The organism is Vibrio rotiferianus, from assembly GCF_002214395.1.
In the GTDB taxonomy this organism is placed as follows: domain Bacteria; phylum Pseudomonadota; class Gammaproteobacteria; order Enterobacterales; family Vibrionaceae; genus Vibrio; species Vibrio rotiferianus.
In genome coordinates, this window is the sequence record NZ_CP018312.1 from 1,728,640 (window position 1) to 1,843,982 (window position 115,343).

The 115,343-nt window shown below is 44.7% G+C and carries 99 protein-coding genes, 4 tRNA genes and 1 other annotated feature (2 of these 104 only partly in view); of the genes, 43 read left to right on the forward strand and 60 right to left on the reverse strand.

Features of this window, described 5'->3' with window-relative positions; translation table 11 throughout:
• From BSZ04_RS17135 to BSZ04_RS17145, 3 genes are all read right to left on the reverse strand, one after another.
• Positions 1–899, reverse strand: the 5' portion of a protein-coding gene (locus BSZ04_RS17135; RefSeq protein WP_088880959.1) for a sensor histidine kinase. It extends 439 nt beyond the left edge of the window; 899 of the gene's 1,338 nt are visible here — the first part of the coding sequence; it begins with the start codon at positions 897–899; its stop codon lies off the left edge, out of view.
• Positions 900–902: 3 nt separating this feature from the next.
• Positions 903–2,321 carry an SLC13 family permease gene (locus tag BSZ04_RS17140; RefSeq protein ID WP_088880960.1) on the reverse strand — a complete coding sequence of 473 codons (1,419 nt, stop codon included), beginning with the start codon at positions 2,319–2,321 and terminating at the stop codon, positions 903–905.
• A 310-nt stretch (positions 2,322–2,631) separates the two neighbouring features.
• Positions 2,632–3,579, reverse strand: a complete 948-nt coding sequence (locus BSZ04_RS17145) for an LpxL/LpxP family Kdo(2)-lipid IV(A) lauroyl/palmitoleoyl acyltransferase (RefSeq protein ID WP_088881627.1) — start codon at positions 3,577–3,579, stop codon at positions 2,632–2,634.
• A gap of 654 nt (positions 3,580–4,233) precedes the next feature.
• Here BSZ04_RS17145 and BSZ04_RS17155 point away from each other — a divergent pair.
• Positions 4,234–4,863, forward strand: coding sequence for a LysE family translocator (locus tag BSZ04_RS17155; RefSeq protein WP_088880961.1), 630 nt, complete (start codon positions 4,234–4,236; stop codon positions 4,861–4,863).
• A 515-nt stretch (positions 4,864–5,378) separates the two neighbouring features.
• A complete protein-coding gene (locus BSZ04_RS17160) occupies positions 5,379–6,806 on the forward strand; it encodes an APC family permease (protein WP_071235509.1) in 1,428 nt (475 codons plus the stop codon).
• Positions 6,807–6,869: 63 nt separating this feature from the next.
• On the opposite strand, the gene queD is transcribed toward BSZ04_RS17160, so the two are convergent.
• Positions 6,870–7,232, reverse strand: a complete 363-nt coding sequence (gene queD, locus BSZ04_RS17165) for a 6-carboxytetrahydropterin synthase QueD (protein WP_010447667.1) — start codon at positions 7,230–7,232, stop codon at positions 6,870–6,872.
• 300 nt (positions 7,233–7,532) lie between these two features.
• On the opposite strand from queD, the gene BSZ04_RS17170 reads away from it, so the two are divergent.
• Together BSZ04_RS17170 and asnS are read left to right on the forward strand one after the other, a co-directional pair.
• Entirely contained in the window at positions 7,533–9,158 is a 1,626-nt protein-coding gene (locus BSZ04_RS17170; protein ID WP_088880962.1) for a methyl-accepting chemotaxis protein, read from the forward strand.
• 187 nt (positions 9,159–9,345) lie between these two features.
• Positions 9,346–10,746: an asparagine--tRNA ligase gene (asnS, locus tag BSZ04_RS17175; protein ID WP_010447663.1), complete on the forward strand. Its 1,401-nt coding sequence runs from the start codon at positions 9,346–9,348 to the stop codon at positions 10,744–10,746.
• Positions 10,747–10,854: 108 nt separating this feature from the next.
• On the opposite strand, the gene BSZ04_RS17180 is transcribed toward asnS, so the two are convergent.
• The 3 genes from BSZ04_RS17180 to BSZ04_RS17190 form a co-directional block, all read right to left on the reverse strand.
• A complete protein-coding gene (locus BSZ04_RS17180) occupies positions 10,855–11,268 on the reverse strand; it encodes a hypothetical protein (protein WP_088880963.1) in 414 nt (137 codons plus the stop codon).
• Between the two features lie 30 nt (positions 11,269–11,298).
• Entirely contained in the window at positions 11,299–11,520 is a 222-nt protein-coding gene (locus BSZ04_RS17185) for a hypothetical protein (RefSeq protein WP_088880964.1), read from the reverse strand.
• A 98-nt stretch (positions 11,521–11,618) separates the two neighbouring features.
• Positions 11,619–13,010 (reverse strand): aminotransferase-like domain-containing protein, encoded by a 1,392-nt coding sequence (locus BSZ04_RS17190; protein WP_071235512.1) that lies wholly within the window; start codon positions 13,008–13,010, stop codon positions 11,619–11,621.
• 177 nt (positions 13,011–13,187) lie between these two features.
• On the opposite strand from BSZ04_RS17190, the gene BSZ04_RS17195 reads away from it, so the two are divergent.
• The 4 genes from BSZ04_RS17195 (at position 13,188) to BSZ04_RS17210 (ending at position 17,005) form a co-directional block, all read left to right on the forward strand.
• A complete protein-coding gene (locus BSZ04_RS17195; RefSeq protein ID WP_010447656.1) occupies positions 13,188–13,418 on the forward strand; it encodes a hypothetical protein in 231 nt (76 codons plus the stop codon).
• A 222-nt stretch (positions 13,419–13,640) separates the two neighbouring features.
• The gene (locus tag BSZ04_RS17200) at positions 13,641–13,940 is read left to right on the forward strand and encodes a hypothetical protein (RefSeq protein ID WP_010447653.1); all 300 of its coding nucleotides are present in this window, start codon (positions 13,641–13,643) and stop codon (positions 13,938–13,940) included.
• 226 nt (positions 13,941–14,166) lie between these two features.
• Positions 14,167–15,633, forward strand: a complete 1,467-nt coding sequence (locus BSZ04_RS17205; protein WP_045387725.1) for an HD-GYP domain-containing protein — start codon at positions 14,167–14,169, stop codon at positions 15,631–15,633.
• A 181-nt stretch (positions 15,634–15,814) separates the two neighbouring features.
• Positions 15,815–17,005: an amino acid aminotransferase gene (locus BSZ04_RS17210; RefSeq protein WP_038887350.1), complete on the forward strand. Its 1,191-nt coding sequence runs from the start codon at positions 15,815–15,817 to the stop codon at positions 17,003–17,005.
• A 62-nt stretch (positions 17,006–17,067) separates the two neighbouring features.
• Here the strand turns inward: BSZ04_RS17210 and BSZ04_RS17215 are convergent, their stop codons facing one another.
• Positions 17,068–17,709, reverse strand: a complete 642-nt coding sequence (locus tag BSZ04_RS17215) for an outer membrane beta-barrel protein (protein ID WP_010447645.1) — start codon at positions 17,707–17,709, stop codon at positions 17,068–17,070.
• A 217-nt stretch (positions 17,710–17,926) separates the two neighbouring features.
• Between BSZ04_RS17215 and BSZ04_RS17220 the strand changes: the two genes are divergently transcribed.
• Both BSZ04_RS17220 and BSZ04_RS17225 read left to right on the forward strand, forming a co-directional pair.
• The gene (locus tag BSZ04_RS17220) at positions 17,927–19,816 is read left to right on the forward strand and encodes a DUF294 nucleotidyltransferase-like domain-containing protein (protein WP_038887348.1); all 1,890 of its coding nucleotides are present in this window, start codon (positions 17,927–17,929) and stop codon (positions 19,814–19,816) included.
• Positions 19,817–19,824: 8 nt separating this feature from the next.
• Entirely contained in the window at positions 19,825–20,544 is a 720-nt protein-coding gene (locus BSZ04_RS17225) for a 3'-5' exonuclease (RefSeq protein ID WP_162531071.1), read from the forward strand.
• Between the two features lie 69 nt (positions 20,545–20,613).
• On the opposite strand, the gene BSZ04_RS17230 is transcribed toward BSZ04_RS17225, so the two are convergent.
• Positions 20,614–22,497 carry a methyl-accepting chemotaxis protein gene (locus BSZ04_RS17230; RefSeq protein WP_088880966.1) on the reverse strand — a complete coding sequence of 628 codons (1,884 nt, stop codon included), beginning with the start codon at positions 22,495–22,497 and terminating at the stop codon, positions 20,614–20,616.
• A gap of 219 nt (positions 22,498–22,716) precedes the next feature.
• Positions 22,717–24,288, reverse strand: a complete 1,572-nt coding sequence (locus tag BSZ04_RS17235; protein WP_088880967.1) for a BCCT family transporter — start codon at positions 24,286–24,288, stop codon at positions 22,717–22,719.
• Between the two features lie 394 nt (positions 24,289–24,682).
• Between BSZ04_RS17235 and cosR the strand changes: the two genes are divergently transcribed.
• A complete protein-coding gene (gene cosR / locus BSZ04_RS17240; protein ID WP_010447635.1) occupies positions 24,683–25,159 on the forward strand; it encodes a MarR family transcriptional regulator CosR in 477 nt (158 codons plus the stop codon).
• Positions 25,160–25,220: 61 nt separating this feature from the next.
• Here cosR and BSZ04_RS17245 read toward each other — a convergent pair whose 3' ends face one another.
• The 6 genes from BSZ04_RS17245 to BSZ04_RS17270 form a co-directional block, all read right to left on the reverse strand.
• Entirely contained in the window at positions 25,221–25,859 is a 639-nt protein-coding gene (locus BSZ04_RS17245) for a response regulator (protein WP_088880968.1), read from the reverse strand.
• Positions 25,852–27,207 (reverse strand): cache domain-containing protein, encoded by a 1,356-nt coding sequence (locus BSZ04_RS17250; protein ID WP_088880969.1) that lies wholly within the window; start codon positions 27,205–27,207, stop codon positions 25,852–25,854. The genes BSZ04_RS17245 and BSZ04_RS17250 overlap by 8 nt, the downstream gene beginning before the upstream one ends.
• Before the next feature lie 105 nt (positions 27,208–27,312).
• On the reverse strand, positions 27,313–28,599 hold the full coding sequence (locus tag BSZ04_RS17255; RefSeq protein WP_010447630.1) for a TRAP transporter large permease: 1,287 nt from the start codon (positions 28,597–28,599) through the stop codon (positions 27,313–27,315).
• A gap of 12 nt (positions 28,600–28,611) precedes the next feature.
• Complete coding sequence (locus tag BSZ04_RS17260) at positions 28,612–29,151, reverse strand: TRAP transporter small permease subunit (protein WP_088880970.1); 540 nt, start codon at positions 29,149–29,151, stop codon at positions 28,612–28,614.
• Between the two features lie 138 nt (positions 29,152–29,289).
• Positions 29,290–30,384 (reverse strand): TRAP transporter substrate-binding protein, encoded by a 1,095-nt coding sequence (locus BSZ04_RS17265; RefSeq protein ID WP_088880971.1) that lies wholly within the window; start codon positions 30,382–30,384, stop codon positions 29,290–29,292.
• A gap of 413 nt (positions 30,385–30,797) precedes the next feature.
• On the reverse strand, positions 30,798–31,187 hold the full coding sequence (locus tag BSZ04_RS17270; RefSeq protein WP_010447624.1) for a hypothetical protein: 390 nt from the start codon (positions 31,185–31,187) through the stop codon (positions 30,798–30,800).
• 269 nt (positions 31,188–31,456) lie between these two features.
• On the opposite strand from BSZ04_RS17270, the gene BSZ04_RS17275 reads away from it, so the two are divergent.
• The gene (locus BSZ04_RS17275) at positions 31,457–32,125 is read left to right on the forward strand and encodes a DUF2982 domain-containing protein (RefSeq protein WP_038885657.1); all 669 of its coding nucleotides are present in this window, start codon (positions 31,457–31,459) and stop codon (positions 32,123–32,125) included.
• A gap of 12 nt (positions 32,126–32,137) precedes the next feature.
• Here the strand turns inward: BSZ04_RS17275 and BSZ04_RS17280 are convergent, their stop codons facing one another.
• From BSZ04_RS17280 to nrfB, 15 genes are all read right to left on the reverse strand, one after another.
• Positions 32,138–32,794 (reverse strand): MBL fold metallo-hydrolase, encoded by a 657-nt coding sequence (locus BSZ04_RS17280; RefSeq protein WP_005430620.1) that lies wholly within the window; start codon positions 32,792–32,794, stop codon positions 32,138–32,140.
• Between the two features lie 130 nt (positions 32,795–32,924).
• Entirely contained in the window at positions 32,925–33,473 is a 549-nt protein-coding gene (mepK, locus tag BSZ04_RS17285; protein ID WP_088880972.1) for a peptidoglycan L,D-endopeptidase MepK, read from the reverse strand.
• 171 nt (positions 33,474–33,644) lie between these two features.
• Positions 33,645–35,207, reverse strand: coding sequence for a L,D-transpeptidase family protein (locus tag BSZ04_RS17290; protein WP_476726720.1), 1,563 nt, complete (start codon positions 35,205–35,207; stop codon positions 33,645–33,647).
• 131 nt (positions 35,208–35,338) lie between these two features.
• Complete coding sequence (locus BSZ04_RS17295; protein ID WP_088880973.1) at positions 35,339–36,421, reverse strand: DUF1513 domain-containing protein; 1,083 nt, start codon at positions 36,419–36,421, stop codon at positions 35,339–35,341.
• Positions 36,402–37,439, reverse strand: coding sequence for an imelysin family protein (locus BSZ04_RS17300; RefSeq protein WP_088880974.1), 1,038 nt, complete (start codon positions 37,437–37,439; stop codon positions 36,402–36,404). The genes BSZ04_RS17295 and BSZ04_RS17300 overlap by 20 nt, the downstream gene beginning before the upstream one ends.
• A 10-nt stretch (positions 37,440–37,449) precedes the next feature.
• Positions 37,450–38,832 (reverse strand): di-heme oxidoreductase family protein, encoded by a 1,383-nt coding sequence (locus BSZ04_RS17305; protein ID WP_088880975.1) that lies wholly within the window; start codon positions 38,830–38,832, stop codon positions 37,450–37,452.
• 92 nt (positions 38,833–38,924) lie between these two features.
• Entirely contained in the window at positions 38,925–40,187 is a 1,263-nt protein-coding gene (locus tag BSZ04_RS17310; RefSeq protein WP_088880976.1) for an imelysin family protein, read from the reverse strand.
• 176 nt (positions 40,188–40,363) lie between these two features.
• On the reverse strand, positions 40,364–41,011 hold the full coding sequence (locus BSZ04_RS17315) for a GTP cyclohydrolase II (RefSeq protein WP_010447607.1): 648 nt from the start codon (positions 41,009–41,011) through the stop codon (positions 40,364–40,366).
• A gap of 266 nt (positions 41,012–41,277) precedes the next feature.
• A complete protein-coding gene (locus BSZ04_RS25090) occupies positions 41,278–41,454 on the reverse strand; it encodes a hypothetical protein (protein WP_010447597.1) in 177 nt (58 codons plus the stop codon).
• Positions 41,455–41,612: 158 nt separating this feature from the next.
• Positions 41,613–42,020: a cytochrome c-type biogenesis protein CcmH gene (locus BSZ04_RS17325; protein WP_050569000.1), complete on the reverse strand. Its 408-nt coding sequence runs from the start codon at positions 42,018–42,020 to the stop codon at positions 41,613–41,615.
• On the reverse strand, positions 42,007–42,534 hold the full coding sequence (locus BSZ04_RS17330) for a DsbE family thiol:disulfide interchange protein (protein WP_088880977.1): 528 nt from the start codon (positions 42,532–42,534) through the stop codon (positions 42,007–42,009). Before BSZ04_RS17330 ends, BSZ04_RS17325 begins: the two co-directional genes overlap by 14 nt.
• Positions 42,518–44,422, reverse strand: coding sequence for a heme lyase CcmF/NrfE family subunit (locus BSZ04_RS17335; protein ID WP_071235524.1), 1,905 nt, complete (start codon positions 44,420–44,422; stop codon positions 42,518–42,520). The genes BSZ04_RS17330 and BSZ04_RS17335 overlap by 17 nt, the downstream gene beginning before the upstream one ends.
• A gap of 9 nt (positions 44,423–44,431) precedes the next feature.
• Positions 44,432–45,403, reverse strand: a complete 972-nt coding sequence (gene nrfD / locus BSZ04_RS17340; RefSeq protein WP_088880978.1) for a cytochrome c nitrite reductase subunit NrfD — start codon at positions 45,401–45,403, stop codon at positions 44,432–44,434.
• Positions 45,400–46,086, reverse strand: a complete 687-nt coding sequence (nrfC, locus tag BSZ04_RS17345; RefSeq protein ID WP_088880979.1) for a cytochrome c nitrite reductase Fe-S protein — start codon at positions 46,084–46,086, stop codon at positions 45,400–45,402. Before nrfC ends, nrfD begins: the two co-directional genes overlap by 4 nt.
• A 1-nt stretch (position 46,087) precedes the next feature.
• Positions 46,088–46,690: a cytochrome c nitrite reductase pentaheme subunit gene (gene nrfB / locus BSZ04_RS17350; protein ID WP_088880980.1), complete on the reverse strand. Its 603-nt coding sequence runs from the start codon at positions 46,688–46,690 to the stop codon at positions 46,088–46,090.
• Between the two features lie 451 nt (positions 46,691–47,141).
• On the opposite strand from nrfB, the gene nrfA reads away from it, so the two are divergent.
• A complete protein-coding gene (nrfA, locus tag BSZ04_RS17355; protein WP_088880981.1) occupies positions 47,142–48,569 on the forward strand; it encodes an ammonia-forming nitrite reductase cytochrome c552 subunit in 1,428 nt (475 codons plus the stop codon).
• Between the two features lie 105 nt (positions 48,570–48,674).
• Here nrfA and BSZ04_RS17360 read toward each other — a convergent pair whose 3' ends face one another.
• The 3 genes from BSZ04_RS17360 to gyrA all read right to left on the reverse strand — a co-directional run bounded on the left by BSZ04_RS17360 (position 48,675) and on the right by gyrA (position 52,655).
• The gene (locus tag BSZ04_RS17360) at positions 48,675–49,229 is read right to left on the reverse strand and encodes a hypothetical protein (RefSeq protein ID WP_088880982.1); all 555 of its coding nucleotides are present in this window, start codon (positions 49,227–49,229) and stop codon (positions 48,675–48,677) included.
• A 41-nt stretch (positions 49,230–49,270) separates the two neighbouring features.
• Positions 49,271–49,894: a TPR domain-containing protein gene (locus BSZ04_RS17365; protein ID WP_088880983.1), complete on the reverse strand. Its 624-nt coding sequence runs from the start codon at positions 49,892–49,894 to the stop codon at positions 49,271–49,273.
• A gap of 121 nt (positions 49,895–50,015) precedes the next feature.
• A complete protein-coding gene (gene gyrA / locus BSZ04_RS17370) occupies positions 50,016–52,655 on the reverse strand; it encodes a DNA topoisomerase (ATP-hydrolyzing) subunit A (protein WP_038886852.1) in 2,640 nt (879 codons plus the stop codon).
• A gap of 309 nt (positions 52,656–52,964) precedes the next feature.
• Here gyrA and ubiG point away from each other — a divergent pair, with 309 nt between their 5' ends.
• The 4 genes from ubiG to yfaE all read left to right on the forward strand — a co-directional run bounded on the left by ubiG (position 52,965) and on the right by yfaE (position 57,950).
• Positions 52,965–53,672 (forward strand): bifunctional 2-polyprenyl-6-hydroxyphenol methylase/3-demethylubiquinol 3-O-methyltransferase UbiG, encoded by a 708-nt coding sequence (gene ubiG, locus BSZ04_RS17375; RefSeq protein WP_010447571.1) that lies wholly within the window; start codon positions 52,965–52,967, stop codon positions 53,670–53,672.
• 502 nt (positions 53,673–54,174) lie between these two features.
• Complete coding sequence (gene nrdA / locus BSZ04_RS17385) at positions 54,175–56,457, forward strand: class 1a ribonucleoside-diphosphate reductase subunit alpha (RefSeq protein ID WP_010447570.1); 2,283 nt, start codon at positions 54,175–54,177, stop codon at positions 56,455–56,457.
• 81 nt (positions 56,458–56,538) lie between these two features.
• Positions 56,539–57,672: a class Ia ribonucleoside-diphosphate reductase subunit beta gene (gene nrdB, locus BSZ04_RS17390; protein ID WP_010447569.1), complete on the forward strand. Its 1,134-nt coding sequence runs from the start codon at positions 56,539–56,541 to the stop codon at positions 57,670–57,672.
• On the forward strand, positions 57,672–57,950 hold the full coding sequence (gene yfaE / locus BSZ04_RS17395) for a class I ribonucleotide reductase maintenance protein YfaE (protein WP_010447568.1): 279 nt from the start codon (positions 57,672–57,674) through the stop codon (positions 57,948–57,950). The genes nrdB and yfaE overlap by 1 nt, the downstream gene beginning before the upstream one ends.
• An 88-nt stretch (positions 57,951–58,038) precedes the next feature.
• Here the strand turns inward: yfaE and BSZ04_RS17400 are convergent, their stop codons facing one another.
• Positions 58,039–59,271, reverse strand: a complete 1,233-nt coding sequence (locus BSZ04_RS17400) for a CinA family nicotinamide mononucleotide deamidase-related protein (RefSeq protein ID WP_088880984.1) — start codon at positions 59,269–59,271, stop codon at positions 58,039–58,041.
• A gap of 199 nt (positions 59,272–59,470) precedes the next feature.
• On the opposite strand from BSZ04_RS17400, the gene BSZ04_RS17405 reads away from it, so the two are divergent.
• Positions 59,471–60,373: a DUF3943 domain-containing protein gene (locus BSZ04_RS17405; protein ID WP_010447565.1), complete on the forward strand. Its 903-nt coding sequence runs from the start codon at positions 59,471–59,473 to the stop codon at positions 60,371–60,373.
• Positions 60,374–60,614: 241 nt separating this feature from the next.
• Complete coding sequence (locus BSZ04_RS17410) at positions 60,615–61,127, forward strand: glycine cleavage system transcriptional repressor (RefSeq protein WP_010447563.1); 513 nt, start codon at positions 60,615–60,617, stop codon at positions 61,125–61,127.
• A 73-nt stretch (positions 61,128–61,200) separates the two neighbouring features.
• On the opposite strand, the gene nspC is transcribed toward BSZ04_RS17410, so the two are convergent.
• The 10 genes from nspC to uvrY form a co-directional block, all read right to left on the reverse strand.
• Complete coding sequence (gene nspC / locus BSZ04_RS17415; protein WP_088881629.1) at positions 61,201–62,334, reverse strand: carboxynorspermidine decarboxylase; 1,134 nt, start codon at positions 62,332–62,334, stop codon at positions 61,201–61,203.
• A 338-nt stretch (positions 62,335–62,672) separates the two neighbouring features.
• Positions 62,673–63,926 (reverse strand): carboxynorspermidine synthase, encoded by a 1,254-nt coding sequence (locus BSZ04_RS17420; protein WP_050906311.1) that lies wholly within the window; start codon positions 63,924–63,926, stop codon positions 62,673–62,675.
• Between the two features lie 18 nt (positions 63,927–63,944).
• Positions 63,945–66,821: a pyridoxal phosphate-dependent class III aminotransferase gene (locus BSZ04_RS17425; RefSeq protein WP_045387787.1), complete on the reverse strand. Its 2,877-nt coding sequence runs from the start codon at positions 66,819–66,821 to the stop codon at positions 63,945–63,947.
• Between the two features lie 687 nt (positions 66,822–67,508).
• Positions 67,509–67,584, reverse strand: a tRNA-Gly gene (locus BSZ04_RS17435).
• An 11-nt stretch (positions 67,585–67,595) separates the two neighbouring features.
• Positions 67,596–67,682: transfer RNA gene (locus BSZ04_RS17440), tRNA-Leu, on the reverse strand.
• A 78-nt stretch (positions 67,683–67,760) separates the two neighbouring features.
• Positions 67,761–67,836: transfer RNA gene (locus BSZ04_RS17445), tRNA-Gly, on the reverse strand.
• A 37-nt stretch (positions 67,837–67,873) separates the two neighbouring features.
• Positions 67,874–67,947 (reverse strand) — tRNA-Cys (locus BSZ04_RS17450).
• 401 nt (positions 67,948–68,348) lie between these two features.
• Complete coding sequence (gene pgsA, locus BSZ04_RS17455; protein WP_005445072.1) at positions 68,349–68,906, reverse strand: CDP-diacylglycerol--glycerol-3-phosphate 3-phosphatidyltransferase; 558 nt, start codon at positions 68,904–68,906, stop codon at positions 68,349–68,351.
• A gap of 46 nt (positions 68,907–68,952) precedes the next feature.
• Positions 68,953–70,785, reverse strand: a complete 1,833-nt coding sequence (gene uvrC, locus BSZ04_RS17460) for an excinuclease ABC subunit UvrC (protein WP_071236132.1) — start codon at positions 70,783–70,785, stop codon at positions 68,953–68,955.
• A 1-nt stretch (position 70,786) separates the two neighbouring features.
• Positions 70,787–71,431 (reverse strand): UvrY/SirA/GacA family response regulator transcription factor, encoded by a 645-nt coding sequence (uvrY, locus tag BSZ04_RS17465; RefSeq protein WP_010447546.1) that lies wholly within the window; start codon positions 71,429–71,431, stop codon positions 70,787–70,789.
• Between the two features lie 514 nt (positions 71,432–71,945).
• On the opposite strand from uvrY, the gene BSZ04_RS17470 reads away from it, so the two are divergent.
• The 3 genes from BSZ04_RS17470 (at position 71,946) to BSZ04_RS17480 (ending at position 76,789) form a co-directional block, all read left to right on the forward strand.
• The gene (locus BSZ04_RS17470; RefSeq protein WP_088880985.1) at positions 71,946–72,428 is read left to right on the forward strand and encodes a DUF3015 domain-containing protein; all 483 of its coding nucleotides are present in this window, start codon (positions 71,946–71,948) and stop codon (positions 72,426–72,428) included.
• 68 nt (positions 72,429–72,496) lie between these two features.
• Positions 72,497–74,350, forward strand: a complete 1,854-nt coding sequence (locus tag BSZ04_RS17475; RefSeq protein ID WP_088880986.1) for an Lnb N-terminal periplasmic domain-containing protein — start codon at positions 72,497–72,499, stop codon at positions 74,348–74,350.
• Positions 74,351–74,425: 75 nt separating this feature from the next.
• The gene (locus tag BSZ04_RS17480) at positions 74,426–76,789 is read left to right on the forward strand and encodes a DNA polymerase II (RefSeq protein ID WP_088880987.1); all 2,364 of its coding nucleotides are present in this window, start codon (positions 74,426–74,428) and stop codon (positions 76,787–76,789) included.
• Between the two features lie 27 nt (positions 76,790–76,816).
• Here BSZ04_RS17480 and BSZ04_RS17485 read toward each other — a convergent pair whose 3' ends face one another.
• Positions 76,817–77,584 carry a nucleotidyltransferase family protein gene (locus BSZ04_RS17485; protein WP_088880988.1) on the reverse strand — a complete coding sequence of 256 codons (768 nt, stop codon included), beginning with the start codon at positions 77,582–77,584 and terminating at the stop codon, positions 76,817–76,819.
• A gap of 219 nt (positions 77,585–77,803) precedes the next feature.
• On the opposite strand from BSZ04_RS17485, the gene efpL reads away from it, so the two are divergent.
• Together efpL and BSZ04_RS17495 are read left to right on the forward strand one after the other, a co-directional pair.
• The gene (gene efpL, locus BSZ04_RS17490) at positions 77,804–78,370 is read left to right on the forward strand and encodes an elongation factor P-like protein EfpL (RefSeq protein ID WP_010447515.1); all 567 of its coding nucleotides are present in this window, start codon (positions 77,804–77,806) and stop codon (positions 78,368–78,370) included.
• A gap of 2 nt (positions 78,371–78,372) precedes the next feature.
• Complete coding sequence (locus tag BSZ04_RS17495; RefSeq protein WP_005431208.1) at positions 78,373–78,693, forward strand: HI1450 family dsDNA-mimic protein; 321 nt, start codon at positions 78,373–78,375, stop codon at positions 78,691–78,693.
• A 146-nt stretch (positions 78,694–78,839) separates the two neighbouring features.
• Here BSZ04_RS17495 and rluB read toward each other — a convergent pair whose 3' ends face one another.
• Complete coding sequence (gene rluB, locus BSZ04_RS17500) at positions 78,840–79,778, reverse strand: 23S rRNA pseudouridine(2605) synthase RluB (RefSeq protein ID WP_010447509.1); 939 nt, start codon at positions 79,776–79,778, stop codon at positions 78,840–78,842.
• A 351-nt stretch (positions 79,779–80,129) separates the two neighbouring features.
• Between rluB and BSZ04_RS17505 the strand changes: the two genes are divergently transcribed.
• A complete protein-coding gene (locus tag BSZ04_RS17505; protein ID WP_010447507.1) occupies positions 80,130–80,855 on the forward strand; it encodes a calcium-binding protein in 726 nt (241 codons plus the stop codon).
• A 67-nt stretch (positions 80,856–80,922) separates the two neighbouring features.
• Here the strand turns inward: BSZ04_RS17505 and BSZ04_RS17510 are convergent, their stop codons facing one another.
• Both BSZ04_RS17510 and rnm read right to left on the reverse strand, forming a co-directional pair.
• Positions 80,923–81,543 (reverse strand): L-threonylcarbamoyladenylate synthase, encoded by a 621-nt coding sequence (locus tag BSZ04_RS17510; RefSeq protein ID WP_038885015.1) that lies wholly within the window; start codon positions 81,541–81,543, stop codon positions 80,923–80,925.
• A 39-nt stretch (positions 81,544–81,582) separates the two neighbouring features.
• Positions 81,583–82,461 carry an RNase RNM gene (rnm, locus tag BSZ04_RS17515; protein WP_071236137.1) on the reverse strand — a complete coding sequence of 293 codons (879 nt, stop codon included), beginning with the start codon at positions 82,459–82,461 and terminating at the stop codon, positions 81,583–81,585.
• 95 nt (positions 82,462–82,556) lie between these two features.
• On the opposite strand from rnm, the gene trpL2 reads away from it, so the two are divergent.
• The 15 genes from trpL2 (at position 82,557) to BSZ04_RS17590 (ending at position 97,577) form a co-directional block, all read left to right on the forward strand.
• The gene (gene trpL2 / locus BSZ04_RS17520) at positions 82,557–82,682 is read left to right on the forward strand and encodes a tryptophan operon leader peptide (protein WP_088880989.1); all 126 of its coding nucleotides are present in this window, start codon (positions 82,557–82,559) and stop codon (positions 82,680–82,682) included.
• Positions 82,629–82,732: a sequence feature (Trp leader region), on the forward strand. Its footprint overlaps the gene before it by 54 nt.
• A 126-nt stretch (positions 82,733–82,858) precedes the next feature.
• Positions 82,859–84,424: an anthranilate synthase component 1 gene (locus BSZ04_RS17525; RefSeq protein ID WP_088880990.1), complete on the forward strand. Its 1,566-nt coding sequence runs from the start codon at positions 82,859–82,861 to the stop codon at positions 84,422–84,424.
• Between the two features lie 16 nt (positions 84,425–84,440).
• Positions 84,441–85,022 carry an aminodeoxychorismate/anthranilate synthase component II gene (locus tag BSZ04_RS17530; RefSeq protein WP_071236139.1) on the forward strand — a complete coding sequence of 194 codons (582 nt, stop codon included), beginning with the start codon at positions 84,441–84,443 and terminating at the stop codon, positions 85,020–85,022.
• 64 nt (positions 85,023–85,086) lie between these two features.
• Complete coding sequence (gene trpD / locus BSZ04_RS17535) at positions 85,087–86,097, forward strand: anthranilate phosphoribosyltransferase (protein WP_088880991.1); 1,011 nt, start codon at positions 85,087–85,089, stop codon at positions 86,095–86,097.
• 13 nt (positions 86,098–86,110) lie between these two features.
• Complete coding sequence (trpCF, locus tag BSZ04_RS17540) at positions 86,111–87,550, forward strand: bifunctional indole-3-glycerol-phosphate synthase TrpC/phosphoribosylanthranilate isomerase TrpF (protein ID WP_088880992.1); 1,440 nt, start codon at positions 86,111–86,113, stop codon at positions 87,548–87,550.
• Between the two features lie 64 nt (positions 87,551–87,614).
• Positions 87,615–88,805, forward strand: a complete 1,191-nt coding sequence (trpB, locus tag BSZ04_RS17545; RefSeq protein ID WP_005376781.1) for a tryptophan synthase subunit beta — start codon at positions 87,615–87,617, stop codon at positions 88,803–88,805.
• Entirely contained in the window at positions 88,805–89,611 is an 807-nt protein-coding gene (gene trpA, locus BSZ04_RS17550; protein WP_038885022.1) for a tryptophan synthase subunit alpha, read from the forward strand. The genes trpB and trpA overlap by 1 nt, the downstream gene beginning before the upstream one ends.
• A 337-nt stretch (positions 89,612–89,948) precedes the next feature.
• Positions 89,949–91,208, forward strand: a complete 1,260-nt coding sequence (locus BSZ04_RS17555; RefSeq protein ID WP_010447488.1) for a dicarboxylate/amino acid:cation symporter — start codon at positions 89,949–89,951, stop codon at positions 91,206–91,208.
• Between the two features lie 304 nt (positions 91,209–91,512).
• Positions 91,513–92,682: an acyl-homoserine-lactone synthase gene (locus BSZ04_RS17560; RefSeq protein ID WP_010447486.1), complete on the forward strand. Its 1,170-nt coding sequence runs from the start codon at positions 91,513–91,515 to the stop codon at positions 92,680–92,682.
• A gap of 1 nt (position 92,683) precedes the next feature.
• Complete coding sequence (locus BSZ04_RS17565; protein ID WP_088880993.1) at positions 92,684–95,239, forward strand: hybrid sensor histidine kinase/response regulator; 2,556 nt, start codon at positions 92,684–92,686, stop codon at positions 95,237–95,239.
• A 90-nt stretch (positions 95,240–95,329) separates the two neighbouring features.
• Positions 95,330–95,572, forward strand: coding sequence for a hypothetical protein (locus tag BSZ04_RS17570; protein WP_010447482.1), 243 nt, complete (start codon positions 95,330–95,332; stop codon positions 95,570–95,572).
• Between the two features lie 120 nt (positions 95,573–95,692).
• On the forward strand, positions 95,693–96,256 hold the full coding sequence (locus BSZ04_RS17575; RefSeq protein ID WP_088880994.1) for a septation protein A: 564 nt from the start codon (positions 95,693–95,695) through the stop codon (positions 96,254–96,256).
• A gap of 111 nt (positions 96,257–96,367) precedes the next feature.
• Positions 96,368–96,763 (forward strand): acyl-CoA thioester hydrolase YciA, encoded by a 396-nt coding sequence (yciA, locus tag BSZ04_RS17580; protein WP_010447478.1) that lies wholly within the window; start codon positions 96,368–96,370, stop codon positions 96,761–96,763.
• 112 nt (positions 96,764–96,875) lie between these two features.
• Positions 96,876–97,172: a YciI family protein gene (locus BSZ04_RS17585; RefSeq protein ID WP_010447476.1), complete on the forward strand. Its 297-nt coding sequence runs from the start codon at positions 96,876–96,878 to the stop codon at positions 97,170–97,172.
• A 3-nt stretch (positions 97,173–97,175) separates the two neighbouring features.
• Complete coding sequence (locus BSZ04_RS17590; protein ID WP_071236145.1) at positions 97,176–97,577, forward strand: GspS/AspS pilotin family protein; 402 nt, start codon at positions 97,176–97,178, stop codon at positions 97,575–97,577.
• A gap of 95 nt (positions 97,578–97,672) precedes the next feature.
• Here BSZ04_RS17590 and metE read toward each other — a convergent pair whose 3' ends face one another.
• Positions 97,673–99,955, reverse strand: coding sequence for a 5-methyltetrahydropteroyltriglutamate--homocysteine S-methyltransferase (gene metE / locus BSZ04_RS17595; RefSeq protein ID WP_088880995.1), 2,283 nt, complete (start codon positions 99,953–99,955; stop codon positions 97,673–97,675).
• Positions 99,956–100,219: 264 nt separating this feature from the next.
• Between metE and metR the strand changes: the two genes are divergently transcribed.
• On the forward strand, positions 100,220–101,131 hold the full coding sequence (metR, locus tag BSZ04_RS17600; RefSeq protein WP_038885034.1) for an HTH-type transcriptional regulator MetR: 912 nt from the start codon (positions 100,220–100,222) through the stop codon (positions 101,129–101,131).
• Positions 101,132–101,153: 22 nt separating this feature from the next.
• On the opposite strand, the gene BSZ04_RS17605 is transcribed toward metR, so the two are convergent.
• The 3 genes from BSZ04_RS17605 to BSZ04_RS17615 all read right to left on the reverse strand — a co-directional run bounded on the left by BSZ04_RS17605 (position 101,154) and on the right by BSZ04_RS17615 (position 104,777).
• Positions 101,154–101,354 carry a DUF4250 domain-containing protein gene (locus BSZ04_RS17605; protein WP_005445023.1) on the reverse strand — a complete coding sequence of 67 codons (201 nt, stop codon included), beginning with the start codon at positions 101,352–101,354 and terminating at the stop codon, positions 101,154–101,156.
• 184 nt (positions 101,355–101,538) lie between these two features.
• Positions 101,539–102,249, reverse strand: coding sequence for a hypothetical protein (locus BSZ04_RS17610; protein ID WP_029560957.1), 711 nt, complete (start codon positions 102,247–102,249; stop codon positions 101,539–101,541).
• Positions 102,250–102,320: 71 nt separating this feature from the next.
• Entirely contained in the window at positions 102,321–104,777 is a 2,457-nt protein-coding gene (locus tag BSZ04_RS17615) for an EAL domain-containing protein (RefSeq protein ID WP_088880996.1), read from the reverse strand.
• A 282-nt stretch (positions 104,778–105,059) separates the two neighbouring features.
• Here BSZ04_RS17615 and BSZ04_RS17620 point away from each other — a divergent pair, with 282 nt between their 5' ends.
• Positions 105,060–107,444 carry a YgiQ family radical SAM protein gene (locus tag BSZ04_RS17620; RefSeq protein WP_088880997.1) on the forward strand — a complete coding sequence of 795 codons (2,385 nt, stop codon included), beginning with the start codon at positions 105,060–105,062 and terminating at the stop codon, positions 107,442–107,444.
• An 85-nt stretch (positions 107,445–107,529) separates the two neighbouring features.
• On the opposite strand, the gene BSZ04_RS17625 is transcribed toward BSZ04_RS17620, so the two are convergent.
• The 7 genes from BSZ04_RS17625 to BSZ04_RS17655 form a co-directional block, all read right to left on the reverse strand.
• Positions 107,530–108,852, reverse strand: coding sequence for a CoA-disulfide reductase (locus tag BSZ04_RS17625; RefSeq protein ID WP_088880998.1), 1,323 nt, complete (start codon positions 108,850–108,852; stop codon positions 107,530–107,532).
• 76 nt (positions 108,853–108,928) lie between these two features.
• A complete protein-coding gene (locus BSZ04_RS17630) occupies positions 108,929–110,335 on the reverse strand; it encodes a cation:dicarboxylate symporter family transporter (protein ID WP_012128363.1) in 1,407 nt (468 codons plus the stop codon).
• 40 nt (positions 110,336–110,375) lie between these two features.
• On the reverse strand, positions 110,376–110,759 hold the full coding sequence (locus BSZ04_RS17635; protein WP_071236150.1) for a RidA family protein: 384 nt from the start codon (positions 110,757–110,759) through the stop codon (positions 110,376–110,378).
• A 24-nt stretch (positions 110,760–110,783) separates the two neighbouring features.
• The gene (locus tag BSZ04_RS17640; protein WP_088880999.1) at positions 110,784–111,452 is read right to left on the reverse strand and encodes a helix-turn-helix transcriptional regulator; all 669 of its coding nucleotides are present in this window, start codon (positions 111,450–111,452) and stop codon (positions 110,784–110,786) included.
• Between the two features lie 597 nt (positions 111,453–112,049).
• Positions 112,050–112,436 (reverse strand): GtrA family protein, encoded by a 387-nt coding sequence (locus BSZ04_RS17645; protein WP_010447448.1) that lies wholly within the window; start codon positions 112,434–112,436, stop codon positions 112,050–112,052.
• A complete protein-coding gene (locus BSZ04_RS17650; protein ID WP_038885044.1) occupies positions 112,429–113,847 on the reverse strand; it encodes an ArnT family glycosyltransferase in 1,419 nt (472 codons plus the stop codon). The genes BSZ04_RS17645 and BSZ04_RS17650 overlap by 8 nt, the downstream gene beginning before the upstream one ends.
• Positions 113,848–113,849: 2 nt before the next feature.
• Positions 113,850–114,890: a glycosyltransferase family 2 protein gene (locus BSZ04_RS17655; RefSeq protein ID WP_088881000.1), complete on the reverse strand. Its 1,041-nt coding sequence runs from the start codon at positions 114,888–114,890 to the stop codon at positions 113,850–113,852.
• A gap of 153 nt (positions 114,891–115,043) precedes the next feature.
• Here BSZ04_RS17655 and BSZ04_RS17660 point away from each other — a divergent pair, with 153 nt between their 5' ends.
• Positions 115,044–115,343: the 5' end (the start) of a response regulator transcription factor gene (locus BSZ04_RS17660; protein ID WP_010447445.1), read on the forward strand. It continues 378 nt past the right edge of the window; only the first 300 of its 678 coding nucleotides appear in the window; it begins with the start codon at positions 115,044–115,046; its stop codon lies off the right edge, out of view.

Below are 115,343 nucleotides of genomic sequence, written 5' to 3' on the forward strand. Positions count from 1 at the left end.
GAATCATTAATACTAAGAGCCTCATCAAGGTCAATATCAGTTCGACCTAGTTGCTTAACAGACTTAACAATCCCAACGGTGTGCTTGGAAGCCAATCTTAGATCATGAAGATCCCTCCCCATTTGCCAGAAACGAATCGCTTCTTCAGGTCGCTTAAGCCAGTGTTCGTTCAAATAGTCGGTTGGAACCGCACGAGCCAAGTCTCTTGCCAGATCTTTTGGTAAAGCGTACTGCTTTTCAAAATGTCTGCCTCGAGTTCGGGCTTCACTTGACGTCACTCTTTGCCCTTGCATCAAGCCATAATCAAAAAACTGACTCGCTTCAGGATGGATCTCTTCCAGTAGTTCCATAATCACCGTTTCTAAGCGTTCAGACTTACTACTCACTACACCAATTGCGTTATTGAGCTCATGAGCAATGCCTGCTGCCAATTGACCTAACGTAGTCATTTGTTCCGCAGTATGAAGTTTCTGTAACGCTTTCTCTTTTTCAAGAGCTTCTTGTGTCGCTCGTCGTTGGCGACGTGAAAGTTCATTAACGATCACCGGCATAAATTGCGCTGTTAATGGCCCGAACTCCTCTTCAGCGACAACCGGGGTGTGCCGTTCAATCCAAGCGAGCTCAACGTCCGATTGCGCAATCACTGTCGACGAAGCAGTCCAAGTACCAGAGAAGAAGCTATGAACACCAATAAATGCCCCAACTGACGCTGAAAACACCTGAGTCTGACTCTTACCATCTTCGGAATAATAACCAGCGAGTTCTCCAGAAAGTACGTAGTAAAGCCTCTCGTTGTAGCCCTCTTGCTCAATCAATATAGAGCCGGATGCCACCGTTATTCGTCGCTCTATATCACTAAAGTAACGCTCTACTAGAGCATCTAGTTTACTCTCGTACATGAATTACCCGATATGACCCACAGTATGGAGGACCCACACCATTAAGAAACTCAGTAGCACACCAACAACACCCAAAACCACACCAACTCTTGCCATTTGGTTACTCTGAACATGACCAGTTGCGTGCGCTAATGCGTTCGGAGGTGTACTGATTGGCAAAGACATACCTAACGATGCCGCAAAAGTGACGACAAGAATCAACGTAACTTCGCCACCTAATGGTGTCAGTGACGCCATTGAAGTGCCAAGCGCAGCCATAATCGGCATTAACAAGTTTGCCGTGGCAGTGTGAGACATAAAGTTCGCCATCAACAAACATAGGAATGCTGCCCCAAAGAGCACAACGTAAGGAGAGAACTCATCGAATGGAATACTATGAACAACCAGTCTTGCTAAGCCAGTTTTATCAAGCGCTAACCCTAATGCGATACCACCTGACACAAGCCAAAGCACATCCCAAGATATTTTTTTCAAATCTTCTTTATTGATGATTCCCGTCAGAGAGAAAACGGCTACTGGAATCAATGCAACAGTATATGAGTTCATGCCATGAGCCGACCCCATCAACCAAAGCAAAATCGTACCCGCGAAAGTGATGTATACAATCATCGCCTTTGGCGTCTTTAGGAACTTACTCTTGATATTCAAGTCGATTGTTGTTTGCTCCGCTTTGTACATAAAGCCAATCAGGAACCAAGCTAGCGCCATCATAATCACAACAAACGGCACACCAAAAACCATCCACTCCCCGAACGTAATCAAGTTGTCTCCAACGAGATATTTCAAAGCAATCGCATTTGGAGGGGTACCAATCGGAGTGCCGATACCACCAATGTTAGCAGCGACAGGAATGCAGAGTGCGAATGCAATGCGCCCAGGATCCTTGGGGCCAAACACTGCAATGACAGGAGTTAAGATTGAGAGCATCATCGCTGTCGTGGCTGTGTTCGACATAAACATTGAGAACACTGCGGTAATGAGCATTAACCCTAGCATGACGTACTTGGGGTTCTGACCAAATGGCTTTAGTAACACGCGCGCTAAGTTGACATCCAGTCGATATTTAGTCGCTGCCATCGCAAGGAAGAAACCACCTAAAAATAGCATGATGATTGGGCTAGCAAACGTCGCCATGATTTCATTGTATTGCAACAATTGACCAAAGTGATCCTGCCCTTCATTAAGCCGAAAGAACACCAGTCCTTTGTTGGACACCAACAGTAGCTCCAACACGATAATGACGACGGAAGTGGCGTAAATAGGAATCGGCTCAAATACCCAACATAGCGCAGCCAACAAGAAAATGGCGATAACTCGTTGCTGGACGATAGTAATACCTTCAAACGGAAATGCCGAGAGAGGCAAAAGTAAAATGATTAACGGAATGACCGTTGGGACGATGTATTTTAGATAAGAGCGCATATACTACTTCTCTTCCTGAGATGATTAGCCTTTCGAATACAGGCGGAGTTCGAACAGTAGAGTGACAGCTCTAAACAATCCGAACAGAAATTATGCGCATTACTTGAGGTGCAAAAATTAGTTTTAGATCAATGAAAAATGATTCATAACCAAAAAGTTATCTTATCTGTGTTCAAGCTCACTAAAAGTACGCAAAGCGATAAGCAAACCATTTTGGTAAAGGAAGATACCCAAGTAGCCTCAAAATACTGGTTCTAACCTCGGATGCATCAGGCAATAAAAAGCCCAGAACAACGTCTGGGCAGTTGAATCAGATAGCGGTTGCTAACCGTGGTTTGTACAAACAGTGTTCACCATCAGGACGCGTTTTAAAACGACGGTGAAGCCACATGTATTGGCTCGGACTCGCCATGATCGACTTCTCGACTATCTTATTGACGAACATTGCCGCTTGATCTGGTTCATTCTTTGGAAAACCTTCAACAGGAGCACTGATCGTTAGCGTATAGTTACCATCACTTTCTCTAACCATAGTGAAGGGAACGATCGCGCAATCGGTAGCATCCACCAGCAAACTCGTACCGGTTGTAGTACATGCTCGTTTTACTGCAAATAACGGAGCAAAAGTAGAGCGACGAGTTCCGTAATCATGATCCGGGGCATACCATACACGCTCCCCAGAATTTAGAGCCTCTAGCATCCCTTTCACATTCTTTCGGTCGATTAACGTTCGGTTAGAGCGAGAACGCCCCTTGTATTGAAAATAATCAAAGCACGGGTTGTTATTTGGTCGGTAAACACCTGTCCCCGACTTTTTGATCCCAAATGCACGCGCACCGAGTTCCAAGTTCATAGAATGTACGGCCAACATCAGCGCACCTCTTCCCTGCTTTTCAAGCGCCTCTATGTGCTCCATTCCTTTAATAGAGACATGACTGTTGACTCTAGAGTCTGACCAAAACCAGGCCATCGCGGTTTCAAAAAGTGCAATACCAGTATTGTCTATGTTGTCTTTTAGTATTGCCGCACGCTCTGCTTCGCTCATAGAAGGAAAGCACAGCTCAAGATTACGTTTAATGGTCAGCTGGCGTTTTTTCATTAACCGCATAGCTAGACGACCAACACCTCTACCTAACGCTAACTGAACTTTAAATGGAAGTAAGCTCAATAAGTACATGATGCCAATGATAAGCAACGTTCCCCAATAACTTGGAGCAAGAAAAGCAGCCTTAAACTCAGGCTTTTTGTATTTATTCATGAAAGTGTCGCAAGACATAAATGTCTAATAAGTAAACGTTAACAATGATAATCAGTTTGCTTTTTATCATTGGCTGAGCTTATATCAAAAATCAAAGCGCGCGGATTCTATGGTTCTTCGACTCACTACACAATAAAAATCTTTCTAATTTGAGTGGCTGACCGATTTACGCGACAAACCACACATAACTCGCGCACATTATGAGCCTCTACCCATCTAACCCAAGACCTATTATACCCAAGTGACTTCAAGGTGCAGGATTCAGAGCATTGTCATTGAGTCCTGTTTACCGAAAGTAAGCAAGGAAAACAACGCAGTGTAATAGCCAGCTCTTTCCAAGTTGTTTGACGTAGCCATTGGTTTAATAAAAATTCGAGTCAATGACACGCTCCCAAAGGGCACTCTTTGCAAATAGTAAGGCTCTTGGCTTGTATACTTTGTTGTCGATTCTTGATTTAGACCCACTAGACCTTTAAATCGCCGCCGCGTCTACAAACCAAGTCATTCTCGCTGAACCTAGCATCTCGAGGTTGCTTGGGTATAGACATAGCTCTGTACATCGACTGGAGATGTGCTTTGTTTTCTATTCTTATCCGTGTAAAGTCTCGTTTTATTTGCCTTTAACGTTACTCATCTGTCGTAATTGGAATCATAATGAACATCGACACCCTCTTAGCCTTCGGTGGCATTGTCTTTTTCCTAGCTATTATCCCTGGCCCAAATGCACTATTAATCCTGTTCACAGCACTTACACAAAGCCGTCGTTTTGCTGTTGCTAACATTCTCGGAGTCGCTCTGGGTTTTATGATTCACGCGTTTGTATCCGCAAAAGGTTTGAGCTTACTGCTTTCTCAATCCGCACTGGCATTCAACGTTCTAAAATGGATGGGCGTCGCTTACTTGGTATGGTTGGGGATTAATAACTTAAAAAGCGGTCTCAAGCTGGCAGACCAGAAGTTAAAGCTCGAACGTAAGATTGAAGAGCAGACTCTTAAACAAGCCTTTGTGAAGGGGTTGCTAACCAATCTCCTGAATCCGAAAATCGTTTTGTTCTATCTATCAATCTTCCCTCAGTTTGTGCAACCAGCACATATTCTTGAGCAAAGCATGATATTAGGTGCACTTCAGGCAAGCATTGTCGCAAGCTGGTTTTTGTTTGTGATCTTCTTTGCCGCAAAAGTGAAAACGCTGCTGACGTCGTCAAAAACCAGTAAGTGGCTGAACTACGTCAGTGGTGGGTTGTTTATCTTCTTTGGCATTGGTTTAGCCAACACTCGTTTTTAGAGCCTAATGGCAGACATAAAAAGCACGCCCGAGAGCGTGTTTTTTATTGCTTTTAAGTTAGCCAAAAACGGCAGCCAACACTAAGATTCCAACAAACAAGACCGCAACTAACCCTAGTAAATAAGAGAGCTTTCCGGTTCCCCCTTTTGGCGCTTGATTACAGCATCCCATCATATCCTCCACTTTCTAACATACTCTGATAGCTTTAAACCTAGCCCCTTACCCAAGGGGAGAGTCAAACGTTCATTCTCGCTGAACCTAGCATCTCGAGGTTACTTGGGTATAAACACTATTGTTAATATACAAATTTTGAATCAAAATTTCGTTTTCCAACCAGAGCAAACGTTTAAATTGATTACAAATAAGCCTCTGACACATCTATTCATTTTTGGGTAAATACATACCATTTTTAGCTATATACCCGCAGATTCTGGCAGCCCTACAATACGCACGTCTTACTTGTAGCACGCGTGTTCTCCTATTGAGGCACGAGGCTCAATCACTAAAGGTATCGAATGAGCAGTATCGCCAAATCCGCCGTCAAACTCAGTGTCTTTTCTGTCATCATGATTACGGTCACATCCGTCGACAGTATCAGGAACATTCCGGGTGCCGCCTTATTTGGTAGTCACGCCATCTCTTTTTTCCTATTGGCTGGTTTTTGCTTCTTTGTTCCTACGGCGTTGGTATGTGCAGAGCTCAGCACCACCTACCCTCAGCAAGGTGGCGTCTATTTGTGGGGTAAAGAGACCATAGGTCCTAATTTCGGTTTTACGACGGTATGGTATCAATACGCTGAGAATATCGTTTACTACCCTCCGCTCATCTCCTTTATTGTTGCGACGGGTGCGTATCCTTTCTTCCCTGAACTGGCGCAGAACAACATCTTCATGTTGATCATGATTAACGTGATTTTCTGGGCGCTTACCTTGGTGAATATCTTCGGTCTACGTTTGTCTTCACTTATCACTAACGTGTTCGGCACTTTGGGACTTATCTTCCCTATCCTGCTGATCATTGGTTTAGGCGGATACTGGGCGTATACCAATCCAAGTGAATCACATATCTCACTGCGCCATGCGTCAGATTGGTTACCAGACTTTTCTCAAGATGGCATTGGGGCGGGATTTACTGCTGTCGTACTATCATTGACTGGCCTTGAAATTACAACCTCTTACGCGAGCGAAGTCGATAATCCACAAAAGACCTATCCGAAAGCACTTATCGTATCAACAGTGCTGATTTTAGTTTCTCTAACAGCATGTTCACTATCAATTTCTTCCGTAGTATCGAGCGATCATTCAAGCTTGAGTGAAGGGGTCATTCTGGCGTTCAAAGCGTTCTTCGATGATTTAAACATGTCATTCATGCTGCCAGTTATCGCGCTTGCGATAGTCTTTGGTAGCTTAGCGAGTTTGAATAACTGGATCATTGCGCCAACTAAGAGCTTACACGTGGCAGCGAAAGACCACTTTATGCCAATGACATTAGCAAAAGAAAACAAGAACCAAGCGCCGGTGCCACTCCTGCTCTTACAAGGGGCTATTGTAAGCGTCCTTTCTTTGGTGTTTATCTTAGTGCCAAATGTTAATCAAGGCATGTGGCTACTAAACATCCTGATGACCCAACTCTACATGGTGATGTACATCTGCATCTTCGTCTGCTTCTTAGTGTCACGTCGCAAGCATGCAGATATTCAACGCCCATTTCGTGTTCCGGGAGGAAAAGTGGGAATGATGCTGGTGGCTGCTCTCGGCTTAGTAAGCTGTTCTGTAACGATTTTTGTGTCGTTTGATGTCCCTGCTGGCATAAGTGCAGAAACTGGAGCATACGCATTGATTCTTGGCTTTATTGCGTTCAGCTTACCTGCCATTGCTGCCGTAATGTACCGTAACCGTCAGCGCCGCCGAGACACACAATTGATTGAAGCCGTAGCAAACTAGCCTAAATACGCAACGATCAAAAAAAGCCAGACTGTGTCTGGCTTTTTTTTATTGGTAGTACGCTTACTCACCGGTATAGATACAACCTGCAGTACACGTCTCTTTAATTTCTACTTTGCTTAGTAGCGGTAAATTTGGCTTAAGCTGTTGCCAAATCCACTTAGAAAGGACTTCACTTGTTGGGTTTTCAAGACCTTCAATATCATTTAGGTAGTAATGGTCTAGGCGATCATAAATCGGTTTGAACGCAGCTTTAATTTCTGCAAAATCCACAACCCAACCAGTGTGCGGATCAACTTCACCTTCAACGTAAAGGCGAACAAGGAAAGAGTGTCCGTGTAAGCGACCACATTTGTGTCCTTCTGGTACATGAGGAAGGTGATGTGCAGCTTCAAACATGAACTCTTTGTATAGTTCGGTTCTCATTTTGGTTCTCGGGCTTTAAAAAAGACACGCAATACTAAGTAATTCACCCACAAGTAACAAGTGTCGCTTCTGTTAATAAAAACAATGGTAGCCAAGCAATCGGTTAGCTGTGTCATTTTTATAAAGCAGGATGAAGTGTCGCAAATTTGGCACAGCGTCAATCATTTGGTTACATGTTACTCACATCACATTTACATAACCACATTATGTTTATGGTCACAATCATTCGTCAGCCTCATCGCTATACCTTACATAAGCCTCTAAAATTGTGGCGTTTATTCCAATAACTTTATAAAAATTATGCGCTCAACAATAACATTTAAGCTCCTAGTCGCGTTAATCGCAGTCTTTAGCTGCGTATTAGCTGTGTCTACCGGATACCAGTACTATCAACAAAAATCACTTATTAATGATGTACTGAGCGAACAACTGCATGACAAAGCAAGTAACTATTTTGACAGCCTAAATATGATGATGCTGACGGGCACAATGGTTCAAAAAGAAACATTGCGCCAAAAAGCCCTCGCTCAAGACGGAATCGAACAAGTTCGGGTCTTACGAGCGGACAGCGTGTCAAAATTTTATGGCCCAGGCAAAGAGAATCAACTGCCACAAGATGATATCGACCGCCGAGCTTTAGCTGGTGAACTCGTTATTGAGCCATTTACTGCGGAATGGGGTCAGGGAATGGTGGTGGCTTTACCAATGAAGTCCAGTGAAAATTATCGCGGAACCAACTGTGTAGCCTGCCATATTACTCCTGAGGGTGAAGTGCTTGGTGCGATTCGTCTTGAGTACAACATGAATCATGTGAACTCAATGATCAACAAACAGGCCATGTTTGCGATTGGCATCATGTCCTCTATCGCCTTTATTGGCTTCCTCATTACCATGGGCCTAATCCGAAAAATTATCGTTCGCCCTATCCAAAAGATTTCACGCTTTATGTCTAACGTGAGCGCAAGTAAAGACCTATCGCAACGCTTGGAGCAGAAACAGAAGGATGAAATGGGGTTACTCTCACAATCTATCGATTCATTTATGGACACCGTTTCCGATAGTTTGGAAAGAGTACAAGATACCTCTCACTCACTTGCAGATTCCGCAAGCAAGCTCACAAACGTCGCCCAATCAACCGATGAAGCCGCAGACAACCAGCAAGTAGAAACCAACGAAGTACAAAGCAACATCAATGACATGCTGGATCAACAAGCAAATGTAGAACAAGCGACGGTTGACGCCACAGGGTTAATCAACCATACGGTAGACGTGGCCACACAAAGCGCGACTCAGGCTCATGGCGTGAGTGAAGATATTAAAAATCTAGTCGGCAATATCGATCATGTAAGAGAGAAAATTTCGACGCTCAACCAACAAACCGAAGAAGTTTCCTCAATCCTTGACGTTATCAAAGGCGTAGCGGAACAAACTAACCTCCTTGCACTCAATGCGGCGATTGAAGCAGCACGTGCGGGAGAGCAAGGACGTGGCTTTGCCGTTGTCGCGGATGAAGTGCGTAACTTGGCTTCAAGGACAACGGAAGCAACGACTAACATCGAAAATATTATAACTCAGTTCCAACAAGGTAGCTCAGAGTCACTTTCTTCTGTGGATGCGGTTTGTCATCACGCACACCAACGTTCCGTAGATGTTGAAGAGCTATCCAATGCGATGAGAAATGTTGTCAGCGAAATGCATCAAGTTCTTCAACATGCGCAGAATATTCAGCACCAGACACAAGCCACTTCTGAAGTAAGTAAACATATTCAAACTAAAGTCGATACCATAACCAAACACGCTAATGACACATCCGAGTCAGCGACTCTAACGCGAGACATCAGTGTGGATTTAGAACAATTGTCAGACCGACTAGAGCAATTACTTAACCAATTTTGCTTATCTGAAGAGAAAAGTGGACTCAAATGATAAAAATCTAGCCTTCAAACCAATATAAAGGTTGAAGCTGACGATTTGACAGGTAATATGTTCCGTTGAATCTAAAAAATTCTATCCAGCTCAATGCTTCGCTTGTTTTTTAAACAAATCCGTTTTAAGACAACTACTTTTGCGAGCGTTGAGTTGAATTTTTACCTCAATGGAGAATATTGAAAACATGACTTACGCGCCTGTATCAGACGTTTTGAAAGGTCAGCTAGCAGTAGACAGTGAAGTTACTGTTCGTGGCTGGATCCGTTCACGTCGTGATTCCAAAGCTGGAATCTCTTTCCTTGCCATTTACGACGGCTCTTGTTTCGACCCGATTCAGGCCGTGGTCCCAAATAATCTTAATAATTACGAAAACGAAGTGCTTAAGCTAACTACAGGCTGCTCTGTTGAAGTAACTGGTAAGATTGTTGAGTCTCCAGCGGCTGGTCAAGCGTTCGAACTTGCTGCAACTAACGTTAAAGTTGTAGGTTGGGTTGAAGACGCTGACACTTACCCAATGGCAAAAACTCGTCACTCTATCGAGTACCTACGTGAAGTTGCGCACCTACGTCCGCGCACAAACGTAATCGGTGCGGTAGCACGTGTACGTAACTGTCTATCTCAAGCGATTCACCGCTTTTACCACGAGCAAGGTTACTTCTGGGTATCTGCACCACTAATTACAGCTTCTGACGCTGAAGGTGCTGGTGAAATGTTCCGCGTTTCTACGCTAGACATGGAAAACCTACCTCGCACAGACAAAGGTGATGTGGACTACAACGAAGACTTCTTCGGTAAAGAAACGTTCCTAACCGTATCTGGTCAGCTAAACGCTGAAGCTTATGCTTGTGCACTAAGCAAGGTATACACGTTTGGTCCTACTTTCCGTGCTGAAAACTCAAACACAAGCCGCCACCTAGCAGAATTCTGGATGGTTGAGCCTGAAGTGGCGTTTGCAGAACTGGATGACGTAGCGAAACTCGCTGAAGACATGCTGAAATTCGTATTTAAAGCAGTTCTTGCAGAGTGTCGCGATGACCTTGAGTTCTTTGCTCAACGCATCGACAAAGAAGCAATCACTCGTCTAGAGCAATTCGTATCTTCTGACTTTGCACAAGTAGACTACACTGACGCAATCCAGATCCTTCTTGATTCAGGTCGTGAATTCGAATTCCCAGTTGAATGGGGTATCGATATGTCTTCTGAGCACGAGCGTTTCCTTGCGGAAGAGCACTTCAAAGCGCCAGTAATCGTGAAGAACTACCCGAAAGACATCAAAGCATTCTACATGCGTGCTAACGATGACGGTAAGACAGTAGCTGCAATGGACGTACTAGCACCGGGCATCGGTGAGATCATCGGTGGTTCTCAGCGTGAAGAGCGTCTAGAAATCCTGGACGAGCGTATGCGTGAAGTGGGTATCGACCCAGAACACATGAGCTGGTACCGTGACCTACGTAAATACGGCACAGTGCCACACGCTGGCTTTGGTCTAGGCTTTGAGCGTCTAGTATCTTACGTGACGGGTATGGGCAACGTACGTGACGTGATCCCATTCCCACGTACACCTCGCTCTGCGAACTTCTAATCACTGCTGAGTGATAAAGAATTAAAAAAGACCTCCCTTGTGGAGGTCTTTTATTTTGTAGTAATTACGGTAAATATTGCACGTAATGCTTTGATTGTGCGCTTTTAACTATTGGCTCAACTTCACGCTCATGATACTTGCAGATTCTGTTACCTCCACATTGTCATTCTCATCGCTCATAACCGTGTGATGGTAGACACCACCAATCAAAACCGGCGTTTCGAGGTCTTTCTGCTTAATAACCAACGACGTGTTAATCTGATTTGTTGCATGTTTAATCTTGCTTGCTTTAATCACCGAGACATCTAATAGGTAGTCGGGATGAAGCTTCTTCACCGTTCCCGATAAATCGATACGTTCTTTATCATTGTCTACATGAGCCTCAAAATGATCATCAGCTTGGATCTCAGCCGTCAGTTTAGATTGATCATAAATCAAAGTGACGGATTTAGGCTCAACGTTCTGATTAGCAGCGCAACCAAACGTGAACACAGATAACACAAGCAAGATCGAACTCTTCATTCACTTTATTCCTAATTTTAAATGTGACTATTAAGGGTTGTTATCCTCGTCTTTATCTGCATGGGCGGCATACTTAACACCCAATACGCACAAACCAAACATAATAAAAGGGATAACTGCGGCGGTGTACTCAGTCCACGCCATATGAGAGAAAGACTTCGCCAAAATAAGATGTGCAAACACAAGTAAGAATGCACTAAAAATGGCAACGGCGATGAGCCTCAACTCGTGTTTTACCAACTGCTTTTTCATTGTCACTCCTCCTTATCGATGACTCTATGGAAGAGTGAAACACAACCTTTCTAAACCGTTCTGATACAGTTAGTCGGAAAAAAGATCAAACAGTTCCATTAGTGAAGCAAATCACCCAATTTACGAATGGCTTGCTCTACATTTTCATCTGCCGCTAACGAGGTATTAAGCCGCAGATAGTTTTCAAACTGTGCATCCAAAGAGAACAACTTGCCATGAGCAATGGTCACCTGTTCGGCAAGCAATGCTTGATAGAGCGTTTTACTACTGACACCTTTTGGCAGCGCTAACCAAAGAAAATACCCACCTTGCGGTAAATAAAAATTAACTTGCGCAGGAAGGTACTGTTCAAGAAGCTCAATAAATCGTTGTTGACGCCGTTGGAGCGTCTTACGCAGCTTTCTTAGGTGATTATCGTAGCTATCGTTTTGAAGGTAATGTGCGACCCCCTGCTGAATAGGAGCACTGCCTGACAAGGTCGACATCAGTTGCAGCTTTTGGATTGCTTCATTAAAGCGCTTATTCACGACCCAACCTAAGCGATAACCTGGGCACAGGCTTTTCGATAGTGATCCGCAATGCAGCACACGATCTTGTGTATCAAAGCTTTTCAATGCCACTGGCTTGCTATCAGAAAAATACAGCTCAGCATAAACATCATCTTCTATCACATAGACATCGTGTTGATTCGCAAGCTCAATGACACGCTGCTTTTTCTGGGCAGAGAGAGAGATTCCTGTTGGGTTATGAAAATTTGTCATCAGCCAGCAAGCTTTGATGTCGTGATTTTTAAATACTTCCGCTAGCTGCTCTAATGAATGGCCATCCTCCGCATCAACAGACACTTCTATCGCGTTTAAGCCCAATCGCTCGATGGCTTGCAGTGCACCATAGAAGGTCGGGGATTCTACGACTACGGTATCACCGGGTTGGGTGACAGCTTGTAGGCTAAGGTTAAGAGCCTCTAACGCACCAGAGGTGATCACAATATCATCATGAGTTAAGCTCATGCCTTGCTGTATATAACGCTGTGCAATCAGGCGACGAAGTGCTTCACTACCGGGTGGAAGGTTATCTAATAGAGAGTCCGGGGCCATTTTACGCCCAGAACTGGCAAGATTACGGTTTAACGCGTCCAATGGAAACAATGTCGGATCAGGAAATGCTGAGCCAAGCTTTATCGCCTCTGGTAACGCTTGATGCTTAAGAAAACCATACAACTCATCATTCACTGACACTCGCAGAACGCTGCTTTCTGAATTTGAAGCTTCTAATCGTTCGAGCTCGGCGGTAACAAAGTACCCTGATTGCGGCTTTGCCGTCACCCACCCTTGAGCTTCTAACAATTGATAAGCTTGCAATACAGTTCCGGCACTCACCGAATGGCTCTGGCTTGTTATGCGAACTGAGGGCAATTTCTCCCCTGCTCTCCATGTGTTCTGTTGGATCTGAGTTTTAAACAACTCTGCCAATTGTCGATAGCGATTCATAATTCCCTCTTAAGCACCCGAAATGGCAAGATAGCATAAATCATCCCAAAAATTCCTAACGCTTTGTGCCAATGTTGTAAGATAACTTCTCAAACTTTGCCTTAGCATTTTACAGCGCAAAGTGTCATTTTATGTTCCATACTTTCAATGACATGAACACTCTCTCTGGAGGCAACGATGAAACTGTTTACCATGGACGATCTATCTTATAGGGGTACACATAAAGGCGTTCATAGTTGGGATCACCCTGATAGTGATACTCCGTACTACTGGCACCCCGACTGGCTCCATATTGCAGAGGATGCGTTAGGCTTACAGCCTAAATGTGAACTAGAAGTTCCGGATGGCGAAACGGCTACAGAAGAACACGCGAAAGAAGCCATTGTTAAGCATCTAAACAATGAATGATTCAGTTCACTCCGTTGGCTGCTACTCTTGTAGCGGCCACCTTAAATCTTGAGTTAAACCGTTAATTTGCGTGCTAAAATTATTAATTGAGACGTTTACACTTTATTGGCGTTAATATCGACGACATAAATAGATTACTGTCACATTATTTTTGCAGGCATCTGTTACATTTATAACGTAATGGTGACATACCTCAACTCATGAACATGAGAGAAGATAATAATGACTAAGTACAACGAAAACGATATTAAATACAAAGGTGAGACTAACGGTGTTCATACGTGGAGCACAGCATCCGGTCAGCCTTATTACTGGCATCCAGATTGGCTGCATGTTGCTGAAGATGCGACAGGATCGCACCCAAAACAAAAACTAGAAGTTGAAGCAACTGAAGCGCCAACTGAAAAGCATGCCTTAAAAGCAATTCTGAAACACATGAATGACTGGGCGACAGGAAAACTGTCAAGCAAGCCAGACATTGAAACCAATGCTGTAGAATCAGAAATTAACCTAAAGAAATAGGTTTAATGATCCATTTCAAAGCCCCGCTTAGTCGGGGCTTTTTTAATTATTGAGCTAATTAATAACAAAAATCTATCAATGCGTGCAATCTATCGATAAAATTCCTGGTCTTTGATTTTACAAATTTAATATCAACTACGTATCTATCACATCCAAAGCCGCTTCTGTCTATTCAGTAAGCCAAAAAATAGAGTGAACGGTACGCTTTGATAAGGTAAAACTAACTATGGTGAATACTAACTACAATGCACCACTGACATTTAAACTCTATTTAGCGGCTGCATTTTTCTTTGGAACCTACGGTGGGCGTGTGTGCCCAATGCTTAGTACATTAAATGCATTTGAAGTCATTCTGCATTGTACGGTTGTCTTCTCAATACTTTTTATAGTTCGACACTATATTCTCTCTCGACATCCTCTCATTGCAGATAACAGACAAGCTCTACTTGACGCCTCTTTATTTACTATTGCGAGTATCCCTTTCGCTGCGTTTTATAATCTGCAATATGACTTTACTTTGGACAGCAACGTAAAGGTTTTATTGGGTATGGCCTTGTTTGGTTTTCTTACTGGCCTGATCCTTCAACTACAAAGTAAGCTCGTTCACTTTGATGCTTTAAGCCACAAAAAGCGCTTCGATTTTGCACTCTCTGGCCAACGTCAATCCATTATTAAACAAATGATTGGAATGATGATCGTACTGCTCATCACCTTGACGACTATATTAACCATGGTTGCTGTGAAAGATATCTATTGGCTAGAGCAAAACCCAGAGCAAATCACCAACGGGCTCGGAAAGATCAGCTTCATTAAAGAGCTTGTCTACATTGCATTAGTCATTGGTGGTTATGTTATAGCTATCATGGTGCTGTGGACAAAACTGATGCAGAAGATTCTCCTTAGCCAGGAGGATGCATTAAAAGAAGTGACCCAAGGTAGATTAGAACATCGACTACCGATATTTGAGCATGATGAACTCGGCGCGATGGCCTGTCTAACTAACCAAATGTTAGACAGTCTGCAAGTCTCTCAAAATGAGGTAAAAACAACGCGTGACGTTGCTATCGTCAGCCTTTCTGCACTTGCTGAATCTCGTGATAATGAAACAGGCGCCCATATTCTAAGAACCCAAGAATACGTCAAAGTATTAGCAGAATATCTATCCAAGAATACCGCACACCAATCTTTGCTGACTCCAAACTACATCGAGCTGCTTTATAAGTCCGCACCGCTACATGATGTCGGTAAAGTCGGAGTGCCTGACAGCGTCCTATTGAAGCCAGGTAAACTTACCGACGAAGAATTTGAGATCATGAAGGGTCATGCTGAAATTGGTGCAGAAGCGTTATCAATAGCAGAAAAGCAACTAGGAAGTAGTTCATTTTTACGAGTTGCTAAAGAGATTGCCCTCACCCACCATGAAAAATGGGATGGCAGTGGATATCCAAACCGACTTTCTGGGGAAGAGATTCCTCTTTCAGGCCGTCTAATGGCGCTGGCTGATGTTTATGACGCACTAATTTCAAAACGTGTATATAAACCTGCATTCAGTCATGACAAGGCGAAAGCAATCATCCTAGAAGGAAAAGGCAAACATTTTGATCCTCAGATTGTCGATGCTTTCCTTGCGATCGAAGCTGAGTTTCAGCGTATTGCACAGCAATATCAAGATGAACAAAATATAGCCGCCTAGCCAATTATCCCCCTCTTAATCGCCAACTTAAGAGGGGTTTACATAGCAAAAAACCTTGTTATGTTAGAATTCTGTTTCAAATCAAAACTTTTTTAAGTTTTCTTATCACTAACTGTTGTAACGAATATTGCTGAAAGGTATAAATGTCAGCAGACCCCTTCGATTAACATGGATGAAGATTATGTTTGAAAAAGTAGTTGCCGCTCCGGCTGACCCTATTCTTGGCCTTACTGAAGAGTTTAAAAAAGATACCCGCGCTGAAAAAATTAACCTAGGCGTTGGTATTTACAAGAACGAGCAAGGTGAAACCCCTGTTCTTGCGACTGTTAAAAAAGCCGAAGCCGCACTGATTGAAACGGAAAAAACCAAATCTTACCTAACGATCGAAGGTACAGCGGAATATGGTCTAGCTGTACAAAAACTGCTTTTCGGTGCAGATGCTGAAATCGTTGCTGGCAAGCGTGCGAAAACAGCTCAGGCGCCTGGTGGTACTGGTGCTCTGCGCGTTGCTGGTGAGTTCATTAAGCGTCAACTTGGCGAAGTAAAGATCTGGATCAGTAACCCAACTTGGGCTAACCATAACGGCGTATTCACAGCTGCAGGTATCGAGACAGCACAATACAGCTACTACAACGCAGAAACAAAAGACAAAGACTTCGATGCAATGCTAAATGATTTGCAAGCTGCTTCAGAAGGCGATGTTGTTTTGCTTCATGGATGCTGCCACAACCCTACTGGTATTGATCCAACAGCGGAAGAGTGGGAAACGCTAGCGAAGCTGGTCGCTGAGAAGAAACTACTGCCTCTATTCGACTTTGCGTACCAAGGTTTTGCTAAAGGCGTAGAAGAAGACGCTTCAGGTCTACGTACATTCGCTAAGTACAACAAAGAGATCCTAGTCGCGAGCTCTTTCTCTAAGAACTTTGGTCTATACAACGAGCGTGTTGGTGCATTTACGCTAGTGGCTGAGTCAGAAGAAGTGGCAGCAACGGCATTCTCGCAAGTGAAAGCGATCATCCGCTCAATCTACTCTAACCCACCAGCACACGGTAGCGCCGTGGTTACTCACATTCTTGGCAATTCTGAATTGCGTGCAGAATGGGAAGCAGAAGTCGCAGAAATGCGTGATCGTATCCAAGAGATGCGTGAGCTATTTGTAGCAACACTGAAGGCTGAAGGTGTAGACGCAGACTTTAGCTTCATCGAGCGTCAAAACGGCATGTTCTCATTCTCTGGTCTGTCTAAAGAGCAAGTAAACCGTCTGAAAGAAGAGTTCGGTATTTACATCGTAGGCTCAGGTCGAATCAGTGTAGCGGGTATGACGAAATCAAACATGGGACCACTGTGCAAAGGCATTGCTGCGGTTCTATAATTAAATGCTCGTAGAGCAAACTGGATTATTAAAAAAGGTCAGCGAATGCTGACCTTTTTGTTTTAGTAGATAAACTTGAATCCGATACCAACTTCGTTGATGTGTTCAGAGCTTGAACCACGATAGTCTGTGTCTCTTAACTGATAATACACGCCCGTTCCGATGACCTTATGCCACTGGTAATTAAACGCTAGCTTATAGTTGTTTTCATCTACAATATCACTGCGGTTAATGCTTATTTCAGCAGTGCCGATTAACTTTTCACTGAATAAGTAATTCGCACCAAAGGTCGCAGCCTGAATAAACTCGCTCTCTGATGAAATAGTGCGATCTGTGGTGTCATTTTTTGCTTTTGCTTTGATTGCACCTAAGCCATAAATGCCATACACATCAAAAACATCATTGATCCCATAACGATAGCCACCCCCAAACAATAAACGGTCTATACGTAAAGTGAAGTCGTCTGGGTGGAAAAACTGAGCGGAGTAATCAACATTGAACAACCAATTGTCTGCAATTAAATAGTTGCCGCCAAGCGCAATGGTTGTTGCGTTGGAGTTATCTAGCCATTCTTCATTTGTTGTTCCTGCTCCAAGCTCTAATTGGATATGCTCATACCCAAACTTCTCCGCTTGTTCAGATTCTGAGGCAATGCTCATTAAAGGTAATGCTACAAGAGGCGCAGCTAACAATATTCTTACCATTTTAATTCCTTGCATGAGTGCCATTTATAGGTGTTTTTATTGTTAAAACGGATAAAAAACGCACTCAATGATCCTAGTCACAAATCAAACCTACTCAATCTTAGCGTAAGTTTATTACTAATTTTATCACGAACTGGGGTTTTGTGTGATCCGATAAGATTCTGTTTTAAAACTAAGTTATGATTAACCTATCATTTGCGAAGAAAAAGGCACCTTCATGGATGCAGAGCTGTTAGAGATTTATAATTTTCTCGTCAAGTACCCTCCTTTCAATGAATTACCAGAAGAAACGCTGAACAAAATTACCGAGAATATCGAGATTTCTTACTATCGGCAGGACACTCCTGTCATTCACTTCGGCGATCAAATTAATGACCTATATATGGTCAGAAGCGGAGTGGTAGAAGTTTATCGACGCAAAGGGGAACTGTATAACCGACTAGACGAAGGTGATCTCTTTGGCCAAATGGGCCTGCTCACCAACAATAAAGTACGCTTCCCAGTCAAAGCGATTGAAGACACCCTCCTTTACTGCATCCCTGGCGATATATTCCAAGAGCTATACGACAGCTTTGATTCTTTTGCAGACTTTGTTGAAGTTGAAAATAGCGCTCGCTTAAGACAAGCCGTATCTGAAAATAGCGATGCAAATGACCTAACGACCTCAAAAGTAAAGACATTGCTAACGCGCGATGCACCGACTATTGAACGAGGACAAACCATTCAAGAAGCGGCTCAATTGATGGCGCAAGACAATGTCTCATCGCTACTGATCGTTGACCCTGACTTTGTACTAGACGAAGAAGATCCGCAATCACCTGTCGTCGGCATCATTACCGATCGAGATTTGTGTACTAGAGTGTTAGCTGAGGGGTTGTCTCCTCTCGATGAAGTGTCAACCGTAATGACAACTGAGGTTATCTCACTCGACCACAACGCTTATGTTTATGAAGCCATGCTAACGATGCTTCGATACAACGTACACCATTTACCGGTAGTGAAAGATCAAATGCCAATCGGCATTATTGAAGCAACAGATATCGTCCGTTATGAATCTCAAAACTCACTACTTCTTGTGAGCAGCATATTCCAGCAGCAAACCATTGAAGACCTCGCTATCGTCGCTGATGAAGTGAAGAGCAGCTTTGTGCGCCTTGTTAATGAAGATGCCAACTCCCATATGGTTGGTAGCGCTATGTCTGTGATAGGCAGAAGCTTCAAACAGCGCCTAATAGAGTTAGCCGAGCAAGAGCTTGGGCCACCACCGGTCCCTTATTGCTTCTTAGCCCTTGGCTCAATGGGACGAGACGAGCAATTACTTGTTACTGACCAAGATAATGCCATCATTCTCGATGACACGTATAAAGCAGAGAAGCACGGTAAGTACTTTGAAGCTTTGGCCAAATTCGTAAGTGACGGCTTGGACGCGTGCGGCTATAAGTACTGCACGGGAGACATCATGGCAACTAACCCTATGTGGAGAATGACGCGCTCTGAATGGGAAGCGTGCTTCGCAGATTGGATTGATGACCCGAACCCGAAAGCACTACTCAATGCGTCTATCTTTTTCGACTTAGATGGTGTTTATGGGCGTTTAAAATGGGCAGAACAACTAACCAGCTTCATTGTCCGTCGTGCGCGTAAGAACAATCGCTTCCTCGCATGCCTTGCCAGAAATGCCCTTAATCGAACGCCTCCACTTGGGTTCTTTAAAGATTTCGTGATGGAGAAAGATGGCCAGCATAAAAACTCGATCAACTTAAAACGAAGAGGCACCGCTCCCCTCGTCGACTTAATTCGAGTTCACTCACTAGCAGTAGGCTCTCGTGCTCGAAACTCCTTTGAACGCTTAGATGACATAATTGATGCAGGCATTTTACCCAAAGGACGCGCGCAGGACTTGAAGGACGCGATGGAGTTTATCTCTATGGTTCGTATTCGCCACCAAGCGATTGACGTAGAGTTAGGTACCGAACCGGATAACAACATCGAGCCAGAAAACTTATCGGACTTTGAAAGACGCAACCTTAAAGATGCGTTTCAGATATTAAGTAATGGCCAGAACTTCCTGAAGTTCCGCTATCAGGCTAGCAACAAGTTTAAGTGAGGAATGGAATGATAAAGAAGTTATTTCAAAAACCTTCCATTCAATGGCCAATGAAGTTTCAGCAAAAACTGGAAAGGGCAACAGATGAGCGTCTAATCGCCTTTTATGGGACAGAACTACCTGCGCCAGACACGCCACTATCTCGAGTAGAGTTTGTCGCGCTCGATTTCGAGACCACGGGGCTCAACCCACAGAAAAATGGCATCATCACAATTGGTCTAGTGCCCTTCAATCTCAATCGAATTTTTTTGCGCCAAGCCAAGCACTGGAAAGTTCGACCACAAGAGAAGTTGGATGAAGACTCTGTCATTATCCATGGTATCACCCACAGCGAACTTATTGATGCACCTGATCTTGGCGATATTCTTGACGAGCTTCTGCCAAGCCTAGCTGGCAAGGTGGTGGTCGTTCACTATCGTCGCATAGAGCGAGAGTTTCTCAACCAAGCGCTTCAAGTACGTATTGGTGAAGGGATAGAGTTTCCAGTCTTAGATACGCTTCAAATCGAAGAAGACATCCAGCAGAGACTCTCTGGGGGGCTTTGGAACAAGTTGAAAGGTAATAAACCCGGCTCACTGCGGCTAGCACAATCTCGTCGTCGTTATGGGCTGCCAGACTACACACCACACCATGCTTTGACAGATGCCATCGCCACTGCAGAGCTACTGCAAGCACAGATCGCCCATCACTATAGTGCTGACCAGCCTATAAGCAGCTTATGGTTGTAGTTCCAATGAGCGTTCTAGCTTAAAGAAAAAAGGAGCCAAGTAGCTCCTTTTTAGTCGGTATTCGCTGAACTATAACTTAAAGCGTTTGATTTCTTGCTCTAGTTCATGAGACAGCTCTGACAACTGTGCAGCTTGCTCTGCAGCATGTTGTGCTTCAGAAGACAGCTCGTTTGAAACGTCACGAATACCTTCAGTATTGCGTGTAATTTCAGACGTTACTGATGCTTGCTCCTCAGCCGCTGATGCAATTTGAGTAGCCATATCGTTGATGCGTTCTACTGCAGAATGAATTTGCGTTAGGCTTGCCGCTGCAGAGTTCGCATCATCCACGCTAGTATCAGCCAAGCGACGACTATCATCCATAATGCCGACAGCTTTCGCTGTTGTACCTTGCAGCATTTCAATCGTCTCTTGAATTTCTTGCGTTGAAGCGTGAGTTCGTTGGCTTAGTACGCGCACTTCATCCGCAACTACCGCAAAACCTCGGCCTTGCTCACCTGCACGCGCTGCTTCAATTGCTGCGTTCAGTGCAAGAAGGTTAGTTTGCTCAGCGATACCTTGAATGGTCGATAAAATGGTATTGATGCTGTTACCATGCGCTTCTAACTCTTGGATAACATTGGTTGCTACTTGAACTTCTTGAGCTAAGTTCTGGATAGAACCTTGTGTTTGCGTTACTTGGCTCGAACCATGTGCACATGCTTCTACGGCTTCTTCAGAATTTTGAGCCGTATTCTCTGCATTGCCCGCAATCTCTTGCGTTGCCGCAGCCATTTCATTTACCGCAGTCGCTACCATGTTGATTTCATCTTGTTGGTACGCGATACGTTGACTACGCTCTTCCGCCTGCTGAGCGGTTTGGCGTGATTGTTGAGAAAGTGCAGCTGATACATGGCTAAGCTTAGTTACCATGGTATGCATGTTACCAACAAAGCGGTTGAAGTTTTCTGCAAGCTTGCCAACTTCATCATCACTGCGAGGTTCAAGTCGCTGTGTAAGATCACCTTCACCAGAAGCGATTTCTTCTAGCGCTTGTGAAACACGGCCCAAATCACGGAACAAGAAACCGACTAACCAAGATACCGCAGCAATAACCGCTATGGTAATCAGTACAGCTGTAATCATCATTTCTCTTAGTAATTGTGAATGACCAGCTTCTTCAGTCGCGCGATCCATTTCAATTGCAAACATCCAATGTGTGCCTGGAACTTTGCTGAAATAATACAGCTTCTCTTGACCATTAATTGTCGCAGTTTCGATGGTTCCGCTATTTGCTGCACGCTCAATAGAATCTTTAGAAAAATCACTTGAAAGGTTGGCGATAGGTTTAAGCGTTAAGCTTTTGTTTGGGTGAGCAAGGAAAGTGCCATCACTCATGTCGATCAGCATCGCATGCGCATTTTCACCAGCATCTAAGCTAATTACGTCATCAATAAGCTGATCAATCAGAACATCAGCGCCAACCACACCAACAAAACGACCACTCTGGTATACAGGCTCAGCGATAGTTACTAACAGAGCATTGGTGATCGCATCTTGATAAGCCGTTGTAATGATTTGTTTGCCAGCGGCGTTAGCATCTTTGTACCAAGGACGAGTGCGTGGATCATAACCTGCGCGGTTGCGCTCTGGATGAGAGCGATACATTCCGCCTTCCGGAGTACCTAGGAAGATGTCGTCAAAACCACCCGCCTTGCGTGCTTGTTGTAAAAAAGGAACAACGTCTTTCTCAGTAGAGTAATCGTTGAAAGCCGTCGCGATGTCTTTACGAATGGCAACCCAGTCAGCAATACCTTCAGATGCTGCATTGCTTAGACTCTGTGCTCGTGAAGAGACACCTGCACGTGTTTGATCAAATAATTGACCAGCCGACAACCACGTCAATGCTGCCGCCATGACAACAACAGCAGACAGACTAGCGCCAATGAGCTTTTGCTTTAGTGATAGTTTCATAGTTTATTTTTTGTTGGGAGAACAGTAAGTGAGCAGCGAGTTTACACAGAATTGACGTTAAGCGCACCAAATTTCACACTTATCAATAGGCAAATAAGTCATTGTAAAAAAAGAAAATTTTTTCGCCATTTTTTTGTCGAGCGTCAGAATTTTCGCACAAAAAAAGCCAGCAATAATGCTGGCTTTAAGTTTATAAATTAAGCTTTATTTAACAGTAGCTTAGTCTTTCTCTGTTCTCATACCCATCAATAGGCTGACACACATCGCCAGTAAAACTAAGGTAAATGGTAGAGCCGTAGAAATCGCGCCCGCTTGCAGTGCTTGAACCGCTTCCGAGCCACCAATCCACAGTAGTGCAACTGCAATTGCGCCTTCCATGAAGGCCCAGAATACACGCTGCAGAACCGGTGCATCAACTTTACCACCAGCGGTAATGCTGTCGATTACTAGTGAACCTGAGTCTGACGAGGTAATGAAGAATACCAATACCAGCACAACTGCAATGATTGATAGCATGTTACCGAATGGTAATACATCAAACATTTGGAACATTGCTAGCGAAACATCGGTAAGACCGTTTGCGCCAAGCTCGCCAACATTATTGATCACTTGGTCGATAGCTAGACCGCCAAACACCGACATCCAAACAAGTGTTACCGCCGTAGGAACAATCAATACCGCAGTGATGAACTCACGCACAGTACGGCCACGAGATACACGAGCAATGAACATACCCACGAATGGAGACCATGAAATCCACCAAGCCCAATAGAATACAGTCCAACCTTGGAACCAAGCTTCATCAGTACGACCAAATGGGTTACTAAGTGGAATGAGGTTCTCTACATAAGCCATCAACGTGGTAGGAATCGAACCTAAGCTCACCGCCCATCCGATCAAACCAACAAGGATTAACAGTAAAAATGCAATCACCATGTTGATATTACTAATGACTTTAACACCGCCATCAATACCACGAACGACTGAGACAACCGCTAATAAGGTAACAACAGTAATAACAACAATCTGCAGACCTAGGCCAGGCTCAACACCAAACACATGGTGAATACCACTTGCTGCTTGTTGTGCACCAAGGCCCAGTGACGTCGCAAGACCAAATAGTGTCGCGAGTACCGCAAGGATATCTACAATATGACCAGCCCAGCCCCATGCACGATCACCCAACAGTGGGTAAAAAATCGAACGCATAGACAGCGGTAGGCCTTTGTTATAAGTAAAGAAAGCTAATGAAAGCGCAACGACGCCATAAATCGCCCATGGGTGTAGACCCCAGTGGAACATAGTTGCACCTAATGCGAGTTTGGCAGCTTCTGGGGTATTCGCTTCAACACCCAATGGCGTTTCATACCAACCAGTGAAATAAGCCACTGGCTCAGCCACACTCCAGAACATCAGACCGATACCCATACCTGCAGCAAATAGCATTGCAAGCCACGAAACAAACGAGTAATCAGCGACTGCATCTTTACCACCTAGGCGAATCTTACCCATTGGCGACACAATAAGTCCTAAACAGAAGATAACGAAGATGTTGCCTGAGATAATGAAGAGCCAATCAAATGAACCGATAATTTTCCATTTGATTCCGTCTAACGCGGTTTTGGCTGTATGCGCATCAAGAACTAACGCCGCAATAAGAAATAGTGCAATGAAACCTGCACTGATACCAAAAACAGGATTATGTACATCAAAACCCCATTTTTGTACGTTATCTTGACCAACCGTATAGTCGGTACTGTCGATACTGTACTTATCTATACCTTTTGTCATTGTTCCTCTCTTTTGCATTCTAATTTTTTCGGCATAACGCAAAAAACCTTCGAACACGATACATTTTATTTTCCATGAAAGTGGAAGATCCTACCATTTTAGGCATTTTTGTCTATATTTTGCTGATAAAAAATCCAATAACTTACTTTTCAATCAGAAAAATCCACCAAAAAAAGCGAAAACAACCACAGCAATAATTAGACCACAAACATTTCTTACTATAATTATTCTAGGTCATGCTTTTTGAGCCGTAAAAAGCCATAAATTTAATAAGGAGAGCCAAGGCAAATAATTGAAAAATGGTGTCGCTAATACTAACTAAGCCCTTTTAATAGCAACGCTTTTGAGTTAGTGTCGCGTCGTTACATGATCCCTTAATGACTGGATTACTAAATTGGAAAAGTACGAAGAAGTCTTGGTCTCGATTCGTCAGATCATCCGCGCTATTGATTTACATTCTAAAAAGTTGAGCAAAGAGTCTGGTTTAACGGCTCCACAACTGATTCTGATGCGTGCCATTAGTGAATTAGACAATGTCACTATCAAACAGCTGTCTAGCCATACCAATATGAGTCAGGCAACCGCTACCACTATTTTAGACCGTTTAGAGCGCAATCAGCTTGTTGAACGCCGTCGTAGTGTCCAAGACAAACGTAAAGTGCATGCGGTACTAACAGAAAAAGGGCAAGAAGCGTTAAAGCAAGCGCCAACTCCCCTACAGGAACACTTCATCAGCCGCTTCCAAAAGTTGGAAGAGTGGGAACAAAGCTTACTGCTGTCTTCCGTTCAACGTATTTCAACTATGATGAATGCTGAAGATATCGATGTTGCCCCAATGCTAGAGCTTGGAAGCATCACTAAGCCTGAATAGTCACTTTCGAGGGCGCTCATTCATCCAGTAATGAGCGCTTTCATCACCTGCCGCTTAACACTCACTCAACCAAACCTGTCTCAAATGCGTATTTGGCCAATTCTGCGGTCGAGTGTAAATCCAACTTGTGTTTTATGTTGTGGCGGTGTGTCTCTACCGTTCGATAGCTGATATCCAAAAGTGTCGCAATCTTTTTGCTACTGTGCCCCTGCGCAACCATTTTTAAAACGGCTTCCTCACGGCGGCTAAGTGGATTGGGTTTTTGTGCAATCGGTACAACATCTTGGGTAAATAACGTTTGAGTGACAGACTCACAAAAGTACGTTGAGCCTTGATTCACGGTTTTTATCGCTTGCACCATCTTCTCTGCAGAGATTTCTTTCAGCATGTACCCCACTGCCCCAGCCTGCATCACCTTCATGATGTATTCACGATTATCATGCATCGTCAGCATTAGTACTTTGCTCTCTGGCCTCTCCTCTTTAATCACACCCGTCGCTTCAATGCCATTCATAATCGGCATACTAATATCCATTAGAATCACATCCGGGTTGAGCATCTTTGAAACTTCGATCGCTTCTAGGCCATTGCTTGCGGTGCCAATCACATCAATGTCAGGCTCTAGCTCTAGGCGCGCCATAAAACCATCCAAAACCACTTGATGATCATCCACTATCACCACACTAATGGGTTTATCCATAAACTAATCCATCCAAATCTAACAATACGGTGATTTCTGTGCCTAATCCTGGCTCGCTCATCAATTCAAACTCACCGCCAATAAACTCAACACGCTCACGCATATTGCGTAAACCAATCCCCTGACGATGAACCGATTGGTTAACAAGGAACCCGATGCCGTCATCTCGTATCAGTAATTGCAGCATATTGCCCATCTTTTGCAAAATAACCGTGACCTTTTTCGCCTTAGCGTGCTTCTCGATATTGTTCAGCGACTCTTGAGCAACACGGTACAAGGTCGTCGCAACCTCAGATTTCAACTTCACCTGATTGGTATCAAAGTGGCTATCAATGTCGATACCAGAATGTGAATGAAAGTCTTGTAATAAGGTGGTGAGTGCCGCTTCAAGACCAATATCATCCAGCGCACTAGGTCGAAGTTGATGAGAAATATGACGAACTTCGTTGATCGCAGTAATTAGCGAGCGTTGAGATTTATCTAGGTGGGATTTGAGCTTTTCATCTTCGATACGATGAGCCATCAAATCTAAGTGGCATTTACTTGAGACCAATAGCTGATTGATACCGTCATGTAGCTCTCTGGCTAAGTGTTTTTTTTCGTCTTCTTGGAACATTACCGTTTTATGGGCAAGCTCTTTGAGGTGCTTGTCTGCCAAGCGATGTTCATGCAAGTTAATCGCCAGCGTTAGGACAATAATAACCGAGACGGTCACCACCAGAATGATCACTACAGAGAAAAATGTCGTTTCAATATTCTGATTTACTGCTGCACGCATATTCGCGACTTCGCGACTGACATCTTCAATATACAAGCCCGTGCCGATCATCCAATCCCATTTATCCAACCAAGCGGCATAGCTCAACTTGGGAACCACCTCACCAGTTGATGGCTTCTGCCATAGATACTGATGAAACCCGCCACCTCGTTGGGCTTGATGGAGTAACGTTTCAATTAAGTGGTCGCCATTTTCATCTTGTATATGCAACAGATTTTGCCCAATAAGATCAGGAAGAATTGGATGAACTAAGTTTGTACCGTGCTTATCATAGGCGAAGAAGTAGCCGTCTGAACCATAGCGAAGACGATTGAGGATTGCTTTAACACGCGCCTTAGCATCACTCTCTTTAAGAGTGGGATCATTATAGATATGAGAAATTGCATCAAAAGCCAGATCGACCGTATCTTTCAATGCCGCTTCTTTAGATTGAATAAGGTTCTGATGAAAGATTTCCACCTCTCGTTGTCCAAGAGTCTTGGCTTGATAGATGGAAATCCAACTGATGCTGGCTGACACTAACACCACCGGTATCAGTGCCAGCAATATTAACTTGGCTTTGAGAGGCATCCCTTTCCTCCAATGAAACGCTGTTTGCCATTTCGACAAACAGCTTAACAACTTGTCTCAAAAGGTAAAAACTCTCAGGTCACAAATTCTCTTTTCTTACTTGCATTACGCCATGCCGTAGAAGCCAGGGAAGAATAGCAACGAAGCGAGCACAACAATTTGAATCGCGATGAATGGCATCACACCTCGGTAGATATCGCGCGTTGTCACACCTGCTGGAGCCACGCCTTTCAAATAGAACAAGCTAAAGCCAAATGGTGGCGTGAGGAACGATGTCTGAAGGTTCATCGCAATGAGAATTGCAAACCATGTCATGTTGATACCCATCAGTTCTGCAACAGGCGCGATAATAGGCACAATGATGAAACAGATTTCAACGAAGTCGATGAAGAAGCCAAGGATAAGAATCACCACCATTGTAATAATCAAGAAACCCCACTTCTCACCCGGTAGTTGTAGCATCCACTCTTCAACCAAGTAATCGCCGCCTGTGTATGTGAACGCCATCGAGAATGCCGTCGCACCAAGCAGTATCGCAAATACCATCGCAGTCACTTTCACTGTCTCTTTGGAAGCTTCATACACCATCGACCAACTGAACTGTTTATAGAGCAGTGAAAGCACAATCGCACCGGCACCTCCCAACGCCGCGGATTCCGTTGGTGTTGCAATACCAGCAAAGATAGAGCCTAACACCACGATGATCAGCGCAAGCGGCGGTAATACCGCTTTAAGCGCGGTGAGAACTTCTTCTTTGCGGCTGATCGACTCATCACGCTCGATAGGTTGAGCGGCTTCTGGATTGAGCTTGGCGTAGATCAGAATGTAGACAACGTATGCACCCACCAGCATTAAGCCCGGCCATACTGCCGCTTGAAATAAGTCACCTACGGGTACGCCTAATACATCACCGAGCAAAATTAAGACAATAGAAGGAGGGATGATTTGGCCTAACGTGCCAGAGGCACAAATGGTGCCACAGGCCAATCCTTTGTCGTAGTTGTACTTAAGCATCACTGGCAAAGAGATTAGCCCCATTGCGACAACCGATGCGCCAACCACACCCGTCGATGCAGCAAGCAGTGCACCTACCAATACCGTAGAAATTGCGATACCACCACGTACGCCACCAAATAGGCGCCCCATAGACTCAAGCAACTGCTCTGCAAGTCTTGTCTTTTGTAACACCAAACCCATGAAGACAAACAGTGGCACCGCCATTAGTACCGTGTTCTCCATGATGGATTGAATGCGATATGGCATGAAAGCAAACATATCCATGCCCTCTGCCCAAACGCCAAATATTAATGCGATGCCACCAAAGGTGAAGGCAACAGGGAAACCAAGCAGTAGCGCAAATAGAGCTACAAAAAACATCACTATACCGATCATACTGACTTCCTTTTACGACTTACCGTTGTTACCGGCATAGATAAGATGAGGGTTAACAATTTTATTGATGGAGTGAAGCAGCAAACCAACACCGCTGACCGCCATAAACAAGAATGACAATGGGATCATGCCTTTAATGATCCATCGATATGGCAAACCGCCTGGGTCACCGGACGTCTCACCAAGGGCATAGCTCTCTTTGGCAAAGTCGATACCGAACCAAGCAACCAATAGGCAAAACGGGAACAAGAAAAGTAAAGTGCCTAGGATGTCGATGATGGATTGAGCTTTGTAGGACAAGCGCTCGTAGAAAATATCCACTCGTACATGGCCGCCAGATTTGATTGCGTAAGGGACACCGAGTAGAAATACAGCGGAGAATAGGTGCCATTCCATCTCTTGAAAGGCAATAGACACGTCATTAAACACGTAACGCATGACAACGTCGTACACCACGTTCGCTAACAACAAAACGAATAGGATGCTGGACAACCACCCCAAAAAATCACCAAAGCGGTTAAAGATTCGCTCAATATAAATCAGGCTTCTCATTCCGAACTCCATGGAACTCGTGGATTGGCTCCGCTGGTTCGCGGAGCACTTTTATAGTCTTCTCTTCGAGAAGTTTTTCTTGGGCTTCATTAGCAGACTCTATTCCTAAATACTTGGAGATAGCCCTGCTTGATGAAGTTACTGTTGAGCTTGGCTGTTTAGGTAAGCTCGATGTGAAATGTCAGACCAAGGACGCACTTGCTCGATATAATTTTCTTGCGACTCTTGAATCTCTTTCGCTAGGGCATCTTTTTCTGCGTGCTGTTTAAGTAGACGCTCATTCGCTTCACGCAGTGCAGAGATAACCTCTGGTGGGAAGTCTTTTACTTGAACATCCGGGTATTCAGACTGAATCGACGCCCAGTTTTTGCCACTTTCGTGCTTAGACTGCGTGTACATGTCGTACGCCGCAGCTTTCATCGCCACTTGAAGAATCGCTTTCAGATCATCAGGTAGACGTTCCCAAGTGCGCTTATTAACTAGGAATTGCAGCTCAGTACCTGGCTCATGCCAACCTGTGTAGTAGTAAGGTGCAATTTTGTGGAAGCCCATACGTAAATCAAGAGACGGACCTACCCACTCCAGAGCATCGATCGTGCGGCGCTCAAGTGAGGTGTAAAGTTCGCCCGGTGCAATATTGGTTGGCTTCGCACCCAGCTCAGCAAGGATTTCACCCGCAAAACCAGGGATACGCATTTTCAGACCTTGCAGATCGTCGACTGATTTGATCTCTTTCTGGAACCAGCCGCCCATCTGGGTATCGGTATTACCGCCAGGGAAAGACAGTAAGTTGTGTGGTGAGTAAACCTTCTCCATCAACTCCATACCGCCACCATAGTAGAACCATGCGTACTGCTCTGTAGGCAGCATACCGAAAGGCATAGAGGTAAAGTAAAGAGTGTTTGGTACTTTGCCTTTCCAGTAATAAGAAGCCGAGTGGCCCATATCGTATTGACCTGATTTCACCATATCAAACACACCAAGTGGTGCTTTGTGTTTGTTTGCAGAGTCAATACGGATTTGTAGACGGCCGTTTGACATTTCCTCTGCCATTTTTGCCATGTTTTTTGTCGCATCACCGAAGATTGGGAAGTTAGGGCCCCACGTCTCCGCTAATTTCAAGCGATATACTTTATCGTCAGCAGCGTTAGCAGAAGTTGCTACGAATGCCATGGTTGCTACCATCGCCGTCGCTTTGAGTACTCGTTTCAAAGATTTTTGGATAAGACTCATCGTTCACGTCCTTTGTCACCAAGGTTATTGTTGTCATCCATTACATAAGGATTCGTATATACAATGGAATACTACAGCGGAGACCGAAATGGGCATGAACACGCAACAAATTTGTATTGCCAGGCAAGCCCTAGCCATTGGTAGTACGTAGTAATACGTAGTCTTTTTGATACCCAAAAAAGATAAAGCATAATAATCATGCAGCTAAGATCAGAGTGGAACAGACGAAGGATTGGTAAGTACTTAAGTATTTGACTGCGGAAGAATTTACACAGTATTTAAGAAAATGTGACAAATGACGACTTTGTATCGTTAGAATGCTCAATTAGAAATCGAGAAAGACAAATTGCAGGTAAAAAAATACCCCGACCGAAATCGAGGTATTCAATTAAGAAACAGAATTACAGGGGTAATTAAACTGCTTTGTAGATAACTTTGTTACCTGCTAACTGCTCTTTTTGAACTAGGTTTTCTTCAAGAAGCTTTTTCAGTGCGCCTGTAGCCCATGATGCCGCTTTTGTATCTTCTTGACCTGCCGCTAGACCAATACCTTTAGGGTTAATACCTTCAGCATTAGCGACAACAATGTCTAATACTTGTTGTTGCTTAGGAGTTAGAGCAACGTCTGTTTTTACTGCAGCTACCTTCTTCTCAGCTACTGCTTTCTCAACAACAGGTTTTTCTGCAACGACTTTTTCCGCAACAGGCTTAGCTGTCTTTGGTGCTTTTGCTACGTTTGCAACTGTCGCTTTAATGCGCTTTTGCAGTTTCATCTGCACTTTACGCTTATGAGCAAGTCTCATTGAATATTTCTCCAGTTCACTGCATCTCAGCAGGGATGAAAATTTGAAGCGCGTTTTATACCAAAATTCCCAATCAATTTGTAGGTTTTGGCAGCGAAACGCTGTGAAAAATGCGCTCAATGCATAGAACGTCTATTATTTAATCAAGAAATTTGTGAACGCATTTTGTCAATACTGGGTATAAAAACAGAGGTTCGCCTTAAATCAATATGCAACCCAACAGGCATTGGGCGATTTGGTTAATTTGTCTTTTATCCCGAGGTTGAAACATGGAAACGTTACACCTTACTAACTCGCAGTTTAAAGCCGACTCCCCCATCAACAAACTGATTATGCTTTTGGTGGTCATCATTACACTGTTTCTCGTGTTGATCGCCCCAGGGTGGAAGCAAGCAATGCTATCTGTGGTTTTAATGGCAGTCATTGTTGGCTTTGCAATCATGATGATCAAAAAAAGCCAGGTAGGTTTTACTCTTACACAATCCCATTTTCAACAGCACCTATTCAAAGGCGGCTGGGTCGTCCGTTGGCAAGACATTGACTCCATAGGAATATGTACATATGAGCAAGAAGGATGGCACCAGCCTCTACCTTGGGTGGGCATTCGTTTAAAGCATTACTCCCCATATCTAGATGCTATCTGCCCTCGTATCGCGACAGAAGTTCTTTTAAGTCAACGCGCACTGCTATATCTAGGTGCTCGGCAAAATCATTGTGAAACAAAATTCGAGGATATGGTGCTGGATCCTGCCCCTTACATTAATCAAAAGGGCATACTCTACGAAGGTTTACTTGCGATGCTCGCGAATAGAATGAAGTACCAAAGGCAGTTTTATGGCTACGATGTATTTATTTCAACAAGTGACTTGGATAGAGAAGCTGATGCGTTTGTGGGATTGGCTCGACGTTACTTGGCAGCCGCCGAGCCTGATACCTAATACAAAGATGCTTTAGTAGAGTGGCATTTCGTCAGCAACGAAAGGGTTTGTTTTACGTTCGTGTCCAAACGTCGATTGCGGACCATGACCTGGTACAAATGTAACATCATTGCCCAATGGCCATAGTTTCTCTTTGATAGAGCTAATAAGCGTGTTGAAATCGCCTTGTGGGAAGTCAGTACGACCAACGCTACCGTTAAACAAAACATCACCAACAAATGCCAAACGAGCTTCTTCACTGTAAAGCACAACGTGACCAGGGGTATGACCCGGGGTGTGGATCACGTTCAGTGTTTGATTGCCAAAAGTGACCTTGTCACCTTCATTCAACCATTGGTGTGGTTCAAACGCTTCAGTTAATGGAAAACCGAACATTTGGCTCTGACCTTCTAGCCCCTGTAACCAGAAGTTATCTGCTTTATGTGGACCAACGATCTCAGTACCGCCTAAAAGAGCAGATAAAGGCTCAGTTCCACCAACATGATCTAAGTGACCGTGCGTTAGAACTAGATTTACGACTTCAACACCGAGCTCTTTGATTAGCATTGCAAGTTGCTTTTCATCACCACCTGGATCAACCACAATGCCTTTCATGGTTTCATCACACCAGACGATAGAACAGTTTTGAGAGAAAGATGTTACGGGAACAACTTGGTACTTCAGAGCCATAAATAACCTATACCGAATAAAATTGCATGAAAACTGCCGCAACTATGACACTAAGCCAAAGTGACTTCAAGCTTTGTTCAGAGGGCAAAGCGCAGCATTCTTACTCGTTAAAGTGACCCTTAGCTCGGGTCTACCAAGAACGAACGGTCCCCGTATCGATGTGGACAAAATTACTACTTGGATAATAACCAACTCCACCAGCCTTTAAGCTTAATGCCGCGTCACGAACGGTAGACAATTTCACACCATCCAAACGGAAATCGATCGCCTTCCCTTCCATATGCATGCTTTTTTTCGCAACACCAGAAGAGCCATTTCGTAAAGACGCATTGGTTACCGGTGAACGGTAGCCTGAAATCACAATCACTTCAGCTTCCGTGCCGATCAACTTTTGAATTTGGCTGATTTGGTCGAACAAGCGTCTATCCATTGGATGAACTTCATTACGGCGATGATCACGACAGAATTTATCAAGACGTTGAAGTTCTTCATCGACGTAGCTCGAGCCGTTGAAATAACACGACTCAAGTAATTCACCAGTATTTAGGTTATTCATCGTAAGTACACGAGGCTCGTCGGGTAATGACGCCCAAGACACAGACGGCATAGCTGAAGCAACTACCACACCACCAGCGGTCATTTTAAGAAAATCACGACGAGAAAAATTACGACTTACCATTAGAAAATACTGCTCAATTACTCTACAAGCAGCGGACATTACCGAAACCAATTTAACGCGTCAAACGCATAAATCGGTCCAACTTGTCACTTTTAGGCTGGATTTTCTGTTTACTTATTGAACAGCAAACGAATTTTATGAATTGTAACTTTTTTTAATTGAGAACGAATTTCAACCTTGATGATCGTAACGATAAATGTCATCTCGATAGTACAGCATGCCTTCTTCTAACCAAGCTGTCTGATAAATAATATGTACCTGGATACGTTCACTCAGGGGCACCGAGGTATTCGCCTCTCTACCACTTTCACGTTTTTTCTCTAGACGTTCTTCAAGGCCTTGGGTCTTAAACAACAGCTCGGCCAGCTGTTCTGCGTTTTCTACTCTTACACAACCCGAACTGAAAGCACGTCTATCTTCTTGAAACAAGTTTTTGCTCGGCGTGTCATGTAAATAAATAGCCTGAGGGTTTGGCATATTAAACTTATACAAGCCTAACGCGTTATGAGATCCAGAAGATTGTCTCATCCGATAAGGAAAGCTACGCGGGTTAACCGAAGCCCAATGTATCGTCGTAGGATCAATGATCTCGCTTGAATCCCAAGAGCGAATTATCTGAATATTTTGCTCAAGTAGGTACATTGGGTTTTTCTTAACCTTTGGAATGATGTCCTTCACCATAATCTTCCAAGGTACATTCCATGTAGGGTTAAGGATGACAGAATCAAGAGTCCCCGTCATGATAGGTGTTTTTCGAGTTGTTCGGCCTACAACGACTTTAGACTCAAATAATGCTTCACCATTATGCCAGTATGTCACTTCATACCCTGGCACGTTAACAAACACGACATTGTCTCGTTCTTTTGCCCACAAACGAGAACGTTCTGAGTTAAGTGCAAGTAGATGCAATCGCTGCTCAGGCGAAAAATTAACCCAACGAATGGTGTTTGGACCGATAATTCCGTCCTGCTTTAGACCATGAATTTTCTGGAATGCTTTTATCGCCATCTCCAACTCTTCATCAAATTGTGGACCACTATAAAGTAAATCGTCGACATCGATGCCAACGACCTGCATTCGCTCAAGGAGTATGGGCTTATTTTCTAGCACATCACCTACCCTCGCTAAACCTTGTTGCTGGTAGGTCGGGTAATCAAGCTTGGCATAGTCTTGGAGCGAATAAAAAGATTGATTGAAAGCGGGATCGGATTGCAGCGGTGAAGATAAATTGATGAGAAATTGCTCTAACTTACCAATGGTAATTTCGGTGCTTAAAGCGGTAAGTACTTCTATGCTAGGTTCAGGCAATGACACTTCTTCAGTTTGGCCAAACAACCATTGTAAGCCATGTTCTTGGACTTGCTCTAAATAGCTTAGGTACATGAGTAGCGTATCTGTCATGACTAAATCATAATCAAGAGCATCTCCCTCTTCTTTTACATAAGCAACTCGTCTGATTTGGTCTTGAAATACTGGAGAAACCTCAGCAAGAGACAATACTTGCAATTGAAACAAGAATTGTTGTGCAATATCCTCGTTTTCCCAATTTAAGCGATAGCTGGTGCTCTGGTAGAGCCGATCAATCACTTCTGGGTAATGGATCATTTTCTCAATGGATAGTTGTGCAACCGCTCCCACCTGCTCTGTATCAGCAGTGGCGTTTTGAGAAACAACAGTAGAAAAGCTGAAAAACGGCACCATGAGCGCCGTTGTTAATAGAATTCTAGCAAACACGATCACGATCCCTCGGAAAACTTGCCTTAAAAAAAGTATGGCAAATATCTCACGGCTTGCAGGTTTAAAATTAAGAATCTAGGCAGAAAACCTCCGATAGAAGTGTCATTAGACTCTTAATGCCCCCACAATTACGTAATCCTCGACCAATGGTTATCCCACTGGATGCCAGTAGCAGTAGAGGTGTTTGACTTCATTGGCTTTTGCTCAACAACTTTACCTGCCCCAGAGCTGACACGGAACTCATCACCGTAGACAACCACACCCGATGCATCAGGCAGCGCATTTAATTCAACGAGTCGACCAGTAGACTTAGACCATATCCCGTAGCAGCTACCTGGAGGCGACGTCGCTAAAATCCATTCATCTGTCGCCGCAATGCTTGCGACATAATGGTTAAAGCGTGCCCATTGTTCTGGCTCTGCATGAAGCTCCTGCATCTCCCCACCACGAGTATGCATGGCAATGAGTGCAGGGTATTCGTCCGGCTCTCCGCGGTATTGCTGTCCACAAAGCACTGTTTCTGCTCCATCATGGGCTAAGTGACGAATACTTAGCTGATGATCCGGCAAAGAAACCTGATCCAGCAACGCACCATCTTGTGAAAGATAACTTAAGCTCGGTTTCATCGTTTCAAGGTTCAGTGGTTCACGACCATTCGTGTGTACACCACCCACGCCAATCGCTAACGCGCCATCAGGCATCATGATCACTTCATGAGGGCCGAGGCCAAAGCCTGTTAACTCATCGACCTTCTGATATTGCTTTTGCACATCATAAACGCCAATTATTCCGCGGCTTGTATCCCTTTCGCCTTCGGTAGCGAACAATAAAGTGCCATCATGTGAGTAAACACCATGACCATAGAAATGGCGATTCGACTTTGCTAGTTGCAGTTTGATCATTTGCTCTGAGCGATAATCAAACACCATAAAGAACGTACCAGGTCTGCGGCCAAAGACCACTGCGTGCCCCTGCTGGTTTGTTGCTACGCCATGACCACGCTCAGGAATAGGTAACGTAGTGATCGGCATACCATGCTCATCAGCCACCACCGCAGCGTATTTATCTCGACCAATGATTGAACAGCCTATCAGCGCTGGCTCACGTGAGTTTGTTGAAGCACAACCAAACGGCATAACAGGTGTAGCCGCCCCAAAAAGAGCGGCTTTAAGTAAGGTACGGCGGGTTTGATCAGTCACCATCGGTTGCATTAAATCCTATAACCACGCCAAGCTCGATCGCCACTTCTTCGTGGATCAAGTACTTCAATTGTTCTAGCTTGTTGTATTGAGCTAGCACCATACGATAACCTTCTTTGCTTTGCAGCGCGGCAAACAAGCTCTTATCTTCTGGCCATGTATCTAAAGCCATTTCAAACTGATGGGCAACACGATCAGCCAAATCTGCATGGCCTTGATCTCTCAACAGAGCATCCAAACCGTTACCGTTGGCAAAATAGAGTGCCTCCATTCCTTCAAGGTTCGCTTTTAAGTTTGATAACGAAGTCTCTGAACGCCACGATTCTGAGAAATAAGGACGAGGTTTGCCAATCTTCGCTAATGGACGACTCAGCTTCTTCATGCTGTATTCAAGCTGGTTAGATAACAGCGAGATATACTCAGACTCCCACTCTGTCACATCTAACGATTTCCACGGGTTTTCTGCCCAAGAATCAGCAATGATCTGTGCTTTATTATCTAAATTTTCGGCAATCGCAACACCTGTTGCACACGTCTTGCTGTCGCTAGATAAGGTCGAAGCTTTATCATAAAGCAACCACTCCAACGCGCCTAAACCTTGTACGGTTACGCTTTGCGTCGAAATCTCCTCTGCACTCCAAGCTTGGTCCGATTTCGTCAGCACAGACATCTTACGGCCTGTGGTGTTCTTTTTATCTGGCCAGAACTGAACGTTCCAACTTTGCTCTAATGCCGTCGCTGGACCACGCTCTTGACCTTGCAACGCCATCCACGCCAGCATAGTTTGATGCCATTGCTGTTTTACTTTCGCGTAATTTTTGCTCTCTGACGCACAGTAATCAGTAAAGCTCTGCTCAAGATTTGTCGTTTGAACTAAAAATGCCTGCGCTGCTTGAAACTCCACTTCATACACATTTTGTGAAAGGTGGTTTGTCTTTTCTGGCTTTGCAGAGGCCAATTCGTTTGTTGCCTGACAGCCAACCAAACTTAGAGTTGCTGCAATAGCACTCGCTAACAGTCTTTTTTTCATGGTATGTGCCTTATAGAGAATTCAAAAATGCAATCAATGCATCACGTTCTTTCTTATTCAGTGCCAAAACATTCTGCTTAGCTGTTTCGGCTTCGCCACCATGCCACAATACTGCTTCCATAAGGTTGCGCGCCCGTCCATCATGTAGGAAGTAAGTATGGCCGTTAACCTCCTCGGTGTAGCCAATCCCCCATAATGGTGCAGTTCGCCATTCACGCCCGTTTGCTAAGTATTCCGGACGGTGATCGGCTAAGCCTTCACCCATATCGTGTAAAAGCATGTCTGTGTATGGGTGGATAAGCTGCTCAGAAAGCGCTGGCAATTCTGGTCGTTTAGCGGTCTTCACACTTGTCTTATGGCAGCTTTCACAGCCAGATGATGCAAAGATCTGTTGACCAAGCTTCACTTCTGGATCATTTACATTACGACGAATTGGCACCGCTAGGTGTTGGCTATAAAACTCAACGAAATCAAGGATATTTTGGCTTACTTCTGGTTTACCGCCATTTGGCATGTCGTCACAAATGCTTTGTTTCGAGGTGCAGTTTTCGTTCGGGAATAAATGGCTCGTCAGACCAACATCACCATTGAATGCCGCCGCATTTTGCTGCATTAGTGTCGGTTGTCCGGCTTTCCATCCAAAGCGACCAATCGAGAAGTCGTCCTTCTCAATATCCCACACCTTGTTTACTTTGCCTGAGATACCATCTTTGTTGGCATCGTGTTCATCAGCCCAAGCGAGTAGCGTTTCGTCGGGAATACTCTCCAACAAACCAAGACCGATCATTGGCGGTGCCACACGTGCTGAAAACTCGGTATCTGGGTGCATATCACCGTAACCCAGCTCGGTTATCTTCAAATGAGGTTTTCTTAGTGTCACCGTCGTACCGTCTTTAAATTTCACTGGCACATCGGTGTAAGTAATTTCGATTTTGCCTTCTGGGGTCTGATCTTGAAGTGCAAAGTCTTGCAGCTGGCCGCCATAAGTGGGCTCGGGAATGCCACCGTCTTTGATGTACGCTTTTTTTTGCTCAGGCGTCATCGCAGGAATGCTCAAGCGCACTAACATAGACACGGCATGTAAATCATCTTTCTCTGGCGGATGACCACGACCATCTTTAATGTGACAGTTCTGACAACCATTGGTGTTAAACAGCGGACCTAGACCATCACGGGCGTCCGTCGATGCGGGAGCTTGAACCCAGGGGTTGCGGAAAAAACTGTTGCCGACACTGAAGTCAAGGCGCTTACTCATTGGTAGATTGGCAGCAGGAAGAGAATAGGCATTCGCGCCATCTTTTTTAACACTGGTTTTACCACCAGACTTAACATCGTAAGCCATGGCAGAAGAAGAAAGGATCGCGGCTAGCGCTGAAATTAGGTATGGCTTCATATCATTGCTCTACATATACAACAAGGGTGATAACAACGAGCTCAAACGTTAAAAGGGCTCACAAAGAGCCCTTATTTATTATGGTTTTCTTATTAAAACTCGTGGTCAGCAGTATCAGGGCTTAGGCTATCGATGCCGACAATGTTTGCCGCTCGCTCAATCGCACCGGTTTGGGCTACCAACGACATGATGGTATCGTTTACTAACGCTTTGCCTTGTGCGTTACCCGCCGCAATTAGCTGATCGAAGTGCTGGTTGTTCCTCTCAGCAGAAGTAACTAGCTCACCTACTTGGCTGCGAGTAACATCAAACTGCTTCTGGATTTCTTTTGCTGCTTTTTTGTCTTTTTGAGCAACAAGATCCGCAATGCTTGGACCAGATAGCAATGTTCCATCTTCACGCTTGTATAGGCCGGTGTAAACGTTATAAATGCCCTGCTCGTTGTAGTAATGAGAATTATGAGTGTTGTCTGAGAAACAATCGTGTTCGTCTTCTGTCGAGTTTGCTTCTAGTGCAACTTTCATGCGCTCACCAGCTAGCTCACCCAGAGAAAGAGAGCCCATACCGAATAGCATCTTACGAAGACCGTTGTCTGCCGAGCCATTAAGAAGCTCTTCACGGTAGTTACCTTTCACGTCTGCAGACCACTGCTTTTCCATCCACTCGAGGTCTTGAACCAGTAGATCAGCTGCTGCTTTTAAGTACTCACCACGACGCTCACAGTTGCCATTAGTACACTCAGAACCTACAACGAAGTCAGTGTAAGCTCGTTGACCTGCACCTGCATTAGTACCGTTAAGATCTTGACCCCAAAGTAAGAACTCAATCGCATGGTAACCCGAAGCAACGTTTGCTTCAGAACCACCTACTTCGTTTAGATCTGCTAGCAATTCTGGTGTGATTTTAGCGACATCTAGCTTCGACGCGCCAATCTGGAGACTTGTATTCGCAATGATGTTAGCGGAAGCACCTTCATTACCTAGTTCATATTGGTAATCAGTTGCAACGTAATCAATTAGGCCCTCATCAAGTGGCCACGCATTTAGCTGACCTTCCCAATCGTCAACGACCGCGTTACCAAAGCGGAAAACTTCAGACTGTTGGTATGGTACGCGAGAATCTAGCCAAGCTTGTTTTACTTCTTCAAGCTTTGCTGCGGATGGAGATTTAAGGAATTCGTCGATTTTTACATCGAGGGCTTTTGCTGTTGTCACAGAATCAGAAAATACCGCGTGAGCAACATCTGCATAATGTTCGACAACTTGTTGTTTAGTTACTGTAGCAGCAACCGTAGAACCACTGGCAATGAGAAGTGATGCAGCAATAGACTGGACTAAAACTGTTTTTGCATTCATCTGAAGCATCCTTGTTGAGCATTTTAATTATCGTATTGGTAGTGCTAATTATTCTTATTTGCACTTTTAGTCCCGAGATAATACAAATTTACAATTTATTTGCAACTCCAGATACAAAAAAAGCCTCACAAACATGAGGCTTTTAACATTCTTTGTTGTTAGATTTATCTTTAAGATTAAACCTTTAGATGGTGCTTACCATGGGACACCTTGGCTTTCAAATAATTTTCGTTGCCATCTTTGATATGTGCAGAAGTATTGACAACTTCAGCGATTTCTATCCCATACTCAGATAATTCACGGATTTTCTTAGGGTTATTTGTCACAAGGCGGATCTTATTCACACCTAATGCTTCTAACATTTGTGCAGCTTCCGTAAAGTCACGCAAGTCATCATCAAAGCCTAAGTGATTGTTGGCTTCATAAGTATTCATGCCTTGGCTTTGTAGACGATACGCATCGATCTTATTGTATAGGCCAATGCCACGACCTTCTTGGCGAAGATATAGAATGATCCCACCTGATTCACCCATACGGTTGATGGTCTCTTCCAGTTGCTCACCACAGTCACAGCGTGAAGAATGGAATACGTCACCAGTCAAACACTCAGAGTGCATTCTGACTAACGGTGTGTCTTGCGTTTGGTCTGCATGCTTGAAAATTACTGCAACGTGCTCTTTGTCTGTTTTCAATCCGTGGAAGGACAGAATCTCAGCTTCAATGTTACTTTTTGCCCCGACTTTAAAATCTACTCTGGCACGAACTTCCGCCATATCTATACTCACTTGATGTATTGCTTGATGCACTTTTGTAATTGCATTCATAAGAAATCTCTCTCAATCACAGACTATGGGGATTGATACCTGATTTTTCAATCTTAAGATCACTTTGAATGCAACTGCTTCACTTAAAGGGTAATCAAACTAACCAGTTATGGTTGATTCTTTTTAGAACACTTTTAGTACCTAGTTAATCATACAGCATTACCCGGCTGACAAATGTTATAATATAACATTTTAAAATAAGTACAATAAAAAACCCCAGTCCGCAAAGACTGGGGTTTTTTATATAAAACTGGCTGTATAGTAACTTAGTGAGTTTGCTTGTTCTTCCACACAACAAGCTCAATCCAGACATTTTCGAGCTCTTGAAGCTCTTCATCACTTAAAACGGCTAGCGTTGATGTGACTTGCGGCAGCTTCGGTGATTGCAATGCTCGAATCTGCGAGTAAAAGTCCTTTTTTAATTGCGATATTACTGAATCCACTGCAAACACCTACATATAATACGTTATCGAAATACGCGTTAGCTCATCTTTTTATTTAGTTCGCTATTCACTGAATTAATCTGAAATTCTTGAAAATGATAACATCTTGCCTGTTATATGCACAATTAATTTTAAATAGTGGAACAATTATCACACTATTAACGCTTGAGTTTTTTGATCGAAATAATTAGAAAAAGGATCATAAACAGCCCTGGAAAGATCCATAATAATGCCGTTGAGAGGTTAAATGGCGGATCATACAGGACAATATTTCCAAATCGATCAACTAAGTATTGCTTGATCTCTTTATCTGTATGTCCCTCATTCACCATCTCGTAGACCTTCAGCCGTAGCGCTTTCGCAGTATAGGCATTCGACTCGACTAGGTTTTGATTTTGACATTGAGGGCAACGAAGAGACTTAGCCAAAGTAATTGCACGCTGTTGCATTTCAACTGATTTAAATTCAAAAAGATCAACATTTTGATCATCCTGAATAGCGTACGCATTTAATGGGAGTAAGGCGAATAATAAAGATAATACAAAAGATAAATTATATCGAGATATCAAAGAACTTAGAGAAAATAGCATTCCATTTATCCTTATTAATTTCACCACGATATTTGATCAAAATCCGCCCCTCTTGATCAATTAGGTACGTTTCCGGCGTTCCGATTATACCTAAATCGATCCCTAGCTCACCTTTGGGATCAAATATCACCTTGGCATATGGGTTACCCTCCCGAGCCAAGTATTCTTGAGCTGCATGGCTTTGATCTCTATAGTTCAAACCTATTATTGGTACACCTGCTCGCGATAAACTCAACAATTCATCATGCTCACGTTTACACACACCGCACCAAGACGCCCAGACGTTTAAAATTTGCAAATCATGCTCTGCAAACAGCTTTTCCGTAAGTACGTCCGTTGTCGCTAAGCTGTCAGCCTGAAAATTTGGAACATAGACCACCCGATTTTTCGTTGTCTCGACGTTTGGACGATCAGCTAAAGACAGGTAACTGGTTACCGAAAATACCGCAATAGCTCCCGCTAGAATAGCTAGTTTATGCGAAGGATTCATCACTGACTCGACTCCAAGATCTTTTAGGCAGTAAGGCTGATAACATACTTATTAGTGCAACGATACCGCCACACCATATCCACCAAATTGCGGCTCTGTACTGCACTTTCACCGCATAAGATTGCTCTGACAGCTTTTCCCCAAGTGTAATATAGTAGTCACCATGCCAAAAAGACTTAATGGCAGGCTCCGTCATATTCATAACTCGTACTGAATAATGCCTTCTCTCTGGGAGCAGAGTGAAGCTGTGTTGTTCCGTTGTGCTAAGGCGTATCTCTGCTATTTCCGAAGTATAGTTCGGCCCAACCTTCCAGTGAGTATCCACATATTCGAGAGATACGTTTTGGAACTGATGCTGAGAGTTTGGAGACATTCGGTAGCTAAATTCATAAGAGTAGGAGGCATTTACTATCGCCCCTACTCCAGCAATGACAAAACCAATGTGGGCAAAAAGTTTAGGTGCAGTGCTAATCTTCGCACCACTTCTTACCCACTGAAATGCATGACTAGAAACGACGTAAATTGCCAACGCAAAAATTACACCTAGCATCAAGCCCGTGTTAACCATAATTGCTACAATGCTGGCTGTAATGACACTCAAAGAAGCAATCAAACATAGTACTTTCAGATCCTTACCTGCCCGAGAATGTTGCCATGAACAAAACGTGGAACAAGCCAGTACAACCAGACTAAAAACAAATAATGGATAGATAAGTGAGTTAAAATATGGTGGTCCGACTGAAATACTACCTGACCCCAATACTTGGTAAACCATCGGATAAAACGTACCAAGAAACACGATAGCAGTAGCAATGACTAATAAGCCTATCGCCATGTAACATAAATAAGCTCGACTAAAAATGGTATCAATGTTCGATTGGGGAATCTGCTGACCTCGATATATCAAAGACCCAAAAGTGACAAAGACAATAATCACCAATACACACAGCAATGCCAATCCCTTAGTTGGATCAACAGCGAATGCGTGGACAGATGTTAAAACTCCGCTTCTGACAACAAAAGTACCCAATACACTGAGGCTAAACGTACTAAACGCTAATGCGTAAGTGCTCCAAATCGCCCCTTTATTTCTTGCTGACAAATGTATGCTATGGAGTAAGGCTGTGCCAACTAGCCAAGGCATCAAAGACGCATTTTCTACCGGGTCCCAAAACCACCAGCCCCCCCAACCTAATTCGTTATAAGCCCACCACGAGCCAACTAAAATGCCCGCCGTTAACGTACCCCAAGCGAAATAGGCAATGCCTCGAACAAATGCATACCACTCATGGTGTGGTTGCCTTCCAAACAAAGCAGCAAGCGCGAGAGCCAATACTGCAGAGTAACCAACGTAACCTAGGTAAAGTAAAGGCGGGTGAATAATAAGCCCAACATCCTGCAACATCGGATTGAGGTCACGTCCCTCCAGAGCGAAACTTTGGGCATATTCAAATGGATTTGATGTGGCAAGCGTAAACCACGCAAAGATCGCAATAAGAACGTTCATGATTCCTAGGCAATCACCAGTATATTGAGCATTAACAGGTGATTTAAAAGCGATCAATGACGCCCACATGCTGAGTGTCACCACCCAAAATAACATCGAACCTTGGTGCCCTCCCCAAGTAGCCGCCACCTTGAATGCGACAGGCAGTTGGCTATTGGAATGAGTAACCACATACTCAAGCGCGAAATTATCTTGAACAAAACAGACAATCAAAAGCGATAAGCAAATGAAAGAGGCCAAACTGATGATGTATGACGTTGCAGTTTGGTGCGGTAGCGCCACCGTTTTGCCAATTGCGCGACGAATCCAATACAACAACGCCGCACACGTAGAGCCAATCGACACCAGTATGAGTAAAAATAACCCCAGTTCAGCCTCCATTACACCTCCCTATACTATAGTCATCTGACCGGCATAGAGAATGAACGTGCGTAGCATCAATACACCAACCAGGCTTAACGTCGTCACCACAAACACGTAGCTTCCCTTGTGGCGAACTTCAGAAGGCGTTAACCAGTTCAGCGTTAACGGTGTGAGCATACCGATGAGCACGACCCCAACCCAGAACCATTGCGCCCAGAAACCGTTAGATATCGCATTCCAAGCGGCAACCTCATTCTGACCGCCACTAAAGATCAGACCGGTGAAGAAGGTCACCAAGACAAACAGCTCAAACAATACAACTGGGCGTTCAAATCCGTGAACCCAAGACACACTTGGGCTACTGGTTGACTCTTTGAAAACCAAGATGCCAAACATCAAACACGCTGCCGCTCCTGAAGATAAGCTAGAGAACAAGAACAAAATAGGCAGTACTGGGTTATTCAACATTGGGTAAGTCTTCAATGCCGATAACAGGAAGCCGGTATACGCGGCTAAAACTATCGCTAAGAATCCCAGAAAGAGCTCTATCGCGTTGTTACCTTTACCGAACTTGATCAGGAGATCATCAACAAAATCGAGCAACTTGCCTGGCAACTTGCCTTCGCAGAAACTGATGATTTGGTGACGGAAAATCACACCAATCCAAACAAATAGTACGATCATGTACACTTGGAACAAGATAACGCCCATAGACATCACGGAAGTCGGATTGTAGTAAATCATGATCTTCCAAAACTCTAGCGGTTTAGTTAAGTGGAAAATCAAAATAACTAGACCAGCAATGATGCCAAACGGTGCTAACCAAGCCATAGCTTTCATGATGCCATTGTTTGCTGGGTCACCCTCGATAACCTTGCGTTTCAAATAGATGGATATCATTACCGCCCCCGCGGACATACCCGCTAAGAACAGATATATTGCGATGATCCAATCCCAAACTAACGAGTCAAAGTGGAAAGCACTCTCGAAGCCGTTCATGATGACACCTCCCCTTTGCTATGTGGAATTTTGTACAGCTTAGGCTGTGTACCTAAATGCGATTTATCACGGTACACAACGTGGCTTTCTATCGCTTTGCTCACTTCACTTGTAGGATCGTTTAAATCGCCAAATATCAGTGCTTTCGTCGGGCAAGATTCCACGCATGCCGGCTGTTTACCTTGCGCTAAATTGGTATCACGACAGAAATTACATTTATCCGCAGAGTGATCGACCGGGTTAAAGAAGCGGACTTGATAAGGGCACGCAGCTAAGCAGTAACCACAACCAACACATTTTTCTTTGTGCACATCGACGATACCAGTTGCTTCGTCTTTATACGCAGCGCCAGTTGGACAAACGTATACACAAGGCGGATTATCACAGTGCTGGCAAGAGTCTCGAGTGAACTGGTATTCCACATCAGGGAACTCCCCAATCGGCTCACTACGATGAATTTTAAGACGGGTAACGCTTTCAGGAACGTTATTCACTTCACGGCAAGCATCAGTACAAGCGGTACAACCGATGCAGGCATTCTCATCGTGAACCATCCCCATGCGCTTTGCTTGCTCACTATCGCTGGCATAAAGAGAGGAGCTAACAACGGAAGTGCCTGCAACGCCAGTGGTCAATATCAAAGCGCCGCTGCCGGCTAGGAAGTTTCTTCTAGAACATTTCATGCTATCTCTCCTCTTCTTTTGCAAGTTCAGGTTCGACGGCAAATTCAGAGTGACAATCGACACATTGCTTGATCAGCTGTTTTCTGTCGTAAGACAGTGCTTTGGTTTTTGCAGCGTGAACATCATGACAATTTGAACAAGTAAGATTCTTTGCATGAACATCGTGCGTCCAGTGGCTTTCTCTTAGCTCAGTAGGCGCATGGCAATCCACGCACTGACTATTAGCTTTGAGGATCAAACTCGGATCGAGGAACACCTTATCGTGCACTGCTTTTGATTGCGCAGCAGAAAACTTAATAACATCCGGCGCCCCTTCACGGTGGTCAGGACCAATATTGCTGTGGCAGTTGGTGCAATTAAGTTGCTTTCCTTGGCTCAATAACGCTTGTGGATCATGCGATAGATTCAGAGTGCCTTTGGCGTCCTTATGACATTGAAGACATTTATAGTCTCGGTCTCGGATCAGTTCGACTTGATGACGCTCGGCCTGAGCACCTTCAACTGACTCTGAAGAAGTCGCATGGGCGGCGATGGAAAAACCATAGAAGGCAAAGATGAAGAGAAATTTCAGCATTGTCTCTATGGTCAATTTTATATTGCCCATATTTTTCTTTCCTTAGCTCGATAATAATTGATAACCATTCTCAATTATTTATTTGAGCGACAATTAATTTCCTCTGAAGATATTTTTACAAACCTTCAAATGACATCAATTCTTATTTCGGAAAGCCACAACGCTAAACCTATATTTATAATACCCCTATTCTCCATAAGGGGTAGAAACAACCGCTCAAAAAGCGAGCTTAATCACCCTATTTTTTAAACAGACAGAAAGCTAAAACCTTAGCACACAACAAGTTACAAGATACCACTTTAGGGGTATATAAATATAAACATGACTGAGGTCACTGGCGTAAATTGATCTAAAACAAGACAAGTATCGCTCACTATTTCATCTATTTGATTAAGACATATTATTAATCTTAGATCTCCGGTTCTTATTTGGAATAGCTCCTCACAACGCTGCTTATAAAAACAAATATGGAGATAACACCGTGAGCATAAAACACTGGATGAGCGCACCCATCGCGGTTGCGACCTTATTCGCCAGCCAATTATTTTTGGTAGGCGCTCCTATGGCAGCGGAAGATAAAGGACTCGTCGATCCACGCAACGATGCCTTTGAACAAAACCACCCTGACCAATATCATTCTTGGAAAGCAACATCAGAAAGTGAACATATTGAAGATGCCTTAAGTGAAGACCCAAACATGGTGATTCTATGGGCAGGCTATGGCTTTGCGAAAGATTACAATAAAGCCCGCGGTCACTTCTACGCATTGGATGATGTTCGCCAAACCTTACGTACCGGCGCACCGACAGACGAAAAATCTGGACCTATGCCGATGGCGTGTTGGAGCTGTAAAAGCCCAGATGTGGCTCGCGTAATTGATGAACGCGGTGAAGATGGCTACTTCGAAGGCAAATGGGCACGCTTAGGATCGGAGATCGTTAACCCTATTGGTTGTTCAGACTGTCATGACACTCGCTCTGATGAATTTAAGAACGGTGAACCAGCGCTGGCAATAACTCGCCCTTATGTAGAACGCGCTTTCGATGCCATCGGCAAAAAGTTTGATGAGCAATCTCGCCTAGATCAACAAGCGTCTGTTTGCGCGCAGTGTCACGTTGAATACTACTTTACCGGTCCAACCAAAGCCGTGAAATTCCCATGGGACATGGGGACCACTGTGAACGATATGGAGCAGTACTACGATGCATTGAACTTCAAAGATTGGACACACGCAGTATCGAAGGCACCAATGTTGAAAGCACAGCACCCAGGTTACGAAACATGGCGTGATGGCATCCACGGCAAGAATAAAGTCGTATGTGTGGACTGCCACATGCCAAAAGTAACTAAAGAAGACGGCACCGTTTACACCGACCACAAAGTGGGCAATCCGTTTGATCGCTTCGAAGACACTTGTGCACAATGTCATACCCAAACCAAAGAGCAGCTACAAGGCATCGTTTCAACGCGTAAAGCTCAAGTACTGAACATGAAGCTAACAGCCGAGAAGCAAATCGTAGCAGCGCACTTTGAAGCGGGTGCAGCATGGAAAGCCGGCGCAACCGAAGATGAAATGCAGCCGATCCTGCAAGATATCCGCCATGCACAATGGCGTTGGGACTACGCGATTGCGTCTCATGGTGTCCACATGCACGCGCCTGAAGTTGCGCTAGAGGTGTTAGGTACTGCGGTTGACCGTGCGGCGGACGCACGCACTAAGCTGGTTCGTTTACTTGCAACCAAAGGCATCACTGAACCAGTACAAATCCCTGATATCTCGACCAAAGCTAAGGCACAACAAGCACTAGGTATGGATATGGAGAAAATGAACTCAGATAAGAAACACTTCCTAGAAACGGTGGCACCAGAGTGGGATAAGGCAGCTGCTGAACGCGAAGCCACGTACTAGTTTAACTGGTGAAGATTAATTAATAGATACAACAAGGGGCGTACTGAACGCCCCTTTCTTTATTTCTTCGTTCTCGATTCTATCGAGAGACAAAAATCGAATGTGCTAACGACGAGGAAGTCTCGGCCTAGACTGAATATTTGGGCGCGTTTTAGGCATTTGCACATTAGGTCTTTCCACAGGACGCTGAATCTTCGTCTCTGGCAGTGTTTTTCTTTGTTGCGCCTTTTCTTTCAATGCTTTGTCTTGTAAAGCCGTGGGCTCGGTTCGCTCTGGACGATTCTCCCACTTGGTTTGAATCTCCTGCTTCTGCTCTTCAGGTAGAGATTGCCAATGGTCGTCAAGCTGGCGTTTCATGTTGTCAATGTTGGTGGACATATCATCATCCTTCCAATCTTCAACTTTGTCTTTGATGGATTGCTGTTGGTCTTCATCCAAGCCATTCCACCACTCTTCCAATTTCTCTTTGTATTCATCATCATTGTCACAACAACCCGGATAATAGTAGATCCAGTAATCGTCATGATCATACCACCATGGATCGTAGTAACCGGAAGAGTAATAAACCGTAGATGAGGAGCCAGAATGTTCGGAAGAAGTACAGCCTGCCAGTACGGGGCCGCACAGCACCACCAAAATGCCTAACGCTTTATTCTTCATTCATCGCCCACCTTTCTTCTACTGCTTATTAAATTCTACGTCTACAACAGCTCTTTCGCTTTGTTGATAGAGTTAATAATTTGCACTCTATCTAAGTTGGGATCGTTAGAATCTAGTAAAAGTACCCAAGCATCAATCGCCTCCTGAAAACGGAATGACAAAAAATGATCATTTGCGATCAAAGACAAGGCCGCTTCATTATGAGGCTCTAACTGCAACGCTTGTTCAAGCAATAAACTGACTTCACTCGTCATCGCTTGTTTATGGATGTAATACAGGGTGGTTGCTTTAGCGGCAAGTTGAGTTGCATTGACTGGGTCTGTCAACTGAATGGCATAATCGAAGCAAATCAGTGCTCCATCAAGCTCTCCTTCGACCAGATATCCCTGCCCCAACTGAAACCATAGCTCAGCATTATTTGGGTCTTCACGCAATTGGTCTTGGATTTCCTCAATGATGTCATGAGCAGTCATCATCCGCGATGCTTCGGCTTGTATTGGCTGAGGAGCAGATTGACGAAAAAGTAAAAAGCTAGCACTCGTCAGCACGAGCACCAACGCGCAGAAGCTAAACCATTGCGCTGGCTTTACTTTGGCGGCGCTCAGCGACAAAGCCACAATGAATAAACCCATCAAAGTGATGGCGACAAAAAACCAAACCGACATAGTGCATTCCATAAAACAAGAGAGTTTCAGTCTACTGGTTTAGAGCCTTCATTGCGTTGATACAAGTACAAAAAAGCCGAGCGTAATGCTCGGCTTTTAAATTTAGCAGTGACTGAGAAGGTTATTCTTCTTCAGAACCTTCAGCTGTATCGTCCGCTGCTGGTGCTTCAGGCGCTTGACCTTCAACATTTGCTTCTGTTGCTTCCGCTTCTTCACCTTCAGGTAATTCTACTTCTTCAACTTCGTCAATGCGCTGTAGACCAACTACTGACTCATCTTCTGCTGTACGGATCAGCGTTACACCTTGAGTATTACGACCTACTTGGCTTACTTCAGCTACACGAGTACGAACTAGAGTACCAGCGTCAGTGATCATCATCATCTCGTCGCCTTCTTCTACTTGTACTGCGCCAACAACTGGACCGTTACGCTCAGAAACCTTGATAGACACAACGCCCTGAGTTGCACGACCTTTCGTTGGGTATTCCGCTAGTTCAGTACGCTTACCGTAGCCGTTTTGTGTAACCGTTAGGATATCGCCTTCGTTAGACGGAACGATTAGAGAAACAACTTGGTCTTCGTCTGCTAGTTTCATACCGCGAACACCCGCCGCTGTACGACCCATTGCACGTACTTTGTCTTCGCTGAAGCGAACCACTTTACCTGCTTTAGAGAACAGCATGATGTCGCTATCGCCGTTTGTGATATCAACGCCAATTAGTGAGTCATCATCACGTAGGTTCACAGCGATTAGGCCGTTTGAACGTACGTTTGCAAACTGGTTCAGTGGGGTCTTCTTAACCGTACCATCGCCTGTCGCCATGAAGATAAATTTCTCTGGTGAGAACTCATCAACTGGAAGAATTGCGGTGATACGTTCGCCTTCCTCTAGCGGAAGGATGTTTACGATTGGCTTACCACGTGCAGTACGAGTTGCATGAGGCAATTGGTAAACTTTCAGACGGTAAGTCTTACCACGAGTTGAGAAACATAGAATGTTATCGTGAGTATTTGCAACAAGTAGACGTTCGATGAAGTCTTCATCTTTCATCTTCGTTGCACTCTTACCTTTACCACCACGACGCTGAGCTTCGTAGTCGCTTAGAATTTGGTACTTAACGTAACCTTCGTGAGACAGAGTTACTACTACGTCTTCACGAGCGATCAGCTCTTCCATGTCAATGTCATGGCTAGCTGCTGTGATTTCTGTACGACGTGCATCGCCGAAACCATCGCGAACCGCTTCAAGCTCTTCACGGATCACTTCCATCAAACGCTCAGTGCTTGCAAGAATGTGCATTAGCTCTGCGATTTCATCTAGAAGTGCTTTGTATTCGTCAAGAATCTTCTCGTGCTCAAGACCAGTTAGCTTGTGTAGACGTAGGTCTAGGATAGCTTGTGCTTGAGTTTCAGTCAGGAAGTACTGGCCGTCACGGATGCCGTATTGCTCTTCTAGCCATTCTGGACGAGCAGCATCGGTGCCTGCACGCTCTAGCATTGCCGCTACGTTGCCAAGGTCCCAACCACGCGCTACAAGGCCAGCTTTCGCTTCTGCAGGTGTTGGAGCTTTACGAATAAGTTCGATGATTTCATCGATGTTCGCTAGTGCAAGCGCCAAACCTTCAAGGATATGTGCACGTTCACGAGCTTTACGTAGTTCGAAGATAGTACGACGAGTAACAACTTCACGACGGTGGTCAACGAAACACTTCAACATCTCTTTTAGGTTGAATAGTTTTGGCTGGCCATTGTCTAGCGCAACCATGTTGATACCGAAAGTCGTTTGAAGCTGGGTTTGTGCATAAAGGTTGTTTAGAACCACTTCGCCCACAGCATCGCGCTTACATTCAATTACGATACGCATACCGTCTTTATCAGACTCGTCACGTAGCGCACTGATGCCTTCTACTTTTTTATCTTTAACCAGCTCAGCGATCTTTTCGATCAAGCGAGCTTTGTTTACCTGGTAAGGAATTTCAGTGACGATGATGGTTTCTTTACCATTCTTCTCCACTTCGATTTCCGCTTTTGAACGCATGTAGATTTTGCCGCGACCTGTTTTGTACGCGTCTACGATGCCTTTACGACCGCTGATCAGCGCCGCTGTAGGGAAATCAGGACCAGGAATGTAATCCATTAGCTCATCAATAGTGATTTCTTCATTATTGATGTACGCAAGACAGCCATCGATCACTTCGCCAAGGTTATGTGGCGGGATGTTAGTTGCCATACCTACCGCGATACCAGAAGAACCGTTTACCAGTAGGTTAGGAATTTTCGTCGGAAGAACCGCAGGGATCTGCTCAGTACCATCATAGTTAGGTACATAGTCTACGGTTTCTTTGTCTAGGTCAGCCAGAAGTTCGTGGGCAATCTTCGCCATACGTACTTCGGTATAACGCATTGCCGCAGCAGAGTCGCCATCGATCGAGCCAAAGTTACCTTGACCATCGACCAGCATGTAACGAAGTGAGAACGGCTGAGCCATACGTACGATTGTGTCGTACACAGCACTATCACCGTGTGGGTGATATTTACCGATTACGTCGCCGACAACACGGGCTGATTTTTTATATGGTTTGTTCCAATCGTTGCCTAGTACGTTCATCGCGAATAAAACGCGGCGGTGTACTGGTTTTAGGCCATCACGCACATCTGGAAGAGCACGACCCACGATTACTGACATCGCGTAGTCTAGGTATGAACCTCTAAGCTCATCTTCAATGTTTACGGGCGTGATCTCTTTAGCTAAATCGCTCATAGAGCCATTATCCCTCTATTATCTGATCGTAATTACGATACGTGTAAGGTGCAAAAATATAACACACAATTCATCAACGGGGCATCACTTTCCCGCTCCTTTTATCAGGTTGTGAGCTTGGTTATGGGTTAAATGAAGAGAATTTGCACATTCATCCCATATCTTTCTGAAAACTGACTATATTTCCACCAATATCGTTCAAAAATGTCCCCTATTGCGATTGTGAGAAAAGAAGCAGTTTTAACGTATCGTACCATTGGAGTATAATCGCGCCTTCCAAAGGACTATTAGCGAAGCGATATTACTATCATGACAAAAGCACAAAACGTCGATCCAAGTGAAATTAAGAAATTCGAGGAGATGGCTTCTCGTTGGTGGGATTTAGAAGGCGAGTTCAAACCACTTCACCAAATTAACCCGCTTCGCTTGAACTATGTCCTGGAGAAAGCCGACGGTTTATTTGGCAAAAAAGTGCTCGATGTGGGCTGTGGTGGCGGTATTCTTGCCGAAAGCATGGCAAAAGAAGGTGCAGTGGTAACTGGCCTAGATATGGGTAAGGAACCTTTAGAAGTCGCTCGCCTGCACGCACTAGAGACAGGAACTAAGCTGACTTACATCCAAAGCACCATCGAAGACCACGCAGCGGAAAATGCCGGGACTTACGATGTCGTGACTTGTATGGAGATGCTTGAACACGTCCCTGACCCACTCTCTGTGATTCGTTCTTGTGCAGCGTTGGTCAAACCTGGCGGCCATGTCTTCTTCTCTACACTAAACCGCAATATCAAGTCATACCTATTTGCCATTGTTGGCGCAGAGAAGCTATTGAAAATCGTTCCGGAAGGCACTCACGACCACGAGAAATTCATCAAACCAGCAGAAATGATGAAGATGATTGACCAAACAGACCTAACCGAAATGGGTATCACTGGCTTGCACTACAATCCTCTTAACGACAGCTACAAACTAGGCCGTAATGTCGATGTAAACTACATCGTCCATACTCAAAAATACTAGTCTGATTACATAGCAATCACATCAACCAAATGAGCCTATAAAAGAAGGGTTCGTTAGAGAGGCAGTAGCATAGGTTTACTGCCTTTTTTAGTTTCTGTTGGTACATTTTTCGTGCACTAGATTCCATTTTAACCAATCTATTTTTAACAAACAAAAACTGTCAAAGATCAAGGAAAATATTTTTACATGCGGTTATTTGTAAACCGATCTGAAAACTGCAATTTTCTCCAATCAATCTCCCCCTTTTCTCATCGGTTAGTGTTCACTTACTGATTTTTTTCGTTCTCATAGTTATCCACAAGTCATCCCCTGCCTGTGCCTTGAAAAATTGGGGCAATAGCACTATCTTGTAACCCGCAAACAAATTAACCCCTATATGTTGTGTTTAAGCTACAATATATAGATAGACTTTGATCACAAAGCCGCCGCAAATTTTACAAGTTTTGCACATAAACAAACAAAAATACGGCTTTTATCAGTTTTCTTAGGGAAATAAAGCAGAATGAACCAACAACTTACCGTCACTAAGCGTGATGGCCGCAAAGAAAATATCGATCTGGAGAAAATCCACCGCGTTATCACTTGGGCTGCCGAAGGTCTTAACAACGTTTCAGTATCACAAGTAGAACTACGTGCTCACATCCAGTTTTACGACGGCATCACCACGTCAGATATCCATGAGACGATGATAAAGTCTGCTGCAGACTTGATTTCTGAAGAGACTCCGGACTACCAATACCTAGCTGCTCGCCTAGCGGTATTCCACTTACGTAAAAAAGCATACGGTCAATATGAGCCGCCTACGCTTTACAACCACGTGTCTCGTCTTGTTGATATGGGTAAGTACGATCAACATATCCTAGAAGACTACACAAAAGCAGAATTAGATGAGCTTGATGCGTACATCGACCACAAGCGCGATCTCGATTTCTCTTACGCTGCAGTAAAACAGCTAGAAGGTAAGTACTTCGTACAAAACCGTGTTTCGGGTGAGATCTACGAAAGTGCTCAGTTCCTTTACATCCTTGTGTCTGCTTGCCTGTTCGCTAACTACCCGAAAGAAACGCGTCTTGATTACATCAAGCGTTTCTACGATGCGACGTCGAAGTTCAAGATCTCACTACCTACACCGATTATGTCTGGTGTACGTACCCCTACTCGCCAGTTCAGCTCATGTGTACTTATCGAGTGTGGTGATAGCCTTGATTCTATCAACGCGACAGCAAGCTCAATTGTGCGTTACGTTTCTCAACGTGCAGGTATCGGTATCAACGCAGGTCGTATCCGTGCGCTAGGTTCGGAGATCCGCGGTGGTGAAGCATTCCACACAGGTTGTATCCCGTTCTACAAATACTTCCAAACAGCAGTGAAATGTTGTTCTCAAGGTGGTGTTCGTGGCGGCGCTGCGACTGTGTTCTACCCACTATGGCACGGCGAAGCTCGCTCGCTAATGGTACTTAAGAACAACCGTGGTGTTGAAGAAAACCGTGTTCGTCACATGGACTACGGTGTTCAGTTGAACAAACTGATGTACCAACGCCTAGTAGAAGGTGGCAACATCACGCTGTTCTCACCATCTGACGTACCAGGTCTATATGACGCATTCTTCGAAAACCAAGAAGAATTCGAACGTCTATACGTGAAATACGAAAACGATCCTTCAATCAAGAAAGAAACGGTTAAAGCGATCGAAATGTTCACTCTGCTAATGCAAGAGCGCGCATCAACAGGCCGTATCTACATTCAGAACGTGGACCACTGTAACACTCACAGCCCATTCGATTCAGAAGTAGCGCCAGTTCGTCAATCAAACCTATGTTTGGAAATCGCGCTGCCAACTAAGCCTCTGAAGAACGTTGAAGATGATTCAGGTGAGATCGCACTGTGTACGCTGTCTGCGTTCAACCTAGGTGCTATCAAATCTCTAGATGATTTCGAAGAACTATCAGAGCTTGTAGTGCGTGCACTAGATGCCCTACTTGATTACCAAGATTACCCACTACCAGCAGCATACAAGTCGACAATGAACCGTCGTACGCTGGGTGTTGGTGTTATCAACTTCGCATACTACCTAGCGAAGAACGGTGTTAAATACTCTGATGGCAGCGCAAACGGTCTAACTCACCGTACATTTGAAGCGATTCAATACTACCTATTGAAAGCGTCTGTAGCGCTAGCAAAAGAACAAGGTAAGTGTCCTTCGTTCCACGAAACGAACTACGCGAAAGGCCTATTGCCAATCGACACTTACAAGAAAGACGTTGACCTAATCTGTGAAGAAGAACTGCACTACGATTGGGATAGCCTACGTCAAGAGATCATGGAACACGGTCTACGTAACTCAACACTGACTGCGCTAATGCCATCTGAGACCTCTTCTCAGATCTCTAACGCGACAAACGGTATTGAGCCACCACGCGGTTTCGTATCTGTTAAAGCGTCGAAAGACGGTATCCTGAAGCAAGTTGTGCCAGATTTCACTGAACTGAAAGACAACTACGAACTGCTTTGGAACATCGGTTCTAACGACGGTTACCTACACCTTGTGGGCATCATGCAAAAGTTCGTTGACCAGGCGATTTCTGCAAACACAAACTACGACCCTTCTGGTTACGAGAGCGGTAAGGTTCCAATGAAGAAACTTCTTCAAGACCTTCTAACTGCATACAAGTTTGGTGTGAAGACGCTTTACTACCATAACACTCGTGACGGTGCGAAAGACGACCAGAAAGACGCAGTTCAACCACAAGATGACGATTGTGCAGGCGGCGGTTGTAAGATTTAATCTCCCGCACCCTAACAATCTGTAGAAACAAACAATCGAACACCTCCCCTTTTGGGGAGGTCTAAAAGGAATTGAGGCATTATGGCTTACAGTACTTTTAACCAAAACAAAAACGACCAACTAAAGGAGCCAATGTTCCTTGGCCAATCAGTGAACGTTGCTCGTTACGACCAACAAAAATTCGAGATCTTCGAAAAGCTAATCGAAAAACAATTGTCTTTCTTCTGGCGTCCAGAAGAAGTTGACGTATCAAGCGACCGTATCGATTACAACAAGCTACCAGATCATGAAAAGCACATCTTCATCTCAAACCTGAAGTACCAAACGCTGCTTGACTCAATTCAAGGCCGTAGCCCGAACGTAGCACTACTTCCACTGGTTTCTCTGCCTGAGCTAGAAACATGGATTGAGACATGGTCTTTCTCGGAGACAATTCACTCTCGTTCGTACACGCACATCATCCGTAACATCGTGAATGATCCAAGTGTGGTATTCGATGACATCGTTGAAAACGAGCACATCCTTAAGCGTGCGAAAGACATCGCACACTACTACGATGACCTAATCCAAGCGACAAACGACTACCACCGTTACGGTGAAGGTGAGCACGTTCTGAACGGCGAAACGGTTAAGGTCAGCCTGTACGATCTGAAGAAGAAACTGTACGTGTGTTTGATGTCAGTTAACGCACTAGAGGCAATCCGTTTCTACGTAAGTTTTGCATGTTCATTTGCTTTCGCAGAGCGTGAGCTTATGGAAGGTAACGCGAAAATCATCAAGCTTATCGCTCGTGATGAAGCACTTCACTTGAACGGTACGCAACACATGATCAACCTGCTACGTAACGGTCAAGATGACTTCTCATTCATGCAAATCGCTGAAGAAGCAAAACAAGAGTGTTTTGACCTATTCAAAGAAGCGGCTGAGCAAGAAAAAGAGTGGGCTGAGTACCTATTTAAAGATGGTTCAATGATCGGTCTGAACAAAGACATCCTGAGCCAATACGTTGAGTACATCACTAACATCCGTATGCAAGCGGTAGGTCTGCCAGCAGCGTACCCTGAAGCGACGTCAAACCCTATCCCATGGATCAACGCTTGGTTGTCATCGGATAACGTTCAGGTGGCACCGCAAGAAGCAGAAATCTCTTCATACCTTGTTGGTCAGATTGACAATGAAGTAAGTGCAGACGACTTCGAAGGGTTTGAGCTGTAATGCCAAATATCAAAATCAACAAACTCGTGAGCATTGAATCCAACCCATCCAATACGATTTTGGAGACGATGGAACAAGCAGGCTTATTACCTGAATACAACTGTCGTGATGGGCACTGTGGTGCTTGTCGTTGTAAGTTGGAGTCGGGTGAAGTGGAGTATGTTGGTTTTGCAATGGCTTACATCCAGCCAGACGAAATCTTACCCTGTATTTGTAAGGCAAAATCTGACCTTTCGCTTAGCGGTGTGAACTACGCGATGAGAGAAAAACGCGCGTAGATTACCGCCCTACCGAACATAAAAAAGCCAAGGCAATCGCCTTGGCTTTTTGTCATCTAGAAATATTTATCTTCTTTGCATCAAGAATTTAAAGCACACTGTTTGGAATGTGCATCTCTTTGACTTTTTCTAAAAATGCATATTGAGCTGCCATTGGCTTGCGCTCTAAGTAACGGCGTAATAAATCTAACGCTGCGGCACTGATAACTTTTACTTGGTCATCGCGCTGGTACTTTCTCGATAACTTATAGAGCGCCCCCCACTCTCCCACAGAGGTAGAAAGAGCGACGGAAAATACACCATCATCAAGTTTACCCGTTACTAACGCTAAATCTGTGCCACATTTCTCTCGTGTCGCTCCGGCAAGGGCAAAAGTCGCAGCCAACGTATCGCCTTCATCCATTATTGTCTTATTTTGCCCAGGCAGCACCCAGCCATGACCAAATTGCTTCCCTACATTTTCATCGCCATTAAGCCAATAAGTCAGGTGCCCAGCGCTGCTTTGCTCAGAAACGGACAAGGTAAGCCCTTTCTCTACCAGTAAGCGACCAATATGCTCAACCATTGGTACATCAACACTCACAGTATTGGTCTCCAAATGTTTATGAATAAGCTGCATTAGCTTCATACGCTGTTCCAATTGATTGGATGGGCCAAACAATTTTACTTCGATGAAAGGTAAGTAAGAGCGATATCCAAGTTCATAGCCTTGAGGTAGCTTCATTTGGTCAAGTTTGTCAGATATCCCGGATTCAGAAAGACCAAAGGTATAAATTCGACTACACGATGAGCTTTCTACGTCTGGAAAGCATTTTTTTAAGTCTGGCAGAATTTGAGCTTCCGCCATCAACTTAAATTCACTTGGAACTCCCGGCGTAAAATAGAACACGGCATCATTGATCAGCATTTTAAAACCGCAAGCCGTACCAATTGGGTTATCAACAATCTCTGCAGTTTCCGGCAACATCGCTTGCTTCAAATTACTGTCTGGCATTGGTATACCACGACGGGCATACATTGCCTCTAGATAATCTAACCAGTCCTTAAATAGCACTAACTTACACTCTGCCGCTTTTGCTGCCGCTGCGGCACTCATGTCGTCCGTTGTTGGTCCTAAACCGCCGTTTACAATAACCACATCGTTATTGAAGCTAAGCATCAAAAACTCTTCGAGTAAGCTTGAAAGGCTATCTCCAACTGTCGATCGTTTGGTTAAGCCAAATCCATGTTGATAAAATAAGCTCGACAACCAAGCTGCGTTTGTATCAACAATATCACCGTGAAGTACCTCTTCACCGGTACTAAGCATTGCAATTTTCACAACTGACTCCTGAAATTAGGCAAAATTCACTTTTTTTCGACATTGTGCCTATATCGTTTTCATTTTATTGGACTAATCTCTTAGTCAATTTGTTGAGATTAAATGTAGGTCAAGTATTTAAATGGCTGTTCTTTTGAGGGATAATTGTGAACTCGATCATCCAACCAACAACTCGGAGACCTTTGTGTCAAAATCATCCATGTTCAAGAAAACTTTAAGTGGTCTTGTTCTGACAGCATCTGCTGCGGCAAATGCAAGTCAGTACGATATGAGCAACCATATTGAGTTCTCTTACAAGCCTGATTGCTTGTCAGGTTACTGCGAAACGACCACTCTGTATAGCTTCGAACCGCAAAATCGTCGTTTTGCTATGGGACTGGATAATGATGATTCTTTAAACCTCGACGCAGGTCTTCAACCAAAACACGTTATTGTTCCAACTGACAAAGATTGGGATTACCTTATGGGTCAAACTTACACCATCCTTGGTTTAAGTGTGGCAACGGTAGGTTTGATGACTTTTCTACCAGAAAGTATTACTAAGTGGGACGAAGAAGATCGTGACATGAGTAAGCTAGGTAGCAAATGGAAAGACAACGTTTCAAGTGGTCCAGTTTGGGATCGTGATGAACACTTTCTAAACTACATCATGCACCCATACTTCGGTGGCGTATACTACACGGCAGCACGACACGCAGGTTACAACGAGTTCGAATCCTTCTTGTACTCTGCAACTATGTCGACTTTCTTTTGGGAATACGGTGTAGAAGCCTTTGCAGAAGTTCCATCGTGGCAAGACATTTTTATCACACCTTTCTTCGGTGCGGTTGTCGGTGAAATGATGCTGACAGCTGAGCAAGACATTGTTGCCAATGGTGGTGAAGTGATGGGCTCAGAAACAATGGGCGACGTGTCACTTTTCTTCCTTAACCCGGTTGGTCATATTCATTATTGGGTATCGGATGCTTGGGGCGGCAGCGCAGAGTTCCAGTTTGCTTCATCTCCCTGGTTCGGAAACCAAGACGCCGCTAAGTTTGCGATGGATGCCGGCGCTAGCTATGACAACGTCTTCTATGGTTTTGAAATGAAGGTTACCTTCTAAAATAAAATCTCCAATGAGCAGCCGAACGGCTGCTTTTTTTGTGCCCTGAGCATAATTTTCATTATTTGCATCACGAATTAGCGTTAAAAATTGACTTTAGTCAAACATAACCTCCCAGCGACACCTACACTGAAATAAAAGGCATTATTCCAAGGACTTAAGTATCCATCACTGAAGGTCCAATAACTGCAGCATTACGTATACAGTGCCGCACCCAAACCTTATTCCGGGAGGGGACATTATGAACACAGTATTTATCGTTAATTTTGTCGGTCAGGCTTCGCCAGCTACCATCAAACAACTCGCCGCAGCTACCCATGAAAATGGTGGGAAATGGTTAATCAGTAAAGTGAACTTTATCGAAGACCAAGTCGCTGGCGTAATTAAAGTTGAGCTCCCTGAAGAGAACGTAGATACCGTTAAAGATGCGTTCACAGCTTGTCAAACCTTAGTGGTTAAGTTTGTTGACTCCGAACCACACTCACATCGTGAAGAAACAATATTCCAGTTACGTTTAGACGCCAATGACCGCGCAGGTATTGTCAATGAGATCACTCATGTGCTTGATAACCAAGGTATCTCTATCCTAGATATGGACTGTCAACGGGTGTTCATTGCAGGCGGCGGCGGTATAAGCTCAAGTCTGTTCAGCGCGAAACTGGCGATCAAACTACCAAGTGAAGTTGAAGTGGATGATGTGGTGAATGAGCTTGAATCGCTCAGTGAAGATACTCGTGTAATTATCGAAAGCTAACACGCCCTAGCTTATATATTAAAAAAGAGCAGCGTTTTGCTGCTCTTTTTACGTTCAACCAAATGAAATAGGATTACTTCACTGTCCATTGAGACAAAGAACGCTTGAAATCTGAATAATCAAATTCATTCAGTTTTTGTACATCACCGTTTGAGCGTTCGCAGTACACAGATGGCATGCGCAGACCATTGAACCAGTTTAGCTTCACCATGGTATAACCCGCACTGTCCAGAATGTGTAGACGCTGACCAATTTCTAATGGCTGTTCGAAGTTCGCCACACAGAACTGATCACCCGCTAGGCAAGAGCAAGAACCAATCACGTACTCGTGCTCACCGTTTTCTGACGCTTCTAGGATAGACGCAGGTTCATTGTAGATTAGTGTGTCTAAGCGGTGCGCTTCCGTTGCCGAATCCACAATTGCAGTCTTCTTCACGTTCTCAACAATATCTACCACAGTCACGACAAGATCCGTCGTTTTAGTGATGATTGCCTCACCCGGCTCTAGGTACATTTGTACACCGTGCTTTTCAGAGAACGCTTTCAGCGCTAGGCCTAACTTCTCGATATCATAGCCTGGCCATGTGAAGAATACACCGCCGCCCATGCTGACCCAATCGAGTTTATTTAGGTATTCGCCAAACTGTTCGGAGATCGAGTCCAGCAGGCCGATGAACGCGTCCACGTCTTTGTTCTCACAATTCATGTGGAACATCACACCATCAATGCCATTGAAAATTTCCGGCTTAATGTGGTCAGCTTGTACGCCTAGACGAGAAAACTGACGTGCAGGGTTAGCCAAGTCTTGACCTGCGTAGCTTACGCCTGGGTTAAGGCGAAGACCAATAGACGCTTTGCCCTCAACGATATGGCGGTAAGCCGCTAGCTGTGACTGCGAGTTGAAAATCATCTTGTCACAGATATCTGCTACTTCACGTACGTCATCTTCACTGTAGCCAACGCTGTATGCGTGCGTTTCACCACCGAAAGTCTCGTAGCCAAGCTTCACTTCAAACGGACCTGAACTGGTAGTGCCATCTAAGTAAGGCTTGATGATGTCGAATACGCCCCATGTTGAGAAGCACTTAAGTGCCAACACAAGCTTCACACCAGAAATATCTTTCAGCTGCTTCGCTTTTTCTAAGTTCTCAACCAGTTTGTCTTCATTGATCATGAAGTACGGGGTTTTAAGCTGTTCTTTGTTCATAACTAACCATTTATCAACCATTAACCCCCTCTAACTCCCCCCTTAAAAAGGGAGAGGACTAAACCAAGCCACCTCTGTTCTTGCCAAAAAAAGTGGAAAAATTGAAGCTACACCCGGTGAGTCCCTGCTCTTCTCCTTAAAAGGGAGAGTGGAAACTGTACTCGGTTTGCCTCAGCTTCCCCCTTTAAAAGTGGAAGATTTAAAACTAAGCTCGGTCTATTTCTGCTCCTCCCCTTTTTAAGGGGAGGCTGGGAGGGGTTAACCTCAAATACAACAAAAGCAGCCACGGCTTTTCGCCATGACTGCTCGAATTATCTAAACAAGTTTAATGATAAAACTTATTTGTTCAGTTCGTGAATCAGCGGTAAGCCCTGACCTGCTTCCAACTCCTGAACATGCCAATCTAGACCGATCGTTGGCATTGTTTCTAGGAACGGATCTGGGTCTAGCTGTTCCATGTTGAACACGCCTTTGTCAGCCCATTTACCACGGAAGAATTGCAGTGCAGCAGTGATTGCAGGAACACCTGTAGTGTAAGAGATCGCTTGGTGTTCTACGTCTTCGTACGCGACTTCATGGTCTGCGTTGTTGTAGATAAACACGCTACGCTCTTTACCGTCTTTCTTACCTTGAACCCAAGTACCGATACACGTTAGGCCAGTGTAGCCAGGTGCTAGAGACGTTGGATCAGGCAACATCGCTTTTAGTACGTGTAGAGGTTGAACTACTGTACCGTCGTGTAGCGTTAGTGGCTCTGGACTTAGTAGGCCAATATCACGCATTACGTTGAAGTAGTTTAGGTAACGGTCACCGAAACCCATCCAGAACTCAATGCGTTTTGCAGGGATGAATTCTTTCATTGAGCGAACTTCATCGTGCGCCATTGAGTAAACTTTGTGTGAACCACAGTTCGGGAAATCGAACTCTAGCATACGAGAGTGGCAAGGTACTTGTTTCCACTCGCCGTTTTCCCAGTAGAACGAGTCGCCTTGGATTTCAAGCATGTTCGTTTCTGGGTCAAAGTTGGTTGCAAACTTCTTACCGTGGTCGCCTGCGTTTACATCCATTACATCGATCGTATCGATTTCATCAAACAGATGCTTCACTGCGTACGCCGCGAATACTGATACCACGCCTGGATCGAAACCAGCGCCTAGGATACCCGTGATGCCCGCTTCTTCGAACTTCTCACGGTAACCCCATTGCCAGTCGTAAGCTTCAGGCACTTGCTGACCTTCAGAACATAGGTCAACGGCCACTGATGTATCTAGGTATGAAACTTTTGCTCGGTAACACGCTTCCATGATTGGCATGTTAACCCACGGAGGACCCGCATTGATTACTAGATCCGGTTTAACTTCTTCAATAAGAGCAACCAGAGAATCTACGTCGTCAGCATTTACTGAGCGCGCTTCTAGTTTCTTAGCTGAATCTTTCAGGTTGTTTTTCTTCTGAATCGATTCGATGATCTTCTCACACTTACCAATAGTACGTGATGCGATAGTGATATCACCCAGAACGTCGTTGTTTTGTGCTGCTTTGTGTGCAACAACCCAGCCAACGCCGCCTGCACCAATCTGTAGAACTGCCATAGTTTTCCGTTACCTTTATTAAACTAGCTCAACTGCTAGCGTGTTGATTTTCAAGAGCAAAGATTCAAAGTCCGCTGTCGTCAGACAAGGATTCAAAATCGTAAATTTAAGCGCGGTCTTACCATCAACGATGGTTTCACCGAGTACTGCGATACCACGAGTTAACGCCTCAAGACGCAATGTTTTGTTCAGTTCATCTAAATCTGCACAAGCGTTTGTTGCACGGAATAGAACCGTAGAAAGCGCTGGCTCAGCCAGAAGTTCAAACTGCTCGTGGTCACGAACCATGTCCGCTACTTGTTGCGTTTGTACTAGCAAGTGATCGTACATATCGCCAAGCGCCTTAGGACCGACGTTTTGCATCGTCATAAAGACTTTCAATGCATCAAAGCGCTTCGTCGTTGCAATAGATTTGTCCACCAAGTTTGGTAGCTCATCGTGTTCACGGTTCAGGTAGTCAGCATGATGAAGTAGGAACTTAAAGTTCGACTTATCATTAACCAGTAGAGCACCACAGCTGATTGTTTGGTAGAACAGTTTGTGGAAGTCGACACTGATCGAGTGCGCACGCTCTACACCTTTCAGGCGCGATTTGTGGCTGCTAAGAATCAGTGCACCACCATAAGCGCCATCCACGTGCATCCACATTTCGTGTTTCACTGCCATATCAGCAATGAAATCAAGATCGTCAATTGCGCCGTGATCAGTCGTACCTGCGGTGCCAACAATAGCGAATGGAATCAAACCTTCTTCTTTTGCTTGCGTTAGAACGTGATCTAACTGAGTAATGTCCATTGTGCCGTCAGCGTTCGCATCGACGGTCATCACAGCTTTCTCACCTAGTCCCATCCAAGATGCTGACTTTTGAACCGTGAAGTGTGATTTCTTAGAGCACACAATGCGCAGTTTGTCTGCGTAATCAGGAAGACCCAGCTTTTGGATTGAGTGGCTGCTAAGCTTGTCAGCAATCCAGTCACGCGCCAGCATTAAGCCCATTTGGTTGCTTTGTGTGCCGCCGCTAGTAAAGATGCCATCCGCCTTCTCACCAAGCTCGTATTTATCGCACAGCCAGTTAATCACTTTTTGCTCTACGTAAGTCGCAGAAGATGCTTGATCCCATGAATCCATTGATTGGTTCAACGCTGCAATCATCGCTTCTGCCGCGACTGCAGGCATCAGAGGAGGCGTATGCAAGTGAGCAATACAATCAGGGTGTTGAGTGAAGATCGCGTTTTTAGCGACAAGTTCTGCCGCTTCATCAATCACCGATTTCAGCGATGCATTTTTGTTATCCAGATCGACAGCATTAATTGCAGCTTCTAGAAACTGAGGATTCATACCTGAGTATGGTGCGTTCACTTGTTCGAATACCGACTTCATCGCCGCTGTCGTGTGATTCATTACAGACGCAAATTCAGCACTGCCAAGTTCACCGGTATGAATGAAGTGCTTTTTCCATTCTTCTTGTTGCGATGTTTCAACATGGCTACCGCCTGCTGCGATGATCGCATCTTCAAGAACTCGTAGAGCAAAGTCGATTTGCTCGAAAGAGATGATAAGCGGAGGAAGGAAGCGAATTACAGAACCATCACGACCACCCTTTTCTACCATCAAGCCACGCTCAAGTGCCGCTCGTTGGATAGCAAGAGTAAGCTGACCATCAGCGAGAGGCTCACCGAACTTGTTCAATTCGCCGTTTGGATTCTTAATTTCAACACCCAGCATTAAGCCTTTACCGCGAACGTCTGCGATACAGTTAACGCGTTTTTGAATGCTCTCAAGACCAAAGCGTAGATACTGGCCTGCAACGTTTGCGTGCTCAACAAGATTGTCGCGTTGGATGATTTCGAGTGCTTTCGCACCTGAGACCATAGCAAGTTGGTTACCACGGAACGTACCGGTGTGTTCACCTGGCTTCCACGTATCGTGTTGCTTATTGATCACAAGCAGCGACATTGGTAAGCCGCCACCAATCGCTTTAGACAAACACAAAATATCAGGAACGATCCCTGCTTCTTCGAATGCGAAGTTGTAACCAGATTTACCCACACCACATTGAATTTCATCAAAGATCAGAAGGATACCGTGCTCATCACAGATGCGGCGCAACTCACGTAGCCAGAATGCAGGCGCAGGAATAACACCACCCTCACCTTGCACAGGCTCCACGATAATCGCAGCAGGCTTCATGATGCCCGCTTCATCATCGTTGAGCAGACGCTCGATGTAACGAATACTCGCTTTCGCCCCTTCGTCACCGCCTAGACCAAATGGACAACGTAAGCTGTAAGGGAAAGGCATGAAGTGTACGTCTGACATCAAACCAGTACGGCGAGCTTTAGTGCCTAAGTTGCCCATCATCCCCATGGTACCGTTTGTCATACCATGGTACGCACCGCGGAAAGCAAACATGGTGTTACGACCAGTAGTTTGCTTCGCAAGCTTGATGGCTGCTTCAACGGCATCAGCGCCCGAAGGACCACAGAACTGAATCACACAGTTATCGCTCAGCTCTTGAGGCAGGAAGCCTTTCACAGACTTGATGAAATGGGTTTTCGCAGATGTAGCGATATCTAGAGTCTGGTACGGAAGGCCAGAATCCAATTGTTCTTTTAGCGCTTGGTTGATTTCTGGGTGATTGTAACCCAAAGCCAAAGTGCCAGCCCCTGCAAGACAATCTAGGAAGATTTGACCACGCGTATCTTCAACCAAACAGCCATAGGCTTGCTTGATCGCTATTGGTAAACGACGTGGGTAAGAACGAACCTCAGATTCATGTTCCGCCTGTTCAATAAGGATTTGATCTGGCGTTAAATCATACGTTCCATCAACAACTGGAACCTGAGTAGAAAAAGTGTTTGCGATAGTATTATCGACTTCAAAGGCAGTGCTCATACTACATGACCCCTTGAATTAGAATGATTCTCTATCCTGTATTTATTATCGTTAGCATTAAATTACAGGAGATACAGATACACCTCCGCATTCGTCATCGATTAAACGACAAATACAGATAACCCGTCACAAAAAGCGTGACTTTTCTTAAGCTTGGGAAGTAATCAAGGCTCCGTAATGCACCCGTTTTGTAAAACAGGACATTTCGGTAGTATGAAGCTGATTAGTGTGTGTTTATTTAAAGGTTTCAATGTTGGGTTTCCCATTAACATGCCGCTTCTACAGCACTAGTATCCCGTCTATCAACAAAAGGCTTTGTCGATACCTACCCTACGCAGTGTCACAATCAGCTTGAATGGTCGCTGCGCGTATCCCCCAGAGAATCAAATGACGTAAAATTACGCTCCGAGATTGCGCGCGAATTTATCACAGAATAAAATCGTCTGGCAATACGTTTTCATCAGTTTCATATTGATTAAGATCACAATAACAATAAACCGAGTGCTAAGGGATTTGCCACAATATGGATCTGTCTCGCAGAAAAGTGCATTAGAGCTGTGTAAGCAGAAAGAAATAAGCAGAACTAGAAGCAGACTAACATCGTCGAAGCTGCAGTTTAGGGATAGTAATTGGGATAGTGTCAAACGAGAAAAGAAAAAGCCCAGCATAAATGCTGGGCTTATAATCTGGAGCGACACACGAGGTTCGAACTCGTGACCTCAACCTTGGCAAGGTTGCGCTCTACCAACTGAGCTAGTGTCGCAGATTTTGAGATGGTGCCCCGGGCCGGACTTGAACCGGCACAACGCGAACGTCGAGGGATTTTAAATCCCTTGTGTCTACCAATTCCACCACCAGGGCACACAAATATTCTTTGTGATGCCTTTACAGAAAAGTAAAACACCATCTGATACCGCTAATCGCCATATCATTTAAATTTGGAGCGACACACGAGGTTCGAACTCGTGACCTCAACCTTGGCAAGGTTGCGCTCTACCAACTGAGCTAGTGTCGCATTTATTCTCGAAAGTCATTCACTCTCAAAAGAATAATGGAGGCGCCTCCCGGAGTCGAACCGAGGTCCACGGATTTGCAATCCGCTGCATAGCCACTCTGCCAAGGCGCCTCATTTGTGAAGGAAGCTTAACTTCTCTCACTACCCTTTCAAGCTGTGCTCTCTTGGGTACGGAATGCATTCTACGGATTCGGACGATCGAGTCAACACTATTTTTATTTTTTTAAATCGTTTGACCAGAATTTGTGCGAAAGACGGTAAATTGATTAGTTTTAATACTGAGATTAGCCCAAATACTCTTGTTTATCATGAATATTGCGCTACGCCGTTCACCTACCCTATGGCATTCCTTCTTGTATTAACTATCGATAATTAAAGGAACAAACCGCATTACGCGTTTAGTAGGATTAAAAACAAGACTCATGTCACATTTTTTCTTTATCATGAATCCGAGACACAAAAAAGCAGGCTATCAAGCCTGCTTCTTAAAATGCTATTTGTGTTGGATTCTTTTAATGGTGCTCTTCATTGAGCAAATCATCCTTTGCAGCAGCCAGGTACTGAACCATTGACCAATACGTTAGGAAGGTTGCCACATACAAGGCACCAAAACCTAACCACACCATCCAATCGTCATAACGCCAAATCAGAACCCACAGAGCAAACATTTGTGAGACAGTCTTGACTTTGCCCACCCAAGAAACCGCCACACTGGCTCGTTTCCCGATCTCGGCCATCCACTCGCGCAATGCAGAGATAATGATTTCACGCGCTATCATAGTAACCGCAGGGATCGTGACCCAAATCGTGTGGTAATGCTCAGTGATCAAAATCAACGCCGTCGCAACCAGCACTTTATCAGCCACTGGGTCGATGAAAGCACCAAAACGAGACGTTTGGCCTAGCTTACGAGCAAGCATGCCATCTAGCCAGTCAGTAAAACCTGCAACCCAGAAAACCATTGCTGCTGCAAAAGGAGCCCAAGAGTAAGGTAGATAGAAGACAACCACAAAAACTGGGATTAGGAACAGTCTTAGTAGAGATAGAATGTTCGGGATATTCAAACGCATTTTATTATTCTCTTACACATTGCGGCTTAATGTTGCGGGATTTTCCTTATTGTTTCAATGCTTGGAAAATAATTTCTGCCAAAGAGTGACTAATTCCCGGTACTTTGGCGATTTCTTCAACACTTGCGCGCTTTAATTCCTGTAAACCGCCCATGTATTTGAGCAAGGCTTGACGACGCTTTGGACCCACGCCCTCAATTCCTTCTAACGCACTGGTTCGTCGGGTTTTTCCCCGTTTAGCCCGATGCCCCGCAATTGCGTGGTTATGGCTTTCGTCGCGAATGTGCTGAATGAGGTGAAGTGCTGGCGCGTCACTTGGCAAATTAAACTCATCACCATCTACGGTAATTAAGGTTTCAAGGCCAGGTTTGCGGGTCACACCTTTGGCAATACCAATCATAGTTGGACGCTTCGGCCAATCTCCCCAATAGTGGGATATGATCTCATGCGCTCGGTTGAGCTGCCCTTTACCACCATCGATGAAGATGATGTCAGGAATCTTCTCTACATCAAGCTGCTTCGAATAACGACGCTCTAGAGCTTGTCCCATTGCTGCGTAATCATCACCACCAGTAATGCCTGTAATGTTGTAACGACGATACTCCTGTTTAACGGGGCCTTCACTATTGAACACCACGCATGAGGCAATGGTACTCTCGCCCATCGTGTGCGAGATATCGAAACATTCCATACGAGCGATACTTTCCATCCCCAAGACTTCTCGCAGAGCTTTAAAACGCTGATTGATGGTCATCTTGTGATTGATCTTGGTGGTAATTGCCGTCAAAGCGTTAGTATTCGACAGTTTGAGGTAACGTCCACGTGACCCTGTTGGAGAGGTATGGAACTGTACCTTACGACCAGCAACCTCGCTCAGCGCCTGCTGAATCGGCTCGATATCGCCACTCAGCTCTTGATTCAAAATAATGCGAGACGGGATGGTGCGTGCCTCGTTATGGCTCAAATAGTACTGAGTAAGGAAGCTATCAAAGACTTCTTGCTGACTGGTGTTCTGTGGAATCTTAGGAAAATGACTGCGACTGCCTAGCACCTTGCCCTGACGAATCATCAAGATATGGATACAAGCGATACCGTTTTCTTGTGCAAAACCAAGTACGTCCATATCATCCATACTGTCTTCTGAAACGTACTGCTGTTCTTGTACGCGTCGAATCGCTTGAATCTGATCACGAAATTTCGCTGCATCTTCAAAGCGGAGCTGCTGGCTTGCCACTTCCATCTTCTCGATTAGTTGCTCAAGCACTTGTTTATCTTTGCCCTGCAAAAACAAGCGAACAAAGCCCACCAGCTCGGCATATTCTTCATCAGAAATTATGGTGCTAACACACGGCCCCGCACAGCGACCAATTTGGTACATCAAACAAGGGCGAGTACGGTTGGAATAAACCGTATCTTCACACTGACGAACAGGGAGTGTTTTCTGCAAAAGGTGCAAAGTTTCTCGTACCGCGCCCGAATCCGGGTACGGTCCAAAGTACTCACCTTTGCGCTTTTTCGCACCACGATGCATAGACAATCGCGGATGTTTATGGCCGCTAATGAAAATGTAAGGGTACGATTTGTCATCACGCAGAAGTACGTTGTATTTCGGTAAATATTGCTTGATGTAGTTGTGCTCAAGGATGAGCGCTTCCGTCTCGGTGTGGGTTACCGTGACGTCAATTTTAGCGATATTACTTACGAGAGCGCGGGTCTTTTCACTGTCGACTTTCTTACGAAAATAACTTGAGAGGCGCTTTTTTAGATCTTTGGCTTTGCCGACATAAATCACAACAGCCTCGGCGTTGTACATTCTGTAAACGCCGGGCTGATGAGTTACTGTCTTGAGAAAGGAAGCCGAATCGAAGGGTTGATTCACACTAAAGGGTCTCGGTGTCCAGCATTCCGTGGCGGATCGCTAAGTGTGTTAACTCAACGTCACCATTGATGTCCAATTTACTAAACAGACGGTAGCGGTAGCTGTTGACTGTTTTTGGACTTAAATTAAGTTGTTCAGAAATATCCGTTACTTTCTGCCCTTTGGTGATCATCATCATGATCTGCAATTCACGTTCTGAAAGGTCTTTAAATGGATTCTCTGAGGCTGGTGAGAATTGACTCAACGCCATCTGCTGCGCGATCTCTGGTGAGATGTAACGCTGTCCACTATTAACCACTCGAATGGCATTCACCATTTCGTCAGGTCCTGCACCTTTCGTTAAATAACCAGAAGCTCCCGCTTGCATGACTTTTGTCGGAAACGGGTTTTCAGTATGAACAGTTAAAACGATGATTTTGACATCAGGATTTACTCGAAGAATCTTCTTAGTAGCTTCCAAGCCACCGATTCCCGGCATATTCATGTCCATCAAAACGACGTCAGCATGATTACTGCGACACCATTTTACTGCATCTTCACCGCTGTCAGCTTCTCCTGCTACGTTCATTCCACGGACGTCTTCAATAATACGTCGTATCCCTGTGCGAACCAGCTCGTGATCATCTACAAGGAAAACATTTATCAAACTTGTATCTCCACACTTTTAATTGGCTCTGCACCCACATTCAGTTTATTCAATGCGGATATCAGTATGAGTGCCTATATAATACCGTATATGGCAAAAATTGCTTTATATGAATATGTGCTGAAACGCAAAGTTTAGCAAGAACTTATTTCTATATCTGGTCAGTAAGGCTGAATTTGCATATTTATCACAACCTTAGACGAACAAAAAACCATCAACAAGTCGCTTCCCACATCATTGGGACAGCCATGCAACAAATTGTCCTCACAATGAAAATGTAAACAAGTAATGCCCGAAAGAAGCGTGCCACAATGTGATACTGGTCAATTTAACAACATTATCAATACGTTAACTCCGAACCGAAATTAGGTAGGAACGAGTGTCTCATATTTAATTCTAATTCAATCACGCCATTAAATTAGATTTGCAAATGCATGTTGTTTCATTATTATGGCCGCCGCAATTTTATATTGCAGTTCTAAATTGGATATAACTTAAATATCAGGAAAATATAATGAAAAAGCTTTTAGCAGTGGCAGCGCTAGCGACTCTTCCTCTTTCAAACGTTGCAATGGCTGACTCTGACATCGGTTGTGGCTTAGGTACTATGATTTTCGACGGTAAGTCTGGCAAAGTATTTAAAGTACTAGGTGCAACAACTAACGGCACTTCTGGTAACCAAACGTTCGGCATCACTTTCGGTACGCTTGGTTGTGATGGTAACGGCACTATCACTTCAGCACAAAAGCTAGCACTATTTATCGATGGCAACATGGATAACCTAGCTCGCGATATCGCAAAAGGCGAAGGTGAGACTCTTGCTACGCTTTCTGAAGTTTGGGGCATTCAAGAAGCCGATAAAGCGACTTTTAACCAAATGGCTCAAGAAAACTTTGCAAAAGTATTCAAATCTGAGAATGTGACTTCAAAAGAAGTCTTCACTAACCTAAATGACTTGGTTGCTGAAAACAACGCTCTAGCTGCTTACACTATCTAAGCACTGGAACCCATAATAGAAAGTGTCCTTTTGGGCACTTTTTTAATGCTATATTTTCGCGGTATTCGATGAAGTTCCCTTTTTGCGCACATGCGTTAATCCTCTCGGCAAGTGTCTTTGCCTCCCCACTCTCAGCTCATGTTCACCAGATAGACTTGCAACAATTGTCCGAGGAGCCTTACTGGTTAAAGTTGGGGCATTACCTTCCTGCGACTTTGAGTGATTATAAAAGCACCGTTGACTCGAAAGCCTTTTTTTTATCAGTGGACGGCAAAACAAATCCAGAGGCTGAGTTGATCGCTACTTTTAATGCCTTTTACAACGCCGATGACACAACAAAGGCTGAAATGCGTTGCCGTTACCCAGCCCGCTTTACTTGGCTTGAACAACAACAGGATCGTGTGGCGATACTAAACTGCCCAGAAATGAATGACTGGAAAGAAGTACTAGACCCTGCAGGCATGACGTTAGTTTTCCCTACCGCCTTTATGAACAACCCTTCCTCCATGTTTGGCCATACATTGCTAAGAATCGATGCAAAGGATCAAACAAGACACAAGGAACTCGTGGCGTTTGCTGTTAATTTTGCCGCTGAGCCTCAGACCAATGATAATGCTGCTTTATACGCTCTCAAGGGCTTAGCAGGTAGCTATCCAGGTCGATTTACCGTCATGCCCTACTATCGCAAAGTTCGTGAGTACAACGATATTGAATCTCGTGATATCTGGGAGTACAAACTCAAGCTATCAGAAGATGAAGTAAATCGTGTGCTATTGCACCTATGGGAAATGCAAACTGCTGAATTCGATTACTACTTCATTGATGAAAACTGCTCTTATCAATTACTCGCTCTACTTGAACTGGCAAGAGATGATCTATCTTTAGTTGCCGACTTTCCAGTTCACGCAATTCCATCAGATACGGTAGCATCACTCGCAGACAGTCACCTTTTAGATGAGCCTGAATATCGTGCTGCATTTGGCACTCGACTGCTTCATCAATCTAACGAAATAGACGAAGACCTTTTTCAAGCTGCAATTAAGGCTAAGCAAGGAGAATACCCTAGCGCTGCAAAATTTACGGATGAAGAGCGAGCAGCGATACTTGAGTTCGCTTACGAATGGCTAAACTATGAACTTTACGACGACGGTTTAGAAAGAGATCCAACAGCAAAACAGCTGACTCAACTTCTCTATCAGCGCAGTCGAATCAAAGCTGACTCTCCCTTCTCTCCTGTGGAAGCGCCTAAAGTATCCCCTGAAAAAGGCCATGCTTCTGCTCGAGTTGGATTGAGCTACCAATATAATGATGGGGCAACAAATCGAACACTCTTCCATTGGCGTGCTGCCTACCATGATTTGCTCGACTCTCAAGCGGGTTTTATTCCGGGAGCGAAAATTAGCTTTCTAGATACCACATTGAGTATCGACCAAGCGTCAAACGCCAGACTCGAGAACTTTCAACTTTTAGATGCGATGGCTTTAGCACCGGGAAATCGTGTTTTTGACAGCTTAGCGTGGAACATCCGTGGTGGCTTCGACCGAATGCCGGCAGAGAGCAAACTTGCCGGTCGATGGTTTGCTCAAGGTGGTGCAGGTAAAGCTTGGGGCGAGTCAGACAAGCTTCATCTATACACTCTCTTCTCCTTAGATGTTAGCGCAGGAGAACTCACTGAATACGATCTTACCGTGGGCTCTGGCGTTGAAGCTGGTGTTTTATGGCAAGCCACTCACAATCATCGTTTAGCCTTACAAGGTCAGTATCTATATCTGTTTGACTCACTCGTAGATCAAAATGCTAAAGCAACAGCGAGTTGGAACTGGGCGTTGAGTCGAAACTGGGCAATTCGAAGCGAAGTCGAGTACCAGCATTGGTCTAGAGAAAACACCACAGCGAAGCTCACGGGATATTTTTACTACTGAGTTTTTGCTAATATCCTCTGATTAAGTAAAAAGGCTACCATATGTGGCCTTTTTGGTTTTTAAAGGAAATATTCGTTGGCGATTCAGCAAGGCTTTTTACTCACCAGACAAGCTCGGGACCTTTCAGGGCAAACTCAAATCGATCTTTGGGTCGCGACTAATAACGGGCCCGTAAACCTGACCATTCAAGGCGAAAAGCCTGTCTTTTTTATTGAGCAGAGTCATCAAGATCATGCTAGTACGCTAGCTAAGCAACATCATATCCCTTTAGAAATCAAACCACTCAACCTAAAAAGCTTTGAACTCATACCCCTAAGTGCTTGCTACTGTCAAACGATCAGAGATTCATACACCTTGTCTGATCTGCTCGCTAAAGATGACATCATGACACTGGAAGCCGATATAAAACTCGCCGATCGCTTTCTCATGGAACGCTTCATTAAGGGAAGCATTGAGTTTACTGGTCAGTTTCAGGCTCAAAAGAATCATACTAAAGTATCTAAAGCCCAGTGCCGTCAAGGCGACTATATTCCTAGTTTGCATGTCGTTTCGCTCGATTTAGAGTGCTCAGAGAAAGGCATCCTCTATTCGATTGGTTTAGATAGCCCTGCTGATTCACGCGTGATCATGATTGGCGAACCTGAACCGGCAGACACACCAATCCAATGGGTGAAAGATGAGAAAGCGCTGCTTCAGGCGCTAATCGCTTGGTTTAAGCAATTTGATCCAGATGTGATTGTCGGCTGGAACGTTATCGACTTTGATTTCCGTCTACTGCACAAGCGTGCCGAGTGGCACAACATGAAGCTGGTGCTAGGCCGCGCTGACCAACCGAGCTTCTTTCGCAGCTCCGCGCAAAGCCAACAGGGCTTTATCTCTATTCCTGGTCGTGTGGTACTCGATGGTATCGATACGCTCAAAACCGCGACATACCATTTCCGCTCTTGGTCACTTGAGTCTGTTTCACAAGAACTCCTTGGCGAAGGTAAAGAGATTCATAACGTTCATGATCGAATGGACGAAATCAATCGCATGTACCGTTCAGACAAACCGTCTCTCGCTAAATACAACCTGCAAGACTGTGTGTTGGTCAACAAGATTTTTGACCATACTCACCTACTCGACTTCGCTATCGAACGCTCTCGCTTAACGGGAGTGGAACTGGATCGCGTTGGAGGCTCAGTGGCAGCGTTTACTAATTTGTATCTGCCGCAGATCCACCGAGCAGGGTATGTGGCGCCAAACCTGCATTCAGAAAACTGGATTGCCAGCCCGGGCGGCTATGTGATGGACTCCATCCCAAACCTTTACGACTCGGTATTAGTGCTAGATTTTAAGAGCCTGTACCCCTCGATTATTCGTTCATTCTTGATCGACCCTATGGGTTTAGTCGAAGGTTTGCAGCTTCAAATCGGCACAGCAGACGACGAAGCGGTACCCGGATTCCGTGGCGGTCAGTTCCATCGCTCGAAACACTTCTTGCCAGAAATGATCGAAAAACTTTGGGCAGCGCGCGATGTTGCAAAGAAGAACAATGAAAAAGCGTTCTCACAAGCGATCAAAATCATCATGAACTCATTTTATGGCGTGCTTGGTTCTTCTGGCTGTCGTTTCTTTGATACCCGCCTAGCTTCCAGCATCACTATGCGTGGGCATGAAATCATGAAGCAGACCAAGGTCCTGATTGAAGACAAAGGCTATCAAGTTATTTATGGCGATACTGACTCAACTTTTGTCTCTTTAAACGGCGCCTTTAGCCAAGCAGACGCAGATAAAATTGGTAATGAACTGGTCGACTACATTAACCAATGGTGGAGTGACCATTTACGTAGTGAGTACAATCTCAATTCGATTCTTGAACTCGAATACGAAACCCATTATCGCAAATTCTTGATGCCAACCATTCGAGGCGCGGAAACCGGCTCCAAGAAACGTTACGCCGGTTTAATTGGTGAAGGCGAACAGGAGCGCATCATCTTCAAAGGATTAGAAAGTGCACGTACTGACTGGACACCATTGGCACAGCGATTCCAGAACACCTTGTATCAAATGGTCTTCCACGGTGAAGACCCAAGTGACTATGTGCGAGAGATGGTCGAAAAAACCAATAATGGTGAGTTTGACGATCAGTTAGTGTATCAAAAGCGATTACGCCGTAAGCTGCACGAATATCAAAAGAACATTCCGCCACAAGTACGTGCTGCGCGCTTGGCCGATGACATCAATGCGAAACTAGGCAGACCATTGCAGTATCAAAATCGTGGTCGAATCGAGTACTTGATTACCGTAAACGGGCCAGAGCCACACGAATACCGTAATAGTCCTATCGACTATCAACACTATATTGATAAGCAGTTAAAACCTGTTGCGGATGCTATATTACCGTTTATTGGTACTAAATTTGAGCAACTCTCTGCACCACAAATGGGATTGTTCTAAAAGTACGATCAATGTGCTTTATTAAGGTTATCCGATTCGAAATTCCGTCTTCTGATATTCCTTCACTAGCCATTGTCCATATCCATCCAGCAAGCCAAGTACCGAGCGTTTGGGAATCGAACGTCCAGAAAGCAAAATTCCCAATCGAGCAATTTCCGTCTCTTTCTCTGGGTGGTACTGAAGAAATGCATTGCCACACTCCACAGGGTCATCAAACCAGCGTCGGTCTTTGTGCATAATAACAGAATAGGAAGCCCGTAATAGCTTCTTCGCGATAGTAACCTGAGCGCTAATCAGCTCGTCGGAGTCCTTGGCTTGCACTATTTTGGTTCGATATATCGACACCCACTCTTCTACATCCATGTTCCAATGCTTGGCAATCTCCCAACTTGGAATGTAGTCGCCAAAACAATCCGCAAGATCATCGCCGTAAACACAAACACAACAATGCTTGAGCATGAAACCCCAGGTAAAAATACTATTTAGGTTTGCGACTTCTTTAGTCAGAGCTGTTCGTATAGAAATACCTGTCACTTGGGGGTAACCTTTTTGCACACGCCAGCGGATGGTATTGAGCAAAGTCACTCTATTGTCTTCAAACCCAGTCTTAGTCACCACAACAATATCAAGGTTTGATTTGCCTACAACTGCGGTTTTACGCGCCACACTGCCATAGACATAAACACTATGGAGATTTGGCCCTAAGCCCCCTTTTAAGCACATTAAAACTTCTCGAATCAGGGCTTCAAATTGGGGTTGGCAAGGTTCGCTTGGATCAATAACAGGTAGAGACATGTATCAGGAAATAAAAAGAGTTAATTGGAATATAGCCTATGATCGATCAGCTTCTGTAACGAATCAAGTTTATCGGTACTATACATCTAGGTTTCAGCTAACCACATGACTTCGAAGCTAAGGTTTAGCTTATATGGAGGTAAATATTTTGATGTCAGCTAGACAACTTAGCGCTATAATCTCCAAGTTTTGCTTAATAAGTGTAAATAGGAAAATACAATGCCAAAGGCAAGTGAAATCAAAAAAGGCTTCGCAATCGAGTCTAATGGTAAAACTCTTCTAGTAAAAGACATCGAAGTAACGACTCCTGGTGGTCGTGGCGGCGCTAAAATCTACAAAATGCGTTGTACAGATCTAAACACTGGTGCTCGTGTAGATGAGCGTTACAAGTCTGATGACGTTGTTGAAACAGTAGAAATGAACAAACGTGCAGTTGTGTACTCATACGCTGACGGTGATGAGCACATCTTCATGGATAACGAAGACTACTCACAATACACATTCAAGCACGCTGAAGTTGAAGATGACATGCTGTTCATCAACGAAGATACACAAGGTATCCATATTATCCTTGTAAACGGCGCTGCTGTTGGTATTGAACTACCATCGTCTGTTGAACTAGTGATTGAAGAAACTGATCCATCAATCAAAGGTGCATCTGCATCTGCGCGTACTAAACCAGCTCGCTTTGCTTCTGGCCTTGTTGTTCAAGTTCCAGAATACATCGCAACTGGCGAACGTGTAATTGTGAACACGACTGAACGTAAGTTCATGAGCCGAGCATAAGCATGTCTGATTTGATTTCTTACGACGACGTTATCGACGCTGCGTACGACATCTTCCTTGAGATGGCTCCAGACAACCTAGAGCCAGCTGATGTCATTCTGTTTACTGCGCAATTTGAAGATCGTGGTGCCGCTGAGCTTGTTGAAACTGGTGATGACTGGGTTGAACATGTTGGCTTTGACATCGACAAAGAAGTGTATGCAGAAGTTCGAATCGGCTTAGTAAACGAGGAAAATGACGTACTTGATGACGTTTTTGCTCGTATGCTAATCAGTCGAGACCCAGAACATAAGTTCTGTCATATGCTTTGGAAACGTGATTAACGGTTCCCTCAACATGATCAAAAACACCAGCTTCGTGCTGGTGTTTTTTTATGTATGAAACCGACTTACGTAACTGTCCTCTTTTAATAAGACAGACAAGAAAAAGGCTTGCCGAGTAGGCAAGCCTTTCTAATTTTCGCTATCGATTAACGATGCTTGTTACGTGCACCCTGATCACCGGCGCTCTTCTTTGGCTTGCGGCGAGAAGGGTTGTTGCTGCGGCCTTTAGGCGTATTTACGCGCTCTTCGTGACGCTTAACAGCGCGACGGATTTTTTGGCTACGAGCACGTTCACGTTTGCGTGAAGTGTTATCTTTGTTCAGATCAAGCATGGTTTCTTTTTCTGGACGAAGCTCTACCAATTCTCGTAGGTAGTTTACTTCTTTAAGATCAAGTTCCATCCAACCGCCACGAGGCAGTTTCTTGTCCAGATAGATATCACCGTAACGAACACGTTTTAGGCGGCTAACCGTCGTATCTTGCGATTCCCACAGACGGCGAACTTCACGATTACGACCTTCGTTGATTGCAACATAAAACGTGTGGTTCATACCTTCACCACCCGCATATACCACATCTTCAAAGCGCGCCATACCGTCTTCAAGTTCAACACCACGAACCAAGTTTTTCACTTTTTGTTCAGTTACTTCGCCGAAAACACGAACAAGGTATTCACGCTCTACCTGACGACTTGGGTGCATAAGGCGGTTTGCCAACTCACCATCGGTTGTAAACAGCAGTAGACCTGATGTGTTCGCATCAAGACGACCTACTGAAATCCAACGAGAACCACGGATCTTTGGCAGACGATCGAAAACAGTGCGACGACCTTCTGGGTCGTGACGAGTACATAGTTCACCTTCAGGCTTGTAGTAAGCCAAAACACGACAGATCACTTCTTCTTGCGCCTTCGCAGACACAACGTGACCATCGATACGAACTACGCTGTTCTCATCTTCCAGTCTTTCACCAAGTTTAGCTACGATTCCGTTCACGCTAACGCGACCAGATTTAATTAACGATTCAATCTCACGACGAGAACCGTGACCTGCACGTGCTAATACTTTTTGTAACTTTTCGCTCATTTATCTACCTATGTGTCGTCTTCACAGACGTCGAGACCAGAATTGGTCATCATTTTGCAAGTTACCCACATGAATGGGATTTTTTCGGTCGGACATTATACGAGATTCTTAAATCTATTGTAAGAGCATTTCGTGCTTTGGTTGATGAAATTGCAGATTAGGATTCCACTCCAATTCCTCCAGCAAATAACCCAATAGTACTAAAACGAATCAGAAAAATTCGCTCTAAACTCAAACGCTAATAACCCACCACTTCAGCCTTACCTTGATAAAATTATCAGGATTTCTCACAGCTAGGGCGTGTTTCAGTGTCACTAGTCTCTTTGACGCATACAATCAAAAGGAAAAGATATGTCTCGATCAGAAAGCAGCTCAACGGCTCCCGACTATAATTGGATTTTTGGAACGGCTGAGGAAGATGATGTTAAAGGAACGGTCGATTCTTTTACGCCAGATGTATTCGTAGGCGATAGCGGAGATGAAAAGTTCGTCGGCTTTGGCGGAAATGATTATATCGATGGCAACGGTGGTAATGATTATCTACTGGGTGGCAAGGGCGAAGATCATGTTTCTGGCGGAAGTGGCAACGACTATCTTTCTGGAGGATTAGGGGATGACTTCCTTTACGGTGGAGAAGGTGATGACATTCTATTCGATTACTCTGGCAACAACTTTCTCAATGCGGGCCTAGGAAACGACAAGCTTATCGTGGGTGATGGTAACTCCACGCTCGCTGGAGGCTCAGGCAACGACGAGTTTGTATTCTCTAATCGCCTCTCCGTCAAAACGCCTGAGGGCATCATCACCAGCAATGAGATTGAAATCAAGGCGGAAGTGCTCGACTTCAATATCTTTGAAGACAAGCTGACCTTTGATCTTGGAAGAGATACTGATGGCGATGGCAAGAGAGACTCCTTTCTTGAGTCTGAGGAACAGCTTGAGCTTTCCTTCAATGAATATGGATGGGCGGTTTACTCAAGTGACGAGTTCAATATTGAAGTAACGTTGAAAGGTGTTGATCAAGCGTACGTTGACTACATGAGTAACAACGACATTAATATTTTTGACTTCACCTAAATAGTCCCACAATCAAAAAAGGGAAGCGATAACGCCTCCCTTTCTTATTTCTTTAACAGCAAACCAATTATTCAAATGGTGCAGGGTCGCCAGAGCCAACACGTGCAACAACGGCTTCACCTTCACTAAAGTCAATTACCGTCGTTGGCTGTTCACCTAAATAGCCGCCGTTGAGGATAACGTCTACCGCGTGCTCTAGTTTGTCACGGATATCCTCTGGATCCGATTCTGTCACGTCATTACCCGGAAGGATAAGCGACGTTGACATCATTGGTTCACCAAGCGCTTCCAAAAGGTCTAGCGCAATACGGTTATCTGGTACACGAATACCAATGGTCTTGCGTTTTGCGTTCATCAAACGGCGAGGCACTTCTTTCGTGCCTTTAAAGATGAATGTGTAAGGCCCTGGTGTATTATTTTTCAATAGTCGAAACGCGGTGTTATCAACTCGCGCGTACAGAGAAAGCTCCGATAAATCACGGCATAACAAAGTAAAGTTATGCTTGTCATCCAGACGACGGATCTGACAGATACGTTCCAACGCCTGTTTGTTCTCCAGTTGACAGCCTAGTGCGTAACCGGAATCGGTTGGGTACACCACAACACCGCCACTACGAATGATTGCTACTGCTTGATTAATCAAGCGAGCCTGTGGGTTTTCTGGATGAACGTAAAAAAACTGGCTCATTGTAATTCCTCATTATCGAACCTCTCGGCTCTATATTTTTTAGGGAGTTTCGACTTCGTCTTGTTGCTTATTGTCCAACGAAGGATCAATACCCCAATCTTTCCAAACTGGTTCTACGCCCGCAGGTAACCAGAGGTTTCTTCCCAACTCCATCCACGGTGATGGATAGTGAAAATCGCTGCCTTGAGAAGCTAATAGTTTGTATTGTATAGCATAATCGGCCAAGTTGCGTCTTTCTTGTTGCGCTTGTTGAGGTTGCGCAACTTCCATGGCATCTCCGCCTGCTTCGACAAATGCCGCTAACAAGCGTTTTACCCACTTTGCGGTAAGCTGATAACGACCCGGATGAGCCAATACAGCAGAACCACCCGCGGCATGAATCGCGTCAACCGCATCTTTCATGGAACACCAATTCGGTGGTACATAGCCAGGGTTAGAGCGCGTCAGGAATTTCTTAAACACCATCTGCATGTTTTTGGCGTAACCATTGTCCACCAGCCATTTGGCGAAGTGAGCTCGTGTAATGGGCGCATCACCTGCAATTTGCTGGACTTCTTCTAGTACGCCCTCACGGGTGGCTTTTTGTAGACGCTCAGCGATCAATTCAGCTCGAGCCACGCGGTGCGTTTTCTGCTGCTCAATCAGCTCCGTCAATGCTGGGCTATCTGGATCGATATTCAACCCCACAATGTGGATGTCTTTGTTCTGCCAAACGGTAGAGATCTCGATACCGTTGATGATTTTTATCGGGAGATTGTTCTCTTCAACGTATTGCTTGGCCGGAGCTAAGCCGTCAACCGTATCATGATCCGTGATCGCCAAAACCTCGATATCAAAACTCAATGCCCTATCCACTAAATCATGTGGTGCAAATCGACCATCTGATGCCGTAGTGTGGCTGTGTAAATCAATTCTCATCTTTTTTGTCGTTTTAATGCTGTTTTGGGGTTGACTTTTTACCTCTGCACTAGTTAACTAGTACACAAATACAAAGTACCTAGTTAAGGCTCACCATGTTACAAGAATTTAACCAAAACCAGGAAGCGAAAGTTGCAGTTCATGCGAATAAGATGAATTCTGCTGATCTTGCTTGGTGGCGCACTTGGACAAGTTCTTGGTGGGCGAACGTGTACTTCTAGTTTATAGAATTAAACAACACAAAGCCCGCTACTTCAGCGGGCTTTTTATTTTGTCGTTCATCTCACATTCAACTGCTTAAACATTCATCGAATATGACCAAAACTTGATTGGGTGAACGTTTGCTTTATGCCACTATGTACGGCAGGAAGATATAAAACAGCTATAAGGAGGTCTTGTGAATAAGGCCATTGATATTCAGAAACTTGGACAGCTTGAAGTGCTAACGGCCTCCGTCCCTTATACTCAAGACCCGACTCGCTTGTTCCACACATTATGTGAGAACAAGACTGACAGCCTATTACTAGAATCCGCTGAGATCGATTCAAAGCAAGATTTAAAATCACTACTGATTGTCGATTCTGCCGTGCGTCTCGTCTGCTTTGGTCATAGCGTCAGCATGCAGGCATTGACCAACAACGGTAAAAACCTACTTTCCCATTTAAACCAGAACATTCGTGGTGACGTTGAGAGTGATTTCGATGGCGAAACGCTGACTTTGGAATTCACTCAACCGTGCGACACACTAGATGAAGACTCTCGCCTACGTGAAGCCTCTTCTTTCGATGCGCTGCGTTTAGTGCAACACAGCTTCGATATTTCAGAGCAAGACAAACACGCGATTTTCCTTGGTGGTTTGTTTGCTTACGACTTGGTCGCGAACTTCGAACCACTGGGCAATGCGGAAGCAACCAATCAATGCCCAGATTACGTTTTCTACGTAGCGGAAACGCTGTTGGTTGTGGATCATCAAACCGAATCTTGCCAGCTGCAAGCGACTTTGTTTGTCGATGATTCAGAAAAAACAACACTAGAAACTCGCATCGCGGAAATCAGCGCTCAATGTGCGGCGCCAAAACTGCTGCCAAGTGCAGAGCAAATCGCCGATGTCACGGTTGAACCTAGCGTATCTGATTCAGACTTCTGTCAAATCGTTCGTGACTTAAAAGAGTTCGTAGTGAAAGGCGATGTGTTCCAAGTCGTACCGTCTCGCCGATTTACACTCCCTTGCCCTTCCCCATTGGCAGCCTACAAAGAACTCAAACAAAGTAACCCAAGCCCTTACATGTTCTACATGCAAGACGAGCTGTTTACTTTGTTTGGCGCATCACCAGAAAGCGCGCTTAAGTACGAAACCGATACCAACCAAATTGAAATCTACCCAATCGCAGGCACTCGTCGCCGTGGTAAACGCCCTAACGGCGAGATCGATTTCGACCTAGATAGCCGCATCGAACTTGAACTGCGTACTGACATGAAAGAAAACGCAGAACACATGATGTTGGTTGACTTAGCACGTAACGACGTCGCTCGTATTGCACAAGCGGGCACTCGCCACGTAGCAGACTTACTCAAAGTCGACCGCTACAGCCACGTGATGCACCTAGTATCGCGCGTGGTTGGCCAACTGCGTGAAGACCTAGATGCACTGCACGCATACCAAGCTTGTATGAACATGGGCACGCTCACTGGCGCACCAAAGATTCGTGCGATGCAGTTGATTCGCGATGTAGAAGGCGCACGACGCGGCAGCTACGGCGGTGCGGTTGGTTACCTTACCGGCGAAGGCACACTCGACACATGTATCGTCATTCGCTCTGCTTACGTAGAAAATGGCATTGCTCAAGTTCAAGCCGGTGCTGGCGTGGTGTTCGACTCTGATCCGCAAGCGGAAGCAGACGAAACGCGCGGTAAAGCACAAGCGGTAATCTCTGCTATCCAAGCAGCGCATAAGTCACAATAAGGAATAGGGTTCAGAGATGGCTAATATCATTTTTATCGATAACTTTGACTCGTTCACCTACAACCTTGTGGATCAGTTCCGCTCGCTAGGTCACTCAGTCAAGATTTACCGAAACAACATCCCAGCAGAAACCATCGAACAAGCGGTAAACGAGCTTGAAAACCCAGTGGTTCTGCTATCACCGGGTCCTGGTGCACCGTCAGAGGCAGGCTCAATGCCAGAGCTTATCCAACGCATGAAAGGCAAAGTACCGATGATCGGCATTTGTCTTGGTCACCAAGCGATTGTCGAAGCGTACGGCGGCACCGTTGCTGGCGCGGGCGAAATTATTCACGGTAAGGTCTCTATGATGGAGCACCAAAACCATGCGATTTACCAAAACCTACCATCACCACTTGCAATTGCACGTTACCACTCGCTGGTTGCTACTCAGGTTCCTGAGAGCCTAACCATCACAGCAGAAGTGGATGACTTAGTGATGTCTGTGGTTCATGAGGAAGATAAAGTTTGCGGGTTCCAGTTCCACCCGGAATCTATTATGACGACCTACGGAGCAACACTGTTGGCCAATGCCATTGAATGGGCGCTTGAAGAATAAACTTCAGTAAACCCACTCACTGCTTAAAAAGCACTTGGCACATAAGAAATTTAGGAGAGGAAATATGGAAGCAATCATCAACCCTATTATTACCAAACTGTACGAGCAAGAATCGCTTACTCAGGAAGAGAGCCAACAGCTGTTCGACATCATCATCCGTGGTGAGCTAGACCCAATTTTGATGGCATCAGCACTGACTGCACTAAAAATCAAAGGCGAAACGCCAGATGAAATTGCAGGCGCGGCAAAAGCACTACTGGCAAATGCAAACCCATTTCCTCGCCCAGACTACGATTTCGCAGATATCGTAGGTACGGGCGGCGACGGTCACAACACCATCAACATTTCAACCACTGCGGCGTTTGTTGCTGCAGCATGTGGCCTAAAAGTGGCGAAACACGGTAACCGCAGCGTTTCAAGCAAATCGGGTTCTTCTGACCTTCTTGATTCATTTGGTATCAACCTAGCCATGAGCGCAGAAGATACGCGCAAAGCGGTAGACGATATTGGTGTTGCTTTCCTATTTGCACCTCAATACCACGGTGGTGTGCGCCACGCGATGCCAGTGCGTCAAACCATGAAAACACGCACCATCTTTAACATTCTTGGTCCACTGATTAACCCTGCTCGTCCTAACATCGAATTGATGGGTGTTTACAGTGAAGAACTGGTTCGTCCTATTGCAGAAACCATGCTACAAATGGGTATGAAGCGCGCAGCAGTAGTACACGGTAGTGGTTTGGATGAAGTGGCGATTCACGGTGAAACAACAGTTGCAGAAATCAAAGATGGCAAGATCACTGAGTACACGCTAACACCAGCAGACTTCGGTCTAGAAGCGCACCCGTTAAAAGCGATCAAAGGTGGCGATCCTGAAGAAAACAAAGCCATCATTACCAATATTCTGACGGGTAAAGGTACAGACGCACAATTGGGCGCAGTGGCAGTGAATGTAGCTCTGCTAATGCGCCTATTCGGCCACGAAGATTTAAAAGCCAACACGCAACAAGCGATTGAGGCAATGAATTCAGGCAAGGCGTACCAATTGGTACAACAACTTGCCGCACACGCTTAAGGAATTGAAGAAGATGACTGACTTCAACACTCAGCAAGCTGACAACCTGTCTGAACACGTTTCTAAGAAAGAAGCAGAAATGGCAGAAGTACTGGCGAAAATTGTCCGCGACAAATATCAGTGGGTAGCAGACCGTAAGGTGTCTCAACCGCTAAGCACATTTCAGTCTGATTTGCTGCCATCGGATCGCAGCTTCTACGATGCACTGAGTGGCGAAAAAACGGCATTCATCACCGAATGTAAGAAGGCGTCTCCTTCTAAAGGTTTGATTCGTGATCACTTCGACTTGGATTACATTGCATCGGTTTACAACAACCATGCTGATGCAATTTCGGTACTAACAGACGAGAAATACTTTCAAGGTAACTTTGACTTTCTTCCTCAGGTAAGAGGTCAAGTCAAACAGCCCGTTCTGTGTAAAGACTTCATGGTGGACACCTACCAAGTTTACCTGGCGCGTCATTACAGTGCTGATGCTGTCTTGCTAATGCTATCTGTCCTCAATGATGAAGAGTACAAAGCCCTAGAAGAAGCAGCACACAGCCTGAACATGGGCATCCTGACCGAAGTGAGCAACGAAGAAGAGCTTCACCGTGCCGTTAAGCTGGGCGCTCGCGTTATCGGCATCAATAACCGTAACCTTCGCGACCTAAGTACCGATTTGAATCGTACTAAAGAACTGGCGCCGACAATTCGCGAATTAGCACCAAACGCGACGGTAATTTCAGAATCTGGCATTTATACGCATCAACAAGTTCGTGATTTAGCGGAATACGCAGACGGATTCTTGATTGGTAGTTCGCTGATGGCGGAAGACAACCTTGAACTGGCAGTACGCAAAGTGACGTTGGGTGAAAACAAAGTCTGTGGTCTCACTCATCCTGATGACGCAGCAAAAGCATACCAAGCTGGCGCAGTGTTTGGTGGCCTGATTTTTGTCGAAAAGTCGAAACGCGCCGTTGATCTTGAAGGTGCTCGCTTAACCATGAGCGGTGCTCCACTGAGTTATGTAGGCGTGTTCCAAAATCACGATATCGATTTTGTTGCTTCCGTTGTGACCTCTCTGGGTTTGAAAGCGGTACAACTGCACGGTCAAGAAGACCAAGCTTACGTAAACCAACTCAAAGCCGAACTGCCAGCAGCGGCAGAAATTTGGAAAGCTTACGGTGTGACAGACGCGAAGCCAGAACTGCTTTCGGACAACATTGACCGCCACCTGTTAGATGCGCAAGTTGGCACTCAAACAGGTGGAACCGGTCAAGTGTTCGACTGGTCACTGATCGGCGACCCAAGTCAAATTATGCTAGCGGGTGGACTGTCGCCAGAAAATGCTCAACAAGCTGCGGCACTAGGTTGCTTGGGATTAGATTTAAACTCTGGTGTAGAAAGCGCACCAGGCAAAAAAGATTCACAGAAGTTGCTTGCGGCATTCAGCGCCATTCGCAACTACTAAAGCTGTATTTCAGCTAAAAAATTTAAAGCTATTCGTAGCGAAAAATACGAGAAGGAATATCACCATGGCAAAACTGAATGCCTACTTTGGCGAATACGGCGGTCAGTACGTTCCGCAAATTCTAGTTCCGGCATTGGAGCAACTAGAGCAAGCGTTTATCGACGCACAAGAAGATCCAGAATTCCGCAGTGAGTTCATGACCCTTCTTCAAGAGTATGCGGGCCGCCCAACGGCTTTGACTCTAACTCGTAACCTAACGAAAGGTACGAAAACCAAATTGTACCTAAAACGTGAAGACCTGCTTCACGGTGGTGCGCACAAGACCAACCAAGTGTTAGGTCAAGCGCTACTTGCGAAACGCATGGGCAAAAACGAAATCATCGCTGAAACTGGCGCAGGCCAACACGGTGTTGCAACCGCACTAGCATGTGCACTGCTTGGCCTTAAGTGCCGCGTTTACATGGGTGCAAAAGACGTTGAGCGTCAAAGTCCGAACGTGTTCCGTATGAAGCTCATGGGTGCAGAAGTTATTCCTGTCCACTCTGGTTCCGCAACACTTAAAGACGCATGTAACGAAGCACTACGCGACTGGTCTGCAACTTATGAAGACGCGCACTACCTATTAGGTACAGCGGCAGGTCCTCACCCATTCCCAACCATCGTGCGCGATTTCCAACGCATGATTGGTGAAGAAACGAAGAATCAGATTTTGGCACGTGAAGGTCGTCTTCCTGACGCAGTTATCGCATGTGTGGGCGGTGGTTCAAACGCTATCGGTATGTTTGCTGACTTCATCGAAGAAGAAAGCGTTCGCCTAATTGGTGTTGAGCCAGCAGGTAAAGGTATCGATACCGACCAACACGGCGCGCCACTTAAACATGGTAAAACGGGTATCTTCTTTGGTATGAAAGCGCCATTGATGCAAGATCCAAATGGTCAGGTTGAAGAGTCATACTCTGTTTCTGCTGGTCTTGATTTCCCTTCAGTTGGTCCACAGCACGCACACCTAAACGCAATCGGCCGTGCTGAATACGACAACGTAACGGACGATGAAGCACTAGAAGCATTCCAAGAAATTGCGCGTCACGAAGGTATCATCCCAGCTCTAGAGTCCTCTCACGCTGTAGCACATGCACTGCGTATGGCTCGTGAGAATCCAGAAAAAGAACAATTGTTAGTTGTGAACCTATCAGGTCGTGGTGATAAAGATATCTTCACTGTACATGCCATCCTAGAAGAAAAAGGAGCGATCTAATGAGCCGTTATGCAAAGATGTTTGAGCGCCTAAACGAGAAAAACCAAGGCGCGTTTGTACCGTTCGTAACGGTTTGCGATCCAAACGCAGAGCAATCTTACAAGATCATGGAAACATTAGTTGAGTCAGGCGCTGATGCTCTAGAACTCGGTATTCCATTCTCAGATCCTCTTGCGGATGGCCCAACTATCCAAGGTGCGAACATTCGTGCTCTAGATTCAGGCGCAACACCGGATATCTGTTTCGAGCAGATTGGTAAGATCCGAGCGAAGTACCCAGAGCTACCTATTGGTCTTCTGATGTACGCGAACCTTGTTTACTCTCGTGGTATCGAAAACTTCTATGAGCGCTGCGCAAAAGCGGGCATCGATTCGGTTTTGATTGCAGACGTCCCAACCAATGAAAGTGCAGAGTTTGTTGCTGCTGCAGAGAAGTTTGGTATTCACCCAATCTTCATTGCCCCACCAACGGCAAGTGACGAGACACTGAAGCAAGTATCAGAGCTAGGTGGTGGCTACACTTACCTACTATCTCGTGCAGGTGTGACTGGCGCGGAAACCAAAGCAAACATGCCTGTTGGTCACATGCTCGATAGACTGAATCAATTTGACGCGCCACCAGCGCTACTTGGCTTTGGCATATCAGAACCAGCACAGGTGAAACAAGCTCTAGAATCTGGTGCCGCTGGTGCAATTTCTGGTTCTGCCGTTGTAAAAATTATCGAAGCGAACGTTGAGCAACCACAAACCATGCTCGACAAGCTAAGCGAATTCGTTTCTGCAATGAAAGCTGCAACACAAAAATAACGTATCACTAATTTAATTAATATGAGATCGATTCCTTATCAAGCGATAAAAATCGATCTTTTTTTTAACATTCACTTTCTAAAATCCCCCTTCCCTTACCATTAATTTTATAAACACATCCAAGCTCGAACATGATCAACACCAATAGCAAACGTTTGCTGCTGGTTAAAAAATTATCACCAGTCAATAAATTACTTATTAGCTAGTCATTTTGTACTGAAATTGTATTGCTAATTGTGAATGATAAGTGTAAAAAGCAAGGCGATATAATTATCCAAATAACAACTTTAGATTGGTGGGTAATTTTAGGATTTTACATATTATTAGCACAGAGGTTATGGAAGTGTTAAAACAAAAGAGTTTGCTAAACAACATTGGCGTGCAAGTCGTCATTGCAATGATCGTCGGTACTGCCGTTGGTGCCTTCATGGGTCACAGTGCAACTGTATTTGCGCCACTAGGTGCTATCTTTATCAACCTAATCAAAATGTTAGTGATCCCATTGGTCGCTGTTGCATTGATTTCAGGTGCGGCAGGTCTGGGCAATAGTCAATCTGCTGGTAAAGTGGGCTTAGTAACCCTAGGTTACTTCGGTCTAACATCAGCTCTGGCAGTAGCACTGGCACTGTTTATGGGTGAAGTATTCCAACCAGGCATGGGTATCGACGTTTCTGGCGTTGAAGGCATGTTCTCGGCAGAATACGCTTCAAAAGGTGAACTACCTACTTTCTGGGCAACCATCACTGGTATGATCCCAACTAACGTTTTTCAATCACTAAACGAAGCAAATATCCTTCAAATCCTAGTGTTCTGTATGTTCTTCGGCATCGCGATTTCAAAGCAAGAGAAAGCTCGCCGCGAACCAATCATCAATGGTGTTAACTGCATCGTTGACGCGATGGTTTGGATGATCAACAAAGTGATGATCATCGCACCTATCGGCGTATTTGGTCTGATGGCAGAAGCGGTAGGTACGTTTGGTTTTGGTGCCCTAATGGTGGTGTTCAAACTGTTCGTCGTTTACGTCGCTGCAATCCTAGTATTTGGTTTCGTGGTTTACCCAGCAATGGTACACATCTTCACTAAAACATCAGCGAAGAAGTTCGTATCTGCAATGAAGAAACCACAAGCGGTTGCACTGTCTACAGCATCTTCAATGGCAACATTGCCAGTGACGATGGATACGTGTGAAAAAGAGCTAGGCGTTAAGAACTCGACGGCATCGTTTGTTCTGCCTCTTGGCGCGACCATCAACATGTCAGGTAACGCGATTTACTACGGTCTAGTGGCAATATTCTTTGCTCAGCTGTTCAACATTGACCTAGGCATGGGCGCTTACATCGCGATCATCGTAACTTCTACACTAGGTGCGGTAGGCCAAGCTGGTGTCCCTGGCCCTTCATTCCTAGTTGTAGCTGTACTGCTTGCTGCTGGTATTCCAATCGAAGGCTTACCGCTATTGTTCGCTCTTGACCGTATCTTCGATATGATTCGTACGGCACTAAACATCACCGGTGACGCAGCATGTGCTGTTATCGTTGATGCGCTAGTGGAAGAAGAAGCAGAACAAGTAGAGCTTCAAAAACAAGAAGCGTAATTACCTACTTTATTTTGTATTTAATTGAAACCGGGATTCGTCCCGGTTTTTTATCGCCTTAATTCTTCGCCTCCTCTCACAATATGGCAAAAGAGTCCTAGCCCTATGCCCCTTCTCACTATGAAACCTGTTTTAATACGATTAGTATATTCAGCATAAGAGTCGATATAGAACAAGACCTTAAGCAACTGCTTTTTAGAATGTGCGTTAGACACAACCAGTAGTATGCTCAATCAATTCGACACAAACATAATGATAAGGGTGGTTTGGCAAACACCCGATTGAAACGTCAAACGAGGCTAGGATGGCGCAATACTCGACTGAAGTAGAGTCGAGCCTAGAATTTCATCTTGATTCAAGAGTCAAAAAAGAAAGAGCTTTTGAAGCATTTATTAGGCTTGAAACTATTCAAGGCAAACACCTAATTGAAGAGGTTTGTCGAAAACGTATTTCTGATGCAAGAAAAATAGACCCATCGCTAGAAAGCGGTAATTTGCTCAAAATAATCACCTCCAATGCATATGAGAAAGCATGCCTTTCGAGTTCACTTGGAAGTATAGCCATTGAGCTCGAAGCGCTAGAAAGCACAATTCACCAACACTACCCATCGTGGCTCGATTTTTGGTGTGATTATCTTATCTATAAGCTTCGCAAGAGTTACCAAGGGTATTGCTGTCCAGAGCAAGCTCCAACTTACGCTTACATGCCACGAGTCGATGGGTATTACAAATCCGAACTCGTAAACGTCTCCAGCAATACCGAGTTAGTTTTCACACCATATTGCAGCCAACCGATGAGACTTGCTGATGCCATACTAATGAGCAATTTACAAACCCTTGTCCGCAAAGAGCAATGGTATGAGATTTTGTTGGACTTGGAGTTATCCCAAAATGAAACACATTTTGTATTAACCGCCCCGAGTATCGATTCAGAACATAGGCATCTTATATCAAGCGCTCGAATTCAGTGCGGGAAATCACTTTCTGAATGGTTGTTCTTTTCTCATTACTTCAATAACCCTTTGTGGCATTCTGAAAACTCTAATGAATTGGGGCAGCTTCTTGTTCAACAAAAAGTGACCTCTGAAGCAACGACTTCTGATGCTTCCTTACAACATCAATTACATCACCACACACTGAACAAAAATGCCATTTGCGAAATAATAAGACTGGCAATTTCTGCCCCACGTTCACTTGGGCTGTATTTCTTGTACCTTAGCCAAAAACGTTTAGCTGAAGTGCTAGACGAGAATCAGTTCTGCACGGCTTTCATCATTACGCAAAATCCGGCCATGCTCTATTTTTATCAATCGATGTCGCAGAAAAGCTACACAAATTTGGCATTTTTCAGTTCCGGTACAGAGCAAATCAATAAAGGTATGTGGTATTTGCCCAATGTACGGAGAGACTTCGAGACAACGGACTTTCGAAGCTATAAAACAAAAGTCCTAGCAGAAAAACGGAGTCAAAATTGATATGGATATTTTGAATCTCTTTGACGTAATGACGTATCCAAAAGCAATAACACTGGTCGTGACTGCCGGCTTTGTATTGGCATGGATCGGATACTTCATCAACTCATTAGTTCGTAAACACTATGATTTTAAATCCGGGTATTATCTCTATTACATCGGCTACTCTTTCAGTCTATGCCTGTGGATATTAACCAATGTGTACTTTCACACCGAACTGCCATTATTGCTCGGAAAAACACTATCTATTGGTTTAGCCGTATTATCGAATTTGTTTGCTTACTCGGCATTTGCATTTGCTTATACGTTTTCGTGTTTACTTAGTGCCGGAATATCAAAACCAGAACTAAAGTCCAGCCAAAAGTTGGTGCTCTTGGCCTTTAGTACAGTCGCTATAGCAATAAATCTAGTACCAGGACTTACTGTCATTGATGTGGCTTTTGCCGCACCTAGTGAGTTTTCAATTCAGTTTGGCCCATTAACTAGCTTATTTTTCACCTTGGTTTTTGTGTTGATCATCCTTACGCTAAAAAACCTGTTTTATATTAAAGGAAGTAAATTTAGGCTTATCAAAGTCCGCTCTAACTACATGATTGCCGGGATTGTTATCTTTATGCTTTCTACGCTAACAATTCAGGTTGGAATGACTTTTTTCCTTAATGACTTTTCGCTAACTTGGCTTCCACCTGCCCTATCCATCAGCGAAATGCTCTTTGTCGGATATGCATTGCTGACATCACGTTTTTACAGCGCTAGGTATTTGACATACATGGTAATCACCGCGGTGTTTACTGCAGCAATGTACTCTATTCCCCTCGTTGCCTTATACATCCCGTTATCAGAAAGTCACCAATTGGTCACTGCTGCTTTCATCTGTTCATTCATCGGCATAACTTGGCAATCTGTATTCAAACAGGTAAGTCGCTATACCTCCTTCCTCATCTATGGGGAAGTTCTAACCCCCGTTCAGCAAATTCTTTCTCTAGAAAGTGAGTTTAAAGATTCAATCGATGATGCAATGCATCAACTAGCTTTTTTACTGAATATATCAAGTGAGAAGCTTCGTCTAGTGACCAGCAGTTATACCGAAACCGTTTATGAAAACTACTTGCCGAATAAGAAATCTGCACTGGTTTTTGACGAGTTGGTGGAACGGCTAGAGCAGTCCTATTCAACTGAACGCGAACTACAACAGCTTCATGAGAAAATGAGCTCGAATAAGACTGCACTCGTATTACCGCTTTTTGGAAAAGGAAAGTCAGTGACTCACTTGCTTATCTCTCCTCACAAAATCGATAATGCACTCTTCTCCAACGAAGAAATTTCGGCACTGCAAACGCTATTAAACCGCGTCCAGACAACCATTGAAGCCGACAGGAAGATTAGACAGAGTCGCGCTCTGGCGAATTCGATTGCCCATGAAATGCGAAATCCATTAGCGCAAGTTCAACTCCAGTTTGAAAAGTTAAAACAACATATCGAAAAGAAATCAGAAACAGCAGATACCTTAGCGGATATAGAAAAAGGACAAGGCGCAATTCAAAGAGGTCGCCAGCTTATTGATATTATTCTGCGAGAGGTGAGCGACAACGCTCAAGAGCATGAGCCAAGCTCACAAGTCTCCATTCAGGCGGCTGTTCAGCAAGCGGTACAGCGCTATGGGTTTGAAAGTGCAGAAACAAGTCAACGTATTCACTTATCTGCGAATAATGATTTTATTGCCAACTTAAACGAAACACTGTTTAGCTTTGTCATCTTCAATCTTTTGCGAAATGCGATTTACTACTTCGATTCTTACCCTCAGAGTCAAATTGAGATTCAATATGAGATTGGCCAGTATGAAAACACTCTCGTCTTTCGTGATACCGGGCCTGGCATTGACGAAAATATTCTGCACAGAGTATTTGAGGACTTTTTCAGCCACCAAAAAAGCGGTGGTAGCGGACTTGGTCTTGGCTACTGTCAACGTGTTATGCGCTCGTTTGGAGGCCGAATCGAGTGTCAATCGGTCTTAGGGCAATACACTGAGTTTTATCTATATTTCCCAGTGGTACCAAATGCTATCCAACCTATCGACAAGAAGATAACCAACCTACAGTCACTGTCAGCTCAACCAAGTAAAGCGATAACGAATCGTGACGGGCTTCAGTTTAACAACGTCAAAGTTAATGCCCCAACAATTCTTATCGTCGATGATAAAGAAGTCCAACGTGCGTTGGTTCAGATGTATCTTGATAAACTTAAGGTCAATACTATTCAAGCAAACAACGGTGAAACTGCCGTCAATATATTCAAATCAAATCATATTGACTTGGTATTGATGGATGTACAGATGCCAATCATGAATGGATTTGAAGCAAGCAAAAAAATCAAAGAGTTATCTCCAAACACCCCTATTATTGCTTTATCAGGAGAGTCAGGAGCTCGTGAACTAGAGCTGATTCACGAGTTGATGGATGATCGCCTTTCAAAACCTACGACCATAACTGCCCTCAACAATATTCTTGATCGATGGCTCAATAATCAGCATACAAGAGAACAAGAAGTAGAAAAGATATAAAACATGGCACTTGTTATGCAACATCGTCAGCAATAGGAACATTACAGTACCAATTAATACACTAAATTATTGGTACTGTGAGGAGGCTATATGCTAATGCAGAGACATACTTACTACGGATTGATACACCACGGTATAAAAGCACTGTTGTTAGACAGAGTTGGGCACTTTACTGAAGATGAATACCATCAGTATTTGTCTATCATGACAGGCAAATCAACCTGCTTCACAATGTCTGAAGAAGAGCTTGAAATGACGGTCCACAATTTATTGCACGAAGGCTACTTAGAAGACGTAAAATCATTGGTCTCCCAGTACCAAAACGTAGCTTAGTCAAGGTAGAAAATTGCCGCGTAAACGTGGCAATTTTTGTATCCAAACACCTTCAAGTGTTCACATTGCCCGAGATTCCGCTAGACTGTCCTCAACTCAACAACTCGGTTTTTCTGCAATATGAAGCAAATCATTGATTTTATTCCCCTCATAGTCTTCTTTGCCCTGTACAAGATGTACGATATATATGTTGCGACTGGGGCACTTATTGTCGCAACCGCGATTCAGATTGTGTTGACGTTCGCTTTATACAAAAAAGTAGAAAAGATGCAGCTCATTACCTTTGCTATGGTCGCAATCTTCGGTGGCATGACTATCTTCCTACACGATGAAAACTTCATTAAGTGGAAAGTCACCATCGTTTATATGATCTTCGCCATTGGTCTAGCAGTTAGCCATGCGATGGGCAAATCGGCAATCAAAGGCATGTTGGGTAAAGAGATCTCCTTACCAGAAGCTGTTTGGACGAAGATCAACTGGGCATGGGTTGGCTTCTTCTCTCTCTGTGCGGGCTTAAACATTTATGTTGCTTTTAAGCTTCCATTAGATGTGTGGGTAAACTTCAAAGTATTTGGCTTGTTGATTGCAACGTTTGCGTACATGATCGCAACAGGTTTCTACATCTACAAACACATGCCCAAAGAGCAGAAAGAAGACTCATCCGATGTATCGGTTGATGATTAAAAACTCAGTTTTGCTATAATCCGCGCACATTTATTATTTACAGCGACCCTTGGGTCGCTGTTTTGTTGTTTGCTCCATTTTTTTGCATATTAGAAATATTAGGATGTCATCATGAGTGAAGAAGGTCATTCACCTAAAGGGCAATTACTGCTTCGTACTTTGGCTATGCCAGCCGACACAAATGCCAACGGCGATATCTTTGGCGGTTGGATCATGTCTCAATTGGATTTAGCTGGTGCAATCTTGGCCAAAGAAATATCTTCCGGCCGCGTTGTTACTGTTTCAGTTTCCAGCATTACCTTTAAAAAGCCGGTTAGCGTTGGAGACGTTGTATGTTGCTACGGCGTATGCAGTAAAATTGGTCGTACTTCAATGAGCGTTGATCTAGAGGTTTGGGTAAAACCAGTCAAAGTACACGGTGTTGAAGACCGCTTCATGGTTTGTGATGCCACATTCAACTACGTAGCCATCGATAGTGACGGTAAACCACGCCCGATTCAAAAGTAATCTATTGTACTTAAATGCTAGGAATTGCTTCACAATTTCGCATGTAAACTTGTTCGTGGTATAAAAAAGGCGTTAAATTAACACTTTACCCTCCCAATTAAGGAACTATGCTATGTGGTATGTCATCTTTTCTCAGGATATTGAGAATTCGTTGGAAAAACGTCTAAGTGTTCGCCCTCAACACCTTGAGCGCTTACAACAATTACAAGATGAAGGTCGCCTACTTACAGCAGGGCCAATGCCAGCGGTCGATTCCGATAATCCCGGTGAAGCAGGCTTTACTGGCTCAACCGTGATAGCAGAGTTTGCTAGTTTGGAAGATGCCCAAGCATGGGCAGACGCTGACCCTTACATTGCGGCGGGTGTTTACGAAAACGTGATCGTAAAGCCGTTTAAGAAAGTATTTTAAGTTATGAAAAAATTACTGTGTCTCTTCCTTGTATTTGGTGCGTTAGCCGGTTGTACATCTAACGATGACCAACAACGTCAGCTTGAACTGATGGCATCAAACCGCGCAGGCGTTCTATCTGCAGGCCTGCCTGTTGAGTATGGCCCACTTAAGATCTTGCGCGTTTCATCCAATAAAAATGTTGTTGAGATGATGATGATCTATAACGACGATGCGCTAGGTGCTAAGCCGTTAAATCAAGTACTCAATACCAGTATCTACACATACTGCAATACACCTGCAGTACGTAAACAAATCGATATGGGATTGATGTACCGAATTAAGATCCGCAACTCTCGTGGCCAATTAATAGCAGATGAGTTGGTATCTGAACAAACTTGTACTGCAACTCAGCAGCCACAGTAATGCGCTTATTCGTTCACTAGAATGAGTAAGAAATCAGGTAAGAAGAAAGCGAGGCTCAATGTCCTCGCTTTTTTATTTCCATTCGCTAGTAATCATTACGCGAGCTCAGTTCGTAACTTTTTCGCAGCCGAAACCAGATTGGCTAACGCCGCTTCGGTTTCTGTCCAGTTACGAGTTTTCAAGCCACAGTCTGGGTTCACCCACAAGCGCTGCGCTGGTATTTTCTCTGCCGCTTTTTTGATCAAGCCTTCAATCCAATCTTCTGTAGGGATGTTAGGTGAATGAATGTCGTACACACCAGGTCCAATTTCATTTGGATAATTGAAATCCTCAAACGCTTTGAGTAGTTCCATGTTAGAACGAGACGTCTCAATAGTAATGACATCCGCATCCATTGCCGCAACAGAGTCAATAATTTCATTGAACTCGCTATAGCACATATGTGTATGAATTTGAGTTTCTGGCTTTGCGCTAGCTGCCGAGATCTTAAATGCATCAACGGCCCAGTTGAGGTACTCATTATGATCGCGTTTTTTCAGAGGTAAGCCTTCACGAATCGCAGGCTCATCAATTTGAATAATATTGATACCAGCCTCTTGTAAATCTGATACTTCATCTCGCAACGCAAGGGCGAGCTGGTTTGCAATTTCTTTGCGAGTGATATCTTCACGAGGAAATGTCCAACACAAAATCGTCACAGGGCCAGTAAGCATACCTTTCATCTGCTTACTCGTTAGTGATTGCGCGTATGTCGACCACTCTACCGTAATTGGCTTTTCGCGTTCTACGTCAGCGACTACAATCGCAGGTTTCACGCAGCGGGATCCATAGCTTTGTACCCAGCCAAATTTGGTGGTTTGGAAGCCAGCTAAGTTCTCTGCAAAATACTCCACCATATCGTTACGTTCAGCTTCACCGTGTACCAATACATCAAGGTCGAGCGCTTCTTGACGCTTTACCGCGTCGGCAATGTGACCTTTCAGCGCTTGATGATACTCAGCCTCTGAAAGTTGACCGCTTCTGAACGCACTGCGCTGAACACGTATTTCACCGGTTTGGGGAAAAGAACCGATAGTCGTAGTAGGCAACAATGGCAAACCTAGTACTTCGGCTTGATGCGCCGCACGCTCGACATAAGGAGCACTGCGCTCCGTCAAAGAAGCCGAAATCCCTTCCAAACGATTTTGCACATGTGGCTTGTTTACGTGAGTCGCGGTTTTACGAGCTTTTATTGGCTGGCTATATGTATCACAAGCGAGGATCGCATTGTGGTCACCATCGAGTGCGCGTCCAAGTAGCGCTACTTCAGTCACTTTTTGTTTTGCAAACGCAAACCAACTTTTCACCTCATCACTTAGCGCTGGTTCCAATTCCAAATCCACAGGGCTATGCAGAAGTGAACAAGAACTCGCGATCCAAAGCCTATCACCAAGTTTGTCTTTGATTGGTTGCAAGCGCTCTAACTGGGAGCTTAAATCTGAGCGCCAAACATTACGGCCGTTTATCACACCAGCAGAAAGTACCCAACCTTGTGGTAGTTTAGCGACAACTTCCTCTAGCTGCTCTGGAGCGGCTGACAAATCAATATGCAAGCCATCGACTTTCAGAGCTATCACCTTATCAATCGTGTCAGTAACAGAATCAAAATAGGTCGTGAGAAGCACCTTCACATCACTTCGGATCACTTGATAAGCCAAGTTAAACGCGTCAGCCCACTTATCTTCAAGTTCAAGTGAAAGAATTGGCTCATCAATTTGTACCCATTCCACACCTTGGCTTGCCAACTTAGACAAAATCGCTTGGTACGCTGTTAGTAATCTCGGCAGTAAGGTAAGGCGGTCAAAGCCTTCTTCTACTTCTTTGCCCAAGTACAGATAGCTAAGAGGACCAAGCAACACAGGCTTTACTTTATGCCCCGCTTTGATTGCGTCGTTCACTTCTTCAAACAACTGTGGCCAGCTGACTTCAAATGTATCGTCCTTACTGAACTCAGGTACAATGTAGTGATAGTTGGTATTGAACCACTTGGTCATGTCAGAGGCCGCTGCACCTGCACAGCCACACCCCGATTGAGACTGACCACGACCCACTTTGAATAAGGTATCCAGATCTGGGAAGCCAGTTGCATGACGCTTAGGAACATGCCCCAAAAGCAGCGTCGTGGTTAATACGTGATCGTACCAAGCAAAATCTCCGGCAGTTGCGAAACTCAATCCCGCTTCTGATTGGGTGTTCCAGTTTTTCTCGCGTAGTCCCGCGCCGACTCGTTTAAGCTCAGCTTGATCGATTTCACCTCGCCAGTATTTCTCCTGTGCAAACTTCAGTTCGCGCTTTTCGCCAATGCGTGGGTAACCAAGAATATGCGTTGTCGTAGCCATGTCCGTATTCCTTATTCATTTTCTGATATTGAGGTCAGCACATCGGGAATGAAATTCATCAAGATGTCTGAATGGCTAAAACTATCTCTCTCATGCATGAATTGAACAACATCCAATTATTCAACTTGTTTATTAAAAAAATTCATAGTGAGCGATCTCACTCGCACTAGATTGACACAAATAGACGTCTAGACGTTTACATATCCATTTTTTATCGGTAAGTTAATATGGCTCATGGAAGACACATAAGGATGAAAGGGATTCATGATAGAGTTGAAACACTTACGTACCCTCACCTCGTTAAGAGATACTGGGTCACTCACTGCGACCGCGACGGCATTACACTTAACGCAATCCGCCCTTTCACACCAAATCAAAGACCTAGAATCTCGCATTGGTGGTCAGCTGTTTTTGCGAAAAACTCGCCCAGTAAAATTCACTTCTGAAGGAGAGATCCTGCTGCGTCTTGCTGACGAAATATTGCCAAAGATCGCCAGATCCGAGAACGAGCTGGCCAGCCTAAAAGAGGACGTTAACGGCCGCTTGCACATGGCGATTGAGTGCCATTCTTGCTTCCAGTGGTTGATGCCTGCACTGAAGGAATATCAGTTGACGTGGCCAAGTGTCACGCTCGATTTCTCCTCCGGATTTGGCTTTGAGCCTCTACCTGCATTACTCGCCGGAGAACTTGATTTAGTGATCACTTCCGATATTCAGCCACGCTCTGAAGTGCATTATGAGCCACTGTTTGATTTCGAAATGCGCTTGATCACGTCCACCAGCCATCCGCTTGCCAATAAAGAGATCATTGAACCAGAAGATCTTGCCGATCAAACCATGCTCTCCTACCCGGTTCAGAAACAGAGGTTGGATGTGGTAAAACACTTTTTGCAACCAGCAGGTGTGGAACCAGCCAAATGGAAACAGGCAGATAATACCTTGATGCTAGTGCAAATGGTGTCAGCAGGATTGGGCGTCGCGGCGTTGCCTAATTGGGCTATTTCGGAGTTTTCGCGACAAGGGCTCATCACCAGCAAGCCATTTGGGGATGGGTTGTGGCGTCGCCTGTTTGCAGCAACACGCAACTCAGAAAAGGATAAGCGTTACCTGCAAGCCTTCTTTGCCACCGCGCGCCAACAATGCAAAAGCCACCTTGACGGCATCAAGATGGCTTAAAATATGGGATATAGAAACGAAATTAACGTTCGTAGGATTTGAATTGATTGGTAAGTGGGTCGTATTGGTAACCAAGCATATCAAGCTTACCCACCACCGATTCCACGTCCATCTCATACATAGAAACCAGTTCTTCAAAGCTGTCGCACTCTAAGCGCAACTTTTCATTCACGATACCCAGCAAGATAATGCTGTCCCAGTTACTCACATTGCTTAAGTCCATAGCGACACTCCTCTAAAACAAGGTATTCTGCCTCAATTCTGTTGAGCACATGCGTCTTGGCGCGCTCTAAACCAATAGAGGCTATATCTAAAGCGTAGACTTAATCTAATGATTTGAAAGTGAGCTCGGTCTAAATCCCGAGCTCATCAATAAGAATTCTGATAGGAGTGTTAAACAGATAGGCTTATGCGCTAAGCAGGAATAGACCTTGAAGGCTGGTCATTGAAGCAAGAGCAAGTAACAATGCCGCTGCAACTTGGACTTTGTTTGGTGTCTTATGGGTAAAGATATGCCAGCACCAAACCACGATCGCCATAATCAGCATCGCCAATGACGCCAAGATATGTTGAGTAACAGAGTTAAGCGTCACTTCATCTAATTGATAGGCAGAGAACAGGCTCATCACCACCAACAGCATACCTGATACCACGCCTGTCACTGGAAGAATGCGATGGAAAGCTTGCAAACGACTACGCGCTATTACAAGTAGAAGCTGAGCAAATACTGCCCCTAAGAAGAAAACCATCAGAGCCATAGAAGCGGAAGCAGCCCAGTGCGGTTGTTCTATCACTTGAATGCTCACATAAGCAAACGCCAAACCGTTCGCAAGATGCAGCGCCCATAAAGGACCTTTTTCACGTGTCTTTTTGGTTTGAACTTGTGAGTAAAAATAGAAGATAGCGAACACAATCATGAATGCTTCAATACGAAGCGATGCTACTGCTAACCAAAGAATGCCAATTGATGGCAACATCTTGTGCAGACGACCACGTTGACCCGGACAGATATCGCCCTTAATCAAAAGCAAGGTCAACAGCGCTTGGGCGCCAAATAGCATAGGAGGAAAAGTTAACAGCAGTTGTTGAATCATGTTGAATGCAAACTCAAAAGTCATTTTGGGGTGGCGATAATAGCAAATAGCCTTTGTTCAGACTACTGCTTCGCCACCCTTCGAGTAATGGTTTGCTAACTATTTGCTAAGTAATGTAAGACGTCAGCTTGTGTAATAACACCTCGATAGTGATGCTTCTCGTCACATACCACCCACGGAAAGGCAATGTCTGCTTGCAGCAACTCTGGAATATTTTTGAGTTGTGTACTTGCTTCTACACTCTGGAATTTGGTACTCATCACTTGATTGACAGGTTTCTTCCAAACTCTAGCTTCTCTCTCTGTTTCTAAATCGGTTCCCATAGAGGGCGTCAAGTGCAAACTTATGTGCTCTCTTAATACCACTCCTACACATTGCTTCTCGTCCACAACCACGAGTGGAGAGTCAGGGTTCAAGTTCATAAACTCTACCGCAAGAGACAACGGATCACCCGGGTCAAGGTGGTGAACGTTTGAATGACACAGCGAAAGCAATGTTGCATTTGGGTTTGGCTTTGATTGCACATCCTCAAACAGATGCTCATAACTGATAGCTTTATCGTACGCCAACAAAGGTAATGCCTCTGAGAACACAAAACCTTGCATATAGTCCACGCCAATTCTGGATAATGCCCTCAGCTCACTCACGGTTTCAACACCTTCAGCTATCACTTTTACATTCAGGTTATGAGCGAGTTGAGTGATCATTTTGACAATATTGTATTTGGTACTACCTTCCGTTAGGTTCTGAACAAATTTTCTATCAATTTTAAGGACATCAAATTGACCATCCTCTAAGTATGAAAAAGAAGAATACCCCGTCCCGAAATCGTCAATAGCAATACTGATACCGTGCTGACGTATTTGCTCCAAAGCCAGCTTATGCTCAACATCTTGTTCAAAGTATGCGGTTTCGGTCAACTCCACTGTTACCACTCTAGGATCAACCTTACTAGATTGGATAATTTCAAAGGAATTTTGTATTACCTGGAGAGAATCCAACCGCGTATTCAACGAACGATTAATCGTTAAGCCTACGTCCTCGCCGTAAACATGCTGCAAGTGTGGAAACTTCTCAATGGCTATTTGACACACAAGATCATCAAGTGCAGAGACCAGCTCTAAATCCTCAATGATGGCGATCACTTCTTGAGTACTGCATTGCTGAGTCTGTAAATGAAAGCGAGCAAGCGCCTCAAACTTAGCCACTCGACCAGTTCTTGCCTCTATGATTGGTTGGAAATAAACATCAACTTCCCTACTGGCAATTTTCTCTCTCAAGACACTTTCTAATTGCAGTCGTTTTACTAACTCTGTGTGCAAATCACTATTGTAAAAATTGAAGTAATTCTCAATCCCAGATTTAGCAGAAACCATTGCTTGTGCAGCTTGCACAATCGCTTTGGTTGGGCTGTCTGTATCATATCCGATGACCGAAACACCTGTACGACCTGCGACAACGGAATCGTGCATTTCAGAGCCAACTTCCGCCCTTAGTTCAGCGAAAAATCCTCGAATTGCAATTTGTATCAATCGTAAAGGGCTAAGCCATCGACATTTAGGTGTTTGTATACAAATAGAAAAGACATTTTTAGTAAGCTGACTCGCTAGACTGACATGTTTACTACGCATTAAGAAATCAGATAGACCCAGTTGCTCTTCAACCATAAATTGAGAGCTAAAGTTAGGTGCGATAGTCATAACAATCTTAATATCGTTCTTTATATCGTCAGTGCACAAAGCGGTGAGTTTCTTCTCAAACTCATTTTTGTTTGGTAAATAACTGATCCAATGGGAGTTGGTTTCTTTAGCATTTGTAAGCCTGAATAAAGCAGCGGATATATCTGTTGAAAAGCCAATATAGAGAACGCGTTCATTCGATAAAGCAAGTTTATAGAGACAAAGATGGTGAGCCTGATCGCCACCGGAAGCATTCAGGCTGAGCAAATTACCACTCCAGCCCCCCTCAGTTTCCACCTCTCGCCAAATATTCTCGTAAAACTCTTTGCTGTGTAACTCTGAACTGAAGATTTGAGTTTTTAAGCCAACAATATCAAGGTTTTGGTAACCCATCTGATTTTCAAATGCGGAATTACACCCCAGTATTCTGGTCTCGGAGTCAGCAACCAAAACACCCACGTTTGGTAAATTGAAAAGCGTCTCTAAAATTTTGGCTTGCTCTTGTTGCCCTTTGACTTTGATTTGAGGAATCAATGACCCCTGAATATAAGCGCTATTTATCTTTTCGAACCGACATTCAATATGAACAAAAACATCAGGCTGGGGGGTAATACAGCACGAAAAAAACTCTTCCCCACCTAATGCTTTCACTCTACTAAACCGAATTGACGCCTCTTCTTTTTGTTCTGGCGACATGTAATCGAACAACTGTTCAAAACAGGTCAACGGTACCATTATTTCGCAACTTTTCATTAAGGCTTGCTGATCACACTCAAATACTTGCGTATCGATATTCAACGACCAGTTTATGACCTTTGTTTCACTTTTTAGTGTGGGCTCAGATTGCGACACCGCGTTAAGTAGTTCTGTCATCACTTAACCTCACTTATTCCCTAGCACAGACTATGCGTCAATTTGAGTATAGACATACTCCATAACATGAACACCATAGCTTTTGGCTAAAGTTTGAGTTCGATCAACACCTTTAACCCTATATGAAATAAGGACAAAATTGCTGAACCGCTCACTTAAGAACCAACTTGCTCAATTCTCTATTGGCAATACGATTAGAACTAAGAGAGATATGTCACTTGCCTGTAGATACCTGATCACCAAATCGCTATAATTCGCGCTCCCTGGAACAGAGAGCAAAATATGACCAACGACATTACTCCTATTCATGAGTACAAAAAATACTGGGCTGAGTGTTTTGGTACGGCACCTTTCTTGCCGACCAGCCGCAAAGAAATGGACGCCCTAGGATGGGATAGTTGTGACATTATCATTGTCACGGGTGACGCGTACGTGGACCACCCGAGCTTTGGTATGGCGATCATTGGTCGTCTTCTGGAAGCACAAGGCTTCCGTGTCGGTATCATTGCTCAACCAGAATGGAACAACAAAGATGCTTTCATGCAGCTTGGTAAGCCAAATCTGTTCTTCGGGATCACCGCGGGTAACATGGACTCGATGATCAACCGTTACACGGCGGATAAAAAGCTTCGTCACGATGATGCGTACACGCCAAACAACGAAGGCGGTAAACGTCCTGATCGTGCAACCTTGGTGTATTCACAGCGTTGTCGTGAAGCCTATAAAGGCACACCTATCGTTCTTGGTGGTATCGAAGCAAGTTTGCGTCGTGTGGCTCACTACGATTACTGGTCTGATAAAGTTCGCCGCTCTGTTCTGTTCGATGCAAAAGCGGACATCCTTCTTTTTGGTAACGCAGAACGTGCCCTAGTGGAAGTCGCGCACCGTCTTGCCGATGGCGAAGACATTTCGACCATGACCAACATTCGCGGTACTGCGGTAAACCTTGCGGCAGAGCCAGAAGGCTACACCATTATCGATTCTTCTCGCATTGAGAAACCTCGTAAAGAAGCGTTCGTACCTAAGAACCCTTACGAAGTGGAAACTCAGTGCGATACCAAAAAAGATGAGCCCGTCGCACAGCCGATCACGATTCGTCCATCGCGTCACGATGCAGCAACGACCGCTGTCCGCCTGCCTCATTTTGAAAAACTCAACAACGACCGTATTCTTTATGCGCACGCGAGCCGTGTGATGCACTTGGAAACCAACCCATACTCTGGCCGCGCACTGATTCAGCGTCATGGTGACCGTGAGCTTTGGGTAAACCAAGCTCCGATCCCGCTAAGCACAGAAGAGATGGACTACGTGTTCGGCCTATCGTACGCACGTGTTCCTCACCCTATGTACGGCAAAGCAAAAATTCCTGCTTACGACATGATTAAGACCTCGGTTAACATCATGCGTGGCTGTTTTGGTGGCTGTTCTTTCTGTTCGATTACCGAGCACGAAGGCCGCATCATTCAAAACCGCTCACAAGACTCAATCATCAATGAGCTGGAAGAGATCCGCGACAAAGTACCTGGCTTTACCGGTACAATCTCTGACTTGGGTGGCCCTACAGCAAACATGTACCGTCTTGGCTGTAGCGATCCAAAAGCAGAAGCAAACTGTCGTCGCCCTTCTTGTGTGTTCCCAGGTATCTGTAACAAACTAAACACGGACCACAAACACACCATCGATCTTTACCGTGCCGCGCGTAAAGTGGAAGGCGTGAAGAAAGTTATGATCGCATCCGGCGTACGTTACGACCTAGCGATTGAATCACCAGAGTACGTGAAAGAGCTTGTAACTCACCACGTAGGCGGTTACCTAAAGATTGCTCCAGAGCATACCGAGAAAGGGCCACTGGACCTGATGATGAAACCGGGCATGGGCACTTACGACCGCTTTAAAGAGATGTTTGAGAAGTACAGCGCGGAAGCGGGTAAGAAGCAATACCTGATCCCTTACTTCATCTCAGCGCACCCAGGTACCGAAGACGAAGACATGCTGAACTTGGCGCTGTGGTTGAAGAAAAACAACTTCGAGTGTGACCAAGTACAGAACTTCTACCCATCGCCGATGTGTAACGCAACGTCAATGTACTACTCAGAGACAAACCCTCTGAAACGCGTGAAGTACAAACAACGTGAAGATGTGCCAGTAGCAAAAGGTGAACGTCAACGTCGTCTACATAAAGCGCTACTTCGCTACCACGATCCAGATAACTGGCCAATGATCCGTGAAGCGCTGATCAACATGGGCAAGAAGCACCTGATTGGTGATAAGCCGAACTGTTTGGTTCCAGCAGAAGACATTGATGCGCAAACACCAGCACAACGTCGTAAGTCTGGTCGTCACGGTGCAAACCGTTTTGCAACTAAACACACCAAGAACCAACCAGGCTTTGGTGGTCACTTGAACAAACGTTCTGAAGGTGGCTCGCGTGATGGCAAACCATCTGGCAACCGCAACGGTTCAGGTAAAACGCAAGGCGGTCAAAACGGCCAAGGTCGTGGAAACCAAAACCGCGGTAATGGTGGCGCAAATGGTCAACGTCCTAACTCGGGCTCTCGACCAGGCGGTAACAACCAAAACCGTTCAAACGGCGCAGGTTCACAAGGTCAAGGTCGTCCTCAAGGACAAGGCAAACCGGCTGGTCAACGCAAACCGAAACGCCGTTAATTCAATATGACTTGAATACTAAAAAGGGCTCCAGAGATAACTCTGGAGCCCTTTTGTTTTGTCTGAATGAACCTAGATAGCTAAATTATTTCGCTACGTTACCTGCAACGTTCAGTGCATCCCAAGTACGTGCGAATGGTGGTGCGTAGCAGAAGTCCATGTAGCCTAGTTGCTGTGTTGTCATCTTCGCGGTGATGGCAACAGCAAGTGCGTTGATTCTGCCTACTGCGCCCTTCTTGCCAACGATTTCGCCACCAAGCAGTACATTGGTTTCTGGGTGATAAACCAACTTCACTTTAATGTCTTCTTGACCTGGGTAGTAGTCGGTTTGGTTCTTATCTGAAATGGTTGAAACCTTCACTTCCAAACCGTGTTCTTTGGCTAGAAGTTCTGATACGCCTGTGCATGCCAGTTCGTAGTCCAGCACTTTCAAACAAGATGAACCTAAGAAGCCACTCATGTAAGTGTCTTTGCCAGCAAGTTTGTCAGCCATCATGCGCGCTTGTTTGTTCGCTGTGGTTGCCAGCGGAACATATACTGATTTTCCTAGCGCCATGTGGTGAACCACTGCACAGTCGCCAACAGCGTAAATGTGTGCATCTTCTGTTGCGCCAAACTCATCTACTAGTAGTGCACCGTTCGCGGCTTTTGGTAACTCGAACGCTTCTGTGTTTGGTTTGAAACCAAGTGACATGATCACAACGTCTGCTTCAACATTGCCGTTGTCGGTTTCTACGATGTAACCGCCCTGCTCTGCGTCGCGAATGGCTGATACGCTACAACCGGTTTTAAGCTCAGCGCCAGATTCACGAATCGCGCCTTCTACCACTTCAATCATTTCAGGGCTGAGCTGACGACTCATCACGTGCTGTTCACGCTCGATGATGGTAACGTGCTTGCCTAGTAGGTGTGCGGCATCGAACACTTCAAGGCCAATAAAGCCGCCGCCGATAACGCAAACGCGTTGTTTGTTGCTGTCCTTAAGCGCTTCTTTTACCGCCAAGCCATCTTCCATGCTGGTTAGCGTGTATACGTGTTCTGGGTTGAACTCGCCAAACGATGGCACGATTGGGCGTGCGCCCGTGGCAATCACCAACATATCGTAATCGATGGTGCTTTCTTCACCTTGGTGACGGACTTTAATCTGCTTTTCAGTGCGGTCTAGTGCCACCATTTCAGTTTCAATGCGCACGTCTAAACCAGATTTAATCGCTTGCTCTGGCGTACGAGAAATCATGCGCTCAGTGTCATCAAACATGCCACCAGCAAAATAAGGTAAACCACACGCACCGAACGAGATGTAATCGCGCTTATCTAGCACAATCACTTCATCTGATGGCTGATTACGTTTGTATTTCGCTGCGAAACTCATACCTGCAGCGCTACCGCCTACGACAACAACTTTCATATTTATTACCTAAATAACCTGAACTCAGGAAAAACGGAGAGCACCCGCGTTGGGTGCTCTTTATTAAGTTTGGAAATTACACTGCTGCTTCTTTTGTTACTGTTGCAGCCACATCAGCATTGTATTGCTCAGTGTTTAGTGAGCCATTCTTCTTCGCGGTTAGTACACCTGACAACATTGAGCCAGAGATGTTAAGCGCGGTACGAGCCATGTCGATAAGTGCTTCGATAGAAACCAGAATCGCCACAACCGTAATGTCTAGACCCATGATAGTCAGTACTGCTACTGCTGCGAACGTTGCACCGCCACCAACACCTGCGATACCGAATGAAGCAATCGCGATGACAGCAATCAGTTGTACGATGAAGCCTAGGTCTACTGGCATACCCATTACTTGAGCCGCCATGATAGCTAACATTGCTGGGTAGATACCCGCACAACCGTTCTGACCGATACTGGTACCGAATGTTGCTGACATGTTTGCTGTTTCTTCGTCCACACCTAGACGTTGAGTTTGAGTTTCAACGTTTAGTGGGATTGCTGCCATGCTTGAGCGAGAACCGAAGCCAAATACTAGCACTGGCCAGATTTTCTTCATGAACTTCGCAGGAGACAGACCGAACATAGACACCATCACGAAGTGGATAGCGAACATTACACCGATTGCCACGTAGCTTGCTAGTAGGAAGCGACCCATTTCTGCTAGTGCGAACAAATCGTTTGTCATCATGAACGTTGTCATCAGAGCGAATACACCGTAAGGCGTCAGCTTCAGAATCTCACGTACCATTGAAAGCACCACTTCTTTTGCAGAGTTGATGAAATCAACGAAGTTTTGCACTTTCTCAGGCTTACGGTTTTTCACTTGAAGGATACAGTAGCCAAGGAACATACCGAACAATACTGTCGATAGTGTCGATGTACGCTCAGAGCCCGTTAGCATGTCGAAGATGTTGGTTGGGATGATAGACAGTGCCATACCTGACAGACCGCTGCTCGCCATTGCATCTTGCGTCGCTACTAGTGCATCACCACGAGCTTCAATCGCACCGTTGGTACCAATTGTGCTCACTAGTGCGTTTGCATCGATACCGAATAGGTAAATACTTGCGATGCCCACTGCCGCAGAGATAGCACAAGTGAAAAGTAGAATACCGATGATTTTTGGTGCGATACGCGATAGTGCACCGCCGCCTTCTACGTTCATGATCGAAGAGATCATCGCCACAAATACTAGTGGGATTACGATCATTTGTAGAAGCTTGATGTAGCCTTTACCGAACACAGAAATCAGTTCAGCAAAACCTGCTGTTGCAACGTTGCCAACACCGAATACGAGTTGAATCGCACCGCCGAATAACAGACCAGCAGCAAGCGCACTCAGTACGCGGAAGTTAAAGCTTTTCTTTTGTTTTTTGAAGTTCGCAAGTAATGCGTAGAACCCAAAGAACAGGATGCTCAATCCAATAAATGAAACGCTCATGAGAATCTCCTATTGATACCCATTTATGTCCGAAAATCGGTTATTTTTTGTATGCAATGGCTTCAACTTCAACCAATGCGTCTTTTGGTAGTCTTGCTGCTTCAACACAAGAGCGAGCTGGTGCGTTTTCTGTACCAAATACTTCTGTGTACACTTCGTTAAATGCGGCGAAGTTTTCCATATCTGATAGGAAGCATGTTGTCTTCAATACTGTGTCTAGGCCCGCACCGCTTGCTTCTAGAACCGCTTTTAAGTTCTCTAGAGACTGACGAGCTTGCTCTTTGATGCCGCCTTCAACAAACTGCATGGTTTCTGGAACCAGTGGTAGTTGGCCTGATGTGTAAACCATTTCGCCATAAGCTGTACCTTGTGAGTAAGGGCCGATAGCTGCTGGTGCTTGTTCAGTGGCAATGATCTGTTTCACAATGTAACTCCTAAGTTATTAATTTTATTCTGATTTAAATTCACGGATAAACTTGTAAACCGCCTGACGGCTGATCCCAAGTTGCTCTGATACTTGTGTTGTCGTCTCTTTAAGCTCGAATACGCCGTTATCAAACAGGCAGCGAATAATGGCTTTGTTGCGACCTTTTGCTGAAATCGTCTCGTCTTGATCCACTTCTTGCGTCGCTGCACTCAACGCTTGCTTGATGACATCATTCGCGTTGTTGCTGAACGTTTCGCTGACTAGGGTTTGCGATACATTGCATTGCGGCATCAGTGTTTTAACGATTTCAGGGAATGGGAAAGATAAGTTCATGTTGATGCACAGCATGCCTATCGGCTTTTGCTCTGGACCAGCCAAAATGCAAGTGGTCGATTTCAGTAGCGAGCCATCGGCTGCATTGGTGAAATAACTCTTCGGAGAGACCTCGCCCGTTTTCTCGAATGTGCTCCACATACGTAGACCCAAATCGGTGATTGGCGAGCCAATTTCGCGGCCGGTATGATGACCATTCACGATCTTCACGACTGAATTTTCTAAGCTTTCAAATGAATGAATAACCACTTCACAGTACGGTCCGATCAAATCGGCAATCGTGTCTGCCAAACGAAAGTAGTTGCTTAAACATTTTCTATCTTCATCGGTGAATCGTACTTGCTTTACACTCTTCATCTTGGTTTACATTTTTGAACTCAATGACTGTAAATTACTTCTTTCGGGTTAGTTGAGCAATACAGAGTAAACTTCTGTAAACCATCAATTCACGTCTAAAACACCAACAAAAATCGAAGAATTGATCGAAATCACGCGCAATAGTTGAACAAGATCACCAAAAACATATGAGTCAGGTTTAATTTCTTAAACCACATCAAAGTTTAAATATTTAAAATCAAAGATTGCAATTTTGAACACTTTAATGATCTAGAGCAAGTTCTAAAACACAGTAAACACTTCATACGGTAATGACTCCTTTGAAGCACGAATTGATTTCTAAAATCCACTCAACCAAAGCATTCATCAGATCATTAAAGATGCATAAAGCATCACCAGACATCATTGAATTAATCCCAATTTATACTTGTAGGACGTAGCAAATTTCAAAAAGACGCAAATTAAAGAAAAAAACGGAAGAGAATAGACAAAAAAACCGAGTGCACTACGCACTCGGTTTATCGATAACTCAGTAAAAGAGAGAATAAGAAAGCTTGAACTGTGATGAGAATAAGTCGCTTGGTTAATTCCAGACAGAACTGAGAATGTGCTGAAACCTCACTCCTGGCGAAATACCCACTTTGAACTCAACAAATAGTTGCTCACCATGCCTGTCAGTATTCCCAAAACTAATGCAACGTACACCATGAAACCTTGAGTTCCTAAGAATAAAGTGACGCCTTTGAAAACAATGAAATTTGGTAACGCACTGATACAAGCACTCATCATAAACTTTTGCCATTGTCGTAAAGGATTGGCTTTGTTGGATTGGAAAAATGTAAGCCAGCGATTACCAAGCCAGGTTGTGGTGGCCGCAAACAAAAAGGCAATACTACGGGCAATCATTAGATCCAAGCCAATAAAATGGAATAGCAACGCAAAGATAATGGTGTCGACCACAAAGCCAACACCACCGACAAAAGCAAACCGAGCAAATTTAGCCATTCGCTTCACTAGTAATACAGCTATATAGGGAGCGCTTAGAATTGGCAGTAAACTCGTTCATGCAACTTAATGATTTGTTCTTGATGAGAACATCAACTTCATGATCTTTACCAACTAAATGGTAACGAGGTAATGATTCTAGAACGGCAAGATCTTCGAGTTGTTTCGCTTGGCCTTGGCTATAAAACTGTCCAGAGAATGGACGCTTGCCAACGTAGAAGACAGGAACGTCATCTTTTACCTGCTCTAAGATCACACGATCGCTGCGGCTATCCGCCTTACCAAGATTCAGAACTAGCATCGCGATCATCAGAAGAACCGGCAGAACAGCTGCGGTCCCAGAAAGCCACTTGAGGTCTTGCTTGTCGACTAGCATCGCGATGATTAACCCAAGCGCGGGAACTCCTGGAAGCACATATGCAGGTAAGATGTTGCCTGCCATCGTAAACAAAATCATTGGGGAAATTAGCCAACAAAGTAAAAAGGTAAATAAACCCTGATGATCGGTTTCGATCTCCTTCAGTGCTTTTCTACGCTTCAAAGCTAAAACGGGTAAAACGATAGACCATGGCGCAGCTGATTGTAGCCAGAATAACCAAATCATACCGCGAGGTTGGTCGTGGGCAGAGCCATATAAGTCCCCTTCCCAACCACTTACCACAAAGCGCTTAAAGTGTTCACCAACGATAAAGTAATCAATAAAGCCAGGGGTCGCCATCTCTGCCATGATGTACCATGGCAATGCAATTGCTAGCATCAGTGCCAATCCGGAAACAATTGGGAAACGCTGCCACAACGTTTTGAAAGCCCCCAAAAAACCATGCTGGATGATAAGCCAAGGGAATACAGCGATACCCATGATCACAATCGCCACTGGTCCCTTAGCTAGCAGACCACACGCTAAACCAAAGAAGCCTAAATAGCCCCAAAGTCGGCTGTACTTATCTTTTCCAAGCCAGCAGTAATAGAAACCTATCATAGCTATTGTCATCGCAAGGGTAAGAGCCATGTCCGTCATGACCGCTCCCGCTGCGATAGAAAAAATGCCACAAGTCGCCAAGACGAGAGAAGCGATCAGCGCACTGAAACCTGCTCGATGAGCCATAAACGCGATAAGGCCGATTGTCAGTACACCCGCTAACCAATGGGGCGCACGAACTGCAAATTCATTCAAGCCAAATAGCTCAATACCGTATGCACTCATCCAAGTAAATAAAGGTGGCTTACCCCAGAAAGGCACACCGTAGTCAAATTGCGGGGTTAACCAATTCCCAGTTTCCACCATTAAGCGCGCCATTTCTCCATAACGGGCTTCCGTGGTGTCCATTAGAGGATAAGTAGCTAGTGAAATAAGACGGAGTAAAAGAGCAAACGCCAATAACAACCACAGGTGGGTTTTATTAATACTCATGATTACGCGGTTTCTCCCAATTTAAATTTCAGAGATTGGATGGATTGATGTTTTGCTGGCTGCTCGTAAACAGACTGAACAAGATAGAGAGGACGTTGCTTGGTCTCGACGAAAATACGCCCGATGTATTCGCCCAAAAGGCCAATAGACAGAAGTTGAACGCCACCCAATGCGAGTTGAACCACCATCATGGATGGATAACCGGTGACGGGCTCACCGAATACGACGGTTTTCATCACTATGAAAGCACCGTAAAGAAATGCACTAAACGCAACTAAAGCACCCGCCAACGTCGCCAAACGAAGAGGACGGATTGAAAAGGACGTGATGCCATCCATAGCAAGCCCGATTAGCTTGAGATAGTTCCACTTAGTTTCTCCGCAATGTCGAGCATCGCGTTCAAACTGAACCGTGACTTGCTTGAAACCAGGCCAAGAGAAAATACCTTTCATGTAACGGTTACGCTCTGGTAAGGCATTGATGTGTTTTACCACTTTTGCACTCAACAGACGGAAATCACCTACGTTCTCCGGTACATCAAGCTTCGCCATACTGTTTAGGAGTTTGTAGAAGCAAGCCGCAGAGAAACGTTTAAACCACGTTTCACCATGACGCTCACTGCGTTGCATGTTCACCACGTCATAGCCTTCACGCCATTTAGACACCATCTTAGGAATCAACTCTGGCGGATCCTGCAGGTCGGCGTCGATCACGATGACAGCCTCACCTTTACAGTTCTCTAGGCCTGCACTCATGGCAGATTCCTTTCCAAAATTACGGCTAAGAGCAATACAACGAACCGCGCTAGAGGATTGAGAAAAGTTTTGCGCGATCATTAAACTGCTATCTTGGCTACCATCATCAACGTAGATAATTTCGCAATGCTCTGGCATAGCATCTAATACATCAGTTAGGCGGCGATGAAACTCAGGAAGGACTTCCTGTTCATTGTAAAAAGGCACAATGACAGACAAAACCGGTTTAAGCTCAGAGTCTTGATTGACCTTTGAAAAGGTTGCGGCGTGAATGTTTAAAGTCGACATGCTACTCTTCCACTGGAATCTTTTAGTTGCACTAATCTACTTGTTGCTATGTGAAAGAGTTGTTGTCGACATCTTTTTCACGCCCTTAGTGCATAATGTTCGGTTAAAACAGAAAGCGATTTTCTAAAATCTGCAAAAAATGGAGAGCAATACATGAAACGCGTACTTTTAGTCGAAGATAATCGAGAAATTGCCGGCATGCTTTTCGATTATTTCGAGTGTGCAGGAATGGATCTCGATTATGCAGATAATGGTGAGTTGGGATTGAAACTTGCTATGGAAAACAGCTTCGACATTATTTTGCTCGATTTGATGCTTCCACGAATGGACGGCTTAACGGTATGCAACAAACTTAGAGATGCTGGCAACAATACTCCAGTATTGATGCTGACCGCACTTGATAGCCGTGACGATATGCTTAAAGGCTTTCAACATGGCGCAGACGACTACCTA

Coding starts and splice junctions, on each gene's coding strand:
- BSZ04_RS17140 (WP_088880960.1), bottom strand. CDS start 2,321: ATGCGCTCTTATCTAAAATACATCGTCCCAACGGTCATTCCGTTAATC.
- BSZ04_RS17145 (WP_088881627.1), bottom strand. CDS start 3,579: ATGAATAAATACAAAAAGCCTGAGTTTAAGGCTGCTTTTCTTGCTCCA.
- BSZ04_RS17155 (WP_088880961.1), top strand. CDS start 4,234: ATGAACATCGACACCCTCTTAGCCTTCGGTGGCATTGTCTTTTTCCTA.
- BSZ04_RS17160 (WP_071235509.1), top strand. CDS start 5,379: ATGAGCAGTATCGCCAAATCCGCCGTCAAACTCAGTGTCTTTTCTGTC.
- queD (WP_010447667.1), bottom strand. CDS start 7,232: ATGAGAACCGAACTATACAAAGAGTTCATGTTTGAAGCTGCACATCAC.
- BSZ04_RS17170 (WP_088880962.1), top strand. CDS start 7,533: ATGCGCTCAACAATAACATTTAAGCTCCTAGTCGCGTTAATCGCAGTC.
- asnS (WP_010447663.1), top strand. CDS start 9,346: ATGACTTACGCGCCTGTATCAGACGTTTTGAAAGGTCAGCTAGCAGTA.
- BSZ04_RS17180 (WP_088880963.1), bottom strand. CDS start 11,268: ATGAAGAGTTCGATCTTGCTTGTGTTATCTGTGTTCACGTTTGGTTGC.
- BSZ04_RS17185 (WP_088880964.1), bottom strand. CDS start 11,520: ATGAAAAAGCAGTTGGTAAAACACGAGTTGAGGCTCATCGCCGTTGCC.
- BSZ04_RS17190 (WP_071235512.1), bottom strand. CDS start 13,010: ATGAATCGCTATCGACAATTGGCAGAGTTGTTTAAAACTCAGATCCAA.
- BSZ04_RS17195 (WP_010447656.1), top strand. CDS start 13,188: ATGAAACTGTTTACCATGGACGATCTATCTTATAGGGGTACACATAAA.
- BSZ04_RS17200 (WP_010447653.1), top strand. CDS start 13,641: ATGACTAAGTACAACGAAAACGATATTAAATACAAAGGTGAGACTAAC.
- BSZ04_RS17205 (WP_045387725.1), top strand. CDS start 14,167: ATGGTGAATACTAACTACAATGCACCACTGACATTTAAACTCTATTTA.
- BSZ04_RS17210 (WP_038887350.1), top strand. CDS start 15,815: ATGTTTGAAAAAGTAGTTGCCGCTCCGGCTGACCCTATTCTTGGCCTT.
- BSZ04_RS17215 (WP_010447645.1), bottom strand. CDS start 17,709: ATGGTAAGAATATTGTTAGCTGCGCCTCTTGTAGCATTACCTTTAATG.
- BSZ04_RS17220 (WP_038887348.1), top strand. CDS start 17,927: ATGGATGCAGAGCTGTTAGAGATTTATAATTTTCTCGTCAAGTACCCT.
- BSZ04_RS17225 (WP_162531071.1), top strand. CDS start 19,825: ATGATAAAGAAGTTATTTCAAAAACCTTCCATTCAATGGCCAATGAAG.
- BSZ04_RS17230 (WP_088880966.1), bottom strand. CDS start 22,497: ATGAAACTATCACTAAAGCAAAAGCTCATTGGCGCTAGTCTGTCTGCT.
- BSZ04_RS17235 (WP_088880967.1), bottom strand. CDS start 24,288: ATGACAAAAGGTATAGATAAGTACAGTATCGACAGTACCGACTATACG.
- BSZ04_RS17245 (WP_088880968.1), bottom strand. CDS start 25,859: ATGGATAAACCCATTAGTGTGGTGATAGTGGATGATCATCAAGTGGTT.
- BSZ04_RS17250 (WP_088880969.1), bottom strand. CDS start 27,207: ATGCCTCTCAAAGCCAAGTTAATATTGCTGGCACTGATACCGGTGGTG.
- BSZ04_RS17255 (WP_010447630.1), bottom strand. CDS start 28,599: ATGATCGGTATAGTGATGTTTTTTGTAGCTCTATTTGCGCTACTGCTT.
- BSZ04_RS17260 (WP_088880970.1), bottom strand. CDS start 29,151: ATGAGAAGCCTGATTTATATTGAGCGAATCTTTAACCGCTTTGGTGAT.
- BSZ04_RS17265 (WP_088880971.1), bottom strand. CDS start 30,384: ATGAGTCTTATCCAAAAATCTTTGAAACGAGTACTCAAAGCGACGGCG.
- BSZ04_RS17270 (WP_010447624.1), bottom strand. CDS start 31,187: ATGAGACTTGCTCATAAGCGTAAAGTGCAGATGAAACTGCAAAAGCGC.
- BSZ04_RS17275 (WP_038885657.1), top strand. CDS start 31,457: ATGGAAACGTTACACCTTACTAACTCGCAGTTTAAAGCCGACTCCCCC.
- BSZ04_RS17280 (WP_005430620.1), bottom strand. CDS start 32,794: ATGGCTCTGAAGTACCAAGTTGTTCCCGTAACATCTTTCTCTCAAAAC.
- mepK (WP_088880972.1), bottom strand. CDS start 33,473: ATGGTAAGTCGTAATTTTTCTCGTCGTGATTTTCTTAAAATGACCGCT.
- BSZ04_RS17295 (WP_088880973.1), bottom strand. CDS start 36,421: ATGCAACCGATGGTGACTGATCAAACCCGCCGTACCTTACTTAAAGCC.
- BSZ04_RS17300 (WP_088880974.1), bottom strand. CDS start 37,439: ATGAAAAAAAGACTGTTAGCGAGTGCTATTGCAGCAACTCTAAGTTTG.
- BSZ04_RS17305 (WP_088880975.1), bottom strand. CDS start 38,832: ATGAAGCCATACCTAATTTCAGCGCTAGCCGCGATCCTTTCTTCTTCT.
- BSZ04_RS17310 (WP_088880976.1), bottom strand. CDS start 40,187: ATGAATGCAAAAACAGTTTTAGTCCAGTCTATTGCTGCATCACTTCTC.
- BSZ04_RS17315 (WP_010447607.1), bottom strand. CDS start 41,011: ATGAATGCAATTACAAAAGTGCATCAAGCAATACATCAAGTGAGTATA.
- BSZ04_RS17330 (WP_088880977.1), bottom strand. CDS start 42,534: ATGAATCCTTCGCATAAACTAGCTATTCTAGCGGGAGCTATTGCGGTA.
- BSZ04_RS17335 (WP_071235524.1), bottom strand. CDS start 44,422: ATGGAGGCTGAACTGGGGTTATTTTTACTCATACTGGTGTCGATTGGC.
- nrfD (WP_088880978.1), bottom strand. CDS start 45,403: ATGAACGGCTTCGAGAGTGCTTTCCACTTTGACTCGTTAGTTTGGGAT.
- nrfC (WP_088880979.1), bottom strand. CDS start 46,086: ATGAAATGTTCTAGAAGAAACTTCCTAGCCGGCAGCGGCGCTTTGATA.
- nrfB (WP_088880980.1), bottom strand. CDS start 46,690: ATGGGCAATATAAAATTGACCATAGAGACAATGCTGAAATTTCTCTTC.
- BSZ04_RS17360 (WP_088880982.1), bottom strand. CDS start 49,229: ATGAAGAATAAAGCGTTAGGCATTTTGGTGGTGCTGTGCGGCCCCGTA.
- BSZ04_RS17365 (WP_088880983.1), bottom strand. CDS start 49,894: ATGTCGGTTTGGTTTTTTGTCGCCATCACTTTGATGGGTTTATTCATT.
- gyrA (WP_038886852.1), bottom strand. CDS start 52,655: ATGAGCGATTTAGCTAAAGAGATCACGCCCGTAAACATTGAAGATGAG.
- ubiG (WP_010447571.1), top strand. CDS start 52,965: ATGACAAAAGCACAAAACGTCGATCCAAGTGAAATTAAGAAATTCGAG.
- nrdA (WP_010447570.1), top strand. CDS start 54,175: ATGAACCAACAACTTACCGTCACTAAGCGTGATGGCCGCAAAGAAAAT.
- nrdB (WP_010447569.1), top strand. CDS start 56,539: ATGGCTTACAGTACTTTTAACCAAAACAAAAACGACCAACTAAAGGAG.
- yfaE (WP_010447568.1), top strand. CDS start 57,672: ATGCCAAATATCAAAATCAACAAACTCGTGAGCATTGAATCCAACCCA.
- BSZ04_RS17405 (WP_010447565.1), top strand. CDS start 59,471: ATGTTCAAGAAAACTTTAAGTGGTCTTGTTCTGACAGCATCTGCTGCG.
- BSZ04_RS17410 (WP_010447563.1), top strand. CDS start 60,615: ATGAACACAGTATTTATCGTTAATTTTGTCGGTCAGGCTTCGCCAGCT.
- nspC (WP_088881629.1), bottom strand. CDS start 62,334: ATGAACAAAGAACAGCTTAAAACCCCGTACTTCATGATCAATGAAGAC.
- BSZ04_RS17420 (WP_050906311.1), bottom strand. CDS start 63,926: ATGGCAGTTCTACAGATTGGTGCAGGCGGCGTTGGCTGGGTTGTTGCA.
- BSZ04_RS17425 (WP_045387787.1), bottom strand. CDS start 66,821: ATGAGCACTGCCTTTGAAGTCGATAATACTATCGCAAACACTTTTTCT.
- pgsA (WP_005445072.1), bottom strand. CDS start 68,906: ATGCGTTTGAATATCCCGAACATTCTATCTCTACTAAGACTGTTCCTA.
- BSZ04_RS17470 (WP_088880985.1), top strand. CDS start 71,946: ATGAAAAAGCTTTTAGCAGTGGCAGCGCTAGCGACTCTTCCTCTTTCA.
- BSZ04_RS17475 (WP_088880986.1), top strand. CDS start 72,497: ATGAAGTTCCCTTTTTGCGCACATGCGTTAATCCTCTCGGCAAGTGTC.
- BSZ04_RS17485 (WP_088880988.1), bottom strand. CDS start 77,584: ATGTCTCTACCTGTTATTGATCCAAGCGAACCTTGCCAACCCCAATTT.
- efpL (WP_010447515.1), top strand. CDS start 77,804: ATGCCAAAGGCAAGTGAAATCAAAAAAGGCTTCGCAATCGAGTCTAAT.
- BSZ04_RS17495 (WP_005431208.1), top strand. CDS start 78,373: ATGTCTGATTTGATTTCTTACGACGACGTTATCGACGCTGCGTACGAC.
- rluB (WP_010447509.1), bottom strand. CDS start 79,778: ATGAGCGAAAAGTTACAAAAAGTATTAGCACGTGCAGGTCACGGTTCT.
- BSZ04_RS17505 (WP_010447507.1), top strand. CDS start 80,130: ATGTCTCGATCAGAAAGCAGCTCAACGGCTCCCGACTATAATTGGATT.
- BSZ04_RS17510 (WP_038885015.1), bottom strand. CDS start 81,543: ATGAGCCAGTTTTTTTACGTTCATCCAGAAAACCCACAGGCTCGCTTG.
- rnm (WP_071236137.1), bottom strand. CDS start 82,461: ATGAGAATTGATTTACACAGCCACACTACGGCATCAGATGGTCGATTT.
- trpL2 (WP_088880989.1), top strand. CDS start 82,557: ATGTTACAAGAATTTAACCAAAACCAGGAAGCGAAAGTTGCAGTTCAT.
- BSZ04_RS17530 (WP_071236139.1), top strand. CDS start 84,441: ATGGCTAATATCATTTTTATCGATAACTTTGACTCGTTCACCTACAAC.
- trpD (WP_088880991.1), top strand. CDS start 85,087: ATGGAAGCAATCATCAACCCTATTATTACCAAACTGTACGAGCAAGAA.
- trpCF (WP_088880992.1), top strand. CDS start 86,111: ATGACTGACTTCAACACTCAGCAAGCTGACAACCTGTCTGAACACGTT.
- trpB (WP_005376781.1), top strand. CDS start 87,615: ATGGCAAAACTGAATGCCTACTTTGGCGAATACGGCGGTCAGTACGTT.
- trpA (WP_038885022.1), top strand. CDS start 88,805: ATGAGCCGTTATGCAAAGATGTTTGAGCGCCTAAACGAGAAAAACCAA.
- BSZ04_RS17555 (WP_010447488.1), top strand. CDS start 89,949: ATGGAAGTGTTAAAACAAAAGAGTTTGCTAAACAACATTGGCGTGCAA.
- BSZ04_RS17560 (WP_010447486.1), top strand. CDS start 91,513: ATGGCGCAATACTCGACTGAAGTAGAGTCGAGCCTAGAATTTCATCTT.
- BSZ04_RS17565 (WP_088880993.1), top strand. CDS start 92,684: ATGGATATTTTGAATCTCTTTGACGTAATGACGTATCCAAAAGCAATA.
- BSZ04_RS17570 (WP_010447482.1), top strand. CDS start 95,330: ATGCTAATGCAGAGACATACTTACTACGGATTGATACACCACGGTATA.
- BSZ04_RS17575 (WP_088880994.1), top strand. CDS start 95,693: ATGAAGCAAATCATTGATTTTATTCCCCTCATAGTCTTCTTTGCCCTG.
- yciA (WP_010447478.1), top strand. CDS start 96,368: ATGAGTGAAGAAGGTCATTCACCTAAAGGGCAATTACTGCTTCGTACT.
- BSZ04_RS17585 (WP_010447476.1), top strand. CDS start 96,876: ATGTGGTATGTCATCTTTTCTCAGGATATTGAGAATTCGTTGGAAAAA.
- BSZ04_RS17590 (WP_071236145.1), top strand. CDS start 97,176: ATGAAAAAATTACTGTGTCTCTTCCTTGTATTTGGTGCGTTAGCCGGT.
- metE (WP_088880995.1), bottom strand. CDS start 99,955: ATGGCTACGACAACGCATATTCTTGGTTACCCACGCATTGGCGAAAAG.
- metR (WP_038885034.1), top strand. CDS start 100,220: ATGATAGAGTTGAAACACTTACGTACCCTCACCTCGTTAAGAGATACT.
- BSZ04_RS17605 (WP_005445023.1), bottom strand. CDS start 101,354: ATGGACTTAAGCAATGTGAGTAACTGGGACAGCATTATCTTGCTGGGT.
- BSZ04_RS17610 (WP_029560957.1), bottom strand. CDS start 102,249: ATGACTTTTGAGTTTGCATTCAACATGATTCAACAACTGCTGTTAACT.
- BSZ04_RS17615 (WP_088880996.1), bottom strand. CDS start 104,777: ATGACAGAACTACTTAACGCGGTGTCGCAATCTGAGCCCACACTAAAA.
- BSZ04_RS17620 (WP_088880997.1), top strand. CDS start 105,060: ATGACCAACGACATTACTCCTATTCATGAGTACAAAAAATACTGGGCT.
- BSZ04_RS17625 (WP_088880998.1), bottom strand. CDS start 108,852: ATGAAAGTTGTTGTCGTAGGCGGTAGCGCTGCAGGTATGAGTTTCGCA.
- BSZ04_RS17630 (WP_012128363.1), bottom strand. CDS start 110,335: ATGAGCGTTTCATTTATTGGATTGAGCATCCTGTTCTTTGGGTTCTAC.
- BSZ04_RS17640 (WP_088880999.1), bottom strand. CDS start 111,452: ATGAAGAGTGTAAAGCAAGTACGATTCACCGATGAAGATAGAAAATGT.
- BSZ04_RS17645 (WP_010447448.1), bottom strand. CDS start 112,436: ATGGCTAAATTTGCTCGGTTTGCTTTTGTCGGTGGTGTTGGCTTTGTG.
- BSZ04_RS17650 (WP_038885044.1), bottom strand. CDS start 113,847: ATGAGTATTAATAAAACCCACCTGTGGTTGTTATTGGCGTTTGCTCTT.
- BSZ04_RS17655 (WP_088881000.1), bottom strand. CDS start 114,890: ATGTCGACTTTAAACATTCACGCCGCAACCTTTTCAAAGGTCAATCAA.